Below are 111032 nucleotides of genomic sequence, written 5' to 3'. Positions count from 1 at the left end.
CAGAACGCAGGGTCGCCCAGCGTGGTGTGGCTCATCGCACCGACCGCCCAGTCCTTCTCACCCTCGACCTGGATGACGAAGACATGAGCGCCGTCCATGTGCGCGGTGATCACCGGCGCCTCGCCCGGTGGGCTGAGGAAGGCCACGGCGCGCAGCAGGCCAGGCAGTCCCGGGGCCAGGGCCGCCACCAGCTCCCGGGTGGGCCGGTGCCACTGCTCGACATTGTTGAGTTGGAGCGTGGCGCCGTGGTCGAAGGCGTGGCGCACGGCCGCGGCGTTCGGCGGAGCGTGGCCGCCGCTTGCCCGCTCAGCGGCGACCGCCGGTGCTGCGTCGCCGGGCGCGAAGACCCGCAGGTAGGGCGGGAGCAACAGGCCGCAGTCGATTTCCGCCCAGATCTCGGTCGAGCTGATGAGCCCGGTGAGGGGAGTCCGCGGGGTACGGACGACGGCGGCGCGGGCCCAGTACCGGGCGAAGAACTCCTCGCTGTCGTCGACCAGGCCCTCGACGGCCGCCTCGTCGGTCACGGCTGCCTCCAACGGATCGGCGGGGTCGGGGGTCGCCGGTGCGCGCGCCGACGGGCCAGGGCAAGCGCCTGCGCCAGCCACCGGCCCTCTGATAGCTCGGCGACGGCCGCGCGCAGCCGGTCTCGAACCTCCACCGAGCGCCGCTCGGCAGCGATGAGGTGGTGACGCAGGATCAGGTCCGGGTTGTTCTGTACGACGTGCCGACGCACCACGGCGACCAGATCCGCGACGGTGGGTGTGATGAAGTCCAAGGCCAGGTGGAGGCTGGATTCGTCGAGTGCCCGATGGCGAGCCCGCCGTCCGGCAGGCAGGTAGAGGAGGTCTCCCGGATTTTGGACGGAATCTGACGATACATCGGGCACCGGCGCATCTGCCTGCCAGCGCAGTCGTCCGCCGAGTTGGACCACCAGGCTGCCCGCGCTCTGCTCGACGCCCTGCGTACCCTGCTGCCATGGTGCGCGCAACACCGCCCGCGCGGTCACCGCGAACGGCACCATAGCCTCCAGTTCCGCTTCGAGTTCGCGGGTGGGCCGATGCCAGTCGGCGAGGTGCCGCAGCTCCAGGTCAACGCCCTTCGCCTGGAGCGCTCGGACGGCTTCGGGGTCCACGAAGCCGTCCAGCGTTGCTCCCACGCACTGCCTCCGCTGGGTGTACGAGGCGATCGGGACGGGCCGTCCGGCGCTTTCGAGGACCAGGTAGGGCCAGCGCAGCAGGCTCACCTCCAGCTTTTCCCCGATGTCCGCCTCAGTGAGGAAGGCATCCGGCTCGCAGCAGGCCCGAAAGACGGCCGCCTGGTCAGTGGTGTCGCCCAAGGTGATTCGACCCGAACTGATCAGTGCGGCGAGCGGATGCGACACCGTCGCCCTCCCCTCTCCTGGAACGGCGGAGGCCGTGGCGGCCCTGGCACTCGGCGGTGGTCCATCCTCTGCTGTCGACTCGCAGTCAGTCCACGAAGAACGACTAGCAGCTTGCGCCCTCGGCCGACGGTCCGTCCGGTGACGGGGAGTCGATTGCGGCGCGCTGACAGGCGCCGCGTGTCGGGAGTCGCGCCAGCGCCAGCCGGCGCTCCTGCTCGGTCAGCAACCGCTGGGCGATCCCCCTCGCGTACTGCTGCACCAGGTCGTGCATGCGGTAGTAGCCAGGATGCGGCTCGGTGAGCAGATTCACGGCCAGCAGGGGGCCGATCCACCGACGTACGGTCTCCGGGGCCACACCCAGCAACGCCGCGACGACCATCGCCGTAGCGCGACCGGCTGGCAGCAACCCGAGGAGGGCCAGCGCCCGGGCGCTAGGCGCGGCCAGCGAGCGGTAGGAGGCGTCCAGGGCGGCCGGGACACCCGGGTCGTCCTCCACCCCGAGGACAGTCAGGTCGTCGGCAGCCAACCTGGCCAGCACCGTGCGCGGACCGTCTTCGGCCTGGCGCGCTTCCCCGGCCTGCTGCCCCAGGCGGGCCGCCGCCATCCGCAGGGCCAGCGGCAGGTGGCCGCAGCGTTCGGCGAGCCGGGCGGTCTCTGGTGCCGTCGAGAGACCCGGCGCACCCGCGAGTTCGCCGATCAGCCTGGTGGCCGCACTCGGCGCGAGGACTTCCACGGCCAGCGCTCGGGCGCCGTCCCGGGCTACCAGGCCAGCCAGTCGGCGCCGGCTGGTCACGATCACCAGGCAGTTCCCGTCGCCGGGCAACAGCGGCCGCACCTGCTGGGAGGAGATGGCGTCGTCCAGCACTATCAGAGTTCGGGAACCGGCCAGTCGACTGCGGTAGCGGACCACTGCTTCGTCAAGATTCTGAATGGACACCCGGTCGGCACCCTCGATCATCGTCAGCGCCCGCCACACGGCCTGCTGAGGCGTCACCGCCGATCCTTCCGGGTCGTAGCCGTGCAGGTCGATGAAGAGCTGGCCGTCCGGGAACTGCGTGCTGACCCGGTGGGCGAAAGCCACGGCCAGCGCGGTCTTCCCCACACCAGCCATCCCGGTCAGTACCACCGGAAGGCACGGCGCGGTCGTCGCGGTCGCGGTCAACACGGCCAAGTCGTCCTCACGCCCCACGAACGGCTGGGCCGCCCTCGGCAGCGCGCGTGGCAGCGCCGCTGCCCGCGCACTCGCTCCGACGGGCTCCCGTTCCCGCTCCTCGTCCGCTGCCGACCCCCAGTGCAGCTCCCGTGCTGCCGCGAGCAACGCGGCCCGCTCCGCTCGCGCGAGGCGTAGCGCCTGCGCCAGCCGCTCGACGGTGGCGCTACGCGGACGGGCGACCCGGCCGCGTTCCAGATCGGTGATGGTGCGGATACTGACCCCGCTGCGGTCGGCCAGCTCCTCTTGCGTCAGCCGCGCCCGCCGTCGATAGCATCGAACCCACTCACCAAAGGAGTCCATCTGCTCCCCCCATCAGCCCTGACTTCCCTGGTTCTCTCGCTCCGGCCACGCAGGGGGTGACGCCTATGACGCGGCCAGCCACAGGGCCGTGTCCAGTCGAATCGAACTGGCCATCCGTCAGTCCCCCGTCATGGTGGTGCCATCGCTACACGCACGCGGCAATGAGCCCGCGCTGTCGCCATACCAATGCGGTTCCAAGGGTGCGCACTTCTTCCAGCGCGGCGAGGCGAGCACTGACCGCGTCGGTCCCCTCGGCCGTGTGATCGAGGTCGCGCCCCGGGCGGATGATCTATCGGCATCCGCAATGCCGACCACGCGCACGCACCTCTCGTCTCCAACGGGCTACCGCATGAGTGCTCGTCGCCCTCAACCACACGAACCTCGCCCCCAGTTCGTGACCGACATGTCAAACGCGGTGCACCGACCGCCCCTGGATTGCGGCACAGGCCCGCCCCGGGCGCGACGGAGCACGCCACGAGGCAGGGAAGTATTCAGAAGCAGCCGCCGTCGCACTGGTACTCCCAGAAGGTTCCGCATCCTCCGTGACAGTGACAGTCGCAATCCGAACAGTCGAGGCAGCAGACGCAAGCGCCGTTGTCGCACCAGTCGCTTATGCAACTGCACGCGCAGTCACTGGAGTTCACGGACTCCGGTGATGGGGCCGGGCCGCCCAAGGTCGCCAGCAGCATGCGTCCCTCGGTCTTGCCGAACGCCGCGATGGCCGCCAGACGCAGACCCTCCAGCCTGCGGTGGAGTGACGTATCCATGGTCGCGGCGAAGGCCGACTCCTGATGCGCCATCCGCTCTGCCTGGTCGACGACATGCAGTTGATCGGCACTCATGGACGGGTGCGACGCGCGATAACGGTGCAGGTGCTCCAACCACAGACGACTGCGGTCCGGGGCGGGTAGCTCCGTGTAGATGGCCTTGCGGTGGGCGAGGTCATGCGCGGCGAAGTCGGTGTAGCGCCGCGGAAGCACACCCTTGTGGGCTTGGACCCACTGCTCGGCCGCGGTGGGGGGCATGGATCGGGCCACGGCCGTGGTGGCCCGCCCACTGAGCAGTGCCGCGACAGCGCCGACACCAGCCAGCCGGAGGAATTGTCCCCGCCCGATGCCCTTGCCGCCGGACTCACCGCGTTCCGCTGTCTGTCCACGCAGTTCGCCCAGGGCGGCGAGCAGACGCCAGGTGAAGCGCGGGCCCAGCCGTACGGCGAGCCGCGGTGCGACCGCCAGTCCGGTCCAGGCCCGTACTTGGTCGGCGCCCACCTGGATCAGCGTTGGGGCCGGAGGAGCGTCCTTGCCGAGGGCCTGCGCGCGCCAGGCCTGTACGTCGGGATGGGACAGCGGCATGACATCGAGCCTCCCGCCGCCACTGCGCTTGACCCGCTCGGCCACCTTCCTGCACTGGCAACAGGAGGCGTCGAACGCCAGAACCCACCGATTGGACAACCGAACCATGAGTACTCCTTCCACAGGATCTGCGACCCGCGGACGATCGGGCTTCGTTTGCCGCACCGTCACAGGGCCGGATCTTCCGGCAGGTGAAGTCGCCGCTGTTCCACAGGAGTGTGATGCGCTTATGCCGCAGGCGACTTGCATGAATGCGACGCTGGTCCGGAATGGCCGGATCGGTCACTTGCCACGCCCCGCCAGCCGTCGGATCGCCACGCACCGGGCGTTGCCGCCCGAGTTGACTGGTGTCGGTGCGGCTATGGCGCAGCACCGACACCTCGCCTCAGCGTTGCCACGCCACCGTATTGCAGGTCTCGCATGGCTCAAGACCGCCATGAGCAGCAGACTGGATCTGGTGGAAATGCTGCGCATTCGCCGCCTTTCTTGCATCGTGGAAGAGCCGCGGGGCCTGTCTGGGCACTTGCGCGATCCGGACTCCCGTCCGTGAGACACAGGAGAGGAAGGCGGAGGTAAGGCATGTCTGCGCCAAGGCCTGCTCACTACAGCCAGAATGGTCCTGGCTGGGCCAAATCACGGCAAGCAGTTCGGCCTTGACCGAACAGTGCAGCTCGCAGAGCCGTCTGCCATCCCTACACCAGGGGGGAACCTGTGCTTCGCGTGTACTTCACACTGGAGGACCTGCTGCGGGTCACTCTTGCAACGGAGCCGGCGCCGTTGATGGAATTGGGGCTTGCCACGGCGATGCTGCAGCGACCGGGCACCGACCCTGTCTTAGGCCGGTGGCGGCAGCGCACGCTGCGGATCTTCCCGCGTTCCGCACGGCCGCTGTTGGAGCTCATACCACCGACCGGGAAGGGGCCGTTGTTCCTCGACCCTCTGAGCCAGGGGCTGGACGAGGGCCTTGATCTGGTCCGATCAAGCTCTCCCTCCTTCGTCCGGGCCGACTTGGCCCGCCTTTGCAAGGCCGGTCGCCCGCAGACCTGGTGGATCACTCGCCTCGCCCACCAGGACCGAGATGCCTGGCAGCTCCTTGAGGACGCCGTACGCTCCGGTCATGCCAGCCTCCTGGCCCCTGCCTGGCACCGGATCGCTTCGGCCTTCGACGCCGAGCAGGCGTGGCGTGCCCACATCCTTGCCCAGCACGGGATCCAAGCGACTCTGACCAGTCTCGCCTGCGGGATCCGCTGGGCCGGAACCGTCATGGAGATCGTCTCCCCCGAGGAACGTGAGATCCACCTGGCCGGGCGCGGCATCACCCTGCTGCCTTCTGTGTTCTGGACCGGCCGGCCCTTGGTCGGCGTTTATCCGCGAGGTCCTGCGGTGTTCGTCTATCCGGCCATCACTCCCCTGACGCTGCTGCCCGAACCGTCCACCGCCGATCCGGTAGCCGTCCTTCTTGGGAGTACCCGCGCCGCGGTCCTTGCTCTGCTCACCCGGGAGCGCACCACCACGGACGTGGCACGCGAGCTCGGCATCAGCAAGTCCTCTGCCTCCGAACACACCAAGGCACTGCGGCATGCCCGCCTGGTCGTCAGCAAACGTGAAGGCCAAGCGGTCTGGCACACCTGCACGCTGCTCGGCCTCGGACTCCTCAATCAGAGCGGTGCCATCAATGAAGCCACAAAGTCGCCGCCGCCACTGATCGGTTGAGTGGTCGGCTCGAACGACTTCGGACTGCGCTGTTGCGCAGCCGTATTCAGTCGGGAAGGGGAGCCGTGAGCCGTCGGGACTTGGCCCAAGGCCGGATAGCTGCCGGTTTTGCACTGGCGGCAAGGGGGTTGGGCGTCAGATCGAAACGTGGACAACGGGTCGCGTTGATCGGATAGTCCGCCAGGATTGCTGATCGCCGAGGAGTCCCGTTGCCCGCATGTCAGCCTTCGACGTCGGCGGGAAGATCCGGAAGATCGACGTCACGGCCGCCGACACAAAAGCTTGGACCAGACAATGAAGATTGACGTGGTCAGCGGCTCGCGCACGGCGCTGGCCGACGGCAAGATCCTGGTCGGAGACGACACGGCCCGGGCGCTCGGCTGGAAGGCCGGAGACTCGGTCCACGCGAGCTACCGCGATGACACAAAGGGCGAGGTGACCATCGGACCTTTGCCCACAACATGTTCCTCAACCCCGTCGTGATCTCCGACAGGCTCCTGGCCCCGTATGTCCACCCAACCGGAGATCCGGCAGGTCCTGGTCAAGGTCGCAGGCGGCCCAAACGCCAAGAGCGACCAGGCCATCAGCGACAGCCTCGGCGACAACCCGGCCATCGTGGTGATGGACCATCAAGGCATTCGCAACACCTTCGGCGGCACGCTCGTCCAGGGTGCTCTCCATCCTGTACGGGCTGCTGAGCATGTCGCTGATCATCGCGGCACTCGGCGTGGTCAACACCCTCGCGCTGTCCGTCTTCGAACGCCGCGGCGAGATCGGCATGCTGCGGGCGATCGGCCTGGAACGTACCCGTGTCAAGAGCATGATCCGACTGGAAGCGGTCGTCATCTCCCTCTTCGACGCGGTCAACGGTGTAGCGCTCGGCGTGTTCATCGCTTGGGCCATCGCCCAAACGGGCAACAGGCCTCTGGTGCTGGTGCTTTCGTGGACACGGATCACGAACATCCTCGCTCTGGCAGCCGTGGTGGGCGTCCTCGCGGCGGTGTGGCCCGCACGGCTGGCGACCCGGCTGGTCGTCCTAGAAGCGATCAAGACGGAGTGAGACCGCATGCCACCGTGGGACCCGAGTTCACCGGGTCCCACAGCCGTGGTGGTCCGCGCTGGGGCGAGCCACTCCGGCGAGTCGCGCACATCCCCAGCTGCCCCGCAGGGCTAACCGCACTGCCGCGAAGACAGCAGGACCACAAGACGAGGCAAGTGCCGTCTCTGCGGCAGCGGGACCCGGGTGGCGGTGCCAGTACTCACCACCAGCCGGGTCAGGGGGCTCCCGAGCGCCGCTTAACCGTCGAACCCAGGAGAAGGAACATCCAGAAGGGGCTATTCGAGTGAGAGACCACCATGCCTCGGGCATATGACCACGCGCATTGGCGATAATGACGCCAAGTGAGACAAAACAGATGGTTTCTCATGGTGTGTCGGCCTGTTGTCCCGTCACGTCTAGCGCGGTGCGGACTCAGCAGCGCCGTTATCGCTGTCCGGGCTGTGACGGCCCGCCCAACACTGCTGCAGGAGGAATGCTCATGAAGCGCAAACTCTGTCCGACCCTCGGTCGCGTCGCGGCGCTGGCCGCAGCCACGGCCGCTGGCATGCTGCCGGTGACGGCTTTCGCGGCGCCGGCCCAACCGGCTCCGGCGCCATTGCTGACGGTCCAGAAGTCTCACACACAGCCATTCCAACAAGGAGGGAACGGCCAGTACTCGATCACGGTGACGAACATTGGCAATGCGGCCACCACTGGTGATCCGGTCACCGTCACCGACACGCTGCCTTCCGGCCTCACCCTGAACGGCAGCGCCAGCGGCACTGGCTGGACCTGTACAAACACGAGCAGCACTCTGCTCGTGTGCACGAGCACCACCTCCGTGGCCCCCATGACCGCCTTCCCGGACATCACGGTCCCGGTCACGATCGACCCGCATGCGCCAAGAGCAGTCCTGAACAACGTGACCGCGACCGGCGGCGGCGACCCCGTGGAGCACAGTTACACGGACCTCACCCTCATCCAGCCCACCGCGTCTGGTTGCCGCCCGTGGTCGTGGCGATGGGACGAATGCGGCTGATCCCCTCCTTCCCTCGCCGCAGTGGACACAGTGCGCTGACGGGGACTGGCCACTGTTCACGCCAGACCATCCCCGGCGGTGCAACGCATCGCGCGTCTAGGGAGAGCACAGGCCCTGGAGCCAGGACACCCAGGGCCTGCCGCTGGTAGGCCCAAGGCGAACCCACGTAAGCGCAACGACAATTCCCTCCTCACGTCACGATGCTGCAGCACCGCCGCGCGTGCCTTGCGGCGGTGCCGACTGCCCCGCATCAGTACCAGCCGCACCACTCCGCGCCCGCAGCAACCGCACGACCGCGAGACGCGGCAAAGCCCGCCAAGACCATGGAGAAGCGCCCGATCACGGCCACAGCCGGTGTTGTTGGTCGCGCTCTTCTGCGCCTCGCGGGCCCAACGGGCCGCGAACAGCGGGGCCCTACTGGCGGGGTTCCTCAGCGGCCTGGACAGCGGGCAGTGGACCGGCTGGGAAGCCGAGCAGGTCGGCGCCGCCGCACTCCATCTCGCCACGGGCTTCTTCTGCGGCCTGGCGGACCGGGAGAAGCTGCTGGCACCGGAAAACCGGCAGGCCCTGCTCGTGCACAAGGGGAAGTCGTTCATCGAGGCGCACCTGTCGGAGCCCGACCTGTCGCCGCAACTGGTATCCGATGCTCATGGCATCTCGGTGCGCTACCTGCACCACCTGTTCCGCGAGGAGAGGCACACCGTCAGTGCCTTCATCCGGGAACGGCGGCTGGAGCGCTGCCGCGCCGACCTGACGGCCCCTGGACTGACCGGGCTTGCGATCGGAGCGATCGGCGCACGCTGGGGGTTCACGGACCCGGCCGTCTTCAGCCGGGCATTCATGACGGCCTATGGAACGCCCCGGGCGAGTACCGCAAGCGTGCCAGCCTCGCGTGGGGACGTAGCGGAGACTGTAGGAGCTCTAAACCGCGTGTGCAGGCTAGGACTCACGGGCAGACGGCAGCGCGGACAGCGAGGGTGACGCCTTCGGGCGCTCCTGCAGCTCGATGAGATGTAGGAGCTGTCTTGAGGATGTTTGTGAGACCCAATTGAGCAGTCCGTGGTGGCCCAACGGGGTCACTGTGCGGTCGCGGTGGCCGTGCGGTGGGTGAGCGCGCCCAGGAAAAGCAGACTGACCGTGGCGATCAGCGCATAGCCGGTGAGCGTGCCGATGCTGTCCCAGGCCGCGTGCAGCACCACCGCGAGGACGAAGACCAGGCCGAAGCGCAGCCAGCGTCCCGTGCGAAAGGCGATCCACAGCGCCGCCGCGGTCGCGCCCGTCCAGGCCATGTGGCCGGCCGGGGCGAGCAGGCCGCGCAGCAGCAGGACGTTGTCCAGCGTGATGAGGCTGCCGTGGCTGCGTACCAGCGCGACGAAGGCATAGCCCATGGTCTCCAGCGCGGCGAAGCCAGCCCCGGAGGCGACGCCGACCAGCACGCCGTCGGCCGGCCTGCGGTAGCGGGTGAACACCACGATGGCGAGCGGCACCACCAGCTTGGCAGCCTCTTCGATCACCGCCACGGCCAGCATCGGCAGCACACCCAGCCTGCGCAGCGTGTCGTACTCCAGCAGACCCGCGGTCACGGTGCCGATCACCCCGCCGAGCAGGGCGGCGGTGAACACCACTCCCGCTGGCACGTCGTAGGGCAGCCGCCGCTCCGCGACGAACAGCACGAAGGCGACCGGCACCACAGCAGCGCCCAGCAGGATCACCGAGGGCACGAAGTTGGGGTTGGCCGTGTCCACCATGACCCGCTCGTCCACGACGAACAGCGCTATCCCAATGGTCAGCGCTCCGAGCCAACCCAGGCGTGCAACAGGCGGCACCTTGTGCCTCCTCCCGACCGTGGTGCCCGGCCTTCGGGCACGTCACCTGGTGCCCCTACCCCGACGAGGCGGCCGCATGGGGGCTCGCCGGGCCCGCGAAGAGAGCCGGGGAGCCGGGTTGTTGAGCAAGCCTGCCTGGTGTGTCTCCAGGGCACGGCCGGAAGTACGCCCTCACAGTCGTGCCGCTGTGGGTCTTCGCCGCCGTGCCGAGTTCTCTTCCTGCACAGCTCAGGCGGTGAGAGCGTCCGGCTACGGCTTGGCTTGGAAGCGTGAGTCGGCTGCCATGGCGGCGAGTGCGCTGGTGGCGGTGGGATCGTTGGCAAGGTTGTAGTCGCAGGCGTTGTTCTGGCCGTGGGCGTCCCAGTACATCTCGGATCGGATGCTGGGGTGGGCGGTGATGTAGGAAGCCATGGCCTTGATGAAGTCGGCGCGCGTCCGCGCGGTGTGATATGGGACGCTGCCCCATTCGGCGATGAAGACTGGCAGATTGCCGTGCCGGGCCGCGAACGACACCGCCTGGCTGAAGAGCTGTGCGGGTTGCTCGGGCTTACCGGTGGCGGCGTAGGTGTCGGTAAAAGGGTGCTTGCGGCAGTCGGCGGCATTGTAGCCGTCCACCCCGACGACATCGACGTTGCCGGCTCCGGGCCAGTAGCGAGAGGCCCTCGCCGGGGCGTATGCGCCTTGGGTGAGTATCAGCGCCCAGTGGATCCTGCCGCCGTCCTGCCAGTTGACCTTCAGGTCGGTGGCGAGAGAGTGGATGTGATCCCACGCCTTGACGAAGTCGGCCGGCCTCTCCCCGTTGATGAGGTCGGCTTCGTGGTTGAACGTCACGTAGATGGCACCGAGGTGGTGGTCGACAGCGGCCTGGTCGACCTTGGTCAGGAATGATCTGATTGCCGAGTCCTGCGCGCCGGAGGCGATCGAGGTCCACTCGCCCTTTCCGAAGCTGGTCAGCAAGGCCGCGCCCTGGTTCAGGGCCTGGGTGTCCTCGGCAGAGGGGAAGTCGTCGTGCGCCAGCTCGTGATAAGTGCGCACGATCGCGAGCTTCGGCCCCACCAACGGCTGGTGCAGCAGGCTCTTGTTCCCCCCGAACAGCACTGACGATGATCCGCCGGGCGCCGACCATGAAGCGGACGCGTCCGGGGTGGAGGGCGTCGAGCGGCCGGAGCAGCCGGTCAGCAGCGTGACGAAAGTGGCGGCCAAGACCCACGGCCGGCCGGCGAGTCGCCTCAGCGGTGTCATGTGCTGGGACGCTAGTCAGCCATTTTGTGGATTCCTTGTGCTGCGGCCCGTCAGGCCTGGAGCCTCCTCGCACCGGTCCGAGCCTTCCATTCGATTCCGCGCTGGCGCGTCTGCCCTCTGCCCCTCCCCCGCCTGCTGCCTGCCGCCGCAGTCGGAATCCCGCCAGGCTCAACGACGACCGACCGGATCGTGAAAACGGAGCAGTCCGCGGCCGCCGACCCCGGCGTACCGTGCCGTTCACCGCTCAGTGGTGAGCCGCCGCACGGCTGGGGTCGACCCAGTCCGCACCGCGCCGGACAGACAGTGTGGCCGTACACCAGGGCGAGTACGGCCGTACGCCTCAGGGCGGACAGGGGCCAGGCACCCGCTTCCGCCCCTCGGCGCCGGTGAGCGGGCCGCGCTGGGCTCGGCCGCGCTGCTGGGGCATCCGCCCAAGGATGTGGCGGGCCGCGCACTGCGGTGGCAGCGGCATCTCGTCGAACTTCTGCCCGGCCTGCCGCCGGACGGCCCGGCAGGCGCTCGGCCCCGGCATGAGTACGATCCTGCCGCCCGCACGCTGGCGGAACGTGAGCGGGCCCAAGCGGCTGAACTGGCCGCGCTGGGTGAGGAGATCAGCGCGCGGACCGTCAAGCGTAAGTGCAGCGTCACAGACGGCGGTCCGGCCGACCTGCACCGCCTCAGTCCTCGCCTTCGCCCGCCGCATCCGGCGCCAGTGCCGCGACCGGCACACACACGAGCGGAAGACCGCCGTCACTTTCGCCCGCGGCATCAGCAGCCCGCCGCACCCACAACACAACCACAGCCCGCTCTCGCGGTCTTCGACCGCGACCAGCCTCAACCTCGCATCTCTCTGCCCGTGCGGCCACCGTACGGAGCGCGAGTGGCCGCCGGGAGTCCCCGCGGGAAGTGGACGTCAGCCGAGTTCGCCCTGCTCAGGCAGCGCTATGTGTGTGAGGATGATTTCACCGATTCGTCGGGGCAGTCCAGGAGAGAAGAAAGCGTGTCCCATGCCGGGGATCGCGTGCAGGTGGGCGTGCGGAATTTGCTCGGCGAGGGCTTGGCCGTGAGCCAGCGGGCGCAGGGGGTCTTCCGTCCCGTGGACGACCAGTGTCGCAGCCTTGATTGAGGAGAGCGGGACACGTCGGTCGTCGGTCATCTGACGTCTGGCCAGGTCGTGGTTGAAAGCCGCGGCATGGTCGCTGGCTCGGTCATAGGAGGCCTCAACAAATCGGCGTGCAGCGGGCTCGTCGAACGGCAGGACACTGCCGTTCAGTACACGCCAGGTCTCCAGGTTGGCAGTCACGAATTCCTGCCGAGTGGTCTGGGGTAGAGTCGCCCGCCACGCGAGGTGTTGCAGAAGGCGGGGCGCGGCCGGTGGCAGGTCGTCGGGATCTGGCGCCTGACCTGCCAAGGCGCGCGCCCAGGCAGGGCCTGCGTTGTGTCCCATCGGACCAGTCATAATCGCGGCCAGGGTCAGCACCCGCTGCGGGCGATGCACGGCCAGCCATTGAGCGATCGCGCCGCCGAGCGACGCTCCGACGATATGCGCGCCAGCGATTCCGTGGCCGTTCAGCACGGCTATCGCGTCGGCGGCCATATCTGCCAGCGTGTAGGGACTTGCGGCGAAGTCCACGCAGGTGGACCGCCCGGTGTCCCGATGGTCGAAGCGGATCACCTGCAGCCCACCGGCCACGAGTACCTCTACCAGCTGATCTGGCCACCCAATGCCTGGAGCGGAGGTGCCCATGATGAGCAGCACCGCCGGGGCCTTCGGGTCACCATACCGCTCAGTCCACAGCCGTAATTCACCGGACCTGACAAACGATTCTTCAGATTCAACCACGGCCCCAAATATAGCGAATACACAACCCACTTTCATGTTTCGATTTTTCAAGAATTAACTGATATAATGTCAGCAGATTGCCGCCGGGGGCCATCGTCACCATCGCAGATGCCAGTCCTGGCAGTTGCCGCGATGTCAAGGTCGTCGCGGGACTCTGGGCTGGCGCAGGCGGGCAGGTCGACGCACTGGGACATCCACCCGCCACTTCGGCGGGTCCACACGGACAACCATGCTGATGACGCATAGACGATGACTCTGACCGTGGAGCGCCCTCCCCCACCTGGCCCGGCGGAGTACCAGCCGACACCCCTGTCGCGACAGCCACGCGAAACACCCCTAGTTGCCGTTCGGTTGGGCGTCCACCGACGGACAACCCAACGACAAGAAGAGGCACCATCGCACTACGTAACGCTGTGACCTGCGGAAAGAGGTTGTGACACAGCTTCTGAACTTATTCTTTATGGTCCGATCCGGCCACGTTGGGCGATGGTCTCGGGTCGTCTTACGGTTTCGCTTACGTCGTAGCGGGTGGCGGGGTACCGGTTCTTCGAGCCAAGAGGTCTGCCGGGGCCAGGCCAGTTGGGTTCGGCCCACGGGCCGGACAAGGCAGGTTCGGGCGGAGGTTCCTGAACCCTCGGCGGACCCGGGCGGGGGTGAGCCGCCCGGGCTCGACCGGCTTCTCCCAAGGGCGGCGGAGATCCGCGGCCAGCAGGCCGGCGAGGCGAAGTTGCGTGTGGGCCGAGTAGGTGTTTTGAACCACAGGATCCGAGGGCCGGACGGCGTTGACAAGGAATCAGGTGGTGGCCAGCAGGAGGTTCTCTCCGCTTGACGGGCGAAGGCCGTCGGTCCGGTCGGCGAAGTATCGCTCGGCGAGCGAAGTCCCCGGTACGTGCCGGGCGTCTTTGAAGCCGGCTCCGCGCGCCAGTGCCAGCATCTCCTGCGGGGTGTAGAAGCTGATGAACGGCGTTCCAGACGATCGCGCGCCTTCCTCGCTCGCCCGGAGGCCGCGGCGGTCGGCGCCGTCGACAAGTTCGGTCGGCAGCAGGAATGTCATGGCGAGCGTTGAGCCGGGTGCGAGCCCGGTGATCTGACGCAGGGTGGCAGCGGTGGCGTCTTTGGTGAGGTACATGGTGACGCCGGTGGAGACGATGACCGCTGGTCGGCCGGGATCGAAGCCGGCAGCGGTCAGCTTCTTCAGCCAGTCTTCACTCGCCTCGAAGTCGACCGGCACCAGGTGCAGCCAGTCGGGGATGCCGTAGCCGAGTTCGACAAGGCGGCGGCGCTTCCATGCCTGGGTGACGGGCTGGTCGATCTCGAAGATCTGAAGGCGGGAGGCGAGTTCCGGCTTGCGTTGGGCGAAGGTGTCCAGGCCGGCTCCCAGGATGACGTACTGGGTCACGCCCCGGTCGGCCTGCTCAGCGATCAGATCCTCGATGAAACGAGCGCGGGCAACGATGGCTGCCCGGAACCCGCTGGTGGCCTGCGGGTCCATGTCCGAGCGGTCGCGCCACTCGTCGCCGGGGGCCACCAGTTGCAGGCCGATGTCGTCCTCGACCACATGCGGGGGCGGGTCGACCTGGAGGTGCATCGCCCGCCAGAGGGCGGTTCGCACTGCGGTGTTGTCCGGTTCCTCTATCTGCTCGTGCGCCATGGTGTTCCCCCTTGGCCGTAGTCAGTTCTTGGCGGGAGCCTGGAGGCTCCACAGGCGCCCGTCGGGGTCGCGGACGGTCATCTCCTTGGTCCTGTAATGGGTGTCCTCGAACGGCGTGACCACCTCGACGACAGGATCGGGACGGAACGCGTCTGCGTCCGGCGCCTTCAGCACGATCCGTGTCTGGGGCTCTTGGTCCTCGGGTACCTCGGCGATGAACACGTAGGGACCGTCGCCGTTGCGGAGCTGGCCGGAGTTGTGGTCCGTCGCGAACTCCAGCTCGTAGCCCAGCTCCTGGAAGAACTTTGCCGTCTTGCCCCAGTTGTGCGTCGTCAGGAACACGGCCTCGATTCCTTCGGTCGTCATGTCAGGTCTCCTTGTTGGGCGATTGCTGCCTGTTTGCGTGGGCGTCGTCGAGGTAGGCGCGCAGCGCGTCAGCGACGAGCGCCGACAACGACATGCCCGACTCGATGGCGCGGTACTTGACCTGCTTGATCAGCCCGATCGGCAGGTACACGTTGAACTGCTTGACTTCCTCATCACTCACAAAGCGAATGCTAGCATCCTAGCAAGCTAGATCATCGTGTGTACCGATACCTCAAACCAAACCGAGCCGGTTCAGGACGTCGGTGTCGACCTCTTCGTCCAACTGTCCGTGCGGGGGCCCTTGCGGGTCAGGCGCCGGGTCATCATGGTGTTGGGTGACCAGTTCAGGTGGGCTTCGGCGTGTTGGGGCAGGCGTTCGTAGTCGCATGCCGTTGCGGCGGGCGTTCATGCACCAGCCGATCGTGCGCTCGACTTTCCAGCGACGGGGCAGGACGACGAAGCGGTAGGTGGTCACCCCGGCCCGATTCCATCTGCGGCGAAACCCATAAACCGTCTCCCACGGGGAGAATCCGCAGTCAAAGCCCGCCCCTTCGCGCCGCTGTCCACGATGTGGTCAAGGACAGGTCAGGGCTGGTCTGCTGCGGCCTCCTGTCGACTACGAGCGGATCTGGACGTGGTCCCTTGTCAGCCCCGTTTCCTCCTGGCGACCGGTTCCGCCGCAGGATGATGTGGCACTGGGAGACTTCACAGGACGAACGCCGCCGTGGCGGGCAGCGTCCAGGTCGTCACGTGCAGGTAGCCGCCCGGCTGGCGCGGGTCCAGGAAGTCGTACGGGTACCAGTGGGCGAACGGCCCGCGCAGCAGCGAGTACGCGAGATACACCAACGGGAAGGCCAGCCACGGCAGTCCACGCACCCAGCTGATCGGGCGGGCGGGCGGCCCCGCCAACCAGTCGGCCAGCGCCACCACCGGCATCACCGCGTGCATCACAAGTGGACGCCGTTGAGGCGGTGTTCGCCCGCGCGGTCACCAGTCACGCAGTCGGTTGACGGCAAGCACGTGAAGACCAAGAGTGCCGACGGGCTTGGGTGGGTGCGCTCCACCCACCCGCCTGCCCGGCAGCACGCCTAGCCTGGTCCACATGGACGCGGACAACAGACTCGGTGACTATCTGCGTGCCCGCCGCGCCATGACCATGCCGCGGGACGTCGGGTTCCCCGACCACAGTTCGCGGCGGGTGCCTGGTTTGCGGCGGGACGAAATAGCGCTACTCGCCGGGGTGAGCACGGACTACTACATCCGGCTCGAACAGGGCCGCGAGCGGCATCCGTCCGAGCAGGTGCTCCAGGCGATCGCTCGGGCGCTGCGCCTCGACGATGACGCGGCTGCCCATCTGTTCCGGCTGGGCCTGCCCACCACATGGCCGTCTGCGCAGTCGACCACGACGGTCAGCCCGGACCTACGTCGACTGATGGACGGTATGCGTGACGTGCCCGCCTTCGTGGTCGGCTCGGCCCAGGACGTCCTTGCCGCCAACGCGTTGGCCCGCGAGCTGTACCGCGGTTTCGCCCGTTTCGACAACCTGCTTCGGATGATCTTCCTGGACCCCTTCGCCCGGGAGTTCTACGGAGACTGGGACAAGGCGGCAGGCATAGCCGTGAACAACCTGCGCGCGTCGTCGGCGCGGTTTCCCGATGACGAGCACATCGGGCGCGTCGTGGGCGAACTCAGCGTGCACAGCCCCGCGTTCGCGACCTTGTGGGCGCGCTACGAGATCCGCCCGCGCACGCACGAGGACAAGCACTTCCGCCATCCGCACGTAGGTGACCTGTACCTGCACTTCGAAGCGCTGGCCGTCACCAGTGCCCCCGGTCAACACCTGTCCGTCTACAGCGCCGAACCCGCAAGCGCCAGCAGCGATGCACTGGTCCTGCTGCGCCGACTGGCCGAGCAGCGTGCGGCTTCGCCCGAACACGAAACCATGTCAGAGGGAGAGAACGCACACTCATGACCGATTCGATTGCCCAGGTCGCCGGAAGCTTCGAGATCGCCGGCAAGAAGGTCGCCCGTCTCGGCTTCGGCGCCATGCGGCTCACAGGCTTGGGCGTGTGGGGTGAACCCGACGACCGTGATGAATGCATCCGCGTGGTCCGCCGTGCCGTCGAACTCGGCGTCCAGTTGATCGACACCGCGGATTCCTACGGGCCGCACGTCAGCGAGGAGATCATCCGGGAAGCCATCCACCCCTACCCGGACGACGTGCTGATCGCCACCAAGGCCGGTCTCACCCGCAACGGGCCCGATGTTCTCATGACCGATCAGGGACCGGTGCGCCTCGGTCCCAAGGCCTGGCCGCCCGTGGGGCGTCCGGAGTACCTGCGCCAACAGGCCGAGATGAGCCTTCGGCGCCTCGGCCTGGACCACATCGACCTGTTCCAGTTGCACCGCGTCGACCCCAAGGTCCCACTGGAGGACCAGGTCGGCGAGCTGAAGAACCTCCAGGAGGAAGGCAAGATCGTCGCGATCGGCCTGTCCCAGGTGACCGTCGACCAGATCAGGCAGGCGCGCCGGATCGCCGCCATCGCCACCGTACAGAACCGCTACAACCTCACCGACCGCTCCGCCACCGACGTCCTCGACTACTGCACCCGCGAGGGCATCGGCTTCATCCCCTGGGCACCGGTGGGCGCGGGCGAACTCGCCAAGCCGGGCGGACGGGTCGACCGCATCGCCTCCGCGCACGGGGCCACCTCGTCCCAGGTCGCACTGGCCTGGCTGCTCGCCCACCGCGAAGTCGTGCTGCCCATTCCCGGTACCTCGAAGGTCGCTCACCTGGAAGACAACCTCATAGCGGCGAAACTGACCCTGAGCGCCCAGGAGATCGACGAGCTCACCGACGCCGCATGACCTTCCCCGACCGCCAGGCCGCCTGCCCGTGTCCGCCTTCTTCCGAAAGGACTCCCATCGATGCTGCTGCCCGCTGATCAGGCAGGTCAAGGGCGGACAGTGGTGCTGCTCCACGCCCGCCCCACGGACCGGACCATGTGGAGCGCGCACTTGCCCCTGCTCGCCGAGGCTGGAGTTCGCGCGATCGCCCTGGACCTGCCCGGCCAGGGTGAAGCAATCATGCAAGACCAGCCCAAGGTCGTGCCATGGACGGACGTCCTCGACACACTCGACCACCTCGGAATCGACCGCTTCGTGCTGGCCGGAAACTCGCTCGGCGCGCTGGTGTCACTCCAGGTCGCGGTGACGGCCCGCGACCGGGTCGACGGTCTGGTCCTGGTGGGCTACCGACCGCACGATCAGGAGCCCTCCGAGCGTCTCCAAACCGCCTGGGACCGCGAACGAACCGCGCTCGAAGCCGATGACATCGACGCTGCCGTACAAGCAGGGCTCGAGGCATGGACCTTCGAGCACGCGAGCGACGAAGTGAAAGCGCACGCGGCCCGCATGCTGCGCAACCAACTACAGGCGCGGATCGCCCATGGCGAGCCCCACCAGGCCGAGGACCCGCTCAGCCAAGACCCGCACGCGCTGCGCAGTCTCCGCCTCCCGGCGCTGGTGGCCGTCGGTGAGCACGACATGCCCGACTTCTTCCGCGGTGGGGAGGACCTGGCCCATAACCTGGCCTCGGGCGACCTCGTAGTCATCCCCGGAGCAGGGCACCTCGCACCACTGGAGCAGCCCGCGGCCTTCTGCGCACTGCTGTTGGACTTCTTGGACCGCGTTCCCACACGAGCAGTTCGCCGAACTTCGGGCGCTTAAGCGGATGGAGACGGCTGGAGGTGCCGGCCTCCTCCTCGAAGACAACCGGGTCCTCGATCCCGGCCTCGCCGAGGAACGAGGTTGTCGGTCGACTGCCGGTCGGTCAACACCCGCTCATAGACCAGAAAATGGCCACGTTCTTCCTCGCCCCTGGCGGCGCATCGGCCCCTAGCTGTCAGCAAACCCTCGCATCAACCGCCATCGGATCTCATTCGATCCGGGCCGTCGGCAGGCCGCGAAGGCCTGGGTTCATTGGACGCCAGGCATGCCTGTCTTCATTCGATCGTTTACCGACGGGGCAACGCTCATGGGACGGGGTGGGTGTTGGCGAGCAGTCGGGTTTCGGCGGTCGCTCGTTCCCCCTGTCGCCAGGTTCCGGGTGGTTGTCCGTGGTGGCGGCGGAAGGCGGCGGCGAAGGCGAAGGGTGAGCCGTAGCCGACTGCGTCGGCGATCTGGGGCAGGGTGAGATCGTCGGCGCGCAGGTGGTCCCGGTCGACGGTCATGCGCCATTCGGTCAGGTACTGCATGGGGGCCTGACCGAGTGCCTCCCGGAACACCCGTGCGAAGGCGGCCCGGGACAGGCCGCTGATTGCGGCGAGTTCGAGGACCGTCCACGGGTGAGCCGCATTCTCGTGCATGGCCCGGAGTGCGGCGGCAAGGCGCGGGTCCGCGGCTGCCCGGTACCAGCGGGGTGCGGTCGCGCTGCGGCGGAAGTGGCAGCGGATGGCCAGGATGAGAAGCATCCAGGAGGCGATCCAGGACGATCTGCTGGGCGAGTTCGTTCCGGACCAGTTCGCGGGAGAGCAAAGTGATCACGTCCCGCAGGGGATCGTCGTCGGCCGCCGAGAGGGTCAGGACCTGGGGCAGGGCGTCAAGGAGTCCGCTGCCGACCTCGCCGGAGAACTGGTAGGCGCCGCACAGGAACACCATGGCCTGCGAGTTGTCCTCGGGGCTCGTCCGAGCGTGGCGGACCCGGAACTCCTCCGGCTCCAGGCATGCGGCACCCGGCTCATGCCCGATGTAGTGGTGCGGCCCGCCGCGCACCAGCGTGACGCTCTCCTTGGCCACCTCCGCGTTGGCGGCCCCGACGGCGGCGCCTGGTCAACGGCCCGTCAGGGCCTCCGTTTCGGCGGCGTAGAGGTGGGCGGGATCGAATCCCATACCAGTGAAGTGGCCGGCGAGTTCGAGCGAGAGCTCGCCGTGGAGGCGGGTCCAGAAGGTCAGGGCGCGGCGGAGTGCTGACGGCGGGGCAGGGTGCGGTCCGGCCCAAGCCCGGTGCTCGGCCAGGTGCGGATCGAGCGGGGACGGGGGTGTGTCGGGCAGTTGCTCAGCGGCGCAGGCATCGAGGAGGACGGCCATGATCTCGGAGGTGATTCGCGTGGTGTCTTCAGGCGCCTGGTATCCGGGCACGGGGGTGCCGTATACGAGGAAGTAGCGCTGGGGGTCCTCCAGAGCCCATCCGCGCAGGGCGTGCGCCAGGTCGCCGAGGTCCGCGCCTGCCTCGGCGCGGGTGCGGAAGGTGTCGGCCAGGCTGCGGTAGGCGTCTTTGACGAGTTCGGTGATCAGCTCGTCGCGGTTGGCGAAGTACCGGTACAGGGCCGGTCCGCTCATGCCCATCTGCTTGGCGATGGCGTTGACGGAGAGGGCGGAAGCCCCGGCGGCGGCGATCTGCGTCCAGGCGTGCTGCTTGATCTCCTCCCGTACCTGGGTGCGGTACCGCTCCCTCGGAGTCCTCGTGTCCGGGTCGATCACGACCTGCCTCCCGTTCTCCAGAAACCGGTTCGTTAGAGGATATCACCCACGTTATTGACCCTCACCGCGGCGGTAGTTACAACTTATAACGAACGCGAAAGCTCCTATCGAGAAGAGGAGGGCGGTCATGGGCAGCGAACACCTCGTCCAGGTCGTTCTGCCGGGCATCGTGGCCCCGGAAGGCTTGAAGATCCGCCAAGCAGCCGTGCCGAGCGCCGGTCGGGGACAGATCGTGATCGCCATGGAGGCGACCGGTGTGTCGTTCGCCGAGCAGCAGATGCGTCGCGGGCGGTACTACGACCAGCCGCCGTTCCCGTTCGTGCCCGGCTACGACCTGGTGGGTCGGGTGCTGGCGACCGGCCTCGGCGTCGATCCGGATCTGGCCGGTCGGCGGGTGGCCGCACTGGTGAAGGTCGGTGGGTGGGCCAGTCACGTGGTCCTCGACGCCAAGGACGCGGTCGAGGTCCCGGACGGCCTCACGGCGGCGGAGGCCGAGACCGTGGTGGTCAATGGGATCACCGCCTGGCAGATGCTGCACCGCAAGGCCCGAGTGCGCGCCGGACAGACCGTCCTGGTGCACGGCGCCAGCGGCGGCGTGGGCTCGGTCCTGGTCCAACTCGCCCACGCCGCGGGCGCGAAGGTGATCGGCACGGCTTCCGCCCGGCACCACGACGCCCTACGGGAGTTGGACGTCATCCCGGTCGACTACCGCGCCGACGACGTGCCGGGCCGGGTCCGGGAGTTGGCACCCGGTGGGGTGGACGCCGTCTTCGACCACCTCGGCGGCCGAAGTGTCACCGACTCCTGGCACCTGCTCGCCCCCGGCGGCACCCTTGTCGCCTACGGCAGCGCCTCCACCCGCGACGACACCGGGTCCAAGCAGTGGCCCGTGCTCAAGATCCTCGGCCGCGTCTGGCTGTGGAACACGCTGCGGCCCAACGGCCGTCGCGCCTACTTCTACAACATCTGGGCCGGGCGGGCCCTGAGCAAGGACCGCTTCCGTGCCCGGCTGCGGGCCGACCTCACCGAGGTCTTCGCCGCCGTCCGCCGCGGCGACGTCACAGCCCGCATCGCCGCCCAACTGCCGCTCACCAGGGCCGCCGAGGCACTGCGGCTAGCGGAGTCCGGCACCGTCACCGGCAAGGTGGTCCTGACCCCCTGACGCGCACCAACCCTGGGATGTAGCCGCCCGTCGGCCACCAGACGAATCCGACCACAGCGCCCGCCTCAGCCGGAAACCCACGGTGCGCATCGCCCGTGTCCGAACAAGACGACCACCGTGCCGAAGAGCCAGACAACCGAAGGCGCGGCCGCGCGCAGCGTCCCCGGCCGCGTTCCGTGATCCCCCGTCGGTCTGCCCGTCGGAACTTCCTCCGAGCCGTTCCAGGGCCGCCGCACCGCCACAGCCGGTGTGGCGGTGCGAAACGACCCACTCATTCAGCCACCTGACATGCCATCACCCAGGAACAACATCACCATGAAGCTTGCTTCACCCCGCGCCGTGACCGCGCTGATCTGCACCGCGGCCGTCTCCGCCGCACTCGGCAGCACCGCCTTCGCCGCGCAGCCCGCCGACCAACACCTGCCGGGGATCGTCACCGACTGGGCCGCCGCCTGGAACGGCACCGCCCCCGGCGCACTCGGCGCCCTGTTCACCACCGACGGCACCTACACCGACCAAGCGGTGGAGGGCAGCTTCCACGGCCGCCAGGAGATCTCCGGGTGGAGGGCCCGCGCCGACAACGTCATCGACAACGTCCACGTCACCGTACGCACCGTCCACCGCGACGGCGGCCACATCACCATCGAGGCCGTCTACTCCGGCCACCTCAAAGGCGCACCCAAGCCCTTCGGCGTGCCGATGGCCGCCCTTCTCGACCTCGACAGCCGCCAACACATCACCTCCGACCAGGACACTATCCCCGCAGCAGCGCCTGGAGTTGGCCCACTGGCAGCGAGCCTGGGTCGAGGCATGGAAGGCCTCGCGGCAGAACCAGTACGCCATCGCCGCGTAGTTGTTGCCCCGCCGCGCGATCGGCGGGGCAACCCCCCGAGCAGCCAGCAGCGGGGACAACGGCCACGCTACGCCCGGGGTCTGACAACGGACGGCGCGAGCACACGGCGATGCCACGGTTCTCCCGAACTGTCCCACCGCTCATGGTTGGTAGCCTCACGGAATGACTGCGACATTCGACGAAGCCGTCCGCGCCCGGCTGCAAGCCCCCAACATCTGGTACGTCGGAACCGTGTTCGCCGACGGGGCACCGCAGGTCAGCCCTATGTGGGTGGATCTGGAGGGCGAGGAAGAGCTGACGTTCAACACCTCGGTTGGGCGGGTGAAGGAGGAAAACCTGCGCCGCGATCCCCGCGTCTATCTCTCGCACGCGGACACCACCGATCCCTTCGACCGAGTGCAGATCAGTGGTGTGGTGGCCCGCTTCATCGAGGGTGAGGAGGCGCACGACCGGATGGACCGGCTGGCCCGCAAGTATCTGGGCAGCGAGCGCTTCGAGTGGATCATGCCGGGGGAACAGCGGGTCGCGGTGATCGTGCGCCCGGTCAAGGTGCGGCACATCGTCGGGGTGGAGCGGTTCCGGCCCGGCGGCCCCGTCCCGGCTCCCTGACCGGCACACCGGTCGGCTGTGTCGGGGTTGAGGCGTCGCGAGGACTTGCCGCATTCCCAGCAGCAGCCGACTCCGGCCATGACGGTGTCGTAGCGTGCCTGGACGATCTGGCCGCACGGCAGGTGCTTGCACCGCCACGCCGTGCCCGCTCCCGGATGCGCTTCCAAGGGCTGCCCTTGGCACGCATACGTGCGGCGCGCTCCTTGGGCGTGGCGATCCGGGCTGAGGCAGCCCGCGCACCGCAGGTATGGCATGGCCCGACATCCCCGTTGGCCACCCGGCCCAGCCGTGGTGTGCACACGTTTCCGCACCGCGTGCAGCGGCACCAGCGCCTACGCAGAGGCGGTCCGTACCGCAGCCCCGGAAGCGGTCCAGATCGCAGACCGTTTCCACCTCTGGCTCAACTTGTACAAGACGGTCAAGAAGTGCGTCGTTGCCCATCGCCGCTGCCTCGCCCCGATCGAGGACGAGGCCAGGTCGAGGCAGCAGAACCACCGGCTGGATCGCCGGTAGTTCAAGGCAAGCGGGCGGCGAACGCCCGGCGCCACTTCGCAGCGGTGCACGAGATGTACGACCAGGGCGTCGCGATCCAGGTGATCGCCGAGAGGCTGCGAATGGACCGCAAGACGGTGGGCAAGTACGCGCACGCCGCCACCGTCGAGGACGGTCCTGTCCCCGCCGCCCCGGCGTCACTCGCCGCTGCAGGCATGCGCCGAGTACCTCAACATGCGCTGGCAGGAGGGATGTACTGACGGCGGCCGACTGTTCCGTGAGATCCAGGAACGCGGCTACCGGGGCAGCAGCCGCCGTGTCCGGCGCTGGCCCGAACCGCTTCGCTCGGCAGGGTCCCCGACACCCAAGAGGTCTGAGGCACCCACCGTCCGGCAGGTCACCGGCTGACTCACCCGCCACCCCGACAACCTCAGCTCTGGCCAGCAGCTCCGCCTCAAACTCGCGCTCACCCGCTGCCCCGAACTCACCGATCCGCGCAGGCGCATCCAGGGTTTCGCGGCGATTATGACGAACCTCAATGGCCAACTGCTGCCTCGCTGGAGGGGTATCGGCGAAGCCGCTTCCACCCTTCAGGCGCGGCACGGCGGCCGACCGACAAAGATTTTCGCGAATTGGCGTATGACGCTGGTCACTTGACTGCGCGCGCCATGCGGCATCGCCGCCCCGAGACACTCGTCGCTCTGCGTGATGGCCGATGTCAAGGAACACGTTGAGATCCTGTTTCTCATCCTCAGGGGCTTGGTAACGTTGGGAAGATGGGGCTATGACTCCGGAAGAGGCCCGACGAGCGGTGAACCGGTCGCGGGAGGAAGTGCTGGTGGCTGAGGCCGTATCAGTTGCCGGGGGGTGGCGGTTCCTCTCGGTCGACAGCGCCGGCGTCGAGGACGGCACATCGTCCAGCCTGACCTTCGGCATCCGCAGCGCCGATACCGATGGCCGTATGCGCGACCTAAGTGCTCATCCGGACGCGCTCAACTCGCCCAGCTTGCTGGGTGGTCACCGGCGGACCTTCCGGGAGAGCATGCGGTGTGGGCCCCGGACTCCCAGCTCTGCCCCCCGGGGGAAAGTAGCTATGTGTGATGCTCATGCCGTGCCGCCCCAGGCTGGCTGGGCCTACGACCAGATCCACTGGTCACCGTAGAAGGGAACGCCATGGTGAAGCTCAAGACTGCAAGCGGCGACCGTCCCCGCCGCGAGTTGCCCTACCGCACGTCGCCGCCGCCCAAGACGTGGCCGGACCGCGAAGACCTCGATCCATCCAGCGCCGACGCGTACGTGTGCGAGTTTCCCCCCGAGGAGGAAGGAACGAAGGAGGCGGAAGGTCCGGATGGGGGCGATAAGTGATTCTGTGCGAGTCCCGTGAACCGACCGGATGAAGTGTGCATGACCCCCTACCGTTGAGCCGGAAGTCACAACTGACTCAAGGGGGACAACATGCACAAAAGCATGCGCAGGATAGCGGCATTGTCCGCTTCCACGCTCGCGGTTCTGGGCCTGGGGGTAGGGGTCGCCGAACCGTCTGCTGCTGGGACCGCAGCCAAGCCGCCGACATCGCTGCCGACCAAGGTCCAGCACGAACTGGATGCGATCAAGGCCAAGGGCGGCCACATCGACAAGATCACGGTCACGCCCTACACCAAAAAGGGCCAGGCCACCGCCGCCACCCGCCCCGTCGACCAGGTATCCCCCGCGCAGTTGCCGACCGGTTGCGGCCTGTACGTCTATATCTACAACATCGGAACCGACGTCTACAGCTCCAACCTCACCGCGTGCCTCACTCCCCAGCCCAACATCGACATGCTCTCCCAGATCGGCGAGGACTACTGGGTCCTGTGGTTCCACGAGTACGACACCGTCGCCAACGACGAGAAGTCTCAGGCCGAGACCGACAACCTGGCCCTGGACGTCGAGTACGACTGCTCCGGCGACGGCACCCACGACTTCCAGACCGTCACCGAAGGCACCATCCTGGCCAACGACGGCACCTACACCGCCCAGGCGTACGACGACGTCTCCCAGGTCAAGTGCGGCTGACAGTCCACGTAGACAATCCGGTTGAGGGCGGGTGCCGTGGGGCATCGGCCCTCGATATTTGTCGGTGTGCTGTGACGGCGCGAGGCGGGAACAGTTGCTTGAGCCAGGCCAGCAGCAGTTCACGTGCTGCTACTCCAGTTGGGCTGGCTAGTCGTTCCGGTTACTAAGCGGTGCGCCCTCCCCTGCGCATGGTGCGGCGCACCCGCTGTCCGCCTCGCGTACGTGGGCGCAATTCTAATCAACTTTGCCGAATTTGCCTGCTTTCCAAGGTCATTGGCACTGGCTGATCGGGCATCGGAGGTCCGCGGAGGCGGGGCGCTGTACGGCAGGATGGCGGGATGGTGGAACGCGTGGCGGTGCTATCCGATATCCATGGGGTGCTCCCCGCCCTGGCGGCCGTGCTAGCGGAGCCTGATGTCGCTGCCGCGGACCGGATCGTGCTCACCGGGGATCTGGCGGCCGGGCCGCAGCCGGTGGCGGTGCTGGACCGGCTGGCCGAACTCGGCGACCGGGCGCTGTGGCTGGGCGGCAACGCCGACCGGGAGTTGGTGGAGTACCGGCGCGGGCAGCGCGCCGACATTCCCGATCCGATCGCGACCTGGGCTGCGGAGCAGTTGCGCGAGGACCAGGTCGAGCTCCTGGACTCGCTGCCCTCGAGCATCGCGCTGGACGTCGACGGCGTTGGGCGAGTGCTGTTCTGCCACGCCACCCCGCGGGACGACGAGGAGGTCGTGCTCGTCGACTCTTCCTCCGCGCGGTGGGGTGAGGTGCTCGACGGCTGCGACCCGTCGGCCGAAACGGTCGTGTGCGGACACACGCATATGCCGTTCGTCCGGCTCACCCACGGCCGACTGGTCGTCAATCCCGGCAGCGTCGGCATGTCCTATGGCCGTGTTGGGGCGCACTGGGCCCTGCTGGGCCCCGGCGTACAACTGCGCCGCACCGGGTACGACACGGCAGCCGCCGCCGAGGCCGTCCGGGCCGACTGCGGCTATCCGGACATCGCCGAGTGGACCGACTACTTCTTGCAGGCCCGAGCGAGCGCCGAGGAGGCCTTGGCGGTCTTCGGCCCCCGGGACGGCCGCGGATGAGTCACCGGCGCCCGCCCAGGTTGGTCAGCCGATCGGCGCTTGCTTGGCCGCTGTGCGTCGTGCGGCGTTCGCGACGGCGGTGAGTGTGGCGGTGAGCACTGATTGGTCTCGTCCGGCGGCCCAGTGGGTGCCATCGGCGTTGCGGTACTTCAGCAGTGTCAGGGCATCGCTGTCGTTGCCCGTGGACAGCGAGGTCTGGTTCAAGGAGACGACATCGATATGGATCCCGAACTCGGCCAGGGTAGCGGTGCATGCCTGGACCGGGCCGATCCCGTGGTGGTTGCGGACGTGCTCGGTGTTGTCGACTCGCACGGTCATCTTCGTCGTCGGTTCGGTGGCTGAGCCGCTGGTCTCCAGGTCGATGAAGTCGACTGAGGTGGCGTTCTCAGTGTCGTCAGGTAGGTCTGCTCGAAGAGCTTGAACAGCTGCTCGGCGGTGGCTTCCAGACCGGTGGCGTCGGTGTGCTGTTGGACGCGGCGCGCGAAGTCGATCTGCAGGCGACGGGGCAGGGTGAGGCCGCACTCGCTCTGCAGGAGGTAGGCGATGCCGCCCTTGCCGGACTGGGAGTTGACCGTGATGACCGCGTCGTAACTGCGGCCGATGTCGGCCGGGCCGATGGGCAGGTACGGCACCCGCCACTCCAACTCGCGCTCGTCGACACCTGTTGCCTTTGCGCGGGCGCGGTGCTCCGCGAAGCCCTTGTTGATCGCGTCTTGGTGGGTTCCGCTGAACGCAGCGTGCACCAGGTCGCCAACGTAAGGGTGTCGTGGGTGAATCTCGATACGGGTGCAGTACTCGACAGCGACGCTGCTCCTCGAGCGCATTCGCGGCGGCGAATGGGCGCTGGGGGCCAAGCTGCCTGGCGAGACAACCCTCGGACCGCAACTGGGTGTCGGGCGGTCCACTGTGCGCGAAGCCATCCGCCAACTCGCCGGGAAGGGCGTCCTGGAGTCCCGCCAAGGCGCCGGGGTCTTTGTCATCGCCCTAGATGTTCCTGATCAATGGGACGATGTCCTCAAGCGCAGCGACATCGTCGCCGTCATCGAGGCCCGGATCGCCATCGAGTCAGCAGCCGCCGCCCTGGCCGCCCAGCGCCGCACCCCGACAGACCTCCGCGCTCTGCGCCGTGCCCTCGACCAGCGGGCTGGCGCCTACGGGAGCATCGACACCCTCGTCGATGCGGACACAGCGTTCCACCGGCACGTCGTGGTAGCAGCTCACAACGAGATCCTGACCGGGCAAGCCATCGAGAACTCGTCGACGCCATCGCCCGCAAGGATCCATCGGCCGCCGCCACGAACGCCCGGGAACATCTCAGCGCACTCAAGGCAGGGCTCGCCTGACATGTTTACAGTCCAGGAAGTCGGTGCCCCACAACAGCAGTCCGGGCGCCGTTCGATAGCTGGAACGACCAAAGGAAACCTGCCCTTACAGCTATCCCCCCTCCCCCGCCACTCCCCAACTCCCAGGCATTTACGAGGTAGTCGGTGTTGATGTCGATGCCCGCCGCGTAGGGCAGCAGGCGCTCTTCATCGAAGAGGGTGGCTACGTCTCGCACCCACTGGTATGCCTCTTCGTCCATGAACCCCTTGGTCCAGCCCTGAGCGACGGGGTGCTCGGCCGGTGCTTCGCGTCTGTTCGGCGTACAAGGCCGGATGAAGTCGCCCTTGGCCTGTCACATGCCGCCCTTACGCACCTCTTGGCGTTCGACCACGATCATGGCTGCATCATCGCCGAGGCGTCCGCCGACATAGGTGAGAAGGTCGTCGCGGATGCGGTCGAGAAGCTCTGCCGGATGGTTGTGGGGTCGGGTGGCGAGCCGTGCGGCGAGGGGATAAAACGCACCGAGACCGTTGCGGGCTTCGATGACACCGTCGGTGTAGAGCAGGAGCGCCTCGTCGGCACGCATGCTGAAAGTGTCGACGTGGTAGGTGACTTTCGTCAGCTGGGCCAGACCCAGCGGTGGTGCAGGGTGGCTGGCTTCCATAGGGACAATGTCGTTCGCCCGCAGGAGCAGGGGCGAAGGGTGCCCACACGTGACGCTACGAACGACGGGCTCACAGTCAGGGATTTCGAGGATGGTCGCGGTGACGAACGACTCCCCGGGCTGCTCGGGTTCGATGGCCCCGGGTGTGTTGCTGCGGACGCTCCGGTCCAGGTAAGTCGCAAGCTCCGGCAGAGTGCCCTGCCGACGGGCTGCGTCACGGAACACGCCGATGATCAAGGCAGCATCGCCGACCGCGGTCAGACCCTTGCCGCGCACGTCGCCAATGATCAATCGTGTCCCGGTGGTCGTGCGCACCGCGGCGTAAAGATCTCCGCCAATGTGCGCTTCGTCCTCGGCTGCCAGATAGAGCGAGGCCAGGCGGAGCGGGCCAAGGCGGTCGGGCAGGGGAGGCAGTACAGCCAGTTGCGCGGCCTCGGAAACCGTTCGTACCTGGATCATCTCTCGCTGATGCCGCTTCGACAGGTATCGGGCGATCGTGCTGAAAGCCGAGGCCACGATCAGTGCTGCCATCTGCGGCGGGGACGCTGACTGACGCACCACGTAAATGGCCACCAGGGCCGCCACAGCCGCGACGGAGACCAGCCCGGTGAGCCGGGGACTGGCATACCAGGCGGTGATGACAGGCACCACGATCAGGAGATCGCCCAGGTGGAGGGAGCCGGGAAACGGTAGATCGATGAGTGTGATCGCCAGGATAAGGAGAAATGGCACCGCCATCAGAGCGGGATGTGGCTGTCGTGCGGCAGAGGAGCTGGCGAGCAACCGACCGTTCGAGGTCCCTCGCCATCCCTGTTGTGCCACACGCAGCGTTATCTCCACCAAACCCTCCGTACCGGAGGTGCCTGTCCGAACAAAATGCGCCACTTCCAGATACAGATAAGGATACTCACGGTAGTTGCCGGCTGCCGGGTGACAGATGTTTCCGAAAACCAGGTCGAACGAATGCGGGCGTAGCGGCAGTGTCAGGGCCGTCGAACCTCCCGAGTGGGGTGGTCGGTGATCGGGTGTAGGCTCCGCTGCTTCGTCAGCAGTGAGCCCTGTGGAAGCGTTGGAAGCCGCGTGCACTGCCTCCCCGGGGGGCGCCGGGATCGGGGCCGTGCTCACCAGCGTCAGGATGCCGCGGATGAACGCGGTGATGGAACGCTGGATAGCGACATGCCGACGGGAACTGCTCGACCGCGCATTGATCTGGAACCAGCACCATCTCGTCAACGCACCAGGCGAGTTCGAGACCCACGACAACACTGACCGCCCTCACCGCGCTCCCAATCCCGGCTCACGCCCTGAGAGCACGGCCCGCACCGATTAACGATCCCGACCCAGATCGCCCAACTCAAAATGCGCCGACGCGACCGACTCGGCGGAACCCTCCGCGAGAACCCTCCGCGAGTACCGACATACAGCGTGACCAGCGTGGATGCACTTTTCGGCACCCGCAGCAGCCCCGAGCCGACTTGGCAGGACTTCTCGGTCTCCCGGTCGCTATCGCCAGGACCGCGTACGGCTGTGATCCGTCGGTGTGGGGTGCAGGCGCCGGGACTCGCTGCTTGACGGCTACTGCGGTCTGATCCAGCCGTACGAACGCTCGACGGCCCGCTTCCAGTTGTCGTATTCCGTCTCCCGCCGAGCGGAGTCCATCGTGGGCAGCCACTGACCAGCCCGGTGCCAGTTGCGGCGCAGGCCTTCCAGGTCCGGCCAGTAGCCGACGGCGAGCCCGGCAGCGTAGGCGGCGCCGAGGGAGACGGTCTCCGAGACCATGGGCCGTACCACGGGGACATCGAGCACATCGGCCACGAACTGCATCAGCAGGTTGTTGGCCGTCATACCACCGTCGACCTTCAGCTCCTTCAACGCGCGGGGCGCGTCGGCGTTCATGGCGTCGACGACCTCCCGGGTCTGCCAGCCGGTGGCTTCCAGCACGGCACGGGCGAGGTGGCCCTTGGTGATGTATGCCGTGAGGCCGACGATGACGCCGCGGGCATCGCTGCGCCAATGAGGCGCGAACAGTCCGGAGAAGGCGGGAACGATATAGCAGCCGCCGTTGTCTTCGACGGTGCGGGCCAAGGTCTCGATCTCCGGCGCGCTGTTGATCAGCCCCAAGCGGTCACGGAACCACTGGACCAACGAGCCGGTGACGGCGATCGGCCCCTCCAGAGCGTAGACCGTCGGTTCGTCCGTGACCTTGTAGCCCACCGTGGTGAGCAGTCCGTGCCGGGACCGCACGAGATCGGTGCCGGTGTTGAGCAACAGGAAGCTGCCGGTTCCATAGGTGCACTTGGCCTCCCCGGGGGCGAAGCAGGTCTGCCCGAACAACGCCGCCTGCTGGTCGCCGAGGGCGGCGCCGATGCGGACGTCCGGCAGCAGCGCATGGGCTACGCCGTAGGACTCTATGGAGGGGCGGATCTCCGGCAGCATCGGGCGGGGCACGCCGAAATGCGCCAACAACTCGTCGTCCCAGGTCAGTGTGCGGATGTCCATGAGCATGGTGCGGCTGGCGTTGGTGGCGTCCGTGATGTGCAGTCCGCCGTCGGGGCCGCCGGTGAGGTTCCAGATCAGCCAGCTCTCCATCGTGCCGAACAGCACTTCGCCGCTTTGGGCGCGCTCGCGCAGGCCGTCGACGTGATCGAAGAGCCAGCGGATCCGCGGCGCGGAGAAGTAGGTCGTGGGAGAGAGGCCGCAGTGCTCGATGAAGAAGTCGTCACCGGTCTCTCGCCGCAGTTCCTCGACGAGTGCGTCGGTGCGGGTGTCCTGCCAGACGATGGCATTGCCCACGGGAACTCCCGTCCGGCGGTCCCAGAGCACGGTCGTCTCACGCTGGTTGGCGATGCCGATCGCCGCTACCTGGTCGGGCCTGACGCCGCCGTTGTCGAGAGCGCGCGGCACCACGCGCTGCAGATTGGACCAGATCTCGATGGCGTCGTGCTCCACCCAGCCGGGCTTGGGGAAGTGCTGCCGGTGTTCCTTCTGCGCGACCGACACGAGCCGTCCCCGGTGGTCGAAGAGGATGCACCGGGTGGACATGGTGCCCTGGTCGATGGAGATCACATAGCGTTCAACCATGGCCGGGCCTGCCTTTAGGACATATTCGGGGAGGGCACGGGGGTCACCAGCGGGCCGCACCGAGATCTCGGGAGATCGCCCGTGCGGCATTGCGTGTCAGGCCGACGAGGGACGCATGGGGGTGGCCCTTGCTGTCGCAGATGCTTTCTACGGGGCCGGACACGCCGACAGCGCCCACCACCAGGCCGCCCTGCCCGCGGATCGGCGCCGCGATGTCTGCTTCACCCATGATCATTTCTTGGACCGCGGCGGCCCACCCGGCATCTCGCGTCTCGGTGATCGCCCGGTTGAGCTGCTGAGAGGAGACGAGTGTGTGCCGGGTGTAGGCCTCCGGTTCGGCTTCCACAAGCGGTTCCAGGGATGCGGCTCCATACGCCAGCAATACCTTTCCGAGAGCGCTGGCATGCAGCGGCAGCAGGGAGCCCACGTCCAGTGTCTGGAACGTGTCATCGGGACGGAAGACATGGTGGACGATCAGCACCTTGCCTTCGAGCGGCACGCCGAGGCGTACAGCCGCCCCGCTACGGGCGGCGAGGGCATCGGCCCAGTTGATGGAACGGGACCGCAGTTCGTTGACATCGAGATAGCTGGTTCCCAGATGCAGCAGCGCCGCGCCAAGCTGGTACTTGCCGGTCGCCTCGTCCTGCTCGACGAAGTCGACACTCTGCAAGGTGCGCAGGATGCCGTGGGTGGTGCCCTTCGCCAGGCCCAGTGAGGCCGCCACCTCGCCCAGGCCGAGCCGACCGGGGCCCCCGGCGAGCAGGCGCAGGATCGCCGCCGCCCGTTCGATCGACTGCACCGGGCCAGCCATGTCGCGATCGTAGCTCTCGGTTAGGGAACTCAGCCTGTTGACCAGGGGGTCGGTCGCGGCGGTGCTGATGGCGGCCTGAAAAGTCATTCACCATCGCACCAAAGCGTTCGGTAATGCCGACCGCCATTCGTTGACTGCGGCAGGCAGGGCCCATAGCGTCCGTATTAGTACAAGTGCTCAGCAAAGTGGGCATGGCCCCCGGTGGCCGTTCGGCGGGAGGCCGAGGCCGGTCCGAGGGGTGAGGTCAAGGGGCGATCGGTACAGGCGGGTAACCGGCAGTGCTCCCGGAGGAGGAGAAGTGGCGGACCAGCTGAGAAACCCAGAGGTCGGCGGCGTACCGCCGGAGGACCTCTGCAAGCACGCGGCGCAGGAGCCTCCACCCGGGTTCGGGCTTGTCGAACAGGTTCATCATGTGCCTCTCACCGGAGCGCGCGGTCGAGGCATGGGCACCATCAGGACGGCAGTCGTGAACGTTTCCGGGGAGGCGGCCGCAGCGACGCCCAGCGGGAGCGTCGGCCATCTCCTCCCGGTACCGCACATCCGCGAGGCTGTCGCAACCGTGCGGCGACGGGCGCACGCCCTCCTCGCCGACTGGGGCCTGCCGAGCGGCAGCCTGGAGGACGCGCTCCTGGTGATCTCGGAACTGATCACGAACGCGATCCTGCACGCCCTGCCCCCGGCTGTCCTGAGGCTGTGCTGGAGTGAGATCGCGGGATGTCCCGTCCTGCGCATCGAAGTCACCGATGGCGGATCGGTGCCTCGCCCCCGACGACGGCCTCAGGAGGCGGTCGCGCCCGACGAACACGGACGCGGCCTCTGCATCGTCACCGCACTGTCGGTACGCTGTGGCACCCACGTCAGGCCTGGCGGCGTCGTGCGGTGGGCGGACCTGCCGGTGTCCTGACTGCCTTCCCGGATCGAGCCGTATGCGTGCCGGAAACTGCGTCGTCCCCATCGAAGTTGAGGTTCGGCGTCACGATCTGCCGTACGGCAGGCGGCGGGTGGCGGGCTTGGGTGCATAGCCGTTACGGGCGGCGCCTGGCCGACGCGCCATGCGGCGGCCGGGGCGTGGTGATCGGGCTGTCGGTGCGTCGGCTGTTCTGCGACAACCGCGAGTGTCGGCGGGTGACCTTCGCCGAGCAGGTCAGGGGCTGGCCTGTCGCTACGGCCGCCGGACGCCTGGCATGCAGTGGTTGCTCCGAAGTCAACCAGTATGCAGCCGAGTTGGCGGTCGAGACAGCACTGGACTCGCCTTCATGAGCGAGTTTCCCCGTCTCCCTGGCTCACGTTGGCCGATACTGACTGGCTGGTGGAGGCTGCGTTGGCGGTCGGAGCCGACCGCGGTGTCCCGCCGTTGGCGGTGGCCGTGTCGGCTCACTAGCTGTACTGCCCTGAGAGGTTGGGGACGCGGCTGGCGGGTAGTTGGCCGTTGAGTGCGGTGTGTCTGCGGTGGTGATTGTAGGTGTGCGGCCACTGCGGGAAGGCGTCGCGTCGTTCCTGTTCTGACCGGTGAAGGGCGAGCGTAGGCCCTTTCTTCGAGCAGGGTGCGGTTGAAGCGTTCGACCTTGCCGTTGGTCTGGGGCCGGTAGGCCCGGGTGCGCTTGTGTGTGATCCCGGCTGCGGTCACGAGCGGGCTTTGCGGCCCGCGGCCCAGCCGAGGACTTTGTGCCCGCCGCCGTCGGGGATGTTGCCGAGCTTCTTGATGTCCACGTGCACCAACTCGCCGAGCCTGTCGCGTTCGTAGCGGCGTATGACATGGCCGGTGCCCCGGTGCAGGTGGGTGAGGCGGGCCAGGCCACGTCGGGTCAGCAGGCGGTGCACGGTGGAGGGCACCAGCCGTAGCAGGCCCGCCATACGGGCTGGCCCTCAGCGGCGCAGCACCGCGGACCTTTGATGATGCGTCGCTCGGTGCGGGTCGGGGTCCGGCGGGGGCTGGTGCGCGGGCGGCTGGAGCGGTCGGCCATGCCCGCCTGGCCGAACGCACGGTAGCGGACAGGCCCACCGCTGCGCCGTGGCCACGGAAACGGCGCCAGAACCTTGGCTGGAGTCTTCGCCCGCACCGGTCAACGCCTCCTGGCACTGACGGCTGCTCTCTGGCGCAACTGGACCACCGGAGCCCCAGTCAAACGCTCGTTGATCGCATACGACCACTGAGGACATCGGACTCAATCATCTAGGGCGGATTCCATCCTGGCTTGCGCAGGCCGCCAGCCAGAGGGCGGTGTCGTCACCCGCACCGCCGAACCGAGAAAGGTCGATCGACAACATCGGCGCGCTCGCGTCGAACATTGCGCTGAGGTCCCCGTGACCAAGCGCCACAGTGCGTGAGCGAGATCCTGCGCAGTCGGCCCCGTACGCCCCTCTTCCTCGCCGAGCGCGGAATCCAGAAGCTGGGCGTTGCCACGGGCGTGGGCGATCCCACCGCGCCCTCGGTCTCGATCAGGCACTAACCGCGTCCCAGCCTCGCGGCCCACGAAGCACCCGGTCCTGAGCCGTTCGTCCCCCGTTCGGTGACGCTCGGCCTCTCCCGGGGCACGGATGTGGAGCGACCATGGAAAGGGACCGGGGCAGCCGGGCCCGCGCTTCCCGGAGGGAGATCTCGTTGATCGCCCCAAACATGATGAACGACGCACGCGTGGCGGAGTTGGTGCGTGAAGCGACTGCCGCCCCCTCCATGCACAACGCCCAGCCCTGGCGGTTCCGCTACTCACGCGGAAGCCGTTGCTTCCGCCTGTACGCGGATTTCGAGCGCGCGTTGACGGAGTCCGACCCCGATGCTCGCGCCCTCCACCTGGGATGCGGCGCGGCACTGTTCAACCTGCGAGTTGCCGCCGCCGACGCCGCCTGCCACCCGGACGTCAGGCTCCTACCCGACCCGGGTGACACAGCGCTGCTGGCGACCGTGCGGCTGACCGACCCCCGCGGCGATGACAGCGCCCTGGCGCTGCTCCACCCGGCGATCCCCGAGCGGCACACCAGCCGGTACCCCTTCGCGGAGACCGAGATACCCGCCAGCCTGCGCACTGCCTTGACCGAGGCCGCCCGCCAGGAGGGGGCCGCGCTGTCCTTCCCTTCCTCCTGGCACCTGCGCTGGGTGGAGGAGCTGGCCGAAGAGGCCAGGGCGCGCGATCTCACCGACCGCGACCGGGAGGCGGAGTTGAAGCGGTGGACCCGCCTCGGGACCTCCGAGGCGGACACGGCCACCGACGGCGTGCCGGACTACGCCTTCGGGCCACGGCAGCGCGGGGGCAGGGCGCCCATGCGTGACTTCTCCGGCGGCAGACCGACCGCCGACTTCGGATCGACCCCCTTCGAGAACGATCCCCACCTGGTCCTGCTGAGCACCGACGGCGACCGACCCGAGGACTGGCTGCGCGGGGGCCAGGCCATGGAACGCGTCCTGCTCCTGGCCACCCTGGAGGGGCTGGCCACATCGTTCTCCACCGAGGCCCTCGAATGGCCCGACCTGCGGTGGCCCCTGCGGGATCCGGTTTCGGGGACGGGTTATGTGCAGACGATGCTTCGTCTGGGGTACGGCCCGAAGGGCCCCACAGTGCCGCGCAGGCCCGTGCGGGACGTCCTGATCATCGAGGACTAGGGAGGAGTCTTTCGGCGGAGGCCGCCCGTGCCCTGGGGCTCGTCGACCACGCCGCCGGTCGGTTGGCCGCCCGGCTCACGGATTCGGGGTGCGGCGGCGTTGCAGCCAGCGGCGCGCTTCGTCGGCGCCCCACACGATCACCGGGTACGGCAGCAGGATCAGCAGGTCGTGGCCGGGCAGAGCGGCGGTTCCGAGCAGGGCTTGCAGGGGTGGGGTGTAGACGCACACGGCGGCGAGCCCGAGTTCGGCGACGATGCCGGCGAGCAGGTAGGGATTCCTAATGCTGTTTGTCAAGCTGCCGGTGCGATGGGTGGGGCAGGCTCGTAGCACCGCCCGTCGCGCAGGAGGGCCCACAGGACGTTGACCCGGCGTCGGGCGAGGGCGAGAACCGCCTGGGTGTGACGTTTGCCCTCGGCTCGCTTGCGTTGGTAAAAGCGCCTGGAGTCCTCGCAGTAGCGGATGCTGAGCAACGCCGAGGTGTAGAAGACGCGCTGGAGGCGGCGGTTGTATCGCTGCGGGCGCTTCAGATTACCGCTGATCTTGCCTGAATCGCGGGGCACCGGTGCGACACCGCCGAAGCCGGCGAGGCGGTCGGGGGTGCCAAAAGCGGTCATGTCGCCGCCGGTGGCGGCCAGGAACTCGGCGCCGAGGATGATGCCCAGGCCGGGCATGCTGGTGATCACCTCGAAGGTGTGGTGGTCGCGAAACCGAGCCTCGATCTGCCTGTCGAGCTCGGCCACCTGCTCGTTGAGGGTCATCACCTCCTTCGCAAGTGTGTGGACCATCTGGGCGGCCAGCTTCTCGCCGGGCAGACTGGTGTGCTGGCGTTCGGCGGCTTCAATGGCTGTCTGGGCGAGCCTGTCGGCACGGGTGACCTTGCGGTTACGCAGCCAGGTCTCCAGCCGTCGGGCGCCGATCCTGCGCAGGGCAGCTGGGGCCTGATACCCCATCAGCAAGATGAGCGGACCGGCGTTACTGAGATCCAGTGCGCGCTCCAAGCTCGGGAAGATGCCCGTGAGTTGAGCGCGGAGGCGGTTGATGGCCCGGGTGCGATCGGCCACCAGGTCCATACGCCGCGCGGTGAGGATCTTGAGGTCGGTGACGGTGTCGTCGCTGGTCCGTAAGGGGTGCAGGTCGCGGCGGACGCGAATCTGGTCGGCGATGACGGCGGCGTCTTTGGCGTCGGTCTTGCCTTCGCCGCGGTAGCTCTCGGAAGCGCGGTGGATGGCCCGGCCGGAGATGTAGTGCAGTGGTTGGTTGTGGTTGAGGAGGACCGTGATGGCCAGGGCGGCCGCGCCGTCGGCCAGGTCAATGCCCCATGTCACGTCGTCGCCCAGAGCCAGGACGTCGGCGAGGAGTTCGAGCAGTTCCGGTTCGTCGTTGGCGACGCGTCGTGACAGCAGCCGACAGCCGCTCTCGTTGATCGCGACGCAGTGGTGGTGGGTTTTACCTGCGTCGATGCCGGCCCAGATCGCGGCCATGTAGTGCCTCCGTGCGGTGTGCTGCTGGTACCTCCCACGGACGACCTCGCTGTCGATTCCCTACGGAGCGATCATTCGCAATTCCTAATTGGCAGCCGAGTCGTCGTGGGGCGTCGGGCGGCCAATCCGGGGTAGCCACGAACGGCAGAAGCGTGAGAGCCACACCCGACACCCCTGGGTGGGTCAACCATACGAAGGGCTCACCGCGTCCCGCAGAACAACGTAGGGAAGCATGACAGTTCCGCCAACGCCTCCTGCCGAGCATCGTGATGCAGCAGACTCATCCTCACGGCCTTCGTGCTGGACGTGTGTGTTCCTTGGTCGGAGCACATGTTCAGACGAAGGCCGCTTCCATGTACGGCAGTTACCGGACCGAGTGATCAAGTTCGACGCACCATTCGACGTCGGACGTTAAAGATCAAGCTAGCGGCCGACCACCCGACGGTGCCGACCGGGTTCACCGGTCGGCACCGTTCGGTTTGCGAGGAAAACACCTTGCTACCGCTCTGTTAAGAGATCATTGAATGCCGTCGGCACACGTTCCGCCACGGATAGTTTCCACGGGAAAGGTCCTTGACGCAGGCATGCCATCACATAGTGGGCATGTCCCCCCTCAAAGGAATCCCGAATGCGCTTACCGCACACGGAACGACGTGACGCTCCCCCCACCGCGTCCACGCGGCGGGACTCACCCGGCGTCGACCTGGAACTCGTCATACCCGCCTACAACGAGGAGCACCGACTCGCCGGAACCCTCCTGGCGTTGGCCGACCATCTGCGCCGACTCCCGTTGCGCGCCGCCCTACGGGTGATCGACAACGGCAGCAGCGACCGCACCGCCGAGTGCGCCGACCGGATCGCCGCCCGCGGTGTACCGGTGACCGTCACCGGCTGCTCACGCCGCGGCAAGGGCGCGGCGGTGGCCCGCGGCATGGTCACGACCCGGGCCCGCTGGGTCGGCTTCTGCGACGCCGACCTCGCCACTCCGGCGGCCGCCATCGACGACGCGCTTTCCCTGCTCCAGGACGGACGCCAGGTGGTGATCGGCTCCCGGCGCTGCGCCGGCGCCGAGTTGAGGGTACGTCAGCCGCTGGTACGGCGGGTCGGCGGCGCCGGGTTCCGGCTGCTGACCCGCCGGCTGTCCGGCCCGATCGCCGACACCCAGTGCGGCTTCAAGTTCTTCGAGGCGCGGGCCGCCCGCCGGATCTTCGCGGACATCACCACCGTAGGCTTCGCCTTCGACCTCGAAGTCATCGCCCGCGCCCGCGCGATGGGGCTGACGCTGGAGGAGTTCCCGGTGGCCTGGAGCGACCAGGAGGGCTCCAGCTTCCGGCCGTTGGCCGACGGCCGCCGGGTGGCCCGCGAGTTATGGCGGCTGCACCGCGCGCTGGCCGGCTTCCGGCCGGTACCCGAGGCGGTGCGGTGAGCCAGCCGACCGCGGTCGCCGAGCCGCGCACCAGGACACTGACGGACGCCTTCCCCGGCGTCACCGAATGGCAGGGCCGCCATGTGGTGCTCTGCAACTGGCGGGACGGATCGCATCCGCAGGCCGGGGGCGCCGAACTGTACTGCGAGGAGGTCGCCGCCGAACTGCACCGCGCGGGAGTGCGCGTCACCTACCTCACCGCGCGCCCGCCCGGCGCCGCCCGGCGCGAGCGCACCCGGTACGGCACGGTGGTGCGCGGCGGCGGACGGTTCACCGTCTACCCGTTCGTACTGCTGTGGCTGCTGTTCCACCGCGCCCGGGTGGACGGTGTGATCGACTCGCAGAACGGCATCCCGTTCTTCACCCCGCTCGCGCTGCGCCGCCGCACCCCGGTCGTGCTGCTGATCCACCATGTGCACCAGGACCAGTTCGGGGCCTGGTTCCCCCGGCCGCTGGCCGCGCTCGGCCGCTGGCTGGAGAACCGGGGCAGCCGCCTGGTGTACGGTCGGCGCGCCGTCAGCGCCGTCTCCCCGTCCTCCCGCGCCGAGATCCGCGCCCGGCTCTCGCTGCCGGGACCGGTGTACCTGGCCCCCTGCGGGCAACCGGCGCCCGACCCCGCCCCGCAACCGCGGGCGCTGTGCCGGGACAGGGCGCCGCGCGTGGTGTGCGTCGGCCGCCTGGTACGGCAAAAGCGCGTCGACCGCCTGCTGCGCGCCGTGCCCGCCCTGCAACGGGAGCTGCCCGGCGTGCGGTTGCACCTGGTCGGCGACGGCGAGGCGCGGCCGGAACTGGAGACGCTGGCCGCCCGACTGGGCGTCACCGACGCCGTGGTCTTCCACGGCCGGGTCTCCCGGCGCAAGCGCGACGAACTGGTGGCCTCCGCCTGGATCACCGCCACCGCCTCGACGAGCGAGGGCTGGGGCCTGTCCGTCATGGAGGCCGCCGCCGCGGGCGTGCCCGCCGTGGCGTACGCGGTCCCCGGCCTGCGGGACACCGTACGGCCGAGCGTCACCGGCTGGTTGGTGGAACCGGACGCCGACTTGGCCCCCGCCCTGCTGGACGCGCTGCGCGCGGTGCGGGCCCCGGAGCGGGCCGAGGAGTGGGCCGCGCGCTGCCGCGAGTGGGCCGGGCGGTTCGGCTGGGACGCCACCGCCGGGCATCTGCTCGCCGCGCTCACCGCCGAACGGCAGCGGCTGTCGCACCAGGTGCCGCAGCGCAGAACCGTCACCGACGCCTGCGCCGTGGTCCGGCTGTCCGCCGCCGCGCTCGCCCGTGCCGACCTGTGCGCACTGCGCGCCACCGATCTGGTGGACCACCGCGGGCCACACGCCGCGCTGCTGCTGGTCGGGGCCGACGAACAGGACGCCGAGGCGGTAATCGCCCGTATCGCGCCAACCGCCGCCGCGCGCGGCGCGGTTGACATCCGGCTGGCCCGGCACGGCGACGCCCTGGGCTGGCGGCACCACCCACCGGTACGCCCGGCCCGGCGGCCCTCCCCCGCCGTACCGGACCACGCCGGAGGGCGACTCGCCCACTGGGCGGCGGCGTTGGCGGGAGTGTTCGCGCTGGCGCTCGGCCTGCGGCTGGCGTTCATCCAGCGCTCGTACGACCTGTTCGTGGACGAGATCACCTATGTCACCGTCGGCCGCGACCTGGCCACCGGAGACGGCCTGACCCTCTACGGCCACCCCTTCAACCTGCACCCTCCGGCGTTCTTCGGGCTGCTCGCCGCGGTCATCAAGGCGGTTGGCGGCCACGGCGACACGCTGCGGCTGGCGCTGGCGCTGCGGCCGGTGGACGCGGTGGCCGGCGCGCTGACGGCGGTCGCCGTCACCGCGCTGCTGCGGCGCACGGTACGGCCGGCGATCGCGCTGGCCGCCGGGCTGCTGCTGGCCTGCGACCCGTTCCTCAACCGCTTCGACAGCAGGTTGATGTTGGAGGCGCCGGCCACCGCCGCCGCGGCGCTGGGCGTGCTGGTGCTCGCCCGCACCCCGGCGACCCGGCGCGCCCGGCTGGGCACCGCGGTGCTCGCCGGGCTGCTGTTCGCGCTGTCCATCACCACCAAGGAGTTGTACGCGCTGGTCACCCTGCTGCCGCTGGCGGTCCTGGCGTTCAGCGCCCGCGGCCCGGTCCGGCGGTTGCGGCTGACCGCGGTCGCCACCACGCTGGCGGGTTACGGGGTCTATGTGGCGGCCACCGCCGCCACCGGTGGCTGGTCGGCGTGGTGGACCCAGAAGACGGCCGGGCTCGCGCGTGCCGTGGGCACCCGGCAGATCACCGGCTTCAACCGGCCCACCGTCGCCGCCCCGGCCGGCCTCGGCCATCGACTGCTCGCCAATCTGGGGCAGTTCGGCGTGCCCTACGCTCTGATCGCGGCCGGCGGCTGCGCCACCGTCTGGCTGCTGCTGCGCCGCACCAGGCGGCCGTGGCTGTTCACCGGCCGGCCGGCCCGCTCGGTGGTCACCGCGTGGGCGGCGGGAGCGCTGTTCTTCCTGCTGTACGCCATCGGCTTCGGCACGCTCGAGGAGCAGATGTTCTACCCGCTCGTCGTCACCAGCACGGCGGCGCTGGCGCTCGCCGTGGACCTGGCGCTGCCGGCGGCCCGCTCCGCCGCGACGGCGGCCAGCCTCCGCGGCGCCGCCCGGCGGTCCGAAACCACCGCGCCCCCGGCCGGGTTGCGCCGCGCGGTCGCCGTGCTCACCGCGCTCGCCCTGGCCGTCGACGCCTGGACCTGGGCGGTGGTGCACACCCGACACGACGACGCCTACCTCCGCACCCTCGCCTGGACCCGTACCCACATCCCGCCGGGCAGCACCGTGGACGCCACCGAGGGCAGTGCCCAGTTCCTGATGCCCGGGGTGAGACTGGGCGGTTGGGACACGCTGGGCGCGCTCCAGCGCGGCCACGCCGACTATCTGCTGCTGTCCACCCAACTCGTCGCCCAGGGCTACACCCCGCTCGACTTGGCCCTGACCCGCCAACTCGACCGGCGCGCGAGGTTGTTGCACACCGAGTCCGGGGCCACCAACGGCCAGTTGCGGGTGTACGACGTACGCGCGCTCACCGGTGGGTCCGGAGGGAAGGGCGGTCGCCGATGAGCACGGTTGCGTCAACTCCCCGGCTGGATCGTGGCGCCGCGCTGCTGACCGCCGCCACCGTACTGGTCGGCGCCGCGAACTACGGTCTGTCACTGCTCCTGGTACGGCTGCTGCCGCCGTCCGCGTACGCCGGTTACGCCGCGGTGTCCTCGGTGCTGCTGACCGTCGGCACGCTGGCGTCCGCCACGGTGCCCTGGGTGCTCGCCCGCGAGGTGGCGGTGAGCGCGGCGGGCAGCGCACGGCGGCGGCAGTCGCTGCGCTGCTGTCTGCGGCTCAGCCTCGGGCTGTCGGTGGTGTGCGCGGCGGCGGCCTGTGCGGCGGTCAGCCGGTACGCCGGACCGGCGCTGCTGGCGGTGCTCGCCACCGCCTGCGTACTGATCATGCTGCTGGCCGCAGCGGCCGGCTACCTCCAGGGCCGGCAGGACTTCGGCCGCCTTGGCGCACTGCGGGTGGCCGAGGTGGCGGTGCGGGTCGCGGTCGCGGTGGCCGCGGCGGCGCTCGGCTGGGGCAGCACCGGGGTGATCGGCGCCTTCGCGGTCGGCGCCGGGGTGGCCGCGACCGCCGGGCTGCTGGCGATGCGCCGTGACCTGGTCGGGCCGCGTGGCGCCGGGCACGACGGTCACGCGGAGCGGCGGCGGCACGAGTTGTGGCGGCAGGCCGCCGCGATCAGCGGTATCCAGACCCTGGTCTCGGTGCTGCTCACCCTGGATGTGCTGGTCGCCGCCGCGGTGCGCGGCGCGGCGGCGGACCTGGCCACCTACCAGGCGCTGCTGGTGCTCGCCCGGGTGCCGCTGTTCCTGGCCACCGCGCTGGCCATGGTGGTCTTCCCCCGCCTCGCGGCGGCCCGCCCGGCGGGCGCCGGCCGGGCGGCGAGTGCCGACTTCCGCCGGATACTGCGGCTGCACTGGATCACCGCGGTGGCGGTCACCGCCGTGGTGGCGGCCTGCCCGCCAACGGTGTTGGGCCTGCTGCTGCCCGCGCGGTACGCGTCCGCCGCCGGGCTGCTGCTGCCGCTGGGCCTGGCCGGGCTGGCCGCGGCGACCGTCAACCTGCTCACCACGCTGTTCCAGGCGTGGGGTCCGGTGCGACCGGTACTGACGCTGCTCGGCGGCGTCTGCCTGGTGGGCGCGGGCTGGTTCGCCGCCGCGTCGGGGGATCCGCGGGCGCTGGCTTGGTCGGCGGCGGCCGTCTTCGGCACGGCCGCGCTGCTGGTGCTCGCGCTGGTGCGCCGCCGGGTCAGCGGGCTCGGCCCGGCCACCGGTGCCACGGCCGCCCTGGTGGCGGGCGCGGCGGCGTGGGGCGCGCTGACCGCGCTGCGCTCCCGGCCGGTGCTGTGGGGCTGCGCCGCCGTCGCCGTGTGCGCCCTGGCCGCTGTCGCGGTACGGCCGCGTCGGCGCGGGCCCGGACCGTACCGGGTGCTGCACCTGGGGTTCGAGGATCCACGGCAACCCGGCGCGGGCGGCGGCTCGGTGCGCACCCATGAGGTCAACCGGCGGCTGGCCGCCCGTGGTATCGAGGTCACCGTCGCCTGCGCCCGCTGGCCGGGCGCCGCACCGGCGGTGGTCGACGGGGTGCGGTACCTGCCGTTCGGGCCGCGCCTGGGGCCGCTGGGGCGGGTGCGGTTCGTCGGCCAACTCGGTTACTTCGCCGCCGTGTTGTGCGGGCTGTGGCTGCTGGTGCGGCGCACCGCCCCGGACGTGGTGGTGGAGGACTTCGCCGCGCCATTCTCCTCGCTGTGCGTACCGTATCTGACCGGCCGCCCGGTGGTCGGCGTGGTGCAGTGGCTGTTCGCCCGGGACAAGTCCCGTCAGTACAAGCTGCCGTTCGCGGTGGTGGAGCGGCTCGGCGTGGCCTCGCACCGGCGGCTGGTCGCGGTCAGCGAGGATCTGGCCGATGAGTTGCGCCGCCGCAATCCGGCCGCCTCGGTGACGGCGGTACCCAACGGGTTGGAACCGGCCGCGTTCCATCACCGGGGCCCCGGCGACCGCCGCGACCTGCTCTTCCTCGGTCGTCTCGAGATCGCCCAGAAGGGCCTCGACCTGCTGCTCCGCGCCTTCGCCGAGGCCGCGCCGCACCTGGACGCACGGCTGCGGATCGCCGGCGACGGGCCGGACGAGGCACAACTGCGCGCGCTGGCCGATGAGTTGGGCATCGCTGACCGGGTGGACTGGCTGGGCCGAGTGAGCGGCGCCGCCCGCTTCGACCTGCTGGCCGATGCCCGGCTGGTGTGCATGCCGAGCCGCTATGAGACGTTCGGCATGGTCGCCGCGGAGGCACTGGCCACCGGCACCCCGGTGCTGGCCTACGACATACCGTGTCTGCGCGCGCTGGTCGGCGAACGGGTGGGGGTACGGGTGCCCGCGGGTGATGTCGGCGGCTACGCGAAGGCGCTGGCCGAGTTGGCGGCGGACCCAGAGCGCTGCGCGGCGCTGGGCGCCGCCGGCCCGGCCAGCGTTCGCCATCTGGACTGGGACCGCATCGCGCGGGCCCAACTCGCCGTCTACCGGGCCGCGTCGGGGCCGGTCGACGACGAACCGCTGGACACCCGGCGGCAGTTGCGCCATCTGCTGCGGGACCGGGGCCGCCGCCCGGGCCGGGCCCTGCTGATCGGCAACTACGGCAACGGCAACACCGGCGACGAGTCCATCCTGTTCAGGCTCGCCGAACTCGCCGGGGAGCGGCGGCGGCGGTTGACGGTGGTCAGCCGCAATCCCGGCGCCGTCGCCCGGCTGCACCGGCTGGCCGCCGTGCGGACCACGTCCCTGCTTGCGGTACGCGCCTTCCTGCGCGCGGACGCCATCGCGGTGGGCGGCGGCGGGATGTTCGGGCGCGGGCTGCCGCCACTGGTGCGGGTGCTGCCCGCGGTGCTGCTGGCGGCCAGGCTGCTCGGCAAGGAGGTGCACATCGTGGCGATCGGCGCGTATCCCGACACTCCCCAACCGACGCGCTGGCTGCTCCAGTCGGCCTGCCGCCATGCCACCGCGGTGACGGTCCGCGACACCGGCACCCGGCGGTTGCTGTCCTCGGGACCGGCCCGCTGGGTGCGTCCGGCGCTGGTGCCGGATCCGGCCGCGTCGCTGGCCGCGGCACCGGCCGAGCGGGTGCGGGAGGCGACCGGGGTGGATCCGGCCACCCGGCCGCTGCTGGTGAGCCTGAAGCCGATGCCCGATCCGCGGACCCGGGAACGGGTCGCGACGGCGGTCGCGGACGCGCTACGGGAGTGGGACGACGACCGTCCGGTGGTCTTCTTGTGCCTGTCCGACCGCGGCGACTACGGACTGGGCACCGCGCTGGGCGACGCGGCGCTGTCGGCCGAGGTGGCGCGGCGCTCCGGCCTCGGCGCCCGGGCCGCGTTGGCCGGTCCCGGTCTGCATCCGGCCGTCGCCAAGGGCTTGGTGCGCGCGGCGAGCGGCATCGTGGCGATGCGGTTGCACGCCCAGATCTACGCGGTGGCCGAGCGGACCGAGTTGTTCGGCATCTCCTTCGAGCCGAAGTCCGACGCCTGGTTGGCGGCGTCGGGCTTGCCGGCGCACCGTGCGGAGTCGCTGGAGACGGCCGCGGTGGCGCGCTGGCTGGCCGAGTTGCCGTCGGCGGACGGTCAGTTCACGGAGCGCCGGGCGCGGAACGCGGACACCGCGTCGGCGTAGTCGGTCAGGGTGAGCCCGGCTCGGCCGGAGAGCAGGTCGGGCTCGCCCATCCACATCATTCCGGCCAGCCGCAGCGCGCGGACCCGGGACAGGCACAGCCGCAAGGCGTCCCGCGGCGCCTGACGGGTGGCGTTCTGCCCGGTGTTCTCCCCGGCCAACGGCACTCCGACGGCGGCGGTCAGCCCGGCCAGGTACTCGGCCGGGCTGACCAGTTGCGGGGTGCGGCCGCCGGAGGGCGCGTCCAGCCAGGTGGTGTACGCCAGGGCGCGGGCGCGGTAGGCGCCGAGGGCTCGGACCTGACCGTCCCAGGCCAGTCCGGAGGACAACATTCCGCCCCGCTCGGCCTGGCTGCGCCCATCGAGGTCGTCGTCGACCGCGGCGGCCACCTGGCCGGGACGCAACCCCCAACCGGGCAGCAGCAGTTGGAGTTGGGCCTTGGGGAAGGAGGCGGCGGTGACGCGCAGCAGCCAGCGCTCGTAGTCGGTCAACGCGCCCAGGTAGTCCAGCACCGAACGCTCCGCCTCCGCCCTGCCGCCCCGGCCCGGCCGCCAGCCGGGTACCGGTGCGGTGCCGCGCGCGTCGGAGTCGAAGTACCAGATGGCGTCGTGGTGTCCGGCGCCGTCGTCGGCGGGCGGATAGCGCAGCTCGCCGCTGAGCAGGCCGCCGACCCGTACCGCGGTGAAGGCGGCGCCGCCGAAGTCGGCCGCGATCCGACGCAGATAGTCGCCCTCGGCGGAGCGGACCGCGGTGTCGAAGACGGCGTTCGCCACCGCGGTCCCGTCGACGGCGGAGCCGAACCACCGCACGCCGTACTGGTCGCGGAACCGGGTCGCGCCCGGGAGCGCGAACACCCACGGCGGCGGATGGTGCAGCCCCGGGTCGAGCACGGCCCCGATGCCCTCCGCCCGCAACTTCCCTACCAGCTTGGCGGCTTGGGCCACGTAGCCGGGGTCCGCCCGGCCCGGCCGTGGCTCGTAGCGGCTCCAGTCCAGCCCGACGACCGCCCGGTCCAGCCCCTTGCCGGCCAGCGGTTCCGCTGACGCCCGGCCGACCTGCAGCACCCCGAACCAGGGTGCGCCGCCCGGCGGTCGCCGTTCGCGGGGTACGGACCAGAGGGCGGTCACCAGCAGGACGAGGCCGAGGAGCACGGCCAAGACCGCCGGTAACGGACGCGGCATCCTCGGAGCATGCACATGCCGACTCTACCTAGGAGTTGTCGTCAAATGATCTCGGGTGGTGGATCATGGTCGGGTGATACGTCGCCATGAACTGTCCGATGTGGAGCGGGAGTTCGTCCGGCCGCCGCTTCCCGTGTCGTTGCGTGGCCGGAAGCGGTTGGATGACCGGATGGCCCTCAATGGGACCGTGTGGAAGTTCGGTACCGGGGTGGCTTGGCGAGGCGTGCCCGAGCGGTACGGGCCGTGGACCACACTGCACACCCGTTTGCGCCGGTGGGCCAAGGACGGCACGTTCGAGCGGATGCTCCAAGCGGCGCAGGCCCAGGCGGATGCGGCCGCAGACATCGACTGGCTGGTGTCGGCCGATTCCACGATCGTGCGGGCCCACCACCATGCCGCCGGAGCCCGAAAAGGGGGCGCCGGGCACGGGGACGTTCGCGAGGCGGCCTGACCAGCACGATTCATCTGGCCCGCGATGCCTCCGGCCGTCCGCTCGCCTTGGTGGTCACGGGCGGCCACACCCACGATTGCACCCAGTTCGCCACGGTGATGGACGCGATTCGAGTACCCCGCATCGGTCCGGGTCGGCCCAGGACCAGACCGGCCCACGCCATCGGCGACAACGGGTACAGCTCGAAGGCGATCCGCACCTGGCTGCGTCGGCGGGGCATCACTCACACGATCCCCGAGCGGGCCGACCAGGTCCGAAACCACTTGCGGCGCGGCAGCCGTGGCGGTCGGCCCCCAGTGTTCGACCGGCAGATCTACAAGCGGCGCAATGTGGTGGAACGGTGCTTCAACCGGCTGAAGCAGTGGCGCGGTATCGCGACTTGCTACGACAAGACCGTCGAGTCCTACCAGGCAGCCGCCACCTTGGCATCCCTGCTGATGTGGGCGTGACATTTGACGACAACTCCTAGGCGCCGCCGTAGTCGTCGAGCTGGTACTCCAGGCGTGCCTCGACGCTGACGACGCCGTCCACGCCCCGGCACTCATCAGCGGGATGAGGCTGCGGCGTTCGACGGTGCCGGTCAAGGTCACCTGTCCGTCGAGGACGTTGACGGTGACATCGGTTCGCGCCAGCCGCAGCGGACCCGGGGGCCGACCACGACGTCTCCCATCCAGATGCCGGTGATCATGGCTGCCTCCTGCGCCCATCGCCCCGCCAGCACGCGGTCCGCCGTGCTTCGGTGGCCCATCGGCGACGGACGAAGTCCTCATGTTCAGCCTGCTCCAAGGCAAGGTCCGCTGCCGCCAGCACTTCCGTCAGCTGGGGGATCCAGTGGCGGCGCAAGGCCCGCACCCGCTGGCGGGTGCGAGCCACTTCGGCGCCGACGAGGCGGGTGGCGGCGCGGGCCACCGCGTACTCGGCGGCTGCGCGCACCGCATCCTGGTAGGCCCGCTGTGCGTGCGCCAAAGCGGTGTTTCGGGGCAACGGCTCGGTGGCGGCACGGACCGCAGCGGCGTAGGAGACCGCGGCGGGGTGGCGCACGCCCATGGATGTGGCCCACTCGACGTCGACCTGCGCGGCGGCAGCCGGGCACGCCATGTCCAGGGCGCGTTCTCCGCTCAGCAGGAGGCCGCGCAGCGACCACTGCTCCGCTTCGCGTGACCGCTCGTGCCAGGCCCGCGTGGCCGCCCCCTCGGAGTCCAGCCTGCGTTGGTGTTCGGCGCGCAGAACGCGTAGCTTGCGCTCCAGCAGGTCGGCGCCGCGGTTCGCGGCGTCGAGCTTGCGGCGCAGGCGCAGGCGTCCGGCCCGGCCAGGTGGCACGCGGCGTGTCGTGGTCATCCGTCCTGCTCCTTCGCCTCCGGCGAATGGTGTGCGTCGATCAGTTCGGTCGGCAGCATGGCGAGTTGGCTGCGCGGCAGGGTGAGCAGCACCTGCCAGGCGCGCTCCAGCGCCTCGTCGAGAGGGCGTGCCTCGTCCATTCGTTGCGCCATGAAGTGGTGTAGGAAGCGGTCGGCGAGGTCCAGGTAGCGGGTGTCGGTCGCGCTCAGCGCCGAGCGCCCGACCAGGTCGGCCAGCTCGCGGACCTGTCGGGCGCGGGCGAGGGCGGCGAGCAACTGTGCGGCAACGTCAAGGTGGTCGGCGCGCGTGCGGCCGGGTCCGGCTCCCTTGCGCATCAGTCGGGACAAGGAGGACAGCGCGTCCACCGGCGGATAGACACCCTGTGCGTGGGCCTCGTGCCACAGCACGATCTGACCTTCGGTGATGTAGCCGGTCAGGTCCGGGACCGGGTGGGTGATGTCGTTGGCGGGCATGGTCAGCACAGGCAGGACGGTGACGGAACCGGGCCGCCCCCGGATCCGGCCGCAGCGTTCGTACAGCGAGGCCAGGTCGCTGTACAGGTAGCCGGGATAGGCGCGCCGGGCGGGGACCTCCCCTCGGGCTGCGGAGACCTCGCGCAGCGCCTCCGCGTACGCGGTCATGTCGGTCATGACCACCAAGGCGTGCCTGCCCTCCTCGTACGCGAGGTACTCGGCGACGGTGAGCGCCAGGCGAGGGGCCAGGATCCGCTCGATCACCGGGTCGTCCGCGGTGTTGAGCAGCAGGACGAGTTCACCCGCGGCGGACCGCTCCTCCAAGGCGTCCCGGATGAACGTCGCATCGGCGTGGGTGAGTCCCATCCCGGCGAAGACCACGCTGAACGGCTCTCCCCGCACGGTGGACTGGGCCGCGATCTGCGTCGCCAGTTCGAGATGCGGCAGCCCCGCCGCGGAGAACACAGGCAGCTTCTGGCCGCGCACCAGAGTGGTGAGCGCGTCGACGACACCCACGCCGGTCAGTACCGGGTCGCCGGGCGGCTCGCGGCGCACCGGGTTGATGGGGCTGCCGCCGACCGCGGCGCTGGTGGGTCCGAAAACCGGTGGCCCACCGTCGACGGGCTCCCCGCGCCCGTTGCAGACCCGCCCGAGCCATCCCGGTCCCACCGGTACGCGCAGCGGCGCTCCCGCGAAGGACACGCGGACGCGTTCCGGGTCCATGCCGGAGGTGTCCTCCAGCACCTGCACGACGGCCAGGTCGCGGTTGACCTCCAGCACCAGCCCATGGCGTCGCTCGCCGGACTCGCCAACATCGCAGTCGATCCGTACGAACTCGTCCCAGCCGACCCCCGCGACGCCCCCGATCACCACGAGCGGGCCGCGCAACTCCCTGACATCGGTGTACTCGATTTCGCCGATCGCCGTCATCGCAGTTCCCGAAGCCGGGCGAGCACCGCGTCCCGCCGTTCCGCCACGGCCGCTGCCTCGTGTGGACCGGTCTCCTCACGGACGCGGATCACGGGGGCGAAGTCGACTTCCTCCAGGGTGGCCGCCGGGATGCCGGAGTCGACCAGTCCACGGCATTCCTCGACCACCGCGAGCACGGCGTCGACCAGTGCCGCGGTCTTCTCCTGGGCGCAGTAGGCGTCCCGCGCTGACAGGGCGCTCTGCTGGAGCACGCCCTCACGCATCAGCCGACCGGCGAGCACGCTGACGCGTTCCTGGTCGGGCAGGGCCGTGATGCCGACCAGGTCGACGAGATCGGCCAGCCGGTCCGCCTCGGCCAGCAGCGCCGCGACGTGGCCGCGGCGCTCCGCCTGGGCCGGGTCAGCCAGCACGGTTGCGTCGCGGGAGAAGGAGCCCGACCAGGAGATCGCCGGGTAGTGGCGGGCGTAGGCCAGGTCCCGGTCGAGGGCCCACAGGCAGCGTACGAACCGTTCGGTGTGTGCCGTGACCGGTTCGGTCATGTCGCCGCCGGGTGGGGAGACCGCGCCGATCACCGTGACGGAACCCTGCGCACCACCGAGGGTCGTTACCGCGGCGGCCCGTTCGTAGAAGGCGGCGATCGCTGAGGCGAGCCCGGCGGGGTACCCCTCCTCCGCGGGCAACTCGCCCGTGCGGGAGGCGAATTCGCGCAGTGCCTCGGCCCAGCGGGAGGTGGAGTCGGCGATCACGACGACGTCCAGCCCCATGTCCCTGAAGTACTCGGCGACCGTGGCGCCGGTGTGGACGCTGGCCTCGCGGGCCATCATCGGCATGTTGGAGGTGTTGGCGATGGTCACCGTCCGGTCGGCGAGCCGTCCTCCGGTACGCGGGTCCTCCAGGGCGGACAGCTCGGTGATCACGTCCGCCATCTCGTTGCCGCGCTCGCCACAGCCGACGTAGACGATGACGTCGGCGTCGCACCACTTGGCGATCTGCTGGAGCAGCATGGTCTTCCCCGTGCCGAAGCCGCCGGGCACCGCGACCGTGCTTCCTCGGGCAACCGGGAACAGCAGGTCGATGGCGCGCTGGCCGGTGCTCAGGGGGGCGTCCGCGGTGACACGTTCGCGGGCCGGCCGTGGGCGGCGGATCGGCCAACTCGTGCCCATCTTGATCTCCGTACCGTCCACCACCGCCAGTACCGCGTCGCCCGGGTAGCGTCCCTCGGCGGCGAGGCGGCTGACCCGCCCGTGGCACCCCGGTGGCACGAGAACGCGGACGGGCACCGGTCCGGCCGCGCGGATCTCGCCGACCACCGTCCCCTCGGTCACCTGCTGCTGGCCGACCGCGCGGGGGATGAACCACCACGAGTGTGCCGCGCCGTGTCCCTCGTGGGCGCCGGGCAGCAGCCAGTCGCCGCTGTCGGACAGCGGGCGCAGCAGGCCGTCGTAGATCCCGCCCAGCAGTTCGGGCCCCAACCGCACTGACAGTGGTCGGCCCAGCGGGCGGGCCCGGTGCCCGGGAGCCAGCCCTCCGGTGTGCTCGTACGCCTGGACGGTGACCACGTTTCCGCTGACCGCCACCACCTCTCCAGGCAGCCCGGCCTCGCCGAGGGACACCAGGTCGTACATCGCGGTGCCGCCCACGTACTCCAACTCGACGAGCGGCCCGGCCACGCGCAGCACGCGGCACTCCCGGGCACTGTCCGTGCCGCTCACGGTGCCCACAAGACCTCCACCTCGGAGCCGAGCCGCTCCAGCGCCCTCCCGGCCAGAGCGTCCAGCGTGAGGTCGACACGGCGACCGGGAGCGGTGGCCACCACACCGCCGTCAGGATGCTCGGTCACCGAGATGTCGTCGCCGAGGAGCCGACGGGCCTGTGCCACCAACTCGTCGCGCACGCAGGGGTATTCCGATTCAGCCCGCAGTCGCCGGACTCCTTGCGTCGCCTGTTCGCGCAGGTCGTCGTAGGCCGCGCGCTGGGCGGCCAGTTCGCGGGCCCGCACGGTGCGGCGCGCCCGCACGCGGAGCGCAGCCCCGTCTGCCAGGCCGTCAGCGGTGCCCTGGCGGCGGGCTTCGTCGAGGATCGCCGTCGCCCGCGCCCGGGCTTCGTCGAGGACCGCGGCGGCAGCCCGGCGGGCTTCGGCGAGCACCGTTTCGGCGTCCTTCCGGGCAGCGCGCAGCAACGCGTCGCGCACCGGTTCCAACGCGGCAGATCGCTTGGTGCCGGGCGCCGTCATACCGGCATCACCGCGGTCAACGGTCGCACACCGTCCAGCACTTCGGGGCCCAGGGCGTCGGCGGCGGTGGGCGTGACGATCACGAGCGTGACGTCCGGCGGTAGGGCGGCCCATGCTTCGCGCACACGTTCGGGGTCCTCGGCGGGCAGGACGCTGACACCTGCCAGGGCCAGTGGGGCCACCTTGGTCCGCTCGCCGATAGCGGCCACCGTGCCCATGGTCAGGACTTTCCGATCAGGATGATCGCGACGACCAGGCCGTAGATGGCGATGCCCTCCGCGAGTCCGACGATGACCATCGCGCGCCCGAACATCTCCGGCCGCTCACTCATCACCGCCAGCGCCGCCGCCCCGGTGTACGCGACCGCGATGGCCGCCCCGATCGACGATCCGGCGACCGCGATGGCGGCACCGATCAGCGCGGCCGAGCCGGAGCCCGAGGTGCGGGCGGTCGCGACTGCGGGAGCCGCGTGGGCGCCGCCACCGTTCAGCGCGACGATCAGCAACACCAGCGCACCACCGACGAGAAGCGCGTTGGCGGCGAGGATCCACCGCAGCGCCGTCCTTCCGCACCGGCGGATCAGCCACCGGCTCGCGCAGAAGACAGCGACCAGCATGGGCAGGGCGATCAGCCAGGTGGTCACGGTGTCACCTCCGTGCGCTGGACGGGCACGTGCCAGGGACGGAACGGGCGTCCCTGGGCCTCGAAGACCCGGGAGAACAGCTCGTAGAACTCCAGCCGCAGCGCCTGCACTCCGGCCACCAACGCCCCCAGCGCGAACGCGACGGCGTTGCCGACCACGAACAGCAGTACCGCTGCGACCAGCGCGCCGGGTCCTCCATGGGCCAGCGCCGTGGTGCCGTGCCACACGATCTGGCCGATGGCGGCGTGAGTGAGGCCGAAGGCCGCGAGCCGCGCGAAGGAGACGAGGTTGGAGCCGATCCGCACCACCGTGTCGAAGAGTTGAACACCCGTCTGGACCGTCCCGGCGAATCCACCACCCGAGGCCACGAACATCCCGGTCCCGGCAAGCCCCAGACCGCACGCCGCGATCGCCGCCCCGGCCATCGTGATCGCACCGCCGTGCAGGTACACCCCGGCGGCGGCCAGGGCGAGCCCGAGGAACAGGCCAGAGCCGGCGATTCCGGAAGCCGCGTAGAGAGCGGTGGACGGGCCGCCCTCCCGCCAGCGGTTGACGGTCCCGGCCGCGTAGGCCAAAGCGAGCAGGAGACCGCCGAACGCCACCGCGCTCGCCAACAACCGCTTTGGCTGGTCCAACGGGTCCAGCCACAACACCGGCAGCACGCCCGTCGGCCCGAAGAACTCGCCGTAGGCGATACCGGCCAGCACGCTCGCGAGCCCAGCGCCAGCCACCAACGGCCACATGCCGTGCAGCGACGCCAGACGCCGGGGGAGGCGCAAATAGAGCAGGAGCGCGGCCAGGAGCAGCAACAGACCGTGTCCGGCATCGCCGAACATCACACCGAACATCACCAGGTAGACGATGCCCGCGGGCCAGCTGGGGGCGATGTCGCGGTACGGCACGGTCCCGTAAGTCGTCACCAACTGACTGAACGATCGGCCGGGGGCTCCGCTCGCGCGCATCAAAGTGGGCGGGTCGACGCCGCGTGGCACCTTCAACGGAACGAGCACGCCCCCGACGTAGGCAAGCCGCTCCGCCAGCCGGGGCGCCTCGTCCGCCGGACACCAGCCGGCGAGTGCGGCGGTGGCACCGCGCACCACCGCGCTGTCCGCACGCTCCTCCAGCTGTGCCTCGCCGGCCAGCAGTTCCGCGCGGCCCGCTCGTTCCAAGGACGTCAGGTCCGGCGCGGCGGCGCTCAGGACGGCCTCGGCGGGTTCGGTCCGAAGCCGTCGAAGGCGCAGTGTCGCGCCTCGCGCACCGTGGCCCGGACCATCGATCCGGTCGATCTCCACGCAGCCCGCGTCGGCGATCAGGACCAGGGTCTCCCGCAGTGCGGCGTGCGGCGCGACGATCGCCACGCGTCGCATGCGCACCGGTGTCATAACCTCAGACCAGGGCATCGAACGCCTCCATGGGCTGGCCACCGCGTGCGGCCACCTCAAGGGCGGCCCGCACCCGCCAGGCGTCCGTCGAGAGCACCGCGACGGCGCCCACCACGCAGGAGGCGTCGAACCGCGAGCCACGCAGCAGCTCGAACCCGTCCTGCTCAAGCCGGGCCCACCAGTGCGCTTCAGCCCTCCACAGGCCGTCCACATCAGCAATGTCCCGCACCGCCCACTGTGCGGTGTGCGGCAGGCGTTCCCGGAATTCCGGGAAGGACCGGGCGGCCATGGCAGTCGGCCCCAGAAGACGGCTGGCCCGCCGGGCCGTGGGCCCGGTGAGCTCGCGGGCGCCGACGAACAGCTCCCGGGCGACCAGCAGGGCGGCGCGGCCCGCGGCCCAGCGCGCGGCGGACGGCACCGCCGAAGCGCTGCGGCTGGCGGCCGCGATCCGCATCCCGGTGGCCACCTCCGCGGGCGCGGAGCCTCCCGGATCACCCCATGCCGAAGCGGTGAGCGCGGCCCGCAACTCGTCAGCGCCACCGGTCCTCGCCAACCGGGGCCAGGCAGTGGCCAGCGCGCCGAGCCGGTACGGCTCGGGCGTGAGTTCACCGGACAGCGAGCGGAGGTGGTCCTCGACGTTGGAGATCTCGAATCCGGCTGCGAGCAACCGGATCGCGGCCACGCCTTCGCGCGGCTGCCACCCCGCGAGTACCCGCAAATGCCACAGCAGTGCCGCCGTGACCGCCCGCTGCGCCTCTTCCGGCACGGCACCCGCCCGCAGGTACTTCCGGTAGGGCGTGGCCATCAGGTGCCGCAGGGCTTCGCCGATACTCCCGGCCGCCGCGACCTGCCGGGCGCCGGAGGCGCCCACCCGTCGCGGCACCATGGCCCTGGCCCGGGTCACCCCGGCGACCCATCCGGCGCCCACCGGGGCCTCCCCTCCGCGTCAGGGCCGGAACCTTCGAGGCCGTGGCGGACCTCCGCCACGACAAGGTCGACCAGGCCGGGCATGCGTTCTCGCGCCCTTCGGCGTAGCGCCGTGACAGCGCGATCTCCCGACGCCAGCAGCTCGGCGGCCTCGCGCTCGGCCGCGGCACGCGTCTGAGCCGCGGTCTCCTGCCATAGTGAGGCGGCCCGCTCCTGGGCTTCGGCGACGAGCCGCGCTGCCCGCAGGTCGCCGTCACGGCGGATCCGCCGGGCCTCCTCGGCCGCCGATTCCCGGATGGTCCGCGCTTCGGTCTCGGCCTCCTCCAACAGGGCCAGGGGCGGTGCCAGCTCGGCGGCCAGCTCCGCGGAGCGGTCGGCGGGAACGCCGGTGGCCGTAGGCCCGGGAGCGCTGGCCGGACGGAACCGCATCAGGAAATCCCTGAACCCAGCCATGAGAGACCTCCTAACGGTGAGCCTCTGCTCCAGCCGTCCCCTTCCAGACTCCCGTACGACCAGTCACCTGTCGTCCGGAGACGCGAGCTTTCTCGCGCATTGGTGCTTGTGGTCAGGATTTGGGTGTCGCCCAGGGTGGTGGCGCGAGACTGCCCTCGAAGGCAGGTCGCGAAGTCGCGACGCATGCCGCGGGAGGTCACGATGAGCCAGCACGAGCCCCATGCCGCGCGGGCGCAAGCAGGTAGAACGGTTCCCGATCGCAAGCGGCGCCCCGACGAGGCACACCAGCAGCAGACGCTGCTGCGCTACCCGCGCCCGCGTTGAGAACCAAACGGCGCGTCCGAGCAGCCGACACCCGTACCTGAGTGTCGGAACGCCTCCATGAGTACCGACACACCGTCTGGCATGGATGTGCTTTCCGGCACCCACAGTGGTCGCTCATATCAGGCGGGCTCTCCCAATTGGACGGATATCTTGGCGAGTTGGGCGAGGCGCCGCTCCAGGGTGGGGTGGGTGGAGAAGAGGTTGTACAGGGTCGCTCCGTCGCCGAGGGCGGGGGTGAAGAAGAAGGCGTTGAACGGCTGGGCGGTGCGCAGATCCTCCGTCGGGATGCGGGCGATGTCGCCGCTGACCTTCGTCAGTGCGGAGGCGAGTGCCGAGGGCCGGGCGGTGAGGGTCGCGGCGGCGCGGTCGGCGGCGAGTTCGCGGTAGCGGGACAGGGCCCGGATGAGCAGGAAGCTGATCGCATACACGACTGCGGAGACCGTCATGATCAGGGCGAGAAGGAGCGCGGTGTTCTGGTCGTTGCGCCGTCCGCCGAAGAGTTCGGAGTAGAAGGCGAAGCGGACGAGCAGTCCGGCGAGTACGCCGAGGAACGAGGCGATGGTGATCACGGCCACGTCGCGGTGGGCGACGTGGGAGAGTTCGTGGGCGAGGACGCCTTCCAACTCCTCGGTCTCCAGGCGCCGCAGCAGGCCCGTGGTGACACACAGCACCGCATGGTCGGCGTTGCGGCCGGTGGCGAAGGCGTTCGGCATGTCCACATGGGAGATGGCGATCCGTGGCTTGGGCATGTCGGCCGTGGCGCACAGGCGGTCGACCACACCGTGCAGGCGGGGCTGTTCCTGGGCGCTCACCTCCTGGGCGTGCATGGCGAGCAGGGCGATCTTGTCGGAGTACCAGTACTGGGCGGCCAGCAGTCCTGCGGCGATGACGACGACCAGGATCCAGGACTTGAGCAGGGCGACGAGCACCGCGACGAAGGCGACGTACAGCAGCCCGAGCAGGAACATGGTGATCAGCATGCGTACGGTCAGCTGCCGGTCGGGGCGGAAACGGGTATGTGTGGCGCTCATCGCGACGTGGACTCCGCTTCTGGTGGTTCCTGTGACGGCCCTGCCGCGGATGCCGCGGGCTTTTCCCCGGCTTCCAGGGACGGCGGGGACGCGGAGGTCTTCAACTGCGCCCTCATCCGGGCCAGTTCCGCCTCGATGCCATGGCCTTCGGTGGCGGCGTCCAGTTGCGCCCGGATGTCATCGCGGCCTGCGGGGAGGGTGGCGTCCTCCAGGCCGCCGGAGTCGATCAGCTCGTCCAGTGCGCTGGCGCGGGCCTGCAGTTGCTGGGTCTTGTCCTCGGCCCGTTGCATGGCCATGCCGACGTCGCCCATCTCTTCGGAGATGCCGGTCCCGTCCGTACCCCCTGGGCATGTCAGCGGGGCGGGCACGGAGGGCTGCCGGGCTGGGGTGGCCGTGCGCGGCCACGGCAGGGGTCGCCACCACGGCGGGGGACGGCGGCGCGGTAGGGAGGGACCGGCCCGCTGGCGGCGGCGCAGTGCCCGCTTCGTCATGGCTGTCGCCTCCCTCAGACGGGTCGGCATCCGAAGCAGTGGCAGCGGGCCCGCACTCGTGGAAGGGTTCCGCTTCAGGTTCCATCTTGCGCCCGAAACCCGCGCTCCGTAGGGTCTCACGGCCTCGGGACCAGGCGGCCGAGCTCGCCGGGCGCGTTTCGGTACTCGCGGCGCGGGACCTCCCGCGTCCAAGAAGCGCGCCGGTGTTCCGTTGGCGATCCCCGACCACGGCACGGCGGCGCCGGGCTGGAACCCCGGGACCTCATGGTCGTCGGCTCCCGAGGCCGTGGCGGTTTCCACGGCCTCGCCCTGGGCTCGGTCAGCCACGCTCTCCTGAAGTTCTCCCAGTGCCCCCTCGCGGTCGTCCGCCCACAGCCCTGACCGAGGGCCCGCACCGACGTAGGAGCGCTGTGCGAGCGTCTGGAGGCAAGCCCTGCGACGGGGCAGTCAGCGAACGGGAGTCGTGCGTCACCGGGGAGACCGTCACCGCCGTAGCCCAAGCCGCTGCTGCTGAGCGCCGTAGTGCCAGCTCATCCGTGCGGAAGGACGGCCACCGGGCAGTAGGCGTGGTGCAGGACCGCGTGCGTGACGCGGCCGAGGGGAGCGCCGTGCGGATGGGCGGGGTTACGGGCGCCGACCACGAGAAGGGCGGCACCGGCGGAGGCGTCGACCAACGCTCTCGCCGGGGACGGTAGCTGCACCGCCTCGGCGCTCACCGCGAGGTTCGGGAACTCGGCCCGCACGGAGTCGACGACGCGCTCACTTGACGAAGCGGCCGCCGCTCCCGCCGCCCATACCGCGTCGGGCACCGGCACCGCGCTCTCCAGGTTGTGCACGAGCGTCCACCCGCTCACCAGGTGCAGCGAAGCCTTCCACCGCCCCGCGGTCTGTGCCGCGAAACGCACCACGTCAAGGTCAGCCTCGTCGCGTACCCCGACCACGACCCGCCCCGCCGTCCGATCCGCTGTGCCTCGGATGACGGCCACCGGTCCGCTGGCGTGACCTGCCACTTTCAGCCCGACCGACCCCAGCAGCAGCGCTGCGAATCCGCCGAGTCCTCGCGAGCCGACCACGATCGTGGTGGCGTCATCGGCGGCATGCAGCAGGCCCGCCCAGGGGCGCTTCCCGCTGACCTCGGTGCTCACCCGCAGATCGGGCGCTCGGTCGCAGGCCAGTTTCACTGCCGCATCCAGAATCTCGCGGGGCGCCTGGAGCACCAGCCGGGCGGTGTCGGCGGCGTTCAGCCCACTGCCCCAGTCGTCAACGCCGGTGGCGTGCACGATGTGCAGCGGCTGATTCCGGACGGCGGCCTCCTGCGCGGCCCACGCCACCGCCGCCGCGGCGTCGTCCGAGCCGTCGGTGCCCACCACGACGGGACCGTCCGCCCACTTCTCGACGCTGCGCGTGTCCATGAGGGCCTCCTCGTGCCCAACGGTTCGCTGACGCCTCTGCCCCCACCACGCTCTCACCGTCTCCGACAGGTACGCCACCGGCGGGCCGCAGCCTTCGGCGGGCGGACGTTTCGCGGCCGCGCTCAGGATTGGCGTGCCCGCGTACCAAGTGGCTGGTGGCCGCGTGGCGGCAAAGGGGCGGAGGCGGCGATCGACCAGTGGACGGTGTCGGTTCTGGAGCGATGCAGGGCGCACACCGGCGTGGTGGAGATGCTTCTCAAAGGTCCCCAGACCCGGTAGGCGGTGCGCGCCCCTCGACGATCGCGCGGTAGCGGGTTCATGGCACGTACTCCGCACGGATTCGGACGCCGGGTGGCCGCGCGGGTCAGGAACCGGGGTTGATGTGGGAAGACGCGTTGTCGCCGCACCGGCCTGCCTCCACCCTGACGTGCCCGCATCCTCGGTGAACCACCTGGCCCCTGGGCTGACAGTCTGCGAGGAGTCCGACCGTGGTCCACCGAGAGGTATGAAAAAGGCACGTCTTCCCCTGGCCGCGGGCACCGATGGGTACGGACCTCGTGCACGCCCTGGGCTTCTACCTCCCCGCCCACCGCCACCAGGGCTGTGGGCGCCGAAGAAATCTCCGCGCAGGCAGCCGGTCGCTGGGATGACCGGCGACGACCGCTATCACTCGTTCGGCGCACACCGGTCGCCGCGGAACGCAGGTTCGGATTCGATGGCATCGAGCCCCTGTCCTGGGCGGATCCGCTGTGCTGATGGGCGGTCGCGGGTCATGAGCCGCTGGCCGCCGATGCACTGGTGCCGCTATTGCGCACTGGTCTGAGCCGAGGCGTGGAGGAGACCCATGATCAGCAGGCGGAATGTCCTTCACGCTGGTCTGGTAGGCGGAGCGTCTTACCTTCTCGTCCCGGGCAAGACAATGGCACGGGCGGTGCCCACGGAAGCGGGAGTCCTCGACCCGTCGGAGATAGACAAGTACGTTGCCGAACTGGCGATACCTCCGGTCATGCCACTGGACAGCCGGGCTGGCGCGGACGTATACACCGTCGGCGTCCGGCAGTTCCGGCAGCAAGTACTTCCCTTGGGCTGGCCGACCACAACGGTGTGGGGGTACGGATCGACCCGACATCCGGACACGTTCCACTACCCTGCCTACACCATCGAAGCCCGGTACGGCCAACCAGTCCAGGTCAGGTGGGTCAATCAGCTGGTCGATGCGCACGGCAGGTATTTGCGACACCTGTTGCCCGTCGATCCCACACTGCACTGGGCGAACCCACCCGGCGGCGCGAAGCGGCGTGACTCACGCCCGATGTTCACCTCGACCCCCGGACTCTACGAGGGGCCGGTGCCCATTGTGACCCACCTGCACGGCGGGGCGAACACAGAAGAGAGCGACGGATACGCCGAGGCGTGGTACCTGCCCGACGCGCGCGACATTCCCCGCGGTTACGCGCGGGTCGGATCCTTCTATGACGAGTTCGCGACGAAGTCCGTGGCGCAGTTCGGTGTGCCCTGGGAGCCGGGCGAGGCCGTCTTCCACTACGCCAACCGCAACCGGGCATCGACCCTGTGGTTTCACGACCACACCCTGGGCGTGACCCGGCTGAACGTGTACGCCGGCATGTCGGGTTTCTACCTGCTGCGCGGTGGGCCGTCGGATCTGGAAGCAGGCATCCTGCCCGAGCCCGCGCCCAGGCTCGGCGACCCGCCCGGCACGCACTACTACGAGATCCCGATCGTCATCCAGGACCGTTCGTTCCGCACCGGCGGGGGCCTGTTCTACCCATCCAGCCGGGCACTCTTCGACGGGTTCAAAGGACCCTATGCTCCCGACAGCGACATCGCCCCGACCTGGAACCCCGAACACTTCGGCAACACGATGGTCACCAACGGCAGGACCTGGCCGGTCTTGTCCGTGGAACCACGCCGGTACCGGCTCCGCTTCCTCAACGGCTGCAACACACGTGCCCTGATCCTGAAGATCGTCACTGACCCGCTGGCGCACAGGCCGGTACCAGCAAAGCTTGCCCTGTGGCAGGTGGGTAGCGACGGAGGGTTCCTGCCCACCCCTACTCAGCGCGAGCAACTTCTGCTCGCACCGGCCGAACGTGCCGATATCGTCGTCGACTTCACCTCCCTCCCGGTCGGCACAGAGCTGTACCTGATCAACGAAGGGCCAGATGCCGTGTTCTCAGGCGGCACGGTCGGGACCGACTACCCCGCGGCGAACCCTAAGACCACCGGCCAGGTCATGAAGTTCGTGGTCAAGCCGCTCGTCACAGCGGACACCTCGACGCCGCCCGCACGGCTCACCCTGCCGCGCTTCGAGCCGCTGGGCATGGCCCAGCACACCCGACGGGTCTGTCTCAACGAGTTGGCCTCGGCCCGCCTTCCGGGCGTGCGCCCGCGTGAGGTGATGCTCGGCACCTTCGGCGCGCAGGGCAAACCGATACCACTGGGATGGGCCGACCCGATCACCGAGAACCCCGCCGCGGGGTCGACGGAGATCTGGGAGCTCCACAACCTGACGGCGGACGCTCACCCCATTCACATCCACGAGGTCCAGTTCCAGGTCATAGACCGGCAAACACTCCCGGTGGGCGTCCGCAGGCCGCCGGATGCGGGGGAGCGTGGTCTCAAGGACACCGTCCTCGCCTATCCACACGAGATAACACGGGTGAAGGTGTACTTCGGCCAGGCAGGCCGGTACATGTGGCACTGCCACATCCTGGAACACGAGGACAACGAAATGATGCGGCCCTTCCGCGTCGGCCCGGCCTGACACTCGGTCAGGAGACGGTAGTTCAACGTCCACCGTACTTGGCGGATTGTCGCTTCGCGGTGCATGGCAAGGATCATCGCCCAGAGGTCTTCTCGTAACCGTGTTGGCTGACCTGCGTTGTTCTGGTCGTGCGGGTGGCCTCCGCCCAACGCCGTGCGTCTGTCGAGGTGTTCACCGGGCTGCGCCGCGGCAGTTCCAGCGCTGGTGAAGGCCGTCCACCGGGCCGGGGGTCAGGCTCTCGACGCGGGCCGAGCCGGTCGCCCGTGGTCGCTGTCCTTGGAAGACGGCGCACACTGAGCGAGTTTGGCACGCTGGCGTCGACGTGTAGGGGCGCTCGCCGAGACTGGGCGGGCCCACGCCACCCGGAGCCGCAGGTCGTTGTTCAGCGGCGGATGAGGCCGAGGTCGGTGGCGGTGGCGACGGCGGCGGTGCGTGAGTCGACGCTGAGTTTGGCGTAAATGCGGACCAGGTGTGATTTGACGGTGCCTTCGGTGAGGTGGAGCCGGGCGCCGATGGCTTGGTTGGAGAGGCCGTCGGCGACCAGGGCGAGGACCTCGGTCTCGCGCCGGGTCAGGGCGGTGCCGGGAGCGCGAAGCCGGTTCATGAGCCGGTCGGCGACGGCCGGGGCCAGGGTGGTGCGTCCAGCGGCGGCGGTGCGAACGGCGGCGGCCAGGCTCTCGGGCGGGGCGTCCTTGAGGAGGTAGCCGATGGCACCGGCCTCGATGGCGGGAAGGGTGTCGGCGTCGGAGTCGTAGGTGGTGACGATCAGAACGCGGGGGGCGCCAGGTCGGGCGGTGATCGCGGCGGTGGCCTCCGCACCGTTCAAGCCCCTGCCGAACTGGAGGTCCATCAGCACGACGCCGATGTCGCCCTCGGCGGTGCGGGCGACGGCGGCCTCACGGCGCCAGAGCAGGTCCAGTCGCGTCTTCTCGCCGTGCGCGGGGATGCGGTCGGTCGCCGACAGGGCGGAGATCCCGTGCAAGGCGGCCCACAGCAGTTCGGCACGTGCCTCGCGTTGCACGGTCTTCTGGGGCAGCGCCTCCACGAAGGCGTCGAAGGCGGCACGCAGCGCTGCGGGTGTCTCCTCGCTGGCGAACTTCAGCTGTGTGGGCATTACGAACATCGCCTGGTAGAGGGCCGGGTGTTCGACGGCGAAGCGCAAGTAGGCCCGGCACACGGCGCGCACGCCGTGCTTCGGATCGCGCCCTCGGGCGGCGGCTCGGGCATGGCGCAGCAGCTCGGCCAGCTCGGCGAAGCCCTCCTCGGCGACGGCCGCGACGATGGCGTCCTTGCCCTTGAAGTGGCTGTAGAGCACGGGCTGGCTGTACTCCACGCGCTCGGCGAGGCGGCGGGTGGTGACCGCCTCCCAGCCCTCGGCCTCGGCCAACTCGCGTGCCGTGGCGAGGATCAGGCGGTGGCGCTGGGCGCGCTCCCGCTCGCGGCGATTCCGGGTGCTTCGACGGGTGGAACTCCTGGAAGAACTCCTGGAAGCGGCCGTCACCCGGGAACAGTTGTTATCAAGGCCCACGTCAAACGGACTTCTCTGGTGGGAAGCCACTGCGAATGGCTGCGTCCCCGAGTGGTGACCGTTCCAGGGCGGCGTCCCGTCGCTGACGATGTGCAGGGCACCGCACCGAACGGCCTGCGCGGCATCGTCCAGCCCCTTGCTGGTGAGCGCGCACGAGTCGTGGAGTCTATCGCGACGACCCCGTTCAGATCCCCGTCAAGCGTCGGTTGCCTGTTCCTCGGCTCGGGGAGCCGTAGCACCAGCGCGAGCGCCCTGGTCAGGAAAGGTTCTCCTCGATGGCCGCGATGTATCGCTTGATCGAGTGGTCCCGGACGCCCGCCGACGCGGGCGCGAACGGGTCTGCGGTCATGCCCTTGGCCCGGTCCGTCAGACCACCCAACAGCCCCATGGACTCGTGCACCTTGCCACCGGAGTCGATGTACCGCAACGCGTCGACGTGGGTGTAGACGGGCTCTGGCGGGAGCTGCGGCACGATGTCGTTGTTGTTGACGAAGCGGTACGTGCGGTTCTTGAAGCCCTTGTTGTAGGCGGCGGCCAAGGTCCGGTCGCAGGTGCGCGGCTGGCCGAAGGTGTAGACGCCGTCCGCCTGCAGCCGCGGATCCTCCAGGTACAACCGAGCTCCGGCCAGCATCGCCAACGCACCACCCAGACTGTGCCCGGTGAACCACACCGTCTGGCCGTTGGTACGCAGTTCCGCCAGTGTCTCCTTCAGCCCCGGGAAGACAGATTCCAGCGCTTCCCCGAAGCCGTAGTGGATGTATCCGGTCTTGCCCGGCCCGGGCCAAGGAGGAGTGTTCGCGTCCGAAAGCCAGTCGCGAATCTGCTCCGGCTCCGTGCCGCGAAACGCGGTGACGATCATGTGGTCGCTGGCGGCCGTGAACGCCTGCGTGTCTTCCAAGGGGAACGGCGGAGTGAACCGCGTGTGGTGGTGACGCACCTGATCGAAGCCCCAAGCACCCATCTGCGCCTCGATAGTGGCCTCGTCCTTGTACGCCGCATCCGATGCCTGGGCCAACCAGTAGGCGACCGGAAGGCTGTAACCGGACCTAGCGTGGTGATCGATCGCGGACGGCGCAGACATAGTTGGACCCCTTTCGCTCCGCCTGCCGTGCAGACGGCTCTCCCATACGGACTGACGGGTCCTTCGTATACGCAGCCGTGCGCCATTGGGCCGTCGCCAACCCCGGCCTCCCCCGAACGGCCACATCGACGACGGGTCGGCAACCGGGGCGGGTGGCTCTGTTCAAGCAGGCGGTGGGGTGGCTGCGGCGGCGCGACGGGTGCTTCTGACGGGTGTTGGCTTTCGGGGGGCGCCCCTTCCGGAAGACGACTGACGAAGGCGCTTGCCCCGCGCGGTGATGGCTTCCTATGGGGTTTCGCTGAAGAGCACGCGCCAATACGGTGGTCCGGTGATGTCGATCAAAAAGTTCCAAGTCACGTTCGACTGCGCAGAACCTGAGCGCCTCGCTCGTTTCTGGTGCGAGGTGTTGGGGTACGTCGTACCGCCGCCGCCCGAGGGGTTTGCCACCTGGGACGAGTTCAAGCGCTCGCAGCCATCTGAGCAACAGGGCGCATGGTTTGCCTGCGTTGACCCCTCAGGCGTGGGTCCGCGACTGTACTTCCAGCGCGTGCCTGAAGGTAAGGCCGCCAAGAACCGGCTGCATCTTGACGTGCGGGTCGGCACCGGACTCGTGGGTGAAGAGCGCCTCGCCGCACTTGAGGCCGAGTGCGCACGGCTGGTTCCGCTCGGGGCCGTACACGTGCAAACGCTGTATGACGGCCATGATTCGTGCATTCCGATGCTGGACATCGAGGGCAACGAGTTCTGCATCGACTGAGATGTGACCCTCTCCGATGCGTCCGTCTTGGTCCGGCTGGACCGGGACGGACCGGACTCTCCGGGATCACTGGCCGCCCTGGAAGGGATACCCCCGCAAGCCATGTCGACCACGCTCGCCGCACCGGAGCAGCGCGGCCTGGTCAGCCGCGCAGTGGACCCGTCCGAGGGCCGTCGAGCGGTGGATGACAATCAGGCAGGCAGACCCGCACGGTGGTGGCCGATCGGCGATCAGTGACCGTACGGCTTCTGGCAGACGCCGCCGAACGGGAGTTGAGTCCCGCCGACCGCCAACGGCTGCTCGCCGTACTGCCGTTCCTCGACCGGATCGCGGAGCGGCTGTGAGCACGGCAACTGCGCCCTCCTCGTGATGAATGTGCAGCAGAGCATCGTGGAACGCGTCGACGACAGCATCGAATATCTGTCGCGCCTGCGCAGGGCAATCAGCGCCGTCCACGCGGCCGACCTCCCGGCGATCTACCTGGTAGTCAGGTTCCGCACTGGCCACCCGGAAGTCAGCGGCCGCAACAGGGCGTTCAGCACCCTCTCACAGTTCGGTGGGTTCGCCCCGGGGCGCCCCGGGCACCGACTGGCGTTCCGCCAGAACGGGCGGTTCATCCGGCGGACGCTCGTACGGTGACTTCCGCGGCAGCGAACGAGTGGCCCGCCGCCGATCCGTGGCGGGCCATCCGTTCGTCGGGCCGGTGAGTGGCCGTCAGCCGAGCCTCGGAGCCTTGGCGCTCCAGGCGGTGACGGCGAGGGTGCCGTTGTCCACGTCCTGGTTGAAGGCGACCGTGCTGTGGGCGTTGCTGCCGGTCGGGGAGATCTGGAGGTACTTGGCGTGCGCGGTGTGCGCTCCGGTGTGGGTCCACACCAGGTCGGCCCAGGCGCTGGCGCCGCGCTTGAGGGTCACGGGGTGTATGCCGGGATCCTGCGCGAAGTAGGTGGCGCCCCGCCGTACGGTGGTCTTCAGCGCGGTGTGGCCGCTGCCTTCCAGGGCCAAACCGGGGTAACCGCTGAAGGTGCAGGTGGTCTTGCCGGTGTTGGTCACGCGGAGGAAGGTTCCTGCGTGGCTCATCCCCACCTGCTCCTGACCCGCCGAGTCCAGCACCACCCTGAGTGAACCAGGCTGGCACGCCGCGGGGCGGGCAGCGGCCGTGTGGGCGTCCGCCGCGTTGGCGACTCCGGTGCCCAGACCGCCCACGAGGGCGGCGGCACCGGCGACAGCGGCGGCACTCAGCAGATGACGCATACCCATCAGTTCCTTTGCGTTCGGGCCCGGGCGTCTGGCGCGTCCGGGCGATTGATCGGTTATGTTCACACCCTGCCAAGGAAATGTTGTGGTTCTGTCATAGGTGCGCAACGTACGAAAACGTTCGATGCACACATGGGCGACGAATGCCCACCGAAGGGGCAGAAACCCTGACGCCACCGCATAACGCACCTGGCTCCGGGCCCTGCCGCTCCCCCACAACCGGCGCGGCGGACGCCCGCCTGACGGCCGTCTCAGGAATGCCGCGGCCCCAACAGGGCATCCAGTAGCGCGCTCACCTGCTCGCGCAGTTCGGTGCGGTCCGGCGGATTGGCTCGGCCGGAACCGGCGGTGGCGTTGAAGAGGATGCCGTCGCACCAGGCGACGAGGCGGCGCGCCGCACGCTGCGGGTCGGCGGCGCCGGTGGCCGCGAGGAGGTTCGCCGCGAGGTCGATGAAGGTTTGCCCCAACGAGTCATAGTGGGCGCGTAGTTCGGGGCGGCGAGTGGCTTCGAGGGCGAGTTCGAGACGCGCCAGGGTGACGGAACGTCCGGTGGTGAGCGCCGCGTACAGGCCCTCGGTGAGGGTGTCGCGCAGGGCCGCGCGCGGGTGCGGCGCGGGTGCGGGCGCGGTGAATCCGGTCGTCTCCCGCTCCGCGAGGCGGGTGAGCGCGGCCTGGAGCAGCGCGGCGCGGGTGCGGGCGTGGTTGGAGGTGGAGCCGGAGGGCAGGCCAGCCCGCTCGTCCACGGCGCGGTGGGTCAGTCCGCGGGTGCCCCGCTCGGCGAGCAGGGCGATGGCGGTGTCGGCGATCAAGGTGGCGCGCGGCGTTCTCATACGTCCGATCATGCACCGTCCGCACTACGGGCGTAGTATCTCACTACATCTGTAGTGAAGGGGGTGCCCATGGCGGCACGACGGCAAGCGGTGGTGATCGGTGCGGGGATCGGCGGTCTTTCCGCCGCGCTCGCCCTCGATCAACAGGGCTGGGACGTCGCGGTGTTCGAGCGGGCCGCGGCGCTGGAGCCGGTGGGCTCTGGTCTGGCCGTAGCGCCGAACGCCCTGCGCGCTTTGGACGTCCTGGGTCTCGGCGACGAGGTGCGCGCGGTGGCTGTCCGGCAGGGTGAGGGCGGGCTGCGGCGCGCTTCGGGCCGCTGGCTGCTGCGTACCGATCTGGCACGTATCGAGCGGGCATTCGGTGATCCGGTGGTGGTCCTCCCCCGCCCGGTGCTGGTCGGCATGCTGGCCGACCGTCTACCGCCCGGTGCGCTGCGGACCTCGGCGCCCGCCCGCGTCATCGACCCGGGGTCGAAGGAGCGGCCCGCGCGGGTGCGCATACCTGCGAATGAGTGCCCGGCGGACCTGGTGGTCGCCGCGGACGGCATCCGTTCCGCGACCCGGGCGGCGCTCTTCCCCGACCACCCCGGCCCGCGCTACTCCGGCTTCACCGCTTGGCGCACCGTCGTCACCGCGCCCAACTGGCCCGTACCGTTGGGCGAGACCTGGGGGCGCGGCGCACTCACCGGTGTGGTGCCACTGCCCGACGGGCGCCTCTACCTCTACGCCGCCGCGCTCGCCCCCGCTGGGCAGAGCGCACCGGATGGTGACGAACGCGCGGAGCTCCTGCGCCGCTTCGGTAGTTGGTGCGCCCCACTGCCCGGGTTGTTCGCCGCCGCCTCCCCCGAGGCGGTGCTGCGCAACGACGTGTACGAGATGGTCGACCCGCTTCCGTCCTACCACGCGGGCCGGGTGGCGCTGTTGGGGGACGCCGCCCACGCCATGTCACCGTTCCAGGGCCAAGGCGCCTGCCAGGCCGTCGAAGACGCTGTCGTCCTCGCGCACACGTGCGACCTCGCCCACTACACCGCCGCGCGGCTGCCCCGGGCCACCGGCATGGTCGACCGCTCCCGGCGCGTGGCCCGCGCGGTCGCCGTGCGGTCCCGTCCCGCCGTGCTGCTGCGCGACCTGGGCCTCGCCCTCGCCGGACGGCTCCCGCTGATGCGTATGGCGGCACCGATGTACGACTGGCGGCCGCCCGGCGCCGACACGCCCGCGCCGCCCGAACCACGACCGCCGAAACGGCGCGGCGCCTGACCCGGCCGCCGATGAGGGGTGCTGGTCCGCCCGCCCTCACGGGCGGACCGACCCTTCAGCGACCAGCGGCCGCAATCGGACGCCCGGTCACCCCTGGGCCGCGAGGTCGTCGAACTCGACGACCTGCCGCACCTCGACCTCGATCTCCTCGAACAGATCGGCATACTGCCGGGCGTACTCCACGGCCTGTGCCCGGTCCTCGGCATTGATCAGCGCGAAACCGCCGATGACTTCCTTGGCCTCCGTGAACGGCCCGTCCGTCGCACGGATCGCGCCGCCCCTGGTCTTGCGGACCAGTGCTCCCCTCTCCGACGGGTGGACGCCTTCGGCCGTGATCAGGATGCCTTTGTCGGTCCAGTCCTGGATGAACGCGCCCATCTTCTCGATGAACTCCTGGCTGGGGTTCCACGCCTCCGGGGCACTCTCGTCAAGTCGGTGCATCATCAAGAACCTCATCGCTGCTCCCTGTGTTCTGTGTCATCTCGGGCTGCGGTCCGGTTGGTCCCGGACCCGACGACCAGCCCGTCATATACACGTCGAACGACGGCACGCCGATTCGACACGTCCGCCGAAAAAGTTTCCGCCGTTCCACACACGCGGGGCTCCTGGACGGGTCGGCCGTCCAGGAGCCCCGGGTCGTACCGGAAACCTCAGTGCCGGGAGGCGGCACCGCTCTTGCCCTGGTGTGCGGCGCAGCCACCCGCCGCGCAGGCGTCCAGCCAGGTGTTGAAGTCGGCGTCGTAGCGGTTGCCGATGCCGGAGTTGTAGACGGCGTAGCCGCCCGTGTAGTCGCCGACGCGGAACCTGGCGAGCATCTTCTGGATGTCGTCCGGGTGCTTGTCGAACATGTACCGCACCGCCAGGTAGCCCCAGGGATAGGTACGGGTCACGTCACTGTTGTCGTAGGTGTTCTGCCACAGCGTGCTCAACGCGTAGGTGTGCTTGGCCGCTTCGGCCACCGCCTCGGTGTCGGTGACACCGCGGTAGCTGTAGGAGACGAACTCGGCCAGGCCCTCGATCCACCAGACGTCCGGGACGGTGATCTCCTGGCTGAAGTCGCCCTTCATGTCGTAGCGACCGTCGAGGTAGTGCGTGTACTCGTGGTTCAGGTTCCATATCCGCGCCACGAAGCCGTCGTCGGTGCTCTTCTGGTACGTGAGGGAGCGGACCTGGTTGGCGGGGCTGGTCGGGTCGCCGGTCAGGGTGATGCCGCCGTTGTTGGTGTCGACGCCGAATATCGGCCCGGCGTAGGTCTGGTAGTCGGTTCTGCTCGCGAAGACGACGACCTGGATGGACCCCTCGTACTGGCCGGGGACCGGGCCGTTGTCCTTGACGAGGCTGTGGAAGTACCCGTCCTGTTTCTGCAGGCTGGCGCAGGTGGCGGCGAGGTCCGCGGCGGTCAGCGCCTGCGCCCGGATGGTGCGGGTCGCGTCACAGGCATGGGTGGTCGGCAGCGCGGCGGCGGTGAGCTTGGCGGTCAGGTTGCAGGTGTTGTAGTAGGTGCAGTGCGCCTTGTCGTAGGAGTCGGCCATCTCGGCCACGCCGACCCATAGCGGGGCGGTGCGTCCGGTGATCTTCGATGCCTTGAGCAACTTCGCCATCAGCGGACGCACTTTGGCCTGCAGGGCGGTGTGTTGTACGAAGCGCCCCATCTCGGCGCCCGCGTTCGAGGTCAGCACGGAGTTGGCGGTGCCCAGCAGGCTGAGGTGCTTCAGCGCGAAGGCGTCGAGGGTGGTGATGATGCTGGGATCGCGCGTCACCGCCTTGACGAAGGCGGGGTTCTGGTGCCCGCGGAACAGCGGCGTGTAGACGTCGTTGACCGCGTTCACCATGGCGGAGAACTTGTTGTACGAACTGCGGTAGCCGTTCAGTACCCGCTTGTAGGTGCTGAGGTACCGCGCCTGCTCGTTGGCGCTGTCGGTCAGGATGATCGCCTCGCCGACGACGGCGCCGTTCGCCTCGCTCACGTCCGTGAAGTGCCGACTGGCCACGAACTTGTCCAGGGCGCCCTCTACGGCGGTTGCCAGCGTGCGGCCGTAGCTGCCGACATCGCGGGAGTCGTAGTACTGGACGTAGTAGCCAGCGCGCAGGAAGAGGACCAGTTGCTGCACGCTGGTCGTGTCGTTGCCGGGGTACGCGGCCGAGGCGCTCTTGAACGCGTTGGCCACGGTGGCCATCTGCGCCTCGCGGAAGGCGTTGTGCGCGTCGCTGCCGGTGATGCCGAACAGGGAGTTGACGCAGTCAACGGTCGATGCCTTGACGAACGCCACCAGCGCCGCCCCACTGCGGCTGCCGAAGTCAGCCGGAGTACAGGATGCCGCGGCGGCGTGCGGCACGGCCCGCGTCATCGTGCTGTGCGGACGGAGTTGGTCGGCGGCGAGGGGCACGGCTTGCACATCGTCCTGGTCCGGGGCGACGGCGCTCGCGCCGGTGGGCGGCAGTGGTCGCACGGTGTTCCGGGCGGTGACGGCGACCTTCGTACCGGGCGCCGCGAGAGCCGGGGTGGCCACCATGGCGACGACCGTGGCGAGCGCCGCCAGGCCGATGGACAGGGATCTGCACAGGGGGGATCGCATCAGGGGGGATCGCATCAGGGGGGATCGCATCAGGGGGGATCGCATCGCTACTCCTCGTGAATTCACGCGTACCCACGAGAACCGATCAGGTACCTGACAGACTCTCCCACCGGTCTGCCGCAGCAACCATGGGCCGAGGGACAGCACATGTGGCGGTCCACCCACAACATCCGGCCCGCCGTGGCCCGTTCCCCGACCAGGGCAGCGCGTACCCCCGCTGCTACGAGCCGACCGCCCCGTAGGTCTGTGACATCCATGCCCGGAAGTGCGTCGACTGCGCGATGAGATCGCGGTAGGACTCGGTGGCGGAGCGGAAGAGTGTCTCCACGACTTCCTCGGCCAGGTCCTCGCGCCGCCAGGCGAGCAGATAGCGGCACCACAGCGGCGTGCCGGTCAGTGGTTTGACGAGCACTCCGGAGATGGGCCGCATCGTCGCCTGCACGATGGAGACTCCCACCCCGCCCGCGATCATGTTCTGGAACTGCTGCTGGTCACCGATGAACTGGTGGGTCGCGGCGGGAGTGAACCCGGCAGACCGACAGGCCTCGTAGAACACTCCCGGCCAGCCCGCCCCGTCGTCGGGGGTCAGGAACCAGGCGTCGTCGGCCAGTTCGGCGAGCGCCACCTCCATACGGTGCCGCACCCGGTGGTGAGCCGGTACGGCGACGAACGACGGCTCGATGACGATCCCGCGGTGCGCCACGGCATCGGAGTGCCGCAGCTCCCGGCCGGGGTAGTCCACACCGATCGCGGCGTCCAACTCGCCCTTCTCCAACAGCTCCACCATCTCCGAGGAGGCATAGACGCTGCTGATGGACAGTGCCAGATCCGGCAGACGACTGCGTATGCGGACGACCATGCCGGAGAGCACCGGCGAGTTGGTCGCGGCCAGACGCAGCACCCGGCACGGTCCCGTCGTGCGATCAGTGGTTCGGTGCCGGATCGCATCAGCGCGGCTGAGTACATCGCGCGCCTGGGCCAGCACCTCAGCGCCGCACCGGGTGGGCTCCACTCCCCACGCGTTGCGTTCGAAGAGCGGCTCGCCGAAGTAACGCTCGATCCGGCCGAGTTGGGCGCTCATCGCCTGCTGTGAGTACCCCAGGACCCGTGCGGCCCGACCCAGACTGCCGGCGTCGGCGATCGCGCACAACGCCCGCAAGTGTCGCAGTTCCAGGTCCATCCACGCACCTCCGCATCATCTGCTCCCCGGACAGCCACGGCCTGTTGTGGCGCTGCCCGGCCCAGCAATGATCCGGCGCCATGCGGGACTTCCACCAGCCTGCGGTCAGGGAGTCCCCTCACCGCGGTCACCGAGGCGGCCGCCGCACCCGCATCGCAGCTGTACGCGACGGCGAAGTGGACAGCCCACGCCCACTGCTGGCGGAGTCCCGGCAGTGGCGCGGCCTGATCACCCGCTACGAGGAGCCCGCCGTCGCCCACCGGCCGGACTCCTCGTCGCAGGCGGCTTCCCGTGCCCCGCCCGGTGATCCAGGAGAAGCGCCCTGAAACGCGGCGCACTCGTGGCTCAGCGTTCGTGTACTTCGATGCTGGCGCGCACCGCGCTTTCCAGCGAGCCTTCGATCCACGCGGGTTTCAAACTGGTGTGTTCGCCAGCGAAGTGCACCCGGCCTTCGACGGTACGGGTATGTGCGTGGTGCTCGTGCAACTGGCCCGGCGTGAAGATGACCGCCTCCCCCAGCGCGTAGCGTGCCCGCGCCCAGGACTGGGTGGCGCCCACGCCGGTGAACTCATCGCGCACCCGGTCGCCGAACATCGCAGCGAGGTTGTCCAGCGCGAAGGCGTACCGTTCCCCGTCGGTGAGCGAGTCCCATCGCATGGCGTCGTCCGACCATGTGTAGGAGGCGAGTACCACGCCGCCCCTTGCCCCTTCCACCACGGACGGGAAGTACGTGAACCTGTTGGGGCTGTCGGAGACACAGCCACCACCGGTGAAGCCTTGACTTCCCTGCTCCCAGAACCGGTTCTTGAACTCCAGCAGCACCTTCGTCGCCGAGTCGTAGTGCAGCTCCGTGATGGCTCGCCGCTTCGGATACGACAGAGCGGGTTCGAACGCGCAGAAACGCACGGCCGAGAACGGTGCGGTCACGATGGCGTAGTCGGCTTCGAAGGTGTGCCGTGGTGCCTGCGGGGCGCCGTCGCAGGACTCCTCCGTGCCGGACTCCGCCGTGGTCTCGATCCGCACACCACCCGCTGTCTGCGTCAGCTTGGTCATACGGTGGTTGAACCGGATGTCGCCCTTGAGCCGAGCCGCCAACGCGTCGGTCAACGACGCCGTTCCGCCCTCCAACTCCCAGTAGCGGTTCGCCGGGTTGATGATGGCTCGGTCGAACAGCGTTGGGATCAAGGAGTAGTGCAACCGCGAGGTCAGGTTCTCCAGCGTGCCCGCAGCCTGGACCCTGGCCAGGTCCCAACCGGCGTACTCCACGAGGTAGCGGTGCGTGGAGTAGTCGTCGAAGTCGTGGATGACCTTCGCCCACGCGGCCACCCGCTCCTCGATCGTGCCGTTCTGCGCCACCGTCACCGGAGCCAGCGCCTTGTCCAACGCCGCTGATGTCGTGCTGGCGAGGGCGGCACCGAACGTCCGGTTGACCGCTTCCGGCGATGCCGCGTACTGGCCGCGGGTCACCCGGACGCCGTTGACCTGGATCAGACTGCGCTGCGTGGCCCCGGGGGCATGGAATTGCGTGGGCTTGCCGTTGGTCCACCGATGTCCGGTGAACGAGTCGTAGACCACGGGCGGTGTCGCTCCCGCGCCGCGGGCGCCGGGTGCCACGTCCGCGTTGTAGAACAACCGCCGCCGGACTCCGAGTTTGTCGGCGAGCGCGAGGACCAGCGGATGGAAGTCCGGCAGCCGCATCGCGCCCGCCTCGGCGTGCAGTGTCTTGTCGGCGAAGACTCCCCGGAACGTCTTGATGCGGCCACCGGCGCGGTTGGCGTTGGCTTCCAGTACGGTGACGCGGTGCCCAGCCTCCTTGAGCAGGACTGCGGCGACCATGCCAGCGACGCCAGCCCCGACGACCAGGACGTTCTTCCGCTTGGTGGCTTTCGGCAGACCCCGGTCGATGAGGATGTCCAGGTAGCGGAGCTTGAGGTCCTCTCCGCGTTCCCCTACCAGCAGGAGCTTGCGGGCGAGGTCACGGCTGGTGTCGTCCACCGTCTCCGCCGCCCAAGCGCTGGGCGCGGCACCGAGCCCGGCGGCTCCTGCCCCGGCGGTGAGCGCGGCCGCGGCACTGATGAACCCACGGCGCCCGAGAAGGCGCGAAGAATCACTATTCACGCGGAGAAAGCTAAAAGGGCGATAGGACGGCTGTCAGCAGAGCGGACAAGAATGACCAGATTCAACCTGAAGCCACTCGAACCACCCGTAGGATAATAGGCGTTGGGTGTTTCGAGGGATTTCGAGTAACGCATGGAAAGCAGCACCTGCGCTCGAAAACCCTTGTGCGTGGCGTCTCCAGAAACGATTATTCGTCGCGGAAATTCGTAAGCCCGGTCGAAAGGGCCTGGTTGTCGGTCCCCCTACGCGGCTCGGGTTGTGGCGGTTCGCGCACCGCCTGGCGGGCGCCGGACCGAGAAAACCAGCCGTCTCGCGCACGTACGGGCATCACTGCCGTGCCGCGGGTGCACTAACGCCGCCATCGGAGCGTCCCAGCGGTGGCCCGGTGGCGCTCGCGCAGCAGTATCCGTGGTGTGTTGCCGTTCTCGTATCCGACCCGGGCGGCGTGGGGAACGTTCAGGTGCTTCTGCCGCTCCGGTCCTTTCCGGCACCCATCCGGTGGGCTGGCTGGTGCGTCGGCGATCGCTGCCGACGGTGGGGCGGGAGCGTTGACGGCGGTCGTCCAGGCCGTCTTTCTGGATCAGCTGAACCGTTGGTTCGGGTGCCGGGAGTTGTCACCGTTCACGAAAGGCACGGCAATGCGTCTTCTCCGTCCGGTCGTCGTCGGCCTCAGTGTGCTGTCCCTCGCCATCGCCATCCCCACCGGCTCGGCGGTCGCCGCTGATGGGATGTTCGCCTGGCTCGGGCCGCATGGCGAGCCGCACTACCTCCGCAACCCTCCGGACCACCGGTGCTTCGACATGGGTCAGGAAGCGCGCGGTGCGCGCAACGGGTTGCGGCAACCGCTCGTCGTCTACCCCCGAAGGCGTCGCAAGGGCGCTCCGACGCGGCTGCGCCCCGGACAGTCCGCGCCGTCCGGCGCGCACTTCTCCAGCGTCGTCTTCAACTCGCACTAGGCACCGACGCGGCCCGGCAGCGGGCCGCGCGTCCGCTTGGCGAGGCGGGCTTGGGCGTCACGGTCGTAGGGGCAGTGTGGGCGCAGGTTGATGCGTTCGCTCAGCAGGGTGCGGGCCAGGTCGTGCCTTCCGGCGTGCAGGGCCGCCTCCAGCAACGTCCTGTGCAGGGCGTCGCGTTGGGCGTGGCTTCCGCCGAAGGTCTGGAAGCGGTGCCGCAGCGGGAGCAGCAGGTCGACAGCGTCACCGTGGCGCCCCTGTCCGTAGGCCACGAGTGCCCGGCTCACCGGCAGTCCGATCTCCGACGTCATCTGGACGTTGGAGACGTGCGGCCCGGTGCCAGCGTCCCGCAGCCAGGCTTCCCGGTCGCGGATGAGTCGTTCGGCCTCGGACATGCGCCCGGCTCCGACGTAGGCCATGACGGCATGGACGTCGTTGAACGCGTAGTAGGCGCCGGCCTGTCGACGCGCCCAGCCGTCGGCCAACGTGGACCAGCGGTCACCGGTCCGCGCGCCCGCCAGGTACAGCCGCCACAGCAGCGACGCGGCGTCCAGGAGTTCCATCGCCAGCCCGGCCGAACCCTCGTGGTGCACGACGTCGTCGTAGACGGCCAGAACCTTGTCCGTACGGCCGGTCTCCAGCATGTACAGGGCGTAGTGCCACCAGTTGTGCACCTTGAGCAGGTTGCCGTCAGCCCAGTTGTCCGTACGGGCATCGAGGTAGCGGATGCCGTCCTCGTAGCGGCCCTGCATCTCGTAGGCGTGCACTACGGCGTGGATGCCCCAGACATCGTGTGCGTTGCGTTCCACGGCTTCAAGGCCCGTGCGTTCGGCCAGGGTGTAGTGGCCTGCCTCCTCCAGGCCGAACGCGTACTTGCCCAGCAGCGGGCCGAAGTGCGGATCGTCCTCGGGCCAGGCGGACAGCGCACCGCCGATGCGGTCGCGCAGCAGCACGGCGTTTCCGGTGAGGAAGTCGATGTGATGTCCCACCGCGAGGGCGAGGGCGTCCAGCGGATAGGCCACCACCAGGTCGGCGAGGATCCGTCCGGCCCGGTGCAGGTCGCCGCGCAGCCAGGCGTCGGCTGCCTCGATGTGCGCGCGTTCCCGTGGGGTCACATCGGCGGCGGTCACGTCCCGCTGGTACGCGCGGAACGCCTCGGCCGCCGCGGCCGCGTCCTTCTCCTCCGTGCCGAACAACCCGAGGTAGGTGCGGAAGACGTTTCCCATGGCGGACCGGGGTGAGGCGTCGAGCAGCGCGGTGACTTCCGAGGCCATCTCCTCCCGGAAGAACAGCAGAGCGTCCAGCGCCTTCTCGTAGTGCCGCGCCGCGTCGGCGTCCGTGTACGTCATCGCGTGAGCGTGCCGGTCCGATGCCACCTTGCCTCCTGCCGGGTTGCCGCGTATCGGTGGAATCCCTGCCCCGCCGGACGGGAACGGACACAGCGGCGCGGGTGGATCCGGCCGTGCGGCGTGTCGAAGCCCAACGCCGGTGTTGTGAACTGTTCGAACGAGCACGGCCCCGCACCGGCACGCCGGTCCGCTTGTCGCGTCCGACGATCAGCGGGAGGGCGCGCTTGAGCTGACCGGTGCCGGGCGGTGTCTGCTTCCGCCTGTTCGTGACGCCGTGTCCGCATCGTCCGGCGCAGGCAGGCAATCTTTTCAAAAGCGTCACAAGGGCTGCGCACCGCCTTCGGGAGGTGCCGTTAGCGTTGCTGGCCGCCCGATCCCGCGTGCGAACGTCAACAGGTCGTCGGCGTCCTTGGCGGCGCAGTCGGTACAGGAAGATCGCGATGGACTACTGCTCCTCATGTCGCCGGACCCTCAACGGTGCCCTTGTCTGTCCAGGGTGCGGTGCGTACGCCCCGGACATAGCCCCTCCCGCCGATCGAATCCGCAGCGCGGTGGCGGCGGCGCTCGCGGCCCCCGAGGAGTCTCCCGCCACCGTGGCGAGCTATGTCGACGCCTTCGACAGCCAAGCCGCGCCCACCGCCGACGGCGCGAGCACGGGTGCGGGAGCCGATGCGGCGGGCTCGGACGGTGACGCCGAGTACGGCGCACGCAGCACGCCCGGCCGGGCGGCCCGGCGGCGGCAGTTGGCACAGTGGAAGAAGAACAGGCGGCGGGCCGCGGCCGCGACGGCCGTCGCGCTCGTCGGCGGCGGACTGACCATCGCCGCGCTGCCGAGCGGAACGTCGACCGGCCACGCACCGGCCGCCGCGGCGCCGGAGCCCGTCGTACCGACCGCGAGCCGGATGTCCACCACCGACGCCACGTCTGCGCCGCCGACCGCCTCCCCCTCGTCGCATCCCCCGACCAGCCCGTCGGCAGTGCCCGGTGCCCAGCAGCACACCACGGTCTCCGTGGCCCCTGCCGCGCCTGACACCGCGACGGCACTCCCGCCCGCCCCAGCCGCCTACCCCACCGCGACGGCTACTGCGCCGCCACATCCCATGGCCGCGGCACCCGGCGGAACCCACTCCGTGGTGTCGCCACCCCCTCAGACTTCCGCGCCCGTCTCCACCGGCTACCCCGGGGCGGCAACGCCGAGCGCCAATCCCACGCCGAACCCGCAGTCACCAGTGCACGTCTGCCTGCTCGTCCTGTGCGTCGGCTGACGGCACAACAGGGCATCGCATTCCGGCGAGTTCGCGGCACGGCCGCGCGGCACCGCGGCAGACGGATCGCGTGCCGGGGAGGGGGTTCGACCGGCGTGGACCGCACAATCGCCATCGACCTGGACAGAGGAGTCCCCAGTGACCAGCAACTACTCCGATCCTGACGTACCGAGGATCGATGCCGGACGACTGTGGGCCGGTGGGCTCGCGACGGCCGTGGTGGCCGGACTGGCGGCCGAGGTCGGCATCCTCGTCGCACGTGGGTTGCTGCACCTCGCGATCCTCGCCCCCCAGGGCGACGGGCTGTGGGGCAACGCCAACACCACCAGCTACGCGGTAGGCGCCGGTGTTATCGCGCTCGCGGCAACTGCCGTGCTCCACTTCCTCCTTGGCACGACGCCGAGGGCCACCGTCTTCTTCGGCTGGATCATGACGCTGCTGCTCGTCGTCGCCGTGGTGATCCCGTTCGACGTCATCGGCACTCGTACCGAACTGATCGCCACCGCCGTGCTCAACCTCCTGATAGGAACGGTCACCACCGCGCTGCTGATCAGCACGGCCAACGGAGCACGCGCCCGGGCGCGGTACCCGTACCGTCAACCGGCTTACGAATCCCGTGAGTGGTAGCCGGATCACCGGCCCCCACCGCACAGACACCACCAAGGAGGTCGAGCTCCCTGAGCACTCCGTACCAAGCACGGCTTCACCGGATCGGCCGCTGGTGGGCCGTCGACATTCCGTCGCTCGACCTGCACACCCAGTGCCGCACGCTGGACGAAGCGGAGGACATGGCGCGCGACGCCATCGCCGCGGCCCTCGCCGTGCCCTCGGACACGATCGCCGTGGATCTGTTGGTTCCGCAGGTCGCGCCGCTGTTGCGGGATGTGTGGGAGGCAAGGAGCCTGCGTGCGGCCGCGGTTGACGCCGAAGAGCACAGCCTCGCGCAGGCGGCCCGCGCGCTGTTCGAGGAGTTGCGGGTCAGCCAGGGTGACGCCTGCCGACTGCTCGGTATGTCCCAGCAGGAGGTGGCGCGGCTCCTCCCCGTCCACGCCTCCGGCGGCTCCAGCTCATGGCGCCTGGACGCTCCGCCGCCCTCGACGGGCGTGCCTGCCCGCACCAACCGCAGCAGTGGCGAACTCCCCCAGCATCTGACGGGGCAACAGCGTCGTCGACCGGCTCTCGCGAACCAGCCGCTCGACAACGCTGTCCCGACGCGCCCGGAGCGGCGCCGCTCGCCGTCAGCCACCCGCCCGAGCTGGGCGATCGCGGACGACGACTAGGTGTCCGGTGTGACCGCGTGGTGGTGACCGCCGGGAGGTCGAGGTACCCCCTGGCGCGGTCGCGGCACGGCGTTACCGCCGTCCCTGCCTGCCGTGGACGGCAGACCGGTCAGCGTGTCGAGATCAGACCACCGGCAGCGGGTAGGTCGGGTACTCGACCCCGGAGACGTGCTGGACGACGCGGATGACCTGGCAGGAGTAGCCGAACTCGTTGTCGTACCACAGGTAGAGGATCGCGTTGTCGTCTTCGACCTTGGTGGCGCCCGCGTCGACGATCGAGGCGTGGCGGGAGCCGATGAAGTCACTGGAGACCGCGTCGGGGGCGCTGATGAAGTCGATCTGGCGCTTGAGCGGTGAGGTCAGCGAGACGTTGCGCAGGTAGTCGAGGACCTCCTCACGGGTGGTGGCCCGGGCGAGCTGGAGGTTGAGGATCGCGATCGAGACGTCCGGCACCGGGACGCGGATCGAGCTGCCGGTGATCTTCGCCTGGAGGTCGGGCAGCGCCTTGGCGACGGCGGAGGCGGCACCGGTCTCGGTGATGACCATGTTGAGCGGCGCCGAGCGGCCGCGGCGGTCGGAGTTGTGGTAGTTGTCCAGCAGGTTCTGGTCGTTGGTGAACGAGTGGACGGTCTCCACGTGGCCGCGCAGGACGCCGTACTCGTCCGCCATCGCCTTCAGCGGCGGGACGATCGCGTTGGTGGTGCAGGACGCGCAGGACAGGATCTGCTCGTCCGGCTTGATCATGTCGTGGTTGACGCCATGGACGATGTTGGGCACGTCGCCCTTGCCCGGCGCGGTCAGCACGACCTTGGCGATACCGGGGCGCAGGTGCTTCGACAGACCCTCGCGGTCGCGCCACTTGCCGGTGTTGTCGATGAGGATGGCGTCCTTGATGCCGTACGCCGTGTAGTCCACCGACGTCGGGTCGTCGGAGTAGATCACCTTGATCTCGTTGCCGTTGGCGACGATCTTGCTGTTCGCCTCGTCAACGGTGATCGTGCCCTGGAACTGACCGTGGATGGAGTCACGGCGCAGCAGCGAGGCGCGCTTGACGATGTCCTGGCCCTTGCCCTTGCGGACGACGATGGCCCGCAGCCGCAGGCCGTTGCCGGATCCGGACTTCTCGATGAGCAGTCGAGCCAGCAGGCGGCCGATGCGGCCGAAACCGTAGAGGACGACGTCGCGCGGCTCGCAGCGCTCGAGCTTGTTGGCCCCGGTGGCCCCGGCGACGGCCCCGGCGGTGAACTCCGCGACGGACAGCCCGCGGTCGTCGGCCTTGTAGGTCGCGGCGAGCATGCCGATGTCGATCTGGGACGGGCCGAGGTCGAGGGTGGTGAGTGCCTGCAGGAACGGCATGGTCTCGGTGACCGAGAGTTCCTCGCCGGCTATCTGCCGGGCGAACCGGTGGGTCTTGAGGATGCTGACCACTGACTTGTTCACCAAGGAGCGGCTGTGCAGCAGGACCGTGACGTCCCGCTCCCGATGCAGCTTTCCGATGATCGGGATCATCGACTCCGCGATTTCCTCGCGGTGCTTCCAGTTGGTGAACGTGTCCTCGTTGACAGTCACAGGCTTCTCTTTCGAGCTAGGCGGTGCTCATATGCTAACCGCCCGCCACCGGCGCCTTTCACGCGGTGCCGACTGTCACCCGCGTCGACCGGCCCGAGTGCTCGATCACCTTCCGACTTCCTTCGACGGTCCCGGTATCTACGGGCGGGGATGGCGGAGGGAACTTGCGAACAGCAAGTGGGAACCTCCTCACTGATTGAGATGGGCCCTGGAAGCTGTGTTGGCGATACGCCCGTTATGGAGGTATACGGGTGGTACCCCCGTACGGGTTGCTGCCGCCGCACGGGCTGAGTGGGACGGCCCGTGTGGGTCAAGCGCGGCAGCCCGCATATGTTCCCGCCTCTGCCCTGGCTGAGTGGGGCAGGGGCGGGGCATCGGCTTCGCGCAGGGAAGTGAGGCCATGGCGCGGCTGCTGGTGGACGGTGCCGAGCTGGTGGTCCGCCTGACGTGGTGGGAGAAGATCGCGGCCAGACACGGCAGCGTACGGGTTCCGCTGACCGCGGTGGAGAAGGCGACGGTACAGCCCGACTGGTGGCGCGGTCTGCCGGGGCACGGCGTATGGGTCCCTGGATGGCTGTGCGTCGGTGTCCGGCACCACACCGGCCAGGACTTCGTGGCCATCCGGCCCGGGCGCCAGCCGGTGGCCTGCGTCGAGCTGGGGGCTTCGGCGCCGTTCGCCCGCGTCGCCGTCACCACTGGTGACCCGGGGCGGTGCGTGGCGGCCATCCGGGCCGCTACCGGCCCGGCCGAGGTGGATGCCCGATAGGGCTTGGCGGCACGGCCACTCGGCGCGTTGGCCGCTGATATCGGCCCTCGCGCCGCCCGGTCGCCGACTGTCGTAGGTACGGCCACGACCGCGGGCGTCGGCCAGGTCCGCCTCCAGTTGGTCGACCCGCTCCTGCAGGGCGAGCGCGCGCCGCGCCCCGGACAGTGTGATCCCCCTCCCCTCCCCCGTGAGCTTGATCACCTCGGCGACCCGGTCGATCTCCCGGCGGGAGTAACGGCGTTGACCACCGGCCGAGCGTCCCGGCGCCACCACACTCTGCTCATCGAGACGCCTGAGGAAAGCCACCCGCACATGGAGCATCGAGGCGACCTGTCCGATCGTGTACAGCGGGGCGTCGACATCATCGATGGACAGCCCCGCCATGACCTCTCCTCATGGAACGATTGCCCCAAAACCTACCCATAGCCCTAGAGATTCCCTCTACTCGGCGTCAGAGCCGACGCAACGCCGATGGGCCCGAAGCGGCGCCGGAAACCGGCGACGCTCGGCACCCCAGGGCTGGTGCGGCACACCCGAGGCCGACGGACGCCTCACGACCGGGAGCGTGCAGACATGGACTATCCGGCCTTCCTCACCTCGGTGTGGGCCAGCGGCGGATACGCGGACCGCGCCACGGCCGAGGAGACGGTCCGGGCCGTACTGACCCTGCTCGGTCAGCGGCTCGGCGCGGGAGCGGCCCGCGAGCTGGCGGACCGGCTTCCCGCCGAGGCCGCCCACAAGCTCCTCGCCGAAGCCCATGAGGCGCCGCGCTCGTGGGACGGGGGCGAGTTCGTCCGCCACCTCGCCCGGGCGTTCGGCGTCACGGAGCCCGAGGCGACGGCCGATGCGACGGCGGTGCTCACCGCTCTGGCGGACCTTCTCGGCGGCGCGCCGGTCAACGGCTTGCTCAGCGGCCTGCCCAGCGACTTCGCGGATCTCTTCGGCCGCCACGGCGACAACCACCCACGGTGACAAGCGCACACATGCCCCGGGACGCGTTCGCAACAGCGCACCGGGCCCACCCGCGACGTCGCCCCTCCCCTGGGCGGTGCGCCAGGCCCGCGCGGATCACGGCCGCTGGAGGGGCGCCGCGGGCGCTGTGGTGAAGGCGGTGGAGCCGCTCGAAGCGACGGGCTGAGCCGCACCGCCCCCGCTCAGCCCAGCACCTCGTCATAGCGCCGCAGGACCAGTCGGGCCACCGCCTCGTGGGCGCCCAGTGGGGGTGAGGTGAGGCAGGCGCCGGACGCCGACGCGCGCTGGGCGAAGAAACCCGGGGCCAGCAGGTAGCGGGCCACCGCCACCTCGCGGTGGCCGCGGGCGCGCAGTGCCGCGACCGCCTCGGCGGGCGTGGGGGACGCGGCGCACAGGTAGCCCGCCGTGACCGGGCAACCAAGGCGGGTCTGCAGCAGGCGCGCCATCCGCAGGGTGTCGGCGTTGGCGCCTTGGTCGGTGGATCCGGCCGCGGCCAGTACCACCGCCCCGTCCTCTCGCGCACCGCTCCATCCGGCCTCCGTCAGCCGGTCGGACAGCACGGTGGCCAGCAGCGGGTCGGGGCCGAGGGCCGCCGAGACCCGGGCCGTACGGCAACCGGCGGCCGCCACCACAGCGGGTATGTCGGTGTGCACGTGGTATCCGGCGCCCAACAGCAGTGGCACCAGCACCACATCGTCCCGCCGCCGCGCCAGCACGTCGTACAACGACGGCCGCAGCAGGTCGAGATGCCCCACCTCGACCCGCGACCCCGGCCGCAACCTCCCTACGGTGTCGAGGAGTTGGCGCACCGCCGCCGCACCGGCCGGGTCGCGGGTGCCGTGTGCCACGGCGATCAGGGCGGGCGGGCTCATGGCGCGACCTCCAGCCGGTAGCCGCGCTTGGGCACGGTACGGACCAGTGCCGCGTGCGGCCCGAGCGCCGCGCGCAGCCGGGCGACCGCCGCGTCCACGGTGTGTTCGTCGGCGGTGCCACTCGGCCATACCCTGCGCAGCATTTCCGGCCGGTTGACCACCCGGCCCGGATGGTCGGCCAGGGCGCGCAGCAGGGCGGCCAGTACCGGCGGCAGGCAGACGGTCTCGCCGTCGATGAGGACCGCGCCGCCCTGCAGCACCACCCGCCGCGCGCCGCTGCCGAGTTCACGGCGGCCACGGGCGGGCAGTTCCCGGGCGAGCGTACGCACCAGTGCGCCGAGCCGTCCGCGCTCCGGCCACACCGCCTCAACTTCCTCCTCCCTCAACGGCTTTGCGCACTGCGGTCCCACGCAGACCGGCAGCACATCCTTGCGCAGTGCGTCGAGCACATCGGCACGGCGGTCCATGGCCTGCGCGGCGTCGAGCAGCGCGTCGATCGCGGGCGCGCTGGTGAAGGTGAGGCAGTGCAGCTCGCGCCGTACCGTCAGCTCCACCAGCCGCCGTACCGCCTCCGGGTCCTCGGGCGGCCCCCAGCGGTAGACCGGAACCGAGACGACCTCGGCACCCCGCTCGCGCAGGGCTGCGGCGAAACCGTCCAGCGGCAGCCCGTGCTCCTGCACGGCGACCCGGCGCCCGCGCAGTTCCCGGGCGAGCAGCCAGGTGAGCAACTCGTCGTTGGCCTCGGACCCCGGCGAGTACGACTCGTGCAGTCCGCTGGCCCGCACCGCGCCGGTGGCCTTGGGGCCGCGGGTGAGGACAACCGCGCCGCGGCACACATCGGCCAGGCCCGCGCCGAGCCCCCAGCCATCCGCCGCGCTCATCCAGCCCCGCCAGCCGACCCCGGTGGTGGCGATCACATAGTCCAGCGGCGCGGTCAGACAGCGCTCGGTGGCACGGCGCAGCGCGGTGTCGTCGTCCAGTGGAACGATGCGCATGGTGGGCGCCTCGACCACCCGGGCACCTCTGCGCCGCAGGAGTGCCACCAGTTCCTCGCGGCGGCGCGTCGCGGTCACCCCGACGGTGAATCCGGTCAGCGGTCCTGTCTGCGCGGATGCCGTTGTGCCAGTGCTCATGGCGTGAGGGTCAGCCAGCGGCGTTACGGGCCGATTGCCCCGCGGTCACACGGGGGTTAGAGCAGGGGCCCGGAACGTTACGGAAGATGTCCTACCGCTCACCACGCCCCCGGCACGGTGTGAGGGAGCCGTACCGTCCGCGCAACATGGGTGAACCAGGTCCGTAACGGCCGGGCGTGACGATCGCTGGCATGACAACGACCGACACGCACTGTCCGTACTGCTCGCTCCAGTGCGGCATGCGGCTGGCCGCCCGGGGCGGTGCCGCGGTGGAGATCCTGGAGCGCACGCGGTTCCCGGTCAACCGCGGCGCGCTGTGCGGCAAGGGTCGTACCGCAGCCGCGGTGCTCTCCCCCACGGCGCGGCTGACGGCACCGCTGGTGCGTGCCGGTCGGGGCGGCGAGCTGCGCGAGGCGTCCTGGCCGCTGGCACTGGACCGGGTGGCGCAGGGGCTTGAGCGGGCCGCGCGACGGTACGGCCGGGACGCGGTCGGGGTCTTCGGCGGCGGCGGTCTGACCAACGAAAAGGCCTATCTGCTGGGCAAGTTCGCCCGCGTGGTGCTGCGCACCGCCAACATCGACTACAACGGCCGGTTCTGCATGTCGTCCGCCGCGGCCGCGCACCGGGCCGCCTTCGGGCTCGACCGCGGACTGCCGTTCCCGCTGGAGGACATCGCGACCACCGGCTGTGTGATCCTGGTCGGCGGCAACCCGGCGGAGACCATGCCGCCCGCGCTGCGCTACTTCCGGGAGCTGCGGGAGAACGGCGGACGGCTGATCGTGGTCGATCCGCGCCGCACCCGCACCGCTGAGCAGGCCGATCTGCATCTGCGTCCGGCGCCCGGCACGGATCTGGCGCTGGCACTGGGCCTGTTGCACCTGGCGATCGCGGACGGGCTGGTGGACGAGGAGTTCGTCCGAACCCGCACCACCGGCTTCGAACGGGCCCTGGCCTCCGCCATGGCGCACTGGCCGGAGCACGTGGAACGACTGACCGGTGTCCCGGTGCCGCTGATGCGGGAGGCGGTACGGGTCTTCGCCGAGGCGCACAGCGGCATGGTGCTGACCGCGCGCGGCGCCGAACAGCACAGCAAGGGCACCGACACGGTCCGGGCGTGGATCAACCTGTGCCTCGCGGTGGGGAAGGCCGGACGGCCGGGCTCCGGCTACGGCTGTCTGACCGGGCAGGGCAACGGGCAGGGCGGACGCGAGCACGGCCAGAAGGCCGACCAACTGCCGGGCTACCGCTCGATCGAGGACCCGGCGGCCCGCGCGCACGTCGCCGGGGTGTGGGGAGTCGACCCCGACCAGCTGCCGGGACCCGGCCGCTCCGCCTACGAACTCCTGGACACCGCGGGCCGGGACGGCGGACTGCGGGCACTGCTGCTGATGGGATCCAACCCGGTGGTCTCCGCGCCCCGGGCGGGCCATGTCACCGAGCGGCTGCGGGAGTTGGACTTCCTCGCCGTCAGCGACGTGGTGCTGTCGGAGACGGCACGCCTCGCCGATGTGGTCCTGCCGTCCGCGCAGTGGGCGGAGGAGACCGGCACCACGACCAATCTGGAAGGCCGGGTGATCCTGCGCCAGGCGGCACTCGATCCGCCGCAAGGGGTACGCACCGACCTGTACGTGCTGCGGGAGTTGGCGGCACGGCTCGGGGTGGACAAGGGCTTCCCGGACGATCCGGTGGAGGCGTTCGAGGAGTTGCGGCGCGCCTCCGCGGGCGGTCCGGCCGACTACGCGGGCATCAGCTACCGGCGCATACGCGACGAGGACGGTGTCTTCTGGCCCTGCCCCGACGAGCACCACCCGGGCACACCGCGGCTGTTCCTCGACCGCTTCGCCACCGCGGACGGCCGGGCCCGCTTCGCCGCGGTGTCCCACCGTCCGTCAGCGGAGCAGCCGGACGCCGACTACCCGCTCTACCTCACCACCGGCCGAGTGGTCTCCCAGTACCAAAGCGGCGCCCAGACCCGCCGGGTCGCCGAGCTCAACGAGGCCGCCCCCGGCCCGTTCGTCGAAGTGCATCCGCGCCTCGCGCACCGGCTCGGGGTCGCCGAAGGCGAGCTGCTGGCGGTCAGCAGCCGCCGCGGCCGCGCCGTCGCCCCGGCCCGGGTGACCGACACCATCCGCCCCGACACGGTCTTCATGCCGTTCCACTGGGACGGCCCGGGCCGCGCCAACACACTGACCAATCCAGCGCTCGACCCGACGTCCCGGATGCCGGAGTTCAAGGTGTGCGCGGTACGCGTGGAGCGGGCGTCATGAGCGCCCGGCGGATCGCGGTGGTCGGCGCGGGACTCGCGGGTGCCCGGTTCTGCCAACGGTTTAAGGAGCTCGACGGTAAGGCGGAGTTGACGCTGTACGGCGCGGAGGCACGCCCCGCGTACAACAGGGTGCTGCTGGCCGACGTGCTCACCGGCCGGTACGCCCCGGAGGCGATCACCCTGCCGTGCGGTGAACCCGAAGTGCGCACCGGCAACGAGGTGGTGGGCCTCGACCCGGTCGGGCACACCCTGCTGCTGGCCACCGGGGAGCGCGCGGAGTACGACGAGGTGGTGCTGGCCACCGGCGCCAACCCGCTGCTGCCGCCGCTGCGCGGGCTGTACGCGCACGGCACACCACTGGCCGGGGTGCATTCCTTCCGTACGCTCTCCGACTGCTCCCGGCTCGCTGAGGACGCGGTGCGGTCGCGGCGAGCCGTGGTCATCGGCGGTGGAGTGCTCGGCGTGAGCGCCGCCCGGGCGCTGGCCGCGCTCGGGCTGTCCGTCGAAGTCGTGCACCAGGCACCCCACTTGGTGGAGCGGCACCTGGACGAGCAGGCCGGGGCGGCACTGCGGTCCGCCCTGCAGGCACTCGGTGTGCTGGTCTACCCCGGCAACCGGGCCAGGGCGCTGCACGGTGAACACCGCGTCACCGCCGTGGAGTTGGCCAACGGATACCTCCTCGACACCGATCTGGTGGTGATCGCCTGCGGTGTGCGGCCGCGCACCGGCCTGGCGCACGCGGCCGGTCTCGCGGTGCGCCGCGGAGTCGTGGTGGACGACCGCCTGGCCACCTCCGCGGACGGGGTGTACGCCATCGGTGACTGCGCGGAGCACCGCGGCACCGTCCACGGCCTGGCCGGACCCGCCTGCGAGCAGGCCGACGTGCTGGCCGCCCGGCTCTCGGGGGCGGAGCCCGGCGCGACGTACGCCGGTTCGCGACCGCTCTCCCGGCTCACCGCGGGGCCGCTGGAGTACGCGGCCTTCGGCGAGGTCGGCGACGACCTGCCCGGCACCGATGTGCTCCGGCTCGCCGACGCCACCCGCGGCTCGTACAAGAAGCTCGTGCTGCGCGGAGACCGGCTGGTCGGCGGGGTCCTCCTGGGCGACCTAGCCACCGTCGGCGACCTGACCCGGGCCTACGAGCGGGACGAGCCGCTGCCCGCCGACCCCCTCCAACTGATCGTCACGCAAGGAGCCGCGCAATGGTGAAGAAGAACCTGGTGCTGGTCGGCCACGGCATGGTCGGACAGCGATTCCTGGAGGAGTTCCTGGCCCAGCCGGGCGCCGCACGTGACTGGCGGGTGACCGTGCTCGCCGAGGAGGCGCGTCACGCCTACGACCGGGTACGGCTGACGTCGTGGTTCTCCGGGACGTCGGCAGAGGAACTGGCGTTGTGCGGCGACTCCTTCGTGGCCGAGCACGGCATCGACCTCAGGCTCGGTGACCCGGCGGTGGCGGTGGACCGCGAACGCCGCACCGTCACCACCGGCTCCGGCCAGCTCATCGGGTACGACGCGCTGGTGCTCGCCACCGGCTCCTACCCGTTCGTGCCGCCGGTGCCCGGTCATGACGCGCCCGGCTGCCATGTCTACCGCACCCTGGAGGACGTGGCCGCGATCAAGGAGGGCGCGACCACCGCTCGGGTGGGCGCGGTCGTCGGCGGCGGTCTGCTGGGCCTTGAGGCGGCGGGCGCCCTGCGCGCGATGGGCCTGGAGACCCACGTGGTGGAGTTCGCGCCGCGGCTGATGTCGCTCCAGGTGGACGACGGCGGCGGGGCGGCGCTGCGCCGCAAGATCGAGGAACTGGGGGTCGTCGTGCACACCGGTGCGGGCACCCAGGCGATCAGCACGGGCGCGGACGGACGAGTGCGCGCCATGAGCCTGTCCGACGGCACCGAACTCGCCGTCGATCTGGTGGTGTTCTCCGCGGGAGTCCGGCCCCGGGACCAACTCGCCCGGGAGTGCGGCCTGGTGGTGGGGGAACGCGGCGGTATCACCGTTGACGAGCGGTGCCGCACCAGCGACCCGCACATCCTGGCGATCGGCGAATGCGCCCAGGCCGCCGACGGACGGGTCTACGGACTGGTCGCCCCCGGCTACGCCATGGCGGAGGCGGCGGCGCGTGAACTCACCGGCGAGCCCGGCTCGTTCACCGGCGGCGACACCTCCACCAAGCTCAAGCTGCTGGGGGTGGACGTGGCCAGTTTCGGCGACGCGCACGGCAGCACACCCGGGGCCCTGGACGTGGTCTACACGGACACCAGGGCGGGGGTCTACAAGAAGCTCGTCATCGGCGAGGACGGCGCCCTGCTCGGCGGTGTCCTGGTCGGCGACGCCGATGCCTACAGCGTGCTGCGGCCGCTGGCCGTGAGCCGTCGGCCGCTGCCCGCGCCGCCCGAGCAGTTGCTGCTGCCCGCCTCCGCCGCTGGTTCGTCAGCCGTGGGCGGCGCCGCGCTCCCCGATGAGGCGCTGGTCTGCTCGTGCCACAACGTCAGCAAGGCCGCCATCCGCGCCGCGGTCACCGACCAGGGCTGCACCAGCGTGCGGGAGGTGAAGGCATGCACCAAGGCCGGTACCGGCTGCGGAAGCTGCGTCAAGCTCCTCGGCGGCATCGTGGAAGAGGAACTGGCCGCCACCGGCGTCGAGTTGGCACCCGGGCTGTGTGAGCACTTCGCCCACACCCGCGCCGAGCTCTACGAGATCGTCCGGGTCAAGGGCATCGCCAGCTTCTCTCGCCTGATCGACGAGCACGGCACCGGCGAGGGCTGCGACATCTGCAAACCGGTCGTCGCCTCGATCCTCGCCTCCCTCGGCAACGGCTACGTGCTCGACGGCGAACAGGCCGCGCTCCAGGACACCAACGACCACCACCTCGCCAACCTGCAACGCAACGGCTCCTATTCGGTGGTCCCGCGCATCCCCGGCGGCGAGATCACCCCCGACGGCCTGATCACCATCGGCGAGATCGCCCGTGACTTCGGCCTCTACACCAAGATCACCGGCGGCCAGCGGATCGACATGTTCGGCGCCCGGGTCGACCAACTGCCGCAGATATGGCAGAGGTTGGTCGACGCCGGGTTCGAGTCGGGCCACGCCTACGGCAAGGCACTGCGCACCGTGAAGTCCTGTGTGGGGCAGACCTGGTGCCGCTACGGCGTGCAGGACTCGGTCGGTCTCGCCATCGAACTGGAACTGCGCTACCGGGGACTGCGCTCCCCGCACAAGCTCAAAGCCGCCGTCTCCGGCTGCGCCCGCGAGTGCGCGGAGGCGCAGGGCAAGGACTTCGGGGTCATCGCCACCGCCGAGGGATGGAACCTGTACGTGGGCGGCAACGGCGGTATGACCCCGCGGCACGCCGATCTGCTCGCCGCCGACCTCGACCGCGAGACGCTGATCCGCACCATCGACCGCTTCTTGATGTTCTACATCCGCACCGCGGACCGGCTGGAGCGCACCGCGCCGTGGCTGGAGCGGCTCGAAGGCGGCCTGGAGCACCTGCGCGAGGTGGTCCTTGAGGACTCGCTCGGCATCTGCGCCGACCTCGACGAACTGATGGAACGTCACGTCGGGACGTACCAGGACGAGTGGGCCGCCACCCTGGCCGACCCCGAGCGACTGCGGCGCTTCGTCTCCTTCGTCAACGCGCCCGGCACACCCGACCCGACCGTGCGCTTCGTCCCCGAGCGGGACCAGATCCGCCCCGCCCGCCCCGAGGAGGGCGGCGGACACCGCGTACCGGCCCTGGTCGCCGGTCCCGAACTGGAGGTTCGCACCCGATGACGACAACGCAGGACACCACGACGGCAGTGGTCGAGATCGACTGCGGCAAGCGGTGGACACCCGTCTGCGAGTACGGCCAACTGATCCCGGGCCGTGGAGTGACCGCCCTGGTCGACGGCGAGCAGGTGGCGGTCTTCCGGGACCGCGCCGGTGCGCTGTACGCGGTGGGCAACACCGACCCGTTCAGCCGTGCGTCGGTGATCTCCCGCGGCATCCTGGGCAGTCGGGGTGACACACCCGTGGTCGTCTCGCCCATGTACAAGCAGGCCTTCGACCTGCGCACCGGAGAGTGCCTGGACGAGCCGGAGACACCCGACGGCAGCGCCGCGCGACTGCGCGTCTGGCCGGTGCGGGTGATCGCATGACCACGCTCGCCTCCCCCACCCGAGGAGCCCCGCTCGATGACTGGCGCCCCGAGGACCCGGTCTTCTGGGAGCACACCGGCGCCCGGGTGGCGCGCCGGAATCTGGTCTTCTCCGTGCTGTCCGAGCACATCGGCTTCTCGGTGTGGAGCCTGTGGTCGGTGCTGGTGTTGTTCCTCGGGCCGAAGTACGGCATCGACGCCGCGGGCAAGTTCACGCTCACCGCTGTGCCCACGGCGGTCGGTGCGGTGCTGCGGCTGCCGTACACCGTCGCGGTGTCGGTCTTCGGCGGCCGCAACTGGACGGTGATCAGCGCCCTGTTGCTGCTGGTGCCGACCGTGCTCGCCGGACTGGTGCTGCGGCCGGGCGTCTCGTACGGCACCCTTCTCGCGGTGGCGGCGGTGGCCGGGGTCGGCGGCGGGAACTTCGCCTCCTCGATGGCGAACATCAACGCGTTCTACCCGCAGCGGCTCAAGGGCCGGGCACTGGGCATCAACGCGGGCGGCGGCAACCTGGGAGTGGCCGCCGTGCAGTTGGTGGGCCTGCTGGTGCTGGCCACCGCTGGGGCCTCCCACCCCCGGCTGCTGCCGTTGCTCTACATCCCGCTGATCGTTCTGGCGGCGCTCGGCGCGGCGCTGCGCATGGACAACCTCAACGTGCGGCGCGACGACCGCGCGGCGCTGCGCGAGGTGGTCGGGGACGCGCACACCTGGGTGGTGTCGCTGCTCTACGTCGGCACCTTCGGATCGTTCATCGGTTTCGGATTCGCCTTCGGCCAAGTGTTGCAGGTGCAGTTCCAGCACGACTTCAACACGCCTGTAAAGGTGGCCTACTTGACGTTCCTCGGCCCCCTGCTCGGCTCGCTGGCCCGCCCGCTCGGCGGTGCGTTGGCGGACCGATGGGGTGGCGCGCGGGTGACCTTGTGGAACTTCGCCGCGATGGCGGTGGGGGCGCTGACCGTGCTGATCGCCTCCCGCCAGGGTTCGCTGGGGCTGTTCGTCGCCGGTTTCGTCGCGTTGTTCGTGCTCAGTGGCATCGGCAACGGCTCGACCTACAAGATGATCCCGGTGATCTTCCATGAACGGGCGGTCCGCTCGCAGGCCGACCCCGAGCGGGCCGAGCGCACCGCCCGGCGTCACGCCACGGCGGTGATCGGTCTGGCCGGGGCGGTGGGGGCGCTCGGTGGTGTGCTGGTCAACATCGCCTTCCGGCGCTCCTTCCAGACCTCACACAACGGCGACGCCGCCTATCTGGCGTTCCTCGTCTGCTACGCGGTGTGCCTGGCCGTCACCTGGGCGGTCTACTGCCGCCGTCAGCCGGTGTGGCGGACGCGGTCTGCCAGCGCGGCGCGGTGACGGCGGGAGGGCGGGCTCGCCTTGATTGGATGTCTCGCCTTGATTCGATGCCTCGCGTTGATTGGATGTCTCGCGTTGATTCGATGCCTCGCGTTGATTCGATGTCTCGCGTTGATTGGATGTGAGGACGGGCCGCGCTCGCCAGCGCGGCCCGTCGGGGCCGGAAACGGCCCTGGCGCAGGGGCGGCTCAGGAGCCTTCCGGCAGCGCTCAGCGGTGGTAGAGGCCGACGAGCGTGCCACTGGCCAGCTGCCGTTTGTCGACCGCGTCGTGAACCTGCTGCGCCGTCGCGCGTTCCGGCAGGTCGATCCGCTCCGGGAGCGCGTAGAGACGGAAGAAGTACCGGTGCGCGTTGTCGCCCGGGGGCGGGTGCGGCCCACCCCAGCCCGGCTCGCCGAAGCCGTTGACGTGCGCAATGCCGCCTGCGGGCGACTCCCCGGCGTCGATGCCGCCGCTGGCCGGATCGACGCCCGTGACCAGCCAGTGCAGGAACGTGCCCGTCGGCGCGTCCGGGTCCTCGCACATCAGCAGCAGCTCCGCCGTGTCATCCGGCATTCCGGACCAGGTCAGCGGCGGTGAGACGTTCTCCCCTTCGAGGGCGTAGCGCCTCGGGATCGGAGCGTGGTCGTTGAACGCGGCGCTCTTGAGGTCGATACCAGCCATGCGCCCGCCTTACCCGGCCGCCGCGCCGATCATGTTCTTCCGCGCGTGAAACCCCTGGCTGGCCGCAGGCGCCCACCCGCACGGCGGTCGGTGCGCTTCGGCAATCCGGCCGCTGCCGGGGCCTCATCAGGTGCGGTTGTCTTTTTCAGGTGCGGTTGTCGCTATCAGGTGCGGTTGTTCTCATCAGGTGCGGTGGTCCTCGACACCGAGCCCGAGGGCCCGGGCGATGTCCTGGACGTTGTGGTACTCCTCGTCCTCCGGAAGCCGGGCCGCCAGGTCCACGAGGCGGTCGGGAGCGTGGTTGCGCCGCAACGTCTCAAGCAGCGCCTCCCGCCTGGCCGGATACGGCTCACGCCCGAGGTGACGCGCCAGCTCTGAGCGCAGTTCCACGTCTTTGGGCGTCATCCCCGGCGGTGTGCCGCCGATAAGCGCGGTGCCCGCCGCGACGTCGGCCTGCGGCTGGTCCTCGCCTGGGGGCTGCGGCTCGTGTTCCTCCTCCATCCGCGTGGAGCGGCCGGCTCGCAGCTCTCCCTCCAGTTCCTTCTTGAGCTCGTCGTCCCGCACGGGGCCTGTCTTGTCTCTCCCGTGGTCGCTCACGGATCCTCCTCGGGTGCGGCGCGGGGTGAGGTGGGGGCGAGATGCCCCTCAGCCCTTGTCCTGCCTGACCGGCTGCGGGCGGCGGTGCTGCCGCGCGGTCAGCACGCTGCGCCCGGTAGCCGCAGGTGGGCGGGGTCGCGTTTCCGTTCGCCAATGCCTGACGCGTACCCGCCTCGCGCCGCCGCATGCTGGGGCGTCGGAGCACTCCGGCTCGACTTCTGACGGTGACTGTTGGACTTCGGCCCGCAGCGCCTCCTCGATGGCATGGCTTCACCGACGGACCGGGGCGATGCGCGCCGCGCCCGGGCCCTTGACTTCATGCGGGTGACCACTGGGGGAAGTCAACGCGTTGGGCCTGGTCTTCCCCGCACAGGGAGACCAGGCCCAACGCTGTGCTACACATCGGACTGCCTCGATGTCTTCAGTACCGGCTCAACGGTGCCCGCCGCTGTGCTGGCCACCCTTGTGTCCGGCCTCCGAGGCACGCTGCGGGTCATTGGCGAAGTTCCCGCCACTTTCCTGACCGCCCTTGCGCCCCGCCTCCGAGGCACGCTGCGGGTCATTGGCGAAGTTCCCGCCACTTTCCTGACCGCCCTTGCGCCCCGCCTCCGAGGCACGCTGCGGGTCGTCGCTGAAGTTACCGGGGTTGTTGGCAGCCATGACTGCTCCCTTCACTGGTGTTCGTGCCCTTACAGGAGCGCGCGTGCCCGGCCGTCATGCCCCCAATCACCGCTTTGCCTTCTTTCTCGTGACGGCCCATCAAGCCTCAGCATTCACCACCGCACTGGTGTCAAAGGCCGACCTGGCAGCAGGACCGATCACCCGCTGCCGCCCTGCTCATGCTCCACGCCGGTGATGGTCCGCGCCTTCGCTCCGGTCGGTCCGGCGCGCGCGCCGCATCAGGGCGGCGTGTGCGGGTAGACGTTGCTGACGACACGCCGGACGGCGGACCGGAGGAGGAATGATGCGGTGGTCCGGTGCGGTGGTGAACATCGTGGCGTGGTGGGCCGTTCTGTTCGTGCTCAACCTCATGTTCATCAGTACCGTCTCCGAGTTGGAACTCGTCGTCGCCGCGGCCACGGGTCTGCTCGCCGCGGTCGCCGCCTGCGCGGTGATCAAGGCGTCGGGCACCGCGGGGAGCCGGGGTGGACCCTGGGCGCGCGCACTGCTGGCCTGGCCCGGTGCGGTGCTCGCCGACACCGGGCGACTGGCCGCGGCCACCGTGCGCGCCGTGCGCGGGCGGAAGTTCAGGGGACGCTTCCAGAAAGTCGAGCTGAAGGCGGGTACCGGCAGCGCCTGGGCGTGCGCCCTGCTGTCCGCCACCCCGGGTGCGTACGTCGTCGACGTCAGGCCGGGGGCGGCGGGGTTCGGGGACGTCCTCACCGTTCACGTCCTGGGTGACTCCGCGACAGCGCTCGAAGGCGTCCTCACCGGTGGTGGACGGTCATGAACGCCTGGCTGGTGGCGAGTGCGGTGCTGCTGACGCTGGGCCTGCCGCCCTGTCTGTGGCAGGTGTACCGGCGGACCCCGCAGGAACGCCTGGCGGGGCTCAACCTGGCCGCCACGATGTGCTCGGCGATCCTGCTGCTGTTCACCGAGGGGTTCAACCGCAGTTCGTACGTCGACCTCCCGCTGGTGCTCGCGGTGCTCGCACCAGCAGGCACCCTGGTCTTCGCGCGCTTCCTTGGCGGGCAGGCAGCCCAGGGGGAGCCCGACTGATATGACGGTCCGTCACGTATGTGCCCTCGTGCTGCTGGTCCTCGGCGTCGCGGTGCTGCTGCTGTCGGCGGCGGCGCTGATCGCGCTGCCCCGGCCGTACGGGAGACTGCACGCTCTCACACCGGCCACCTCGCTCGGCCTGCCGCTGGTCGCGCTCGCGCTGGCCGTCGAGACGGGACCGGGGCGCAGCGCCGTCAAGCTGCTGGTCATCGCCGCGTTGACCGCAGTCGGCGGGGCCGTCACGACCATGGCGATCGGCCGGGCCACCGCCCAGAACGCCAGGCTGCTACGGAAGGACTCTCCCCCATGAACGGTTCCTATGCCACCAGCGAGTACCTGATCGCGGTCTGCGTGCTGCTGGTCACGGTGACCGCCACCGTCGCCGCGCTCACCCCGGAACCGGTACGCCAAGCCCTTGTCCTGGCCATGCTGGGCACCGCTCTGACACTGCTGTTCACCGTGTTGCAGGCACCCGACGTGGCGTTGTCCCAGTTGGGAGTGGGCGCGGCCGTGACACCGCTGCTCATCATGCTGACGGTGCGTAGGGTACGGCGCTCCTCGACACAACAGCGCGACAGGGAGCGGCAGCGGTGAGCCGCCGACTGCGCTTGGCACTGTTCTGGGCCGCCGCGGTGGTCTTCGCGGTAGCGTTCACCGCCGCCTGCACCGGGCTGCCGGACTTCGGCACGCTGTCGCATCCCTATGGGTCCCGCGCCATCGCCGCCGCCTTCCACCAGCGCACCGCCAACACCATCTCCTCGGTCAACTTCGACCAACGTGCCTTCGACACCCTGGGCGAGGAGTCGATCCTGTTCGCCGCGGTACTCGGCGGCCTTGTATTGCTGCGCCGGGCCCGCGACGAACGGCTGGCCGGGGTCCGGCGCGGCCGGGTACTGCCGTCCACCCGGATGTTCGGCTCCCTGCTGCTGCCGATCACCCTGGTCACCGGCGTCTACATCGTCGCCCATGGGCAGTTGTCGCCGGGCGGTGGCTTCCAGGGCGGTGTCATCCTGGCCACCGGCCTGCATCTCGCCTACATCGCCGCTGACTACGGCGTGCTCAAGGCGATCCGCCCGCTGGCCGTACTCGACGCGGCCGACGCCGTGGGCGCGGGAGCCTTCGCCGTCCTTGGGCTGGTCGGCCTGGCGGTCGGCGCGGCGTACCTGCAGAACGTGTTGCCGCTGGGAACCTTCGGTCAACTGTCGTCGGGCGGGCTGGTGCCAGTGATCAACGCGGCGGTGGGCGTGGAGGTGGGCTCCGGCGTGGTGGTGCTGCTCGCGGGCTTCCTCGACCAGGCGGTGGAGATCGTCTCTCCCACCGGGAAGGACAACGGGGCCGGACGATGACACTACTGTTCTTCCTGGCCGCCGGCTGGATCTTCCTGGCCGGTGTGTACGGCATGGTCACCAGCCGCAACATTATCCGCACCGTCGGCTGCCTCGCGGTGGCGCAGTCGTCAACCTACGTGCTGCTGCTGGCGGTTGGCTTCCGGCGCGGCGGCACCTCGCCGTACTTCACGGACACCTCCACGCGCACGCCCGTCGTGGATCCGGTGGTTCAGGCGCTCGCCCTCACCGATGTGGTCGTCGGCGCCACGGTCACCGCCCTGCTGCTCGCCCTCGCGCTGCAGTTGCGCAAGCGCCACGGTACGGTCGACCCCGACGCCCTCACCGGACTCAGGGGCTGAGCGCGTGAGCACCGCCGACCTGCTGCCGCTCGCCATCGCCATCCCGCTGATCGGAGCCGCCTTCTCGGCCCTGGTGGGAAGCCGACTGCCGCGCGTCGCCACCGACTTGCTGGTCACCGTCTGGGCCGCGGCCGGTGTCGCCGATCTGGTGGTGCTGTGGCTGCGCACCGGAGACGGCCGCGCCGTCAGCTGGCTCGGCGGCTGGCGGCTGCGGCACGGTGAGAGCGTCGGCATCGTGCTGGTCAACGACCGGATCGGGATCGGTTTGGCGCTGCTCACCGCGGTGCTCGTGCTCGCCGTGATCGCCTACTCCTGGCGGTACTTCGACGAACCGCCCGCCGAGCACGCGGGCACCTTTCCCGCCCTCATCCTGCTGTTCGACGCCGGAATGTGCGGGTTCGCGCTCACCGGGGACCTGTTCAACGCCTTCGTCTTCTTCGAGTTGATGGGTGCGGTGGCCTACGCGCTGACCGGCTTCCGCATCGAGGACCCACGGCCGCTGCAGGGCGCGTTGACCTTCGGCGTCATCAACTCCCTGGCCGCCTACGGCTCGTTGCTGGGCATTGGTCTGCTGTACGCCAGGACCGGGGAGCTGGGGTTCGCCCAGATCAGTCAGAAGCTCACCGGCCACCGGGCCGACGCGTTGTTGCTGACGGCATTCGTCCTTGTTCTCACCGGACCACTGGTGAAGGGCGCGGTGGCGCCGTTCCACTTCTGGCTGCCGGACGCGCATGCCGTCGCGCCGACACCGGTGTGCATGCTGCTCTCCGGTGTCATGGTGGAACTCGGTGTCTACGGCGCCGCACGGATCTACTGGATCGTCTTCTCCGGGCCGCACGGCATCCCGCAGCATGTCTTCCATGACACGTTCGTCGCCGCGGGCGTGCTCACCGCTTTGGTCGGTGCGGTGATGTGCTGGAAACAGCGCAACCTCAAGCGGATGTTGGCGTTCTCCACCGTCAGCCATGTCGGTATGTTCCTGGTCGGCCTGGCGCTGCTGACGCCGGAGGCCACGGCCGGTACGGCGCTGTACGTCGCCGGACACGCCGGAGCGAAGGCGGCGTTGTTCGGCGTCACGGGCGCGCTGCTGGACCGGTTCGGCAGCGTTGACGAGCACTCCTTGTACGGCCGGGGCCGCGAACTACCCGTCGGCGGAGTGCTGTTCGTGCTCGGTGGGCTGGCGCTCGCCGGGTTGCCGCCGTTCGGTACGGCACTGGGCAAGGCCGTTGCCGAACACGCGGCGCAGTCCCACTCGCCGTGGCTGCTGGCCGTCTTCGTCCTCGCCTCCGCGGCCACCGGCGCGGCCGTGCTGCGCGCCGCCCTCCGGGTCTTCGCCGGGGCCGGGCGTCGGCCGCTGGATCGCCATGAGGTCCCGGAAACCACCGGCGGTGGCGAGGAGCCGGAGATCCGCGGTCCCTCGCGGCGGGTACCTTTGCCGATGCTCGCCGTGCCCGCGCTGCTGCTCGCCGGGTCGCTGGCCGTGGGCCTGCTTCCCGCCGTCAGCACCCAACTGGCGCAGGCGGCCCGGCTGTTCACCGATCGTGTCGGATACGTCGCCGCCGTCTACGGGCACAGCCACGCCGCGGGGATGCCGCCTGCCGCCGACTGGACCGCCGAAGGCATCGCCCTCGGCCTGACGTCCGTCGCCCTCGCCGTGGCGTTCGCCTGCGCGGCGCTGTGGGCGGCGCCGCGTGGCGGTGGCGCTCACCGCGTCGTGGCGCCGCTGCGCCGCCTGCACTCCGGTCACATGGGCGACTACGTGGGCTGGCTCATCGTCGGCGTCGCGGTGCTGCTGGTGGCCGTGCGCGCCCAGTTGTGACGCGTCGTGGGTCAGACGTTCCGGGCGGCGGCGCGGCGCTGCCGTTTGCCGAGGGGGGCCTGGGAGAGGTCCTCGGCACTGCACCTGAGGTTCTTGTAGCCGTAGCCGCGTTCGGACAGCCAGGCCTTCGCCGCGTCTTCGGCGCGTTCGGTCGCGGCCAGGATGTCCTCCTCCGCCTCTCCCGAGTCCAGGAAGCGGAAGGTGAAGGCGGCCCGGGCGGCGAGGTCGTAGCTGAGGTGCCCTTCGGGGGTGAAGGCCGTGTGCAGTACGTCGTGCTCCGCGGCGCGGGCCAGGAGTTCGGCACGCTGGTCGGCGCTGAGGCCGTCGAAGACACCGCGGATGGTTATGCGGAAGGTGCGAGTGCTCACCCGCCGAACCTACTCGCGGGCACCGGCAGGTGCCACGGGTTTTCGGCAGCCACCCGGCTCACCCGGTCCTACGACTGGGACAACCAGCGCGTGACCTGCCCACAGGGCACAGCCAGCACGATCTGGGCACCGTGCACCGAACGCAAACGCCGGTCCATCGTGGTGCGTTTCCCCACTACCGCCTGCCAAAGGTGCCCCGTACGCGCGCAGTGCACGACCTCCACCCGCAACGGGCGCCAGCTCATGCTCCGGCCCCGTGAGATCCACGAAGCCGTGGAGCGGGCCCGTACCGAGCAGACCACTGACGAATGGAAAGACCGCTACGCGGTCCGCCCCGGGATCGAAGGCACCATCCATCAAGCCGTTGCCGTCACCGGCATCCGCTATACCAGTCTGCCCAAGACCCACCTTGCCCACGTCTTCGCAGCCACCGCTGTCAACCTCATCCGCCTGGACGCCTGGTGGACCGGCAACCCACTCGACCGAGACCGCACAAGCCACCTGACCCGCCTCGGCCTCACACTCACCACCTGACGACCAATTAGGCAACAGAGTCCTCCCGGTCTTCAAAACCGAGGTGCCCGAGGATCTCGGGCAGGCGGGTTCGAATCCCGTCCGTCTCCGCACAGTACAGGCCGTTGCCCCGGCACGTGGGTACCGTGGCACGGGCGTCAGGAGGGTTGCCTGACGTGGGTACGGAACGGTGCTGCGCCTGGCAGCTCACAGTTGAGCGCGGCATTCGGCGGACTTCGCCGAATACCGCGCTCGAACCGTTGCCGGGGCGCGAGCGGATGCTCGATGTCGGACCCGACTGGGAGTTGGCAGTGCTACTGCTCGTCGAGTTCGTCCTGGATGTCGTCGAGAGACTGCTGTCGGGACTGCTGCTGTCGTCCCCGTAGCCGGTCCTGTACTTGCTGGCCGCGCTGCTGTGCCTGCTGCTTGGCCTGCTCTGCCTTTTCCTTGGCTCGCTGCGCCTTGTCTTGCCACTGGTCCTTGGTACCCATCGACTTCCCCTTCACGCGGTGGTCGTACGGGGGCGGCCGCCCCCGATCGATGCTCCTGGAGCAGGCGGGGGCACGCCGCTCCTGCTGGGCCGAACGGGTGAACCCCCCATCGATGACCTGGTGTTTTTGTTGGCCGCCGCAGGCCCCAATTCGCCCAGTTGTACGATTGGCGTGTGAGTACGGCGGACGACCCAGATCTCGCCGACATCCAACGCGCGCACTGGCAGGACACCTACGCGACCCATCCCGGGATGTACGGCGAGCGGCCGTCCGCACCCGCGGTCCACGCTGCGCGAGCGTTTCGTTCGGCGGGCGCGCAAGACGTGCTGGAACTGGGCGCGGGACACGGCCGCGACGCGCTGTTCTTCGCCCGTGAGGGCTTCGCCGTGCGGGCCACGGACTTCAGCTCCGTCGGCCTTGAGCAGCTCCAGCGGGCGGCCCGCGCCCGTGGTGTCGAGGAACGGGTGAGCTGTGTCGCGCATGACGTGCGCGATCCGCTACCGCTGCCTGATGCCTCGGTCGATGCCGTCTACGCCCACATGCTGTTGTGCATGGCGCTGTCCACGAAGGAGGTACACGCCCTCGCCGACGAGGTCCGGCGCGTCCTGCGGCCGGGCGGGGTGTTCGTCTACACCGTCCGGCACACCGGCGACGCCCACTACGGCGTCGGCACCGGGCACGGCGACGACATATGGGAGCACGGGGGGTTCGCGGTGCACTTCTTCTCCCGCGAGCTGGTCCAGGCGCTCGCCGACGGCTGGCGGTTGGACGAGGTCTTCGCATGCGAAGAAGGCGACCTGCCGCGCCGCCTGTGGCGCATCACGCAGTGCCTGCCCCGGTGATCGCCGCACGTTCGCGCGAGTGGTGTTGCCATGGGAACACCGCGGCACACCGGCGCAGCCTTCAAGCGTCATCGAACGTGGCCGTGCAGCGGCGGAGCCGTGCGTCCAGACGGACGGTCCAGCCGCGGCGGTCCAGGTGTTCCAGTAGGGGAACGACGACCCTGCGGGTGGTGCCCAGTGCGACGCGTGCCGCGCTGGTGGTGAACGGCTGGTCGAGGCGGGCCAGGGTGGCCGCTGCCCGCCGGTCGGCGTCGGGAAGCAGCACGATGCCGTCGGGAAGTCGCAACAGTTCGCCCGCGGCGGCCGCGGCGGCGAGCAGTTTCGGCGTCAGGCCGAGCGCCGCCAGCTCCGCTGCCTCCGGCGCGTGGAAGGGGCGGGGGGCCAGCCGGGCCCGTACCGCCTGCACGGCGGTGCGGGCCGCGGGCGGCAGGGAGGGCTGGGTGACGCTGCCGTAGATGCGGCCCGCGCGGTGCTCCAAGCCGTCCGTGGCCTGGACCAGCGCGACCACCAGAGCGCGCTCGGGCAGGTCCAGCAGTCTACGAGCCGCCTCGACGGTCAATCCGGGATCGGTCGGCCGGTCACCCGCGTGCCGTTCGACCGCTTCGGCTAGGCGTTGCCCAAGGCGCGACCAGTGCTCCGGGTCGCAGAGCCAGTCTGCGACGACGGGCTCAGCGCGGGTGCGCAGACCCATCGCGGCGAGGTCTGCGCGGCGGACCAGCCCCCGTCGGCGCAGTTCGGCGGCAGCGTTCGGCTTTCCTGACTGCCCGTCAAGCCCCTTGGCCCGCAGGGCCGCGGCGCCCCGGCGAGCGAGCAGGGGCGGGCGGATGTCGAGAATGGTGGCCGCGCCCGTGATGTGATGCCTTCCCGGATCACGCAGCAGCGCCACGTCGTTGACCCGCGGCGGCAGCGGTACGGCCAAGGACAGCCGTGCGGTGTCCGAGCCCAGCGGCCGTACCCGCACCGGCACCGCTGCCGACCCCAGGTGCGGCGTGAGACCGCGCGGCAGTTCGGCGGCGGCGTCGCCGTCCAACCGGACATCAACGCTGTCGGTGGTCAACCAGCGGCCGGGGGTCAGCAGCGCGCTGCCACGCCGCAGCATCACGGCAGCGGTGCCGTGGACGTTGACGGCGACACGGGCGGTCGCGCTCACGGAAGTCCGCTTCCGCTTCAGGCTCTCCAGCCCCCGCACCCTGAGCAGCGCGTCACCGCCGGTGGCCCCGGCGGCCAGCAGGCGGTCGCCCACCGAGACGGTCCCGGCCGCGAGCGTGCCGGTGACCACGGTGCCGTGGCCGCGCACGGTGAACGCCCGATCGACCCACAGTCTGACGTCAGCGGTGCGGTCCGCCTCCGGCAGGCGGTTGACCAACCTAGCCAGTGAGGCCTTCAGTTCCGTCAGCCCCTCCCCCGTCACCGCGTTGACGGCCACCGACTCCACGCGGCCCAGTGAACTGCGCGCGATCCGGGCGAGTGCCTGCTCCCGCACGTCCGCGGGATCCGCGAGGTCGCTTCGGGTGACGGCCAGCACGCCGTGCCGTACCCGCAGTGCGTCGAGTACGGCGAGGTGCTCCTGCGACTGCGGCTGCCAGCCCTGATCGGCCGCCACCACGAAGAGGACGGCGGGCACCGGTCCCACGCCCGCGAGCATCGTGGTGACCAGCCGCTCGTGGCCCGGTACGTCGACGAAGGCGACCTCGCCCGCGCCGGGCATCGTGGTCCACACGAAGCCGAGGTCGATCGTCATGCCGCGACGGCGCTCCTCCGGCCAGCGGTCCGGTTCCATCCCGGTGAGCGCCCGCACCAGGGCCGACTTCCCGTGATCCACGTGTCCCGCGGTCGCGATCACGTGCATGCGCGGTCCGCGTCCACAGCGTCCTGGACGGCCGCCGCGCGGACCGCGGCGGCGATGCTGCCGTCCTCGTGCGGAGCGACGGCGCGCAGGTCGAGCAGGCAGCGGCCCTCAACCACCCTGCCCACCACCGGCGTTGGCCCCTGACGCAGCCGGGCGGCGAACACTTCCGGCAGGGCCAGTGCGGCGCTGTCGAGGGTCACCCCGGGAGCGCCGCCCGCGCCGACCACGGCCCGGCTGTCGACCGCCCGCGCCGGGATGCCGTCCGCCGCCAGCCCAGCGGCCAGCCGCTCGGCTCTCGCTCGCAGGGCGCAGCTTTCACCGTGCAGCCCCGAACGGGTGGGTGTCTCGGGGTTGTTGACGGTGGCCTCCAGCGCGGCCAGCGTGAGCTTGTCCACCCGCAGGGCACGCGCCAGGGGGTGCCGGGCCAGTGGGCGCACCACATCCGCGCGCCCCAGCAGCAGGCCGCACTGCGGACCGCCGAGGAGCTTGTCCCCGCTGGCGGTGACCAGGGCAGCCCCGGCGCGCAGCCAGGTGTCTGCATCCGGTTCGTCCGGGAGCAGCGGTTCACGGCGCAGAAGACCTGATCCGAGGTCGGCGACGACCAAAGGTCCCAGGGCGGCGAGTTCGGCGACGCCGACGCCTCCGGTGAAGCCGGTGATGCGGAAGTTGGAGGGGTGGATCTTGAGGATGAAGCCGGTGCGCTCCGCGATGGCGGTGGTGTAGTCGGCCACCGAGGTGCGGTTGGTGGTGCCTACCTCGCGCAGCCTGGCGCCGGTCGAGACGAGCAGGTCCGGCAGCCGGAAGCCGTCCCCGATCTCGACCAACTCGCCTCTGCTGACGATGATTTCGCGGTCCTGCGCCAGCGCCGTGGCGGCCAGGACCAGGGCTGCCGCGCCGTTGTTCACCACGTGCGCGGCCTGCGCCGCCGGGACCTGGCCGAGCAGGGCGGCCACCGCCGAGCGCCCGCGTGCCGCACGTTCCCCGGTGACCAGGTCGAACTCCACGTCGGTGTGCCCTGAAGCGGCGAGGATCGCCTGCCGGGCAGCCTCGGAGAGGGCGGCACGGCCGCGGTTGGTGTGCAGGAGCACCCCCGTCGCGTTGATCACCGGACGCAGCGCGGCAGCGGTCGCGGGAGGCGTTCGCACGGCCGTGTCGGCCACGTCGGCCGCCGCGATATCGTTCCGGCGCGCACGATCCTGCGCCTGGACGACGGCGGACTTGACGACCCGTCGCCCCAGCCGCTCGGCGGCGGCGACCAGTCGGGGGTCGGCCAGCACCGCGTCGGTTCGGGGGAGCCTTCGACGCGGGTCGGGCGGTCCGGTCCCGTTGGTCTGATCACGATCCATCGGTCTGCCTCAGGGTGCGCGCGGCGAGCGGTCAGGCCTCCTCAGCGTCACCTCAAACCCATTCAGGTGCGGGGTGGACACGCCGCGGTCCCCTCGCGTGCCACACACGTGGTCGTTCACACGTCCCCGTCCGTACGGTATAAATGATCTGGTTCCGAGTCGGGTCGCTGACCTGCGGCGACCAGTTCAGTTGAGACGTGGGGAAGCCAGGAATCTCAAGTGTGTGGTCCCGGGCGAGCGAATGCCGGAGGCTGTCTCAGTTGATGTGGTCCGACTTCACTGTGCCGTCGGCCGCTACCGGACCGCTGGCGTGGCTAGGACTGACGGCGTGCGAAGAGGACCGCACCTGGAACGCTCTCGTCGGGGTCGATCAGCATTTGGGCCTCGGCCATGAACCCGGCATCGCGTAGCCAGGCCGCCACTTGGTCAGGCTGGCGAGCGGTGAACGTGGACGTTCATCGGGTGGCCGCCGTAGCCCTGCGTCTTCAGCCTCGACCCATCGCCGACGTGAAAGCCGAGCAGCAGTGGCCCGCCGGGACGCAACACGCGCCGGAAGTGCCCGAAGACCGTGGGCACTACTTCGAGACAGAGGGCTGTTGTCGAGGTGGGCGTGGGCGCCGTGTTCGGTGAGAAGGTCTTGCAGCGCGAGGGTGCAGTAGCGGATGGCGGCGATGATCGCCCTGGGAGCGGAGGGGGACGGCTGACAGTCGGTTCACCCAGGCGTCATGACGAGTGCCGCCGTGTCGGTGGTGAGTGGTGCACTTGTCCAGGTCGCGGAGGACCATCGCTGCGACCAGGACGGGACGGGCCAGGCCGAGCGCCTCGCCGGGCGGTCTGGTCGGATCAGTGCTCGGCTGAGTGGGCGACGAAGGCCAGTTCGGTCTTGGCGAGGACGGGGGCCGGAAATAACGCGCCATACTCGAGCAAGGCGTCAAGCGCGTAATCGGTGCTTTTGGCTAGTCCGAGAACCTCATCGTTGGTTATGGCTATGCTCACCGAGGGCCGGATCCGGCGCATTGCCCCACACGCAACGAGGCGACGAGGGAGCGGGTGCGCTCCGGTACGCTGACGGTATTTTTCCTCGCCATTCGCGCCCCGCGTTCCCGCCGCCCACCCGGTTCAATCACCAGGGAAGCATTAATTCTACGTGCAGATTTGAATATTTGACCATTGGCACATCACCCGCATATTGGTCCGATCGGGTGAGGGGCAATGAAGGTATGTTCTCAATTAACACGATCGGGTGGATAGTAAAAAGCCTCCCCAGGGATTCGGATCCCGTGGCGCGAGCGGAAGAGGAGGCCGCAGGTGACCATTGAAGACTGGCTCAAAGCCAATGTGACCACCGACACGCGGGCACTCGGGTGGTACAGCGGCCCGGAGTGCGAGGACCGCATCGTCCGAGCTTATCGCGAGCTGCTGAGCGGCTACGAGATCGACACCTCGAAGATTCTCAAGACCACCTGCCTGGTGAACGGCGGGCACACCGGCGTGGTGCGTATCCGGGAGAACAACTTCTTTTCGATCTGCGCCCACCACTTCCTGCCCTTCTTCGGGAAGGTCGACATCTCCTACGTGCCTGGCGACCGCATTCTCGGACTCGGGAAATTCCCTCGTCTGGTACAAGCGTTCAGCCGGCGCTTCCAGATCCAGGAGTACCTCGTCAAAGACATCGCTGAGGAGATCATGTCCTCTGGCGGCGCACAAGCCGTGCGAGTCACCTCCCGTAGCCGCCACCTCTGCATGTGCAGCCGTGGCCCCTCCGACCAGACCGTGACCACCGACACCTCTTATGTGGCGGGTGATCAGGAGTTGATGGCCCGGTTCGGCCTGGACGACTGATTCGGACTGGCGTGGCGGGAGGTGTGCTCAGTGATCGCCCCTCCCGCCACTCGGCCCCGTTCATCCCGTCCCTCGACGGCCGACCGCGCGGCACAACGCGCCAGCCGACACAAGGAGAACCCATGCGTAACAGGATGAGAGGCAGTCAGCGCCGTACTACTTCGACGTCGTCGACCTGGAAGTACGCTCTGACGACATGGCTCGCCGGCGTAGTGGCGGCAGTCGGCCTGGGAGCCGTCTCACCGGTGGGATCTACCGTGCGTTCGTCACTGGGCCTGTCAGCCGGTGCGCTCGCATGGGCCACATCGAGTATCACGGCGGTGAGTGCCGTCTTCGGCATCCCGGCGGGATGGTGGGTCCGCCGCTTCGGCGCCCAACGGGCCCTGTCCTGCGGCCTCTTCGTGATGTCGGTGGCAGCCGCCGTCAGTGCGACCGCCGGATCCTGGGGGCTGCTGCTGGGATCACGCATCGCTGAAGGCGTCGGCTACCTATTTGTGTTGGTGGCGGGTCCGGTCGTTCTCACCCGCCTGACTCAGGGCGGCATCCGGGCGGCAGCGCTCGCGCTGTGGGGCACGTGCGTCCCGACGGGGCTCGCCATTGCCGCGGCCGCGGGCGGTTCCCTGGCGTCCTGGTGGACGTGGAACCAATGGCTGGCCCTCACTGCGGTTGGGCCGCTGATCATGGCCGGCGTGCTTGCGGTCGTCCTGCCCCGGCTGCCGAGGACAGCGGTACCGCGCGCTCACCGTGAAGCCGGCACCTGGAACGGGGCGCTGAGGCTCGCTGTCGCGTACGCAAGCCTGTCGCTGGTCGGCGTCGCCGTGGTGATGGTGCTTCCGCCCTTCCTCACCGAGAACCGGTCGGCCACGTCGGCGGTGGCCGGTACCGTCGTCGCGTTGGTCTGCCTGGGAAGCGCGGCCGGAGGGCTCGCCGCCAGTTGGCTGCTGCGGCGCGGCTTGACCCTCTCCCAACTGGCCCCGCTGGGCGTATTGATGCCGGTAGCCTGCCTCCCCGCCTTCTCGGCCGAATTCCCCCTCGCGGTCAATGGCGCAGCAGCCACGCTTGTTCTCGCCGTCGACGGCCTGCTCATCTCCGCCGTGTTCGCCGCCGCCCCCGACTCGGTGAGCCGTCCTGAGCACGTCGATGTCGCCACTGGCATCCTCAACCAGTTCGGCAGCGTGGGGATGATGATCGGACCACCGGTCTTCGGAGTGGTCATCGCTGCGGCCGGATGGGGCGCCGTCGCGGCCGCGACGCTGGTCTTCGGCGGACTGGGCGCGATCCTGCTGTTGACGACCGCGCGCACGCCCGCGAGCGGTTCGGCAGCTGGCGTGTCCGAGTCTTCCGACGCACCAGCTGGTGAGGAAACGGAGGGAGCAGCGGAACCCCTGGGGACGGCGGCGGACGTCCGCAAGCCCAAACGCACGAGAGCGTGACCGCGCCGCGAAAGTGCGGTGTTCCCGACTGCAGTACCGACTCACGGCAGTCCTTCACCTCGGAAAGGGCAGGATGAAAATCGACTTCCTTCTGCTGCGGGCCGATACCTATGGCGAGTACTGCCTGTACTGCCACGCCGAGACCGTCACATGGATCTTCGTGGACGGAAGGAAACGCTGCACCTGCGGTACGTGCGGCTGCGAGGCAGAGAGAGCCATCGTCGTCGACCCCCGCATCTCCTGGTGGACCGATGCCGACGGCGAGTACTGGCACGAGAGCGCCGGTGTATTCGTACGCGACCGGCAAGCGAGGTTTCTCTTCTTCCAGCGGACCGCCTTTCCGTACTCTCTGACCGTGCCCGCAGGCCATGTCGAACGCGGTGAGGAACCCGAGTGCGCGGCCGCGCGGGAGCTATGGGAGGAAGTAGGAATTCGCGTCGCGAACGGGGACCTGCGGCTCGTGGCGGACGAGTACTTCGCGGGAGACATGTGCAGAAGAGGCTCCGAAGCGCATCGTTGGCACGCCTATCTGCTGGATGTCGAGGAGCACCGGGACGCAGGAGCCCATCCGGAGGTGACCGTGAATGAGGAGGGCGAGGCCCCCATCTGGCTCACTCTCGACCAAGCACGCACCTATCGGACGACGTTCGCGGTGGAACGTATCATCGACCAGTATTCCGAGAGACTTCTCCCGGCCGCCTCGCACACCGCCGAGGAGCGGAGAGCGGAACCTTCGGACGGTTCCCGGACATGAGGTGTGTTCCTCATGGGCTGGTAACTCCAGTTCGGCTTCGTGATCTCATGTGGGCGTAGTGCCTGGTCATGAGCTGTCGAAGCTCAGCCTCTCAAGGTGGCGGGAAAACCTAGTGCTGTAGGGGTAATCCGTTGTGGGGCCAGGAGAACGGCCATAGGGCCACGACATGTCCCTACGTGTTCGTAGGCGTCGAGCAAGCACTGTAGGTTCCTCTTGATCGCTAGGACTGGGGCCTGCGGGAACCCCAGAATCCTGGCTTCGCGAGCAGTAGCCGTGTCGGCTGGTTGTGAGCAATCCGGACCCGCCGACTGCGAGGGTGATTACTTTCCGTGGGGTTACCCGATCGCCTGGCGAGGGCGATCGCACGTCTTGTACTGGTAGAGCCGTTGGCCGCTGGGATTGATCACGGTCGCGAGTGAAGGGCAGTCGGCCTGCCGTTGGCTCCGGCGGGTCGGAGTCGGCGGAGGCTGGCACTAGGCAGTTGGGCTTGAACGGCGGAGGACCCCGGCAAGTGTGCCGGGGTCCTTGGAGGCGCGCTGTGCGTCCTGGTTGAGGTCCTAACGCGACGCGGCGGCGCGGAGCTTTACGGGCACCCCGTCCGCTCGGCGATCGGCGTTGAGGCCGCATCCGTCCTTTTCAGGCTGAGGTTCCCGGCTGCGGCTGGCTGCCTTGGGCGCGCAGTTGCTCGTTGATGCGCTGGGCTTCTTCGAGTTGGTCTTCGAGGATGACAATGCGGCAGGCGGCCTCGATGGGGGTGCCCTGGTCGACGAGTTCGCGGGCGCGGGCGGCGATGCGCAGCTGGTAGCGGGAGTAGCGGCGGTGGCCGCCTTCGGAGCGCAGGGGGGTGATCAGGCGGTGTTCGCCGAGAGCGCGGAGGAAGGCGGGAGTGGTGCCGAGCATCTCGGCGGCCCGGCCCATGGTGTAGGCGGGGTAGTCGTCGTCGTCGAGGATGTCGGCGGGGCGGGTACTGCGAGGGGGCATATACCTCTTCTTTCCGGGGGACGCGTCGGGGGGCCCGGGTGCCGTATGGCACCCGGGCCCCGAGCTTTCAACACCATCTACCAGCCGACTACGCTGGCCTTGTTTGTCCGCAGGTCCGCCTGGGATGGCGGGGCTGCGGGGATCGCGGATGCGTGACCGGGGACCACCTTCCAATCCGGGGTCTTGCGGTACCCGGGCGGACTGCTTCCTCGCCCGGGCGATCCTGATGGCGCTTCTGCTCCTTACCTTCGGTTACTCGGCTGTACTGCTGGATACCGCGGGTACTGCTCGCGACCCCTTCGGGCCGCGTCCTGCTTGAGCTGCTCGCACGGCAGTTCCTGTCTGCCGTGCCCACTTCGACTTCCTGGGTACGAGAGAAACGGTAACCCTGCGAACGGCTAATGTCTACCACCGTCGCGACAGATTTCCTACCTGGCCCGCGCGGATATTTCTGCCTCAAATGCACCCGGAAGAGTCCTGTGCCTGGTGGGATCCCGGCCCCGGCGGGCAAGCGCTGAAGCCTGGCGGTACAACCGACCGAGGGTGGAGTGGCAGCGCATAACCGACATGGAGACGACCCGCACGGCAGCCCCGGCCGGGGCCCTGGTCGTGAAGGGTGACAGTCCCGGCGACGCCGCCCGTGCCCGTGACGCCGCCCGCGCCTTCCTCGACAGCCTGGACCCGGCCCCGGCGGCGGCCGATACGCCCTCCCGCTGGGCGCGACCGCCGACGCGGTGTACCTCGCCGTCAGCGACCTCAACCCCGCGCCCCCACGTGAACGCGCTCGCGATCTCAATGGCGGCACCGGAGGGTTCGGCTGGCCCATGGTCCGCCGTCTCACCAGCAAGGTGACCCTGACCCCGGGCCCCGGCCGGGGCAAAAAGGTCCCACGCCCTCGCCGTGGGACCTGGCCAGAGCTGCCGCGATCTGGCAGCCGATCGACCCCGCCTCCTGAGGCGAGAGCGGGCGCGCTTCTCCACCGGCTGGGCCAGGCTGCGCGAGGGAATGTACTCCATGACGGTCCAGCACGCATCGCCCTCGGGCCACGCAATCGAAGACGGCTACGACGTTGGGATGGTGCAGCCGTGCCGGGTCGCGCGCCTCCTTCATCAGCCGCCTGGCTCTGTTCACGTCGCACAGCAGCGTTTCGGCAGCAGATCGGGAGGCGTCTCCCGCGCCGGATGTTCACGAGAACGTGCTCGTGAACATCGACTCTGCTGGCCGGGTCGCCGCCGCCCGCGCAGCCGCTTCATGCCAGGCGGGGCGGTTCGGGGACAGTCGGTTGAATAAGCTGCTGTCATGTCGAACCCTGATGAGCTGCTCGCCGCCGTCGCCGCTGCGGTGGAATCCGAGCGAAGCACTCAGATGTCGCTGACCGTGGTCGTCGCCGGTGCCGTCATCACCGGTCGGCTGGCTCCCGAGGCCGTGTGGCGAGAGCGGGTCGCGGAGGTCCTCAAGGACTCCGACCGTCTCGGCCCGTTCGCAGAGGTCTTCGCCCGCGGGCCGCGAGAGAACCGGCCCGGTCGCAGCGAGGCGCCCACGCATCTGCACTTTCATCTCGCTCGGATCCTGCAGGGCAGCCTCGGGATCCCGGAGACGGGCGGCATGTACCGGGTCGCGATCAAAGACGTCAGCGGGTGGACCGTAGGCGACCTCAGCTACTTCGACCGGTGAGACGCCGTCTCCGACTCGTGGCCCGCCGGCGGTTTCGGAGCGGACGGCAAACACAGCGGTGGGGC

At 69.8% G+C, this 111032-nt stretch carries 107 protein-coding genes and 11 pseudogenes (1 of these 118 running past the window's edge); 56 read left to right on the top strand and 62 right to left on the bottom strand.

All coding sequences use genetic code 11. The annotated features are described in order from the left end of the window. The 4 genes from NON19_RS12290 to NON19_RS12275 all read right to left on the bottom strand — a co-directional run. On the bottom strand, positions 1-524 hold the 5' portion of the coding sequence (locus NON19_RS12290; protein WP_255927273.1) for a JmjC domain-containing protein. The gene continues 361 nt to the left of window position 1, outside the view; 524 of the gene's 885 nt are visible here — the first part of the coding sequence; it begins with the start codon at positions 522-524; its stop codon lies off the left edge, out of view. After that, entirely contained in the window at positions 521-1381 is an 861-nt protein-coding gene (locus NON19_RS33405; RefSeq protein ID WP_255927271.1) for a cupin domain-containing protein, read from the bottom strand. The genes NON19_RS12290 and NON19_RS33405 overlap by 4 nt, the downstream gene beginning before the upstream one ends. 103 nt (positions 1382-1484) lie before the next feature. Continuing rightward, positions 1485-2894 (bottom strand): helix-turn-helix domain-containing protein, encoded by a 1410-nt coding sequence (locus tag NON19_RS12280; RefSeq protein ID WP_255927269.1) that lies wholly within the window; start codon positions 2892-2894, stop codon positions 1485-1487. Positions 2895-3385: 491 nt separating this feature from the next. Next, positions 3386-4354: a bacteriocin fulvocin C-related protein gene (locus tag NON19_RS12275; RefSeq protein ID WP_255927267.1), complete on the bottom strand. Its 969-nt coding sequence runs from the start codon at positions 4352-4354 to the stop codon at positions 3386-3388. 612 nt (positions 4355-4966) lie between these two features. Here NON19_RS12275 and NON19_RS33400 point away from each other — a divergent pair. The 5 genes from NON19_RS33400 (at position 4967) to NON19_RS12250 (ending at position 9018) form a co-directional block, all read left to right on the top strand. Beyond that, positions 4967-5959, top strand: a complete 993-nt coding sequence (locus NON19_RS33400; RefSeq protein WP_255927265.1) for an ArsR/SmtB family transcription factor — start codon at positions 4967-4969, stop codon at positions 5957-5959. A gap of 294 nt (positions 5960-6253) precedes the next feature. Beyond that, the gene (locus tag NON19_RS12265; protein ID WP_255927263.1) at positions 6254-6442 is read left to right on the top strand and encodes a hypothetical protein; all 189 of its coding nucleotides are present in this window, start codon (positions 6254-6256) and stop codon (positions 6440-6442) included. A 217-nt stretch (positions 6443-6659) separates the two neighbouring features. Continuing rightward, the gene (locus tag NON19_RS12260; protein WP_255927261.1) at positions 6660-7019 is read left to right on the top strand and encodes an ABC transporter permease; all 360 of its coding nucleotides are present in this window, start codon (positions 6660-6662) and stop codon (positions 7017-7019) included. A 478-nt stretch (positions 7020-7497) separates the two neighbouring features. Further along, a complete protein-coding gene (locus NON19_RS12255; protein WP_255927259.1) occupies positions 7498-8037 on the top strand; it encodes a DUF11 domain-containing protein in 540 nt (179 codons plus the stop codon). Positions 8038-8397: 360 nt separating this feature from the next. After that, the gene (locus tag NON19_RS12250) at positions 8398-9018 is read left to right on the top strand and encodes a helix-turn-helix domain-containing protein (RefSeq protein WP_255927257.1); all 621 of its coding nucleotides are present in this window, start codon (positions 8398-8400) and stop codon (positions 9016-9018) included. 95 nt (positions 9019-9113) lie between these two features. Here NON19_RS12250 and NON19_RS12245 read toward each other — a convergent pair whose 3' ends face one another. The 10 genes and pseudogenes from NON19_RS12245 to NON19_RS12200 all read right to left on the bottom strand — a co-directional run bounded on the left by NON19_RS12245 (position 9114) and on the right by NON19_RS12200 (position 15913). After that, positions 9114-9863 carry a PrsW family intramembrane metalloprotease gene (locus NON19_RS12245; RefSeq protein ID WP_255927255.1) on the bottom strand — a complete coding sequence of 250 codons (750 nt, stop codon included), beginning with the start codon at positions 9861-9863 and terminating at the stop codon, positions 9114-9116. A gap of 249 nt (positions 9864-10112) precedes the next feature. Next, positions 10113-11105, bottom strand: coding sequence for a glycoside hydrolase family 26 protein (locus tag NON19_RS12240; protein ID WP_255927253.1), 993 nt, complete (start codon positions 11103-11105; stop codon positions 10113-10115). Positions 11106-11445: 340 nt separating this feature from the next. Then, entirely contained in the window at positions 11446-11637 is a 192-nt protein-coding gene (locus NON19_RS12235; RefSeq protein WP_255927251.1) for a hypothetical protein, read from the bottom strand. A gap of 381 nt (positions 11638-12018) precedes the next feature. Beyond that, complete coding sequence (locus tag NON19_RS12230; RefSeq protein ID WP_255927249.1) at positions 12019-12948, bottom strand: alpha/beta fold hydrolase; 930 nt, start codon at positions 12946-12948, stop codon at positions 12019-12021. 458 nt (positions 12949-13406) lie between these two features. Then, positions 13407-13690 (bottom strand): annotated as a pseudogene (locus NON19_RS12225) (NF041680 family putative transposase); the annotation flags it as partial. A 51-nt stretch (positions 13691-13741) separates the two neighbouring features. Then, positions 13742-14599 (bottom strand): class I SAM-dependent methyltransferase, encoded by an 858-nt coding sequence (locus NON19_RS12220; RefSeq protein ID WP_255927247.1) that lies wholly within the window; start codon positions 14597-14599, stop codon positions 13742-13744. Positions 14600-14620: 21 nt separating this feature from the next. Then, positions 14621-14965: a VOC family protein gene (locus tag NON19_RS12215; protein WP_255927245.1), complete on the bottom strand. Its 345-nt coding sequence runs from the start codon at positions 14963-14965 to the stop codon at positions 14621-14623. Between the two features lies 1 nt (position 14966). Further along, positions 14967-15146 carry a ribbon-helix-helix domain-containing protein gene (locus tag NON19_RS12210; RefSeq protein ID WP_255927243.1) on the bottom strand — a complete coding sequence of 60 codons (180 nt, stop codon included), beginning with the start codon at positions 15144-15146 and terminating at the stop codon, positions 14967-14969. 51 nt (positions 15147-15197) lie between these two features. Beyond that, the gene (locus NON19_RS12205; RefSeq protein WP_372514109.1) at positions 15198-15440 is read right to left on the bottom strand and encodes a hypothetical protein; all 243 of its coding nucleotides are present in this window, start codon (positions 15438-15440) and stop codon (positions 15198-15200) included. A 230-nt stretch (positions 15441-15670) separates the two neighbouring features. Then, positions 15671-15913, bottom strand: coding sequence for a Pr6Pr family membrane protein (locus tag NON19_RS12200; protein WP_255927241.1), 243 nt, complete (start codon positions 15911-15913; stop codon positions 15671-15673). A 154-nt stretch (positions 15914-16067) separates the two neighbouring features. Here NON19_RS12200 and NON19_RS12195 point away from each other — a divergent pair, with 154 nt between their 5' ends. Genes NON19_RS12195 through NON19_RS12185 form a run of 3 tightly spaced genes read left to right on the top strand, consistent with a single transcriptional unit; the run spans position 16068 to position 18694 of the window. Continuing rightward, positions 16068-16937, top strand: a complete 870-nt coding sequence (locus NON19_RS12195) for a helix-turn-helix transcriptional regulator (RefSeq protein ID WP_255927239.1) — start codon at positions 16068-16070, stop codon at positions 16935-16937. Further along, complete coding sequence (locus NON19_RS12190) at positions 16934-17833, top strand: aldo/keto reductase (protein WP_255927237.1); 900 nt, start codon at positions 16934-16936, stop codon at positions 17831-17833. Before NON19_RS12195 ends, NON19_RS12190 begins: the two co-directional genes overlap by 4 nt. A gap of 60 nt (positions 17834-17893) precedes the next feature. After that, positions 17894-18694, top strand: a complete 801-nt coding sequence (locus tag NON19_RS12185; RefSeq protein WP_255927235.1) for an alpha/beta fold hydrolase — start codon at positions 17894-17896, stop codon at positions 18692-18694. A 305-nt stretch (positions 18695-18999) separates the two neighbouring features. Here NON19_RS12185 and NON19_RS12180 read toward each other — a convergent pair whose 3' ends face one another. The 3 genes and pseudogenes from NON19_RS12180 to NON19_RS12175 form a co-directional block, all read right to left on the bottom strand. Then, entirely contained in the window at positions 19000-19437 is a 438-nt protein-coding gene (locus NON19_RS12180) for a helix-turn-helix transcriptional regulator (RefSeq protein WP_255927233.1), read from the bottom strand. A gap of 58 nt (positions 19438-19495) precedes the next feature. Then, positions 19496-19738 (bottom strand): annotated as a pseudogene (locus NON19_RS33675) (cupin domain-containing protein); the annotation flags it as partial. A gap of 57 nt (positions 19739-19795) precedes the next feature. Then, complete coding sequence (locus tag NON19_RS12175) at positions 19796-20446, bottom strand: TetR/AcrR family transcriptional regulator (RefSeq protein ID WP_255927231.1); 651 nt, start codon at positions 20444-20446, stop codon at positions 19796-19798. A 127-nt stretch (positions 20447-20573) separates the two neighbouring features. On the opposite strand from NON19_RS12175, the gene NON19_RS12170 reads away from it, so the two are divergent. After that, positions 20574-21608, top strand: a complete 1035-nt coding sequence (locus tag NON19_RS12170) for a medium chain dehydrogenase/reductase family protein (RefSeq protein ID WP_255927229.1) — start codon at positions 20574-20576, stop codon at positions 21606-21608. A 275-nt stretch (positions 21609-21883) separates the two neighbouring features. Here the strand turns inward: NON19_RS12170 and NON19_RS12165 are convergent, their stop codons facing one another. Then, positions 21884-22105 (bottom strand): hypothetical protein, encoded by a 222-nt coding sequence (locus NON19_RS12165; protein WP_255927227.1) that lies wholly within the window; start codon positions 22103-22105, stop codon positions 21884-21886. Here NON19_RS12165 and NON19_RS33670 point away from each other — a divergent pair. The 7 genes and pseudogenes from NON19_RS33670 to NON19_RS12140 form a co-directional block, all read left to right on the top strand. Beyond that, a pseudogene (locus tag NON19_RS33670) lies at positions 22029-22268 on the top strand (nuclear transport factor 2 family protein); the annotation flags it as partial. The gene NON19_RS12165 and the pseudogene NON19_RS33670 sit on opposite strands and share 77 nt — an antisense overlap. A 355-nt stretch (positions 22269-22623) precedes the next feature. Next, complete coding sequence (locus NON19_RS12160) at positions 22624-23070, top strand: TIGR03618 family F420-dependent PPOX class oxidoreductase (protein ID WP_255927225.1); 447 nt, start codon at positions 22624-22626, stop codon at positions 23068-23070. Positions 23071-23322: 252 nt separating this feature from the next. Further along, positions 23323-23583 (top strand): transposase, encoded by a 261-nt coding sequence (locus NON19_RS33665; protein WP_372514107.1) that lies wholly within the window; start codon positions 23323-23325, stop codon positions 23581-23583. A 44-nt stretch (positions 23584-23627) separates the two neighbouring features. Continuing rightward, positions 23628-23822 carry a hypothetical protein gene (locus tag NON19_RS12155; RefSeq protein ID WP_255927223.1) on the top strand — a complete coding sequence of 65 codons (195 nt, stop codon included), beginning with the start codon at positions 23628-23630 and terminating at the stop codon, positions 23820-23822. Between the two features lie 913 nt (positions 23823-24735). Next, the gene (locus NON19_RS12150) at positions 24736-24927 is read left to right on the top strand and encodes a hypothetical protein (RefSeq protein ID WP_255927221.1); all 192 of its coding nucleotides are present in this window, start codon (positions 24736-24738) and stop codon (positions 24925-24927) included. A gap of 120 nt (positions 24928-25047) precedes the next feature. After that, positions 25048-25617: a hypothetical protein gene (locus NON19_RS12145; protein ID WP_255927219.1), complete on the top strand. Its 570-nt coding sequence runs from the start codon at positions 25048-25050 to the stop codon at positions 25615-25617. Positions 25618-25955: 338 nt separating this feature from the next. Next, the gene (locus NON19_RS12140) at positions 25956-26708 is read left to right on the top strand and encodes a metallophosphoesterase family protein (protein WP_255927217.1); all 753 of its coding nucleotides are present in this window, start codon (positions 25956-25958) and stop codon (positions 26706-26708) included. Between the two features lie 24 nt (positions 26709-26732). Here NON19_RS12140 and NON19_RS12135 read toward each other — a convergent pair whose 3' ends face one another. Both NON19_RS12135 and NON19_RS12130 read right to left on the bottom strand, forming a co-directional pair. Further along, positions 26733-27026, bottom strand: a complete 294-nt coding sequence (locus NON19_RS12135; protein WP_255927215.1) for an alpha-isopropylmalate synthase regulatory domain-containing protein — start codon at positions 27024-27026, stop codon at positions 26733-26735. Continuing rightward, positions 27023-27451 (bottom strand): 2-isopropylmalate synthase, encoded by a 429-nt coding sequence (locus NON19_RS12130; protein ID WP_308213682.1) that lies wholly within the window; start codon positions 27449-27451, stop codon positions 27023-27025. Before NON19_RS12130 ends, NON19_RS12135 begins: the two co-directional genes overlap by 4 nt. A 43-nt stretch (positions 27452-27494) precedes the next feature. Between NON19_RS12130 and NON19_RS33660 the strand changes: the two genes are divergently transcribed. Next, positions 27495-28202 (top strand): FadR/GntR family transcriptional regulator, encoded by a 708-nt coding sequence (locus NON19_RS33660; protein ID WP_372514106.1) that lies wholly within the window; start codon positions 27495-27497, stop codon positions 28200-28202. A 181-nt stretch (positions 28203-28383) separates the two neighbouring features. Here NON19_RS33660 and NON19_RS12120 read toward each other — a convergent pair whose 3' ends face one another. The 3 genes from NON19_RS12120 to NON19_RS12110 all read right to left on the bottom strand — a co-directional run bounded on the left by NON19_RS12120 (position 28384) and on the right by NON19_RS12110 (position 32587). Beyond that, on the bottom strand, positions 28384-29433 hold the full coding sequence (locus NON19_RS12120) for a PP2C family protein-serine/threonine phosphatase (RefSeq protein WP_255927211.1): 1050 nt from the start codon (positions 29431-29433) through the stop codon (positions 28384-28386). Between the two features lie 837 nt (positions 29434-30270). Then, a complete protein-coding gene (gene glpK / locus NON19_RS12115; RefSeq protein WP_255927209.1) occupies positions 30271-31776 on the bottom strand; it encodes a glycerol kinase GlpK in 1506 nt (501 codons plus the stop codon). Between the two features lie 43 nt (positions 31777-31819). Further along, a complete protein-coding gene (locus NON19_RS12110; protein ID WP_255927350.1) occupies positions 31820-32587 on the bottom strand; it encodes an IclR family transcriptional regulator in 768 nt (255 codons plus the stop codon). Positions 32588-32885: 298 nt separating this feature from the next. Here NON19_RS12110 and NON19_RS12105 point away from each other — a divergent pair, with 298 nt between their 5' ends. Continuing rightward, the gene (locus tag NON19_RS12105; RefSeq protein ID WP_308213681.1) at positions 32886-33491 is read left to right on the top strand and encodes an ATP-binding protein; all 606 of its coding nucleotides are present in this window, start codon (positions 32886-32888) and stop codon (positions 33489-33491) included. 110 nt (positions 33492-33601) lie between these two features. After that, positions 33602-33769: pseudogene (locus NON19_RS33905) on the top strand (ISL3 family transposase); the annotation flags it as partial. A 195-nt stretch (positions 33770-33964) separates the two neighbouring features. Here the strand turns inward: NON19_RS33905 and NON19_RS12100 are convergent. Then, positions 33965-34612, bottom strand: a pseudogene (locus tag NON19_RS12100) (integrase core domain-containing protein); the annotation flags it as partial. Here NON19_RS12100 and NON19_RS12095 point away from each other — a divergent pair. Further along, positions 34610-34741, top strand: a pseudogene (locus tag NON19_RS12095) (IS982 family transposase); the annotation flags it as partial. The pseudogenes NON19_RS12100 and NON19_RS12095 overlap by 3 nt on opposite strands. Positions 34742-34755: 14 nt before the next feature. Here the strand turns inward: NON19_RS12095 and NON19_RS12090 are convergent. Then, positions 34756-35010: pseudogene (locus NON19_RS12090) on the bottom strand (ATP-binding protein); the annotation flags it as partial. 182 nt (positions 35011-35192) lie between these two features. On the opposite strand from NON19_RS12090, the gene NON19_RS12085 reads away from it, so the two are divergent. Next, complete coding sequence (locus tag NON19_RS12085) at positions 35193-36185, top strand: Acg family FMN-binding oxidoreductase (protein ID WP_372514112.1); 993 nt, start codon at positions 35193-35195, stop codon at positions 36183-36185. Positions 36186-36260: 75 nt separating this feature from the next. Here the strand turns inward: NON19_RS12085 and NON19_RS12080 are convergent, their stop codons facing one another. After that, positions 36261-36479: a cation transporting ATPase C-terminal domain-containing protein gene (locus tag NON19_RS12080; RefSeq protein WP_255927207.1), complete on the bottom strand. Its 219-nt coding sequence runs from the start codon at positions 36477-36479 to the stop codon at positions 36261-36263. Continuing rightward, positions 36476-37666, bottom strand: a complete 1191-nt coding sequence (locus tag NON19_RS12075; RefSeq protein WP_255927205.1) for an IS110 family RNA-guided transposase — start codon at positions 37664-37666, stop codon at positions 36476-36478. The genes NON19_RS12080 and NON19_RS12075 overlap by 4 nt, the downstream gene beginning before the upstream one ends. A gap of 628 nt (positions 37667-38294) precedes the next feature. Here NON19_RS12075 and NON19_RS12070 point away from each other — a divergent pair. Genes NON19_RS12070 through NON19_RS12060 form a run of 3 tightly spaced genes read left to right on the top strand, consistent with a single transcriptional unit; the run spans position 38295 to position 45837 of the window. Beyond that, positions 38295-39092, top strand: coding sequence for a glycosyltransferase (locus NON19_RS12070; RefSeq protein WP_255927203.1), 798 nt, complete (start codon positions 38295-38297; stop codon positions 39090-39092). Further along, positions 39089-42190, top strand: a complete 3102-nt coding sequence (locus NON19_RS12065) for a glycosyltransferase (RefSeq protein WP_255927201.1) — start codon at positions 39089-39091, stop codon at positions 42188-42190. Before NON19_RS12070 ends, NON19_RS12065 begins: the two co-directional genes overlap by 4 nt. Continuing rightward, positions 42187-45837, top strand: a complete 3651-nt coding sequence (locus tag NON19_RS12060) for a glycosyltransferase family 4 protein (RefSeq protein ID WP_255927199.1) — start codon at positions 42187-42189, stop codon at positions 45835-45837. Before NON19_RS12065 ends, NON19_RS12060 begins: the two co-directional genes overlap by 4 nt. On the opposite strand, the gene NON19_RS33155 is transcribed toward NON19_RS12060, so the two are convergent. Continuing rightward, on the bottom strand, positions 45789-47015 hold the full coding sequence (locus NON19_RS33155) for a hypothetical protein (protein ID WP_303653618.1): 1227 nt from the start codon (positions 47013-47015) through the stop codon (positions 45789-45791). The two genes, NON19_RS12060 and NON19_RS33155, sit on opposite strands and share 49 nt — an antisense overlap. 73 nt (positions 47016-47088) lie before the next feature. Here NON19_RS33155 and NON19_RS12050 point away from each other — a divergent pair. Next, positions 47089-47915, top strand: a pseudogene (locus NON19_RS12050) (IS5 family transposase). Between the two features lie 235 nt (positions 47916-48150). Here the strand turns inward: NON19_RS12050 and NON19_RS12045 are convergent. From NON19_RS12045 to NON19_RS11995, 11 genes are all read right to left on the bottom strand, one after another. Continuing rightward, positions 48151-48804 carry a V-type ATP synthase subunit D gene (locus tag NON19_RS12045; protein WP_255927197.1) on the bottom strand — a complete coding sequence of 218 codons (654 nt, stop codon included), beginning with the start codon at positions 48802-48804 and terminating at the stop codon, positions 48151-48153. Continuing rightward, complete coding sequence (locus NON19_RS12040; RefSeq protein WP_255927195.1) at positions 48801-50207, bottom strand: V-type ATP synthase subunit B; 1407 nt, start codon at positions 50205-50207, stop codon at positions 48801-48803. Before NON19_RS12040 ends, NON19_RS12045 begins: the two co-directional genes overlap by 4 nt. Continuing rightward, positions 50204-51919 (bottom strand): V-type ATP synthase subunit A, encoded by a 1716-nt coding sequence (locus NON19_RS12035; RefSeq protein WP_255927193.1) that lies wholly within the window; start codon positions 51917-51919, stop codon positions 50204-50206. Before NON19_RS12035 ends, NON19_RS12040 begins: the two co-directional genes overlap by 4 nt. Beyond that, the gene (locus tag NON19_RS12030; protein ID WP_255927191.1) at positions 51916-52440 is read right to left on the bottom strand and encodes a hypothetical protein; all 525 of its coding nucleotides are present in this window, start codon (positions 52438-52440) and stop codon (positions 51916-51918) included. The genes NON19_RS12035 and NON19_RS12030 overlap by 4 nt, the downstream gene beginning before the upstream one ends. Beyond that, positions 52437-52658 carry a V-type ATP synthase subunit F gene (locus tag NON19_RS12025; protein ID WP_255927189.1) on the bottom strand — a complete coding sequence of 74 codons (222 nt, stop codon included), beginning with the start codon at positions 52656-52658 and terminating at the stop codon, positions 52437-52439. Before NON19_RS12025 ends, NON19_RS12030 begins: the two co-directional genes overlap by 4 nt. A 2-nt stretch (positions 52659-52660) precedes the next feature. Further along, complete coding sequence (locus NON19_RS12020; protein WP_255927187.1) at positions 52661-53083, bottom strand: ATP synthase subunit C; 423 nt, start codon at positions 53081-53083, stop codon at positions 52661-52663. Beyond that, positions 53080-54483, bottom strand: a complete 1404-nt coding sequence (locus NON19_RS12015; protein WP_255927185.1) for a V-type ATPase 116kDa subunit family protein — start codon at positions 54481-54483, stop codon at positions 53080-53082. Before NON19_RS12015 ends, NON19_RS12020 begins: the two co-directional genes overlap by 4 nt. After that, positions 54470-55393 carry a V-type ATPase subunit gene (locus tag NON19_RS12010; protein WP_255927183.1) on the bottom strand — a complete coding sequence of 308 codons (924 nt, stop codon included), beginning with the start codon at positions 55391-55393 and terminating at the stop codon, positions 54470-54472. Before NON19_RS12010 ends, NON19_RS12015 begins: the two co-directional genes overlap by 14 nt. Beyond that, positions 55366-55845: a V-type ATP synthase subunit E family protein gene (locus tag NON19_RS12005; protein ID WP_255927181.1), complete on the bottom strand. Its 480-nt coding sequence runs from the start codon at positions 55843-55845 to the stop codon at positions 55366-55368. The genes NON19_RS12010 and NON19_RS12005 overlap by 28 nt, the downstream gene beginning before the upstream one ends. A gap of 443 nt (positions 55846-56288) precedes the next feature. Then, positions 56289-57200, bottom strand: a complete 912-nt coding sequence (gene htpX / locus NON19_RS12000; RefSeq protein WP_255927179.1) for a zinc metalloprotease HtpX — start codon at positions 57198-57200, stop codon at positions 56289-56291. After that, entirely contained in the window at positions 57197-57691 is a 495-nt protein-coding gene (locus NON19_RS11995; protein WP_255927178.1) for a PspA/IM30 family protein, read from the bottom strand. Before NON19_RS11995 ends, htpX begins: the two co-directional genes overlap by 4 nt. Positions 57692-57955: 264 nt before the next feature. Between NON19_RS11995 and NON19_RS11990 the strand changes: the two genes are divergently transcribed. After that, complete coding sequence (locus tag NON19_RS11990) at positions 57956-58072, top strand: universal stress protein (protein WP_372514102.1); 117 nt, start codon at positions 57956-57958, stop codon at positions 58070-58072. Between the two features lie 149 nt (positions 58073-58221). Here the strand turns inward: NON19_RS11990 and NON19_RS11985 are convergent, their stop codons facing one another. After that, the gene (locus tag NON19_RS11985; protein ID WP_255927176.1) at positions 58222-59103 is read right to left on the bottom strand and encodes a universal stress protein; all 882 of its coding nucleotides are present in this window, start codon (positions 59101-59103) and stop codon (positions 58222-58224) included. A 1348-nt stretch (positions 59104-60451) separates the two neighbouring features. Here NON19_RS11985 and NON19_RS33395 point away from each other — a divergent pair. After that, a complete protein-coding gene (locus NON19_RS33395; RefSeq protein ID WP_255927174.1) occupies positions 60452-61888 on the top strand; it encodes a multicopper oxidase family protein in 1437 nt (478 codons plus the stop codon). Between the two features lie 382 nt (positions 61889-62270). Here the strand turns inward: NON19_RS33395 and NON19_RS11975 are convergent. The 3 genes and pseudogenes from NON19_RS11975 to NON19_RS11965 form a co-directional block, all read right to left on the bottom strand. Next, positions 62271-62786, bottom strand: a pseudogene (locus NON19_RS11975) (LuxR C-terminal-related transcriptional regulator); the annotation flags it as partial. Positions 62787-62798: 12 nt separating this feature from the next. Further along, positions 62799-63389: pseudogene (locus tag NON19_RS11970) on the bottom strand (TetR/AcrR family transcriptional regulator); the annotation flags it as partial. A 283-nt stretch (positions 63390-63672) separates the two neighbouring features. Next, positions 63673-64497: a lipase family protein gene (locus tag NON19_RS11965; RefSeq protein ID WP_255927172.1), complete on the bottom strand. Its 825-nt coding sequence runs from the start codon at positions 64495-64497 to the stop codon at positions 63673-63675. Positions 64498-64825: 328 nt separating this feature from the next. On the opposite strand from NON19_RS11965, the gene NON19_RS11960 reads away from it, so the two are divergent. The 3 genes from NON19_RS11960 (at position 64826) to NON19_RS11955 (ending at position 65893) form a co-directional block, all read left to right on the top strand. After that, positions 64826-65254, top strand: coding sequence for a VOC family protein (locus NON19_RS11960; protein WP_255927170.1), 429 nt, complete (start codon positions 64826-64828; stop codon positions 65252-65254). 3 nt (positions 65255-65257) lie between these two features. Next, positions 65258-65491, top strand: coding sequence for a MarR family transcriptional regulator (locus NON19_RS33655; RefSeq protein ID WP_372514101.1), 234 nt, complete (start codon positions 65258-65260; stop codon positions 65489-65491). Between the two features lie 132 nt (positions 65492-65623). Further along, entirely contained in the window at positions 65624-65893 is a 270-nt protein-coding gene (locus NON19_RS11955) for a hypothetical protein (RefSeq protein WP_255927168.1), read from the top strand. 75 nt (positions 65894-65968) lie between these two features. On the opposite strand, the gene NON19_RS11950 is transcribed toward NON19_RS11955, so the two are convergent. Together NON19_RS11950 and NON19_RS11945 are read right to left on the bottom strand one after the other, a co-directional pair. Further along, entirely contained in the window at positions 65969-66505 is a 537-nt protein-coding gene (locus tag NON19_RS11950; protein WP_255927166.1) for a DUF4232 domain-containing protein, read from the bottom strand. Positions 66506-66759: 254 nt separating this feature from the next. Then, positions 66760-67338 carry a TetR/AcrR family transcriptional regulator gene (locus NON19_RS11945; RefSeq protein ID WP_255927164.1) on the bottom strand — a complete coding sequence of 193 codons (579 nt, stop codon included), beginning with the start codon at positions 67336-67338 and terminating at the stop codon, positions 66760-66762. A gap of 69 nt (positions 67339-67407) precedes the next feature. Here NON19_RS11945 and NON19_RS11940 point away from each other — a divergent pair, with 69 nt between their 5' ends. Then, positions 67408-68595 carry an FAD-dependent monooxygenase gene (locus NON19_RS11940; RefSeq protein ID WP_255927162.1) on the top strand — a complete coding sequence of 396 codons (1188 nt, stop codon included), beginning with the start codon at positions 67408-67410 and terminating at the stop codon, positions 68593-68595. 87 nt (positions 68596-68682) lie between these two features. On the opposite strand, the gene NON19_RS11935 is transcribed toward NON19_RS11940, so the two are convergent. The 3 genes from NON19_RS11935 to NON19_RS11925 form a co-directional block, all read right to left on the bottom strand. Then, positions 68683-69051 carry a YciI family protein gene (locus tag NON19_RS11935; RefSeq protein ID WP_255927160.1) on the bottom strand — a complete coding sequence of 123 codons (369 nt, stop codon included), beginning with the start codon at positions 69049-69051 and terminating at the stop codon, positions 68683-68685. 194 nt (positions 69052-69245) lie between these two features. Further along, positions 69246-71171, bottom strand: a complete 1926-nt coding sequence (locus NON19_RS11930) for a collagenase (RefSeq protein ID WP_255927158.1) — start codon at positions 71169-71171, stop codon at positions 69246-69248. A gap of 220 nt (positions 71172-71391) precedes the next feature. Next, entirely contained in the window at positions 71392-72351 is a 960-nt protein-coding gene (locus tag NON19_RS11925) for a LysR family transcriptional regulator (RefSeq protein WP_255927156.1), read from the bottom strand. Between the two features lie 176 nt (positions 72352-72527). On the opposite strand from NON19_RS11925, the gene NON19_RS11920 reads away from it, so the two are divergent. After that, entirely contained in the window at positions 72528-72677 is a 150-nt protein-coding gene (locus NON19_RS11920) for a hypothetical protein (RefSeq protein WP_255927154.1), read from the top strand. Positions 72678-72696: 19 nt separating this feature from the next. Here NON19_RS11920 and NON19_RS11915 read toward each other — a convergent pair whose 3' ends face one another. Then, on the bottom strand, positions 72697-74469 hold the full coding sequence (locus tag NON19_RS11915) for a flavin monoamine oxidase family protein (protein ID WP_255927152.1): 1773 nt from the start codon (positions 74467-74469) through the stop codon (positions 72697-72699). Positions 74470-75107: 638 nt separating this feature from the next. Between NON19_RS11915 and NON19_RS11910 the strand changes: the two genes are divergently transcribed. Continuing rightward, entirely contained in the window at positions 75108-75425 is a 318-nt protein-coding gene (locus NON19_RS11910; RefSeq protein ID WP_255927150.1) for a hypothetical protein, read from the top strand. On the opposite strand, the gene NON19_RS11905 is transcribed toward NON19_RS11910, so the two are convergent. Beyond that, complete coding sequence (locus NON19_RS11905; RefSeq protein WP_255927148.1) at positions 75422-76771, bottom strand: tetratricopeptide repeat protein; 1350 nt, start codon at positions 76769-76771, stop codon at positions 75422-75424. The two genes, NON19_RS11910 and NON19_RS11905, sit on opposite strands and share 4 nt — an antisense overlap. Positions 76772-77211: 440 nt before the next feature. Here NON19_RS11905 and NON19_RS11900 point away from each other — a divergent pair, with 440 nt between their 5' ends. The 3 genes from NON19_RS11900 (at position 77212) to NON19_RS11890 (ending at position 79316) form a co-directional block, all read left to right on the top strand. Beyond that, positions 77212-78036, top strand: coding sequence for an SCO2400 family protein (locus NON19_RS11900; RefSeq protein ID WP_443729338.1), 825 nt, complete (start codon positions 77212-77214; stop codon positions 78034-78036). Positions 78037-78174: 138 nt separating this feature from the next. After that, on the top strand, positions 78175-78663 hold the full coding sequence (locus tag NON19_RS11895; RefSeq protein ID WP_255927144.1) for a DUF6069 family protein: 489 nt from the start codon (positions 78175-78177) through the stop codon (positions 78661-78663). A gap of 161 nt (positions 78664-78824) precedes the next feature. Further along, positions 78825-79316, top strand: coding sequence for a UPF0175 family protein (locus NON19_RS11890; RefSeq protein ID WP_255927142.1), 492 nt, complete (start codon positions 78825-78827; stop codon positions 79314-79316). 123 nt (positions 79317-79439) lie between these two features. On the opposite strand, the gene NON19_RS11885 is transcribed toward NON19_RS11890, so the two are convergent. Beyond that, the gene (locus NON19_RS11885) at positions 79440-80885 is read right to left on the bottom strand and encodes a glyceraldehyde-3-phosphate dehydrogenase (RefSeq protein ID WP_255927140.1); all 1446 of its coding nucleotides are present in this window, start codon (positions 80883-80885) and stop codon (positions 79440-79442) included. Positions 80886-81240: 355 nt separating this feature from the next. Between NON19_RS11885 and NON19_RS11880 the strand changes: the two genes are divergently transcribed. Next, positions 81241-81651 (top strand): hypothetical protein, encoded by a 411-nt coding sequence (locus NON19_RS11880; RefSeq protein WP_255927138.1) that lies wholly within the window; start codon positions 81241-81243, stop codon positions 81649-81651. Between the two features lie 150 nt (positions 81652-81801). Here the strand turns inward: NON19_RS11880 and NON19_RS33650 are convergent. Continuing rightward, a pseudogene (locus NON19_RS33650) lies at positions 81802-82035 on the bottom strand (helix-turn-helix domain-containing protein); the annotation flags it as partial. A 189-nt stretch (positions 82036-82224) separates the two neighbouring features. Here NON19_RS33650 and NON19_RS11875 point away from each other — a divergent pair. Then, positions 82225-82623 carry a DUF2267 domain-containing protein gene (locus tag NON19_RS11875; protein WP_255927136.1) on the top strand — a complete coding sequence of 133 codons (399 nt, stop codon included), beginning with the start codon at positions 82225-82227 and terminating at the stop codon, positions 82621-82623. A 182-nt stretch (positions 82624-82805) separates the two neighbouring features. Here NON19_RS11875 and NON19_RS11870 read toward each other — a convergent pair whose 3' ends face one another. Next, complete coding sequence (locus NON19_RS11870) at positions 82806-83495, bottom strand: sirohydrochlorin chelatase (RefSeq protein WP_255927135.1); 690 nt, start codon at positions 83493-83495, stop codon at positions 82806-82808. Next, the gene (locus NON19_RS11865) at positions 83492-84628 is read right to left on the bottom strand and encodes a uroporphyrinogen-III synthase (RefSeq protein ID WP_255927133.1); all 1137 of its coding nucleotides are present in this window, start codon (positions 84626-84628) and stop codon (positions 83492-83494) included. Before NON19_RS11865 ends, NON19_RS11870 begins: the two co-directional genes overlap by 4 nt. Positions 84629-84819: 191 nt before the next feature. On the opposite strand from NON19_RS11865, the gene NON19_RS11860 reads away from it, so the two are divergent. The 5 genes from NON19_RS11860 to NON19_RS11840 are packed head-to-tail and all read left to right on the top strand — an operon-like array spanning position 84820 to position 92390. After that, complete coding sequence (locus NON19_RS11860) at positions 84820-86895, top strand: molybdopterin oxidoreductase family protein (RefSeq protein ID WP_255927131.1); 2076 nt, start codon at positions 84820-84822, stop codon at positions 86893-86895. Continuing rightward, positions 86892-88103, top strand: a complete 1212-nt coding sequence (locus NON19_RS11855) for an NAD(P)/FAD-dependent oxidoreductase (RefSeq protein ID WP_255927129.1) — start codon at positions 86892-86894, stop codon at positions 88101-88103. The genes NON19_RS11860 and NON19_RS11855 overlap by 4 nt, the downstream gene beginning before the upstream one ends. Beyond that, positions 88097-90673, top strand: a complete 2577-nt coding sequence (gene nirB, locus NON19_RS11850) for a nitrite reductase large subunit NirB (RefSeq protein WP_255927127.1) — start codon at positions 88097-88099, stop codon at positions 90671-90673. Before NON19_RS11855 ends, nirB begins: the two co-directional genes overlap by 7 nt. After that, positions 90670-91038 carry a nitrite reductase small subunit NirD gene (gene nirD, locus NON19_RS11845; RefSeq protein WP_255927125.1) on the top strand — a complete coding sequence of 123 codons (369 nt, stop codon included), beginning with the start codon at positions 90670-90672 and terminating at the stop codon, positions 91036-91038. Before nirB ends, nirD begins: the two co-directional genes overlap by 4 nt. Beyond that, the gene (locus tag NON19_RS11840; RefSeq protein WP_255927123.1) at positions 91035-92390 is read left to right on the top strand and encodes an MFS transporter; all 1356 of its coding nucleotides are present in this window, start codon (positions 91035-91037) and stop codon (positions 92388-92390) included. Before nirD ends, NON19_RS11840 begins: the two co-directional genes overlap by 4 nt. 209 nt (positions 92391-92599) lie before the next feature. Here NON19_RS11840 and NON19_RS11835 read toward each other — a convergent pair whose 3' ends face one another. From NON19_RS11835 to NON19_RS33645, 3 genes are all read right to left on the bottom strand, one after another. Then, positions 92600-93052, bottom strand: a complete 453-nt coding sequence (locus tag NON19_RS11835) for a YbhB/YbcL family Raf kinase inhibitor-like protein (protein ID WP_255927121.1) — start codon at positions 93050-93052, stop codon at positions 92600-92602. Between the two features lie 183 nt (positions 93053-93235). Beyond that, positions 93236-93649, bottom strand: a complete 414-nt coding sequence (locus NON19_RS11830; protein WP_255927119.1) for a DUF2795 domain-containing protein — start codon at positions 93647-93649, stop codon at positions 93236-93238. Positions 93650-94081: 432 nt separating this feature from the next. Then, complete coding sequence (locus NON19_RS33645) at positions 94082-94309, bottom strand: con-10 family general stress protein (protein ID WP_372514099.1); 228 nt, start codon at positions 94307-94309, stop codon at positions 94082-94084. Between the two features lie 301 nt (positions 94310-94610). Here NON19_RS33645 and NON19_RS11815 point away from each other — a divergent pair, with 301 nt between their 5' ends. From NON19_RS11815 to NON19_RS11785, 7 genes are read left to right on the top strand one after another with little or no spacing between them, the layout of a single operon-like run. Then, positions 94611-95099 (top strand): hypothetical protein, encoded by a 489-nt coding sequence (locus tag NON19_RS11815; RefSeq protein WP_255927117.1) that lies wholly within the window; start codon positions 94611-94613, stop codon positions 95097-95099. Next, positions 95096-95368 carry a monovalent cation/H+ antiporter complex subunit F gene (locus NON19_RS11810; protein WP_255927115.1) on the top strand — a complete coding sequence of 91 codons (273 nt, stop codon included), beginning with the start codon at positions 95096-95098 and terminating at the stop codon, positions 95366-95368. Before NON19_RS11815 ends, NON19_RS11810 begins: the two co-directional genes overlap by 4 nt. A 1-nt stretch (position 95369) precedes the next feature. Continuing rightward, positions 95370-95678 (top strand): cation:proton antiporter, encoded by a 309-nt coding sequence (locus tag NON19_RS11805; RefSeq protein WP_255927113.1) that lies wholly within the window; start codon positions 95370-95372, stop codon positions 95676-95678. Then, positions 95675-95962, top strand: coding sequence for a Na(+)/H(+) antiporter subunit B (locus NON19_RS11800; RefSeq protein ID WP_255927111.1), 288 nt, complete (start codon positions 95675-95677; stop codon positions 95960-95962). Before NON19_RS11805 ends, NON19_RS11800 begins: the two co-directional genes overlap by 4 nt. Next, positions 95959-96714 carry an MnhB domain-containing protein gene (locus NON19_RS11795; RefSeq protein ID WP_255927109.1) on the top strand — a complete coding sequence of 252 codons (756 nt, stop codon included), beginning with the start codon at positions 95959-95961 and terminating at the stop codon, positions 96712-96714. Before NON19_RS11800 ends, NON19_RS11795 begins: the two co-directional genes overlap by 4 nt. Further along, on the top strand, positions 96711-97055 hold the full coding sequence (locus NON19_RS11790) for a sodium:proton antiporter (protein ID WP_255927107.1): 345 nt from the start codon (positions 96711-96713) through the stop codon (positions 97053-97055). The genes NON19_RS11795 and NON19_RS11790 overlap by 4 nt, the downstream gene beginning before the upstream one ends. 4 nt (positions 97056-97059) lie before the next feature. Beyond that, on the top strand, positions 97060-98874 hold the full coding sequence (locus NON19_RS11785) for a complex I subunit 5 family protein (RefSeq protein WP_255927105.1): 1815 nt from the start codon (positions 97060-97062) through the stop codon (positions 98872-98874). A gap of 11 nt (positions 98875-98885) precedes the next feature. Here the strand turns inward: NON19_RS11785 and NON19_RS11780 are convergent, their stop codons facing one another. Next, positions 98886-99242: a DUF6204 family protein gene (locus tag NON19_RS11780; RefSeq protein ID WP_255927103.1), complete on the bottom strand. Its 357-nt coding sequence runs from the start codon at positions 99240-99242 to the stop codon at positions 98886-98888. Between NON19_RS11780 and NON19_RS11775 the strand changes: the two genes are divergently transcribed. Continuing rightward, positions 99135-99776, top strand: a complete 642-nt coding sequence (locus NON19_RS11775) for a transposase (protein WP_308213680.1) — start codon at positions 99135-99137, stop codon at positions 99774-99776. The two genes, NON19_RS11780 and NON19_RS11775, sit on opposite strands and share 108 nt — an antisense overlap. 293 nt (positions 99777-100069) lie before the next feature. Here NON19_RS11775 and NON19_RS11770 read toward each other — a convergent pair whose 3' ends face one another. After that, positions 100070-100246 carry a hypothetical protein gene (locus NON19_RS11770; RefSeq protein ID WP_255927099.1) on the bottom strand — a complete coding sequence of 59 codons (177 nt, stop codon included), beginning with the start codon at positions 100244-100246 and terminating at the stop codon, positions 100070-100072. A 173-nt stretch (positions 100247-100419) separates the two neighbouring features. Here NON19_RS11770 and NON19_RS11765 point away from each other — a divergent pair, with 173 nt between their 5' ends. Next, positions 100420-101088: a class I SAM-dependent methyltransferase gene (locus NON19_RS11765; protein WP_255927097.1), complete on the top strand. Its 669-nt coding sequence runs from the start codon at positions 100420-100422 to the stop codon at positions 101086-101088. A gap of 61 nt (positions 101089-101149) precedes the next feature. Here NON19_RS11765 and selB read toward each other — a convergent pair whose 3' ends face one another. Both selB and selA read right to left on the bottom strand, forming a co-directional pair. After that, on the bottom strand, positions 101150-102937 hold the full coding sequence (selB, locus tag NON19_RS11760; protein ID WP_255927095.1) for a selenocysteine-specific translation elongation factor: 1788 nt from the start codon (positions 102935-102937) through the stop codon (positions 101150-101152). Beyond that, positions 102928-104283 carry an L-seryl-tRNA(Sec) selenium transferase gene (gene selA, locus NON19_RS11755; protein ID WP_255927093.1) on the bottom strand — a complete coding sequence of 452 codons (1356 nt, stop codon included), beginning with the start codon at positions 104281-104283 and terminating at the stop codon, positions 102928-102930. The genes selB and selA overlap by 10 nt, the downstream gene beginning before the upstream one ends. A 1308-nt stretch (positions 104284-105591) precedes the next feature. Here selA and folE point away from each other — a divergent pair. The 3 genes from folE to NON19_RS11740 all read left to right on the top strand — a co-directional run bounded on the left by folE (position 105592) and on the right by NON19_RS11740 (position 108312). Further along, complete coding sequence (folE, locus tag NON19_RS11750; RefSeq protein ID WP_255927091.1) at positions 105592-106125, top strand: GTP cyclohydrolase I; 534 nt, start codon at positions 105592-105594, stop codon at positions 106123-106125. 122 nt (positions 106126-106247) lie between these two features. Further along, the gene (locus NON19_RS11745) at positions 106248-107558 is read left to right on the top strand and encodes an MFS transporter (RefSeq protein WP_308213683.1); all 1311 of its coding nucleotides are present in this window, start codon (positions 106248-106250) and stop codon (positions 107556-107558) included. 73 nt (positions 107559-107631) lie between these two features. Further along, entirely contained in the window at positions 107632-108312 is a 681-nt protein-coding gene (locus tag NON19_RS11740) for an NUDIX hydrolase (RefSeq protein ID WP_255927089.1), read from the top strand. A 636-nt stretch (positions 108313-108948) separates the two neighbouring features. On the opposite strand, the gene NON19_RS11735 is transcribed toward NON19_RS11740, so the two are convergent. Further along, entirely contained in the window at positions 108949-109293 is a 345-nt protein-coding gene (locus NON19_RS11735) for a helix-turn-helix domain-containing protein (protein WP_255927087.1), read from the bottom strand. Positions 109294-110592: 1299 nt separating this feature from the next. Here NON19_RS11735 and NON19_RS11730 point away from each other — a divergent pair. Beyond that, positions 110593-110967, top strand: a complete 375-nt coding sequence (locus tag NON19_RS11730) for a GvpU-like protein (RefSeq protein ID WP_255927085.1) — start codon at positions 110593-110595, stop codon at positions 110965-110967. Positions 110968-111032 lie beyond the last annotated feature (65 nt).

The sequence above is a fragment of the Streptantibioticus rubrisoli genome, from assembly GCF_024436055.1.
Classification (GTDB): domain Bacteria; phylum Actinomycetota; class Actinomycetes; order Streptomycetales; family Streptomycetaceae; genus Streptantibioticus_A; species Streptantibioticus_A rubrisoli.
Note: the sequence above shows the minus strand (reverse complement) of the source record. Positions and strands in the feature narration are given on the sequence as shown.

Excerpts from the sequence above, each read along its gene's own strand:
- nirD (WP_255927125.1), top strand. The coding sequence starts at position 90,670 with ATGACGACAACGCAGGACACCACGACGGCAGTGGTCGAGATCGACTGC.
- NON19_RS12110 (WP_255927350.1), bottom strand. The coding sequence starts at position 32,587 with ATGGCTGGCCCGGTGCAGTCGATCGAACGGGCGGCGGCGATCCTGCGC.
- NON19_RS11955 (WP_255927168.1), top strand. The coding sequence starts at position 65,624 with ATGAATGTGCAGCAGAGCATCGTGGAACGCGTCGACGACAGCATCGAA.
- NON19_RS11900 (WP_443729338.1), top strand. The coding sequence starts at position 77,212 with ATGGACTACTGCTCCTCATGTCGCCGGACCCTCAACGGTGCCCTTGTC.
- NON19_RS12215 (WP_255927245.1), bottom strand. The coding sequence starts at position 14,965 with ATGACGACCGAAGGAATCGAGGCCGTGTTCCTGACGACGCACAACTGG.
- htpX (WP_255927179.1), bottom strand. The coding sequence starts at position 57,200 with ATGAGCGCCACACATACCCGTTTCCGCCCCGACCGGCAGCTGACCGTA.
- NON19_RS11965 (WP_255927172.1), bottom strand. The coding sequence starts at position 64,497 with ATGTCTGCGCCGTCCGCGATCGATCACCACGCTAGGTCCGGTTACAGC.
- NON19_RS11945 (WP_255927164.1), bottom strand. The coding sequence starts at position 67,338 with ATGAGAACGCCGCGCGCCACCTTGATCGCCGACACCGCCATCGCCCTG.
- NON19_RS33645 (WP_372514099.1), bottom strand. The coding sequence starts at position 94,309 with ATGGCTGCCAACAACCCCGGTAACTTCAGCGACGACCCGCAGCGTGCC.
- NON19_RS12275 (WP_255927267.1), bottom strand. The coding sequence starts at position 4,354 with ATGGTTCGGTTGTCCAATCGGTGGGTTCTGGCGTTCGACGCCTCCTGT.
- NON19_RS12220 (WP_255927247.1), bottom strand. The coding sequence starts at position 14,599 with ATGGCGCACGAGCAGATAGAGGAACCGGACAACACCGCAGTGCGAACC.
- NON19_RS11805 (WP_255927113.1), top strand. The coding sequence starts at position 95,370 with ATGACGGTCCGTCACGTATGTGCCCTCGTGCTGCTGGTCCTCGGCGTC.
- NON19_RS12260 (WP_255927261.1), top strand. The coding sequence starts at position 6,660 with ATGTCGCTGATCATCGCGGCACTCGGCGTGGTCAACACCCTCGCGCTG.
- NON19_RS12135 (WP_255927215.1), bottom strand. The coding sequence starts at position 27,026 with ATGACCGTGCGAGTCGACAACACCGAGCACGTCCGCAACCACCACGGG.
- NON19_RS11940 (WP_255927162.1), top strand. The coding sequence starts at position 67,408 with ATGGCGGCACGACGGCAAGCGGTGGTGATCGGTGCGGGGATCGGCGGT.
- NON19_RS11985 (WP_255927176.1), bottom strand. The coding sequence starts at position 59,103 with ATGGACACGCGCAGCGTCGAGAAGTGGGCGGACGGTCCCGTCGTGGTG.
- NON19_RS12180 (WP_255927233.1), bottom strand. The coding sequence starts at position 19,437 with ATGCTTCTCATCCTGGCCATCCGCTGCCACTTCCGCCGCAGCGCGACC.
- NON19_RS12140 (WP_255927217.1), top strand. The coding sequence starts at position 25,956 with ATGGTGGAACGCGTGGCGGTGCTATCCGATATCCATGGGGTGCTCCCC.
- NON19_RS12255 (WP_255927259.1), top strand. The coding sequence starts at position 7,498 with ATGAAGCGCAAACTCTGTCCGACCCTCGGTCGCGTCGCGGCGCTGGCC.
- selB (WP_255927095.1), bottom strand. The coding sequence starts at position 102,937 with ATGCACGTGATCGCGACCGCGGGACACGTGGATCACGGGAAGTCGGCC.
- NON19_RS33665 (WP_372514107.1), top strand. The coding sequence starts at position 23,323 with ATGGCCCGACATCCCCGTTGGCCACCCGGCCCAGCCGTGGTGTGCACA.
- NON19_RS12005 (WP_255927181.1), bottom strand. The coding sequence starts at position 55,845 with ATGGCTGGGTTCAGGGATTTCCTGATGCGGTTCCGTCCGGCCAGCGCT.
- NON19_RS12045 (WP_255927197.1), bottom strand. The coding sequence starts at position 48,804 with ATGACCACGACACGCCGCGTGCCACCTGGCCGGGCCGGACGCCTGCGC.
- NON19_RS11910 (WP_255927150.1), top strand. The coding sequence starts at position 75,108 with ATGCGTCTTCTCCGTCCGGTCGTCGTCGGCCTCAGTGTGCTGTCCCTC.
- NON19_RS11930 (WP_255927158.1), bottom strand. The coding sequence starts at position 71,171 with ATGCGATCCCCCCTGTGCAGATCCCTGTCCATCGGCCTGGCGGCGCTC.
- NON19_RS11835 (WP_255927121.1), bottom strand. The coding sequence starts at position 93,052 with ATGGCTGGTATCGACCTCAAGAGCGCCGCGTTCAACGACCACGCTCCG.
- NON19_RS12195 (WP_255927239.1), top strand. The coding sequence starts at position 16,068 with ATGGACGCGGACAACAGACTCGGTGACTATCTGCGTGCCCGCCGCGCC.
- NON19_RS11745 (WP_308213683.1), top strand. The coding sequence starts at position 106,248 with ATGCGTAACAGGATGAGAGGCAGTCAGCGCCGTACTACTTCGACGTCG.
- NON19_RS11810 (WP_255927115.1), top strand. The coding sequence starts at position 95,096 with ATGAACGCCTGGCTGGTGGCGAGTGCGGTGCTGCTGACGCTGGGCCTG.
- NON19_RS11905 (WP_255927148.1), bottom strand. The coding sequence starts at position 76,771 with ATGACGTACACGGACGCCGACGCGGCGCGGCACTACGAGAAGGCGCTG.
- NON19_RS12150 (WP_255927221.1), top strand. The coding sequence starts at position 24,736 with ATGGTGAAGCTCAAGACTGCAAGCGGCGACCGTCCCCGCCGCGAGTTG.
- NON19_RS12265 (WP_255927263.1), top strand. The coding sequence starts at position 6,254 with ATGAAGATTGACGTGGTCAGCGGCTCGCGCACGGCGCTGGCCGACGGC.
- selA (WP_255927093.1), bottom strand. The coding sequence starts at position 104,283 with ATGGATCGTGATCAGACCAACGGGACCGGACCGCCCGACCCGCGTCGA.
- NON19_RS12185 (WP_255927235.1), top strand. The coding sequence starts at position 17,894 with ATGCTGCTGCCCGCTGATCAGGCAGGTCAAGGGCGGACAGTGGTGCTG.
- NON19_RS11740 (WP_255927089.1), top strand. The coding sequence starts at position 107,632 with ATGAAAATCGACTTCCTTCTGCTGCGGGCCGATACCTATGGCGAGTAC.
- NON19_RS11730 (WP_255927085.1), top strand. The coding sequence starts at position 110,593 with ATGTCGAACCCTGATGAGCTGCTCGCCGCCGTCGCCGCTGCGGTGGAA.
- NON19_RS12235 (WP_255927251.1), bottom strand. The coding sequence starts at position 11,637 with ATGCCGGGGCCGAGCGCCTGCCGGGCCGTCCGGCGGCAGGCCGGGCAG.
- NON19_RS11875 (WP_255927136.1), top strand. The coding sequence starts at position 82,225 with ATGGACTATCCGGCCTTCCTCACCTCGGTGTGGGCCAGCGGCGGATAC.
- NON19_RS11860 (WP_255927131.1), top strand. The coding sequence starts at position 84,820 with ATGACAACGACCGACACGCACTGTCCGTACTGCTCGCTCCAGTGCGGC.
- NON19_RS11865 (WP_255927133.1), bottom strand. The coding sequence starts at position 84,628 with ATGAGCACTGGCACAACGGCATCCGCGCAGACAGGACCGCTGACCGGA.
- nirB (WP_255927127.1), top strand. The coding sequence starts at position 88,097 with ATGGTGAAGAAGAACCTGGTGCTGGTCGGCCACGGCATGGTCGGACAG.
- NON19_RS11800 (WP_255927111.1), top strand. The coding sequence starts at position 95,675 with ATGAACGGTTCCTATGCCACCAGCGAGTACCTGATCGCGGTCTGCGTG.
- NON19_RS33155 (WP_303653618.1), bottom strand. The coding sequence starts at position 47,015 with ATGCCGCGTCCGTTACCGGCGGTCTTGGCCGTGCTCCTCGGCCTCGTC.
- NON19_RS11790 (WP_255927107.1), top strand. The coding sequence starts at position 96,711 with ATGACACTACTGTTCTTCCTGGCCGCCGGCTGGATCTTCCTGGCCGGT.
- NON19_RS12060 (WP_255927199.1), top strand. The coding sequence starts at position 42,187 with ATGAGCACGGTTGCGTCAACTCCCCGGCTGGATCGTGGCGCCGCGCTG.
- NON19_RS12200 (WP_255927241.1), bottom strand. The coding sequence starts at position 15,913 with ATGCACGCGGTGATGCCGGTGGTGGCGCTGGCCGACTGGTTGGCGGGG.
- NON19_RS12030 (WP_255927191.1), bottom strand. The coding sequence starts at position 52,440 with ATGACGGCGCCCGGCACCAAGCGATCTGCCGCGTTGGAACCGGTGCGC.
- NON19_RS12070 (WP_255927203.1), top strand. The coding sequence starts at position 38,295 with ATGCGCTTACCGCACACGGAACGACGTGACGCTCCCCCCACCGCGTCC.
- NON19_RS12040 (WP_255927195.1), bottom strand. The coding sequence starts at position 50,207 with ATGACGGCGATCGGCGAAATCGAGTACACCGATGTCAGGGAGTTGCGC.
- glpK (WP_255927209.1), bottom strand. The coding sequence starts at position 31,776 with ATGGTTGAACGCTATGTGATCTCCATCGACCAGGGCACCATGTCCACC.
- NON19_RS12120 (WP_255927211.1), bottom strand. The coding sequence starts at position 29,433 with ATGGCGGTGCCATTTCTCCTTATCCTGGCGATCACACTCATCGATCTA.
- NON19_RS12190 (WP_255927237.1), top strand. The coding sequence starts at position 16,934 with ATGACCGATTCGATTGCCCAGGTCGCCGGAAGCTTCGAGATCGCCGGC.
- NON19_RS11935 (WP_255927160.1), bottom strand. The coding sequence starts at position 69,051 with ATGAGGTTCTTGATGATGCACCGACTTGACGAGAGTGCCCCGGAGGCG.
- NON19_RS11995 (WP_255927178.1), bottom strand. The coding sequence starts at position 57,691 with ATGACGAAGCGGGCACTGCGCCGCCGCCAGCGGGCCGGTCCCTCCCTA.
- NON19_RS11855 (WP_255927129.1), top strand. The coding sequence starts at position 86,892 with ATGAGCGCCCGGCGGATCGCGGTGGTCGGCGCGGGACTCGCGGGTGCC.
- NON19_RS12015 (WP_255927185.1), bottom strand. The coding sequence starts at position 54,483 with ATGCCCTGGTCTGAGGTTATGACACCGGTGCGCATGCGACGCGTGGCG.
- NON19_RS12280 (WP_255927269.1), bottom strand. The coding sequence starts at position 2,894 with ATGGACTCCTTTGGTGAGTGGGTTCGATGCTATCGACGGCGGGCGCGG.
- NON19_RS11735 (WP_255927087.1), bottom strand. The coding sequence starts at position 109,293 with ATGCCCCCTCGCAGTACCCGCCCCGCCGACATCCTCGACGACGACGAC.
- NON19_RS12240 (WP_255927253.1), bottom strand. The coding sequence starts at position 11,105 with ATGACACCGCTGAGGCGACTCGCCGGCCGGCCGTGGGTCTTGGCCGCC.
- NON19_RS11770 (WP_255927099.1), bottom strand. The coding sequence starts at position 100,246 with ATGGGTACCAAGGACCAGTGGCAAGACAAGGCGCAGCGAGCCAAGGAA.
- NON19_RS12170 (WP_255927229.1), top strand. The coding sequence starts at position 20,574 with ATGGGCAGCGAACACCTCGTCCAGGTCGTTCTGCCGGGCATCGTGGCC.
- NON19_RS12160 (WP_255927225.1), top strand. The coding sequence starts at position 22,624 with ATGACTGCGACATTCGACGAAGCCGTCCGCGCCCGGCTGCAAGCCCCC.
- NON19_RS11840 (WP_255927123.1), top strand. The coding sequence starts at position 91,035 with ATGACCACGCTCGCCTCCCCCACCCGAGGAGCCCCGCTCGATGACTGG.
- NON19_RS12025 (WP_255927189.1), bottom strand. The coding sequence starts at position 52,658 with ATGGGCACGGTGGCCGCTATCGGCGAGCGGACCAAGGTGGCCCCACTG.
- NON19_RS12075 (WP_255927205.1), bottom strand. The coding sequence starts at position 37,666 with ATGGCCGCGATCTGGGCCGGCATCGACGCAGGTAAAACCCACCACCAC.
- NON19_RS11815 (WP_255927117.1), top strand. The coding sequence starts at position 94,611 with ATGATGCGGTGGTCCGGTGCGGTGGTGAACATCGTGGCGTGGTGGGCC.
- NON19_RS11950 (WP_255927166.1), bottom strand. The coding sequence starts at position 66,505 with ATGCGTCATCTGCTGAGTGCCGCCGCTGTCGCCGGTGCCGCCGCCCTC.
- NON19_RS11870 (WP_255927135.1), bottom strand. The coding sequence starts at position 83,495 with ATGAGCCCGCCCGCCCTGATCGCCGTGGCACACGGCACCCGCGACCCG.
- NON19_RS11890 (WP_255927142.1), top strand. The coding sequence starts at position 78,825 with ATGGCGCGCGACGCCATCGCCGCGGCCCTCGCCGTGCCCTCGGACACG.
- NON19_RS11990 (WP_372514102.1), top strand. The coding sequence starts at position 57,956 with ATGGTCGTCGGCTCCCGAGGCCGTGGCGGTTTCCACGGCCTCGCCCTG.
- NON19_RS11925 (WP_255927156.1), bottom strand. The coding sequence starts at position 72,351 with ATGGACCTGGAACTGCGACACTTGCGGGCGTTGTGCGCGATCGCCGAC.